Below are 115343 nucleotides of genomic sequence, written 5' to 3'. Positions count from 1 at the left end.
GATCGCAACGACGAGCGCCGCGAGCATCGCGTAGTACAAAAGCGGCGGATTGCGGCGGATGCGCGTGCGAAACATCGCGGGATACTTTTTGTAGAGCAGTGCATCGAACTGGCTCTTCTTCTGCTGCAATATGCTCACGCCCCAGCGCGCAGGGCGCACCGGATGCAGCACGGTTGCGTCTTCCGCACGCGCGATGACGAGCCCCGCCTTGATCAGCGCGAATTGCAGATCCGAGTCCTCGCGCCACGCCGCCGTAAAGCGCGCATCGAAGCCGCCCGTACGTTCGAGTGCGGCGCGCGTGACGAAGGTGTTCGCCGTCGCGAATTCGGCGCTGGCGAGTCCGGCGGCGTCGCGTTCGTAATCGGTCGGGCGTGGTCCCAGCGGCACGACGATGCGGCCCGACACGGCATCCGCGCCCGCATCGAGCGCACGCATGCCATTGGCGATCCAGTTCGGATCGGGAATGGTGTCGTCGTCGGTGAAGGCGATGCGCCGCGCAAGCGATGCGCGCCAGCCCGCGTTGCGCGCGCCCGCCGGACCCTGCGTCGCGGTGACGGGAACGTAGCGGATCAACGGGCCGCGCCGCGCACGCGATTGCGACAGGCGCTGCACGCATGCCTTCGTCGCTTCGTCGGGGCCGTCGTCGCATACGATGATCTCGTAGCGCGCCGGATCGTAGGTCTGCGCCGCGAGCGCCAGCACGCAGCGTTCGAGCATCGCGGGGCGGCGATACGTCGGCACGACCACGGTCACGTCCGGGATGAAATCGCCGCGCGGTATCGCGGGTGCATCGGCCGCGCTCATCGCGCCGTGATCGAAGAGTTCGGCGTAGGTGCTCATGCGTGCGCGCCCGGCTTTTCGACAAGGAACGAGCCGATCACGAGCGCATCGAGCGGCGACGTCCAGAACGATTCGAGTGCGTCGCGCGGCGTATTCACCATCGGCTCGCCGCGCGTATTGAACGATGTATTGACGAGAACCGGCACGCCCGTGCGCGCCTTGAACGCCGCGAGCAGATCGTAGTAAAGCGGATGCTGCGCGCGATTGACGGTCTGCACGCGCGCGGTGCCGTCGATATGCGTGACCGCGGGAATGCGCGTCTTCATGTCGTCGCGCACGTCGAACACGAAGAGCATGAACGGCGCGACGCGTGCATCGACGAACCAGTCGGCTGCGTGCTCTTCCATCACGACGGGCGCAACCGGACGAAAGTCCTCGCGATCCTTGATCTCGTTGAGGCGCGCCTGCATGGACGCATCGATGGGCGATGCCAGAATCGAACGCGCGCCGAGCGCACGCGGGCCGAACTCGGTGCGTCCCTGATACCAGCCGATGACGCGGTTCTGCGCGAGAATGTCCGCCGTTTCTTCGGCGATATTCGTGAGCTTGCGATACGGCGCGCGCGTCCACTTGAGGAAGGTTTCGATCTCGTCGTCATCGAACGACGGTCCGAGATATGCGTGATCCATGCGCCATTTTCGACCGCGATCGCCGGTCTTCGCGCGTTGCTGATAGTCGGTCCACAAGGCAGCGCCGAGCGCCGTGCCCGCATCGCCGGCGGCGGGCTGAACCCAGATTTCATCGAACGGTCCGCGATCGCGCAGGCGCGCGTTCATCACGCAGTTGAGCGCGACGCCGCCCGCCATCGCGAGATTCTTCAGACCCGTACGTTCGTGCAGCCACTTCGCGAGTTCGAGCGCGGTCTCTTCCAGAACGACCTGCAATGAATGCGCGATATCGAAATGATGCTGCGTGAGCGGGCCGCCGCGTTCGCGCGCGGGACCGAAGCGCTCGACGAGACGCGGCGCATCGACGGTATAGCTGCCGTCGCGGCGATACTTCACGATCTCGCGAAACTGATCGACATACGCGGGCTTGCCGAACGACGCGAGCGCCATCACCTTGTACTCGTCGGACGAGTGCAGGAAGCCGAGATAGCCCGTCACCGTTTCATAGAGCAGGCCGAGCGAGTGCGGCAGTTCCACTTGCTTGATGCGCGTGTATTCGCCATTCACGAATTGCCCGAGACTCGTCGTGACGCCTTCGCCGCGACCGTCCATCGTAAGTACGGCGGTGTCGTCGAAAGGTGCGGCGAGAAACGCGCTCGCTTCGTGACAGAGATGATGATCGACGTTATGCCACGCGAAGCGCGGGGCGCGTCCGCCGCTTAGGAAACGCCGCTTCAGGTGATGCGGCGCGCCGTCGATCAACTGACCCTTCGCATTGACGATATAGCTCAGGAACAGCGGATCCCAGGGCGATTCGGACGGGTTCGTCATCGCTTGCGCCGAGGGCATCATCGGCAGGGATATGTTCGCGTTTGCGTCCTTCGGCATGCCGGAAAACAGATGCGGATCGTACGAATACGCGATGTGATCCACATCCGCGAGTTCGATGCCCGCTTCCTTCAGGCAATAGTCGATTGCATCGAACGGAAGCTGCCATGTGGAAAACGGCACCGGCCGTTTCGCATGCTTGACGTGCGTGAAGCGCTCGTCCTCGGCCGCCGCGATGACGACGCCGTCCTTGACCAGCGCCGCGGCGCTGTCGTGATAAACCGCGTTGATTCCAAGTGTGTACATAGCTTAGCTTGCCTGTGTTATCGGATGGACGGGCGATGCATGTTCTTCTTCGATGAGCTCGAGCGCGGCGGAGACAACCTCGTCTACCTCGACGCCGACAAGGCACGCGTGATGGCCTTCGGGACACACGCTGCGATAGCACCAGCGGCACGAGACATCGTGATACAGCACGCGATGCGATGTTTGCCACGGCATGTGCTGCGGATTCGTGAGTGCGTAGAGATCCACGACGGGCGCGCCCAGCGCGGATGCGAGATGCACCGGTCCGCTGTTGTTCGAGATGAGAACGCGAGCGCGCTGGATGAGCGCGGCGAGTTCGCCGAGTTCGAGCACGCCGGACAGATCGTGCGCGTAGGGACTCGTGCCGCAGGCGGCGCGGCACAAGTGACTTTCGCTTCGCGAGCCCGTCACGAGAATCGGCCATTCCAATTGAGCGCCGAGACGTTCGATCGTTTCGGCGAAGCGTTCGACGGGATAGCGGCGCGATTCCGCGCTCGCACCCGGATGCACGACGATGAACGGTGCGTCCATATCGACATCGCGGGCGATGAGCTTTTGCGTCAGCGAGTCGATATCGGCGGGGCGCACGGAGAAGCGCATGCGCGTGTCGTCGGCTTTCGCACCGACTCTTGCGACGAGAGCGAGTTGCCGCTCCACTTCATGCCGTGTGCCGTGCTGCGGTTCAGTCTCCTGAACCCAGTCGGTGAGCAAACCATACGGATTCTCGCGGCAATGCGCGAGCCGCAGCGGAATGCCGGCGAGATGACACAACATGGCCGCGGGCAGCGGATTCTGGCTGTAGACGCTGAAGATCACCGCTGCATCGAAATGCGCCGATGCAAGGCGCGCACGCATGGCGAGATCGGCGAGGGCGTCGATGGGCGCATCCTGCTTGACCCACGGCGCGTCGTATTCGATCACATCGTCGATTGCATCGATGAAAGGCGCCGTCGCCTTGCCCGCACGCGATGCGAGCAAGGTCAGATGCCTGCCCGGCTGCGCGGCGCGTAACGCGTGCAGCGCGGGCGTCGTCATCAGCACGTCGCCGAGATTGTCGAGACGGATGCAGAGAATGCGCTTGACATCCGCGCCCCATTCGCGCGCCTGGCTCGCGGCGCTCTTGCGCGCATGCGCTTCGACGACGGGTGCAAGCATGGGCTTCATGCGGGACACTCCGCATTGACGACTGCAATCGCCGCCTCGTACAGGTCCTTCGCGACGATATCCGGCTCGCGTCCAACGCCTTTGAGCCATTCGGTTTCGTTGCCGTTATCGATCAGCGCACTGCGGCAGCCCGCGCGATGACCGGCTTCGACGTCATCGAGAATGTCGCCGATGAACCAGCTCTGCGAAAGATCGATGCCATGCTCGCGCGCCGCACGCAACAGCAGGCCGGGCGCGGGCTTGCGGCATTCACACGCGCGCGTGAATTCAGGCACGACGCCCCGCGGATGATGCGGGCACCAGTAAATGCCGGCGAACGACGCGCCCGCTTCGGCTGCGAGTTCACGCAAACGCGCTTCGACGCGATCGAGTGCCTGCAAGTCGAACTTGCCGAGCGCGACGCCGCTCTGATTGCTGATTACGAAGATCGGCAGTTCGAGCCACGAAAACAGGCGCAACGCGTCGAGCGCGCCCGGCGCGAGGCGCATCTTCAGCGGATCGACGTTCCAGGGCACATCGTCGAGCAAGGTGCCGTCCTTGTCGATGAAGATCGCAGGCCGCAGTGGTTGCGTCATCGTGCGGCTCCGCCCATGGCAACGCGCGCGGCGGCTTGTCCTTCCTCGCCCGCAAGTCGCGCGTAGACCTGTGCGAGCGCCTGCGCGACGCTCGACCATGTGAACATTGCGTTCGCGCGGGCGAGGCCCGCTTCGCCCATTCGCGTGGCGAGCGCGGCATCTCGCTTGAGCGCGACGAGCGCATCCGCGAGCGCGGCCGGATTCTTCGGCGGCACGAGCAAGCCGGTTTCTCCGTGCGCCACCGAGTAGCGAATGCCGCCGACAGCAGCACCGATGACGGGCCGCCCGCAAGCCATCGCCTCCAGCGGCGTGATGCCGAACGGCTCATACCACGGCGTCGTCACGAAGACATCGGCTGCGTTATAGAAGTGCTTCAGTTCACCTCGTCCATGACGGCCCACGAAGTGAACATGCTCTTCGATGCCGCATTCGCGCGCGACCCCGCGCAGCCTGCCGATCTCCGGCGTCGCGTTCTCGTTCGCTTCGTCGGAATTGCCGCCCGCCACATAAAGCTCGGCACTTTCGCCATGCTCACCGTGTAGCATGCCGAGCGCGCGCACGACATTGTCGACGCCCTTGCGCGGCACCATGCGCCCGAGTTGCAGCACGATGAACCGGTCTTGCGGCCAGCCGAGACGTTCTCTCGCTGCCGCCTTGTCTAGCGGATGGAACTCCGCGCGATCGAAGCCGCACGGCACGAGGTCGATGCGCGCGGGATCGGCGTCGTACAGATGAATCAGATCGTTCTCGTCCTGGGGACATTCGGCGATGACCGAATCGGAGCGCCTGACGAGCTCGTCTTCGATATCGAAGCGCGCATCGGGAAAGCCGTCCGATTCGCCTTGATGCAGGCGTCGCACGCGCCCCAGCGCATGAAACGTCGTGACGAGCGGCACGCCGAGCGCGTCCTTGATGCGCAGACCCACGAGGCCCGACATGAAGAAGTTCGCGTGCACGATGTCATACGGTTGCGCTTCCTTCTTCATGAAGTCGATCATGAAGCCGGCGAACGCATCCATATGCGGCAGAAGCTGTTCCTTCGGTAACTGCACGGGCGGACCGGCCGGTACATTTATCACGCGGATGTTTTCGAAGCGCGAGACGAGCGGCAATAACGAACGGTCGCAACGCGTGAACACATCGACGTCGTGACCGATGCGAACGAGCTGACGCGCGACATTCGCCACATAGATGTTTTGCCCGCCGCTGTCTACGCCACCCGCGATCGCCAACGGCGATGCGTGCTCACTGATCAATGCGATTTTCACGGAAGTCCCCTTATCTTGCGATCCCAATGTGCGTGTGCGCGGCGCGCCATCGCGTGGATCAGTCACCAGCGTTCAGCATTCCCTGTGCCACTCATTGTCGAACTGGCGAGAACTGCGAAACGATTTGCGGTTCGATGCGGGACGAACCAAATTTCGTTTGGTTCGTCCCGCGATGCACGCGTTTTTACGTGGGGCGTGTAGAACCGAAAGACGCCGACGATTTCGTTCGCCTGGCGCGGCGCAAATCGTCTTCGCGCACGACGCGGCGCATGTCCTGGACGCGCGAGGGGATCACGCGGCGCCTGGTCATCGCCCATGCGATGCCGCTTCCGAGGATCGGTAAATCGCGCATCAGCGTGCGCTCGCGCCATGCCACGAGGAAGGCTTTTCCGGTGGCGTGAAGGGCTTGGTCGAATGGCAGGCGCATCCATGCGACCCACGCGGCGTTGCGCGCGAGGAGCCTGCGCCGTTGTGCGCTGTCGCGCAGCGGTGAGGGATGGTGATGAAGGATGAGGTCATCCATATAGACCATCTCGTAGCCGGCGGACAGGACATCCAGCGAGACGAGCGTTTCTTCTCCGCCGATGAAAAGCCTGGCCTCGTAGCCGCCGACTTGCCGGAAGACGTCGGTGCGGAACACGCACGCGCCCGCCATGAAGCCGACGAGCGCGGGACCGGGCAAGCCGCGATGCGGCAGCGGGCTTTCGCGCATTCGTTGGCAGGTCTCGTCCGCCGCGCCGTCGGCACCGACGACGACGCGCGCGTTGAGCACCGCGACGCGCGGCGCCGCATCGAGGATCGCGACGGCGCGCGACAGCGATCCGGCGCTCCACCAGGTGTCGTCATCGCAGAATGCGACGTACTCCGTCGCGACGCGAGCGACGCCGAGATTGCGTCCGGCCGCGCCGAGATTGTCCGGCGCCACGACGAGTTCGACCGATGGAAACTGCGCCGCAATGCGCTCGGCCGTGCCGTCGGTGGACGCATTATCGACCGCTACGATGCGGATGCGGTCCGGCAGCGCGGCAAGTCTTGCGAGCGTGTCGAGCACCTGATCGGCTCTGTTGTACGTCAGCACGACGACGGTGAGCCGCGCGCGATCGGGCTCGGAAAGTGTTGCCGGTTCAGCCATGGTCGACGGCTCGCAGAGTCCAGAAGCGTTCGGGCGCGAGCACGTCGTCATAGCCGTGGGGCCCGAAGGCTTTGAGCTGACTCGCATAACATTGCACCGCGCGTTGCTTCGCTTCGATGCAGCGCGAGAGCGTGGCGGCATCGATCGGATCGAGCAGCGGCGTCGCTTCGATGCCGCTTCCGATGAGTTCGACGAGCCGTTGCTGCACGAGGCCATCCATGCGCCGATATAGACAGTCTTCGTACGCAATGCATGCCGTCGCGTCCGAAAGGCACGCCTCGCGCGCGGCCGTATGAACCAGCGCGTGGTCGGAATGAAAGAGGCCGAGCGGGATGAGGAGCGTTATGCAATCCGTCTCGCGCATCACGTCGCGAATGGCCGAAGCGATCTTGGCGGTGGTCGCGCTCGTGCCGCCTTGCGTGTATTGGGAGTCGAGAAAGCCGAGATGCACGGCGCGCGCGCCCAGGACGTGCAGCGCGGCTTTGTCTTCGACACGGCGCTCGCGCATCGCCTGATGTGCGTCCGCGAAGCCGCACTGCGCGTCCCAGTCGGTGGCGAGCGCCGTGTCCGGCGCACCCGCGAATATCGTGCAGACGGATGCGCCCGGCGACGCGGCGAGCAGGGCGCCGCAACTGAAGACGGCATCGTCGAGATGCGGGGAAATCACCAGGGTTCTTTGAGCGGAGAGAGGCATGGCCGGTTGCTTTCGATGAATCGATCCGAAGCCACTGCGCAATGTGCGTGCCTCGACGCGCCGGTCTGCAGGTAATCGTCTGATCGTGCGCGGTCGGCGCGTGTCGATTGATTAGGAACCCAAGCTAATCGCAACGCGGAGACGACTTCAGCCCATTCGCATGAAGGCACCGCCGGGGTCCGCTCCGACCCAAGCGCATCGGCCGCGATCGACGCTTAACAGGGGCGTGAGCACGCCGGCGCACAAGAAGGCGAGCCGGACGATCGTGGGCTATCTGAGATTGTCGCGCGATGCAGGGCATACGCTCAGCGCATCGCGATAACTTCAACGCCGCCGCTTCTGCTGAAGCGAAGGCGGCCGTTCGGTCAGGCTGTTCGCCGTGTCCTTGACGAGCGCGCCTGCATCGATGAACTGACGCCGGTACTCCGCCGGCGTCGTTTGCTTCGCGGCCTTGAATTGCCGATTGAAGTTGGCGACGTTCGCAAATCCCGAGCGCGCGGCGATGACCGATATCGGCAGGGACGTGTCGCCCAGCATCCGGCACGCATGGCCGATTCGTACCCGAGCGATGTATCGCCCGACGCTCTCGCCGATGTGCTGCACGAAATAGCGCGTCAAGGTGCGCTCCGAAAGGCTCGCCGCTTCGCATAGCTCCGATAGCCGGAGCGGTTCGGCAAAGCGCGCATCGATCATCGAAAGAACGCGATTGATGCGCTCGGGCTCGTGACCGGACGGCCCCGCGTTCGTCTGATTGAAAGCGCTCGGCGACGCGAGCGGATGGCCCGGCGCATCGGCGAGCGTGCACAGGACATCGAGCGCGGCGCTCAGGCGTTCGCGCGGCGCGGTCGAGAGCAACTGTCCGAGACGGCTGCGCATCCGTTCGCCGGCGGGAGGCTCGAACGCCAGCCCGCACGCCGCACGGCGCAGGAGCTTGCGAAGCGGCTCGTATTCGCGGCAGCAGTCCGCCATGCGCCGCGCCCAGTCGCCGTCGAACCAGATGACGATGGCGACTTGCGGCAACGACGAGTCGATCGACCGGTTCGACGACCACGTATGCGGCAAATCAGGCGGCACGAGGACGAGATCCTCGGCCTGATAGTCGTTCACCGAATCGCCGATATAGCGCTTGCCGTGACTGTTCATCGTCAGCGTCAGCTCGTATTCCGGATGGTGATGCCATTCGAATGGAATACGCGCGAGCCGCCGATGGTAAACCCGCACCGAACAGTCCGCGCCGAATTCGACATGCTCGTAGGCTGGTTTCATGGCCGAAAACGCAAATGAATTGCCTGAATCGTATCACCGCCGCAGACGGACGCATCATATGCTGTGTCCACGGAAATTCATGTGGAGACGATCATGGCGCTGAAAATCGATGACTTGCCGGGCGCGATCCGGCAAGCAAAAAAGGAACTGCGCGCCGCGCTGCCGAACTACCGCGAAGTGTTCGCGCAAGTCGAGCAGACGATCGGCGAGGAAGCGAAGCGGATCGCCGCGCGGCGCGATCGCGGCGAAGACGTCATTCCGGAAATTCAGTTCGCCGACATCACCGAAGGGCGCGTGAGCGGCGAGCAGATCGCGCTCGTCAAGTCGAGCGGCGCGTGCGTGATCCGCAATGTCTTTCCACGCGCACAGGTACAGCAATGGGATGAAGACATCGCGCATTACGTCGAACGAAATCGCCTCGACAAGCGCCTCGAAAACCGCGCCGAAGACAAGTACTTCGGTCAGCTGGCGTCGAGCAAGCCGCAAATCTACGGCGTGTACTGGTCGAAGCCTCAAGTGCTGGCGCGCCAGTCGGAGTCGCTGACCGCGGCGCGCGTGTTTCTCAACAAGCTCTGGCGCAACGAGAGCGAAGGACGCGTTCACTTCGACCCGGAACATGTGCCGGTTTATGCCGACCGTCTGCGCCGGCGGCCGCCCGGTTCCGCGTCGCTCGGCTTGTCGGCGCATTGCGATGGCGGCTCGGTCGAGCGCTGGATCGAAGGCAATTTCCGCAAGGTGTATCGCCACGTCTTCGCGGGCAACTGGCGCGATTACGATGCGTTCGATGCCGCTTTCCGTCCCGATGTCGAAGAGATCGCATCGCCGGCCGTGTGTTCGATGTTCCGCACGTTCCAGGGCTGGACCGCATTGACGCCGCAAGGTCCGGGCGACGGCACGCTGCAGCTCGTGCCCATCGCCAACGCGATGGTGTACATCCTGCTGCGCGCGCTTCAGGACGACGTCGCCGACGACGACCTGTGCGGCGCGATGCCCGGACGCGCGCTGTCGATCAGGCCGGAGTTTCACGCGCCGCTGTTCGAGGCGCTGTCGTCGATCCCGAAGATGGATGCGGGCGACACCGTGTTCTGGCATAGCGACGTCATTCACGCGGTCGAAGACGAACACAAGGGCGCCGGCTACAGCAACGTCATGTACATCGCTTCCGCGCCCGGATGCGCCAAAAACGACGCGTATCTGAAGCGTCAATTGCCGAGCTTCCTGAAGGGCGAAAGCCCGCCCGATTTTCCAGGCGATCATTTCGAAGTCGATTTCGAAGGCCGCGCGACGCCCGACGACCTGACGCCGCTCGGCAAGTCGCAACTCGGATTCGAACAGCGCGCGTGAACGCGTCGCTTCATAAATAAATAAAACCCGGAGACAAGCAATGAAACGATCAACGATGTCGGTTGCGGCAGCCGTCGCGATGTTCATCGCCGGCACGCACGCGGTATCGGCCGCCGAACAGATCTCGGTCCTGCACTGGTGGACTTCCGGCGGCGAATCGAAAGCGATCCGCGTGCTCAAGGACGACATGAGCAAGCAAGGATACGAATGGAAGGACTTCGCCGTCGCGGGCGGATCGGGCACGGCGGCCATGACCGCGCTGAAGACACAGGTGATCTCGGGCAACGCGCCCTCCGCCGCGCAGATCAAAGGACCGCTGATTCAGGACTGGGCCGATCAGGGCGTGGTCGTCACGATCGATCAGGCCGCGGCCGACTGGAAAGCGCACACGCCCGCGCAGATCGACAACGCGATGAAGTCGGGCGGACATTACGTCGCCGCGCCGTTCTCGGTGCATCGGATCAACTGGCTGTGGATCAACAAGGCGGATCTCGACAAGGTCGGCGGCAAGCCGCCCACGACGTGGCCGGAGTTCTTCGCCCTTGCCGACAAATTTCGCGCGGCGGGCATCACGCCTGTCGCGCATGGCGGTCAGCCGTGGCAGGACATGACCATCTGGGAGACGGTCGTGCTGTCGCAAGGCACGGACTTCTATCGCAAGGCGCTCATCGATCTCGATCAGAAGACGCTCACGTCGCCGCAAATGATTCAGGTCTTCGAGACGGTGCAGAAGATACGCACTTACTTCGACAAGGCCTATCACGGCCGCGACTGGAATCTCGCCACCGCGATGGTGATCTCGGGCTCGGGCGGCATGCAGTTCATGGGCGACTGGGCCAAGGGCGAATTCGCGAACGCGAGCAAGAAGGCGGACGTCGACTTCGTCTGCGCGCCCGCTCCGGGCACGTCGAACGCCTACACGTACACGGCGGATGCCTTCGTGTTCTTCCAGCAGAACGGCAAGAAGGATGCGACGCCGGGACAGATCGCGATGGCGAAGACGATCATGTCGCCCGAATTCCAGGAACAGTTCAGCCTCAACAAGGGTTCGATTCCCGTTCGCCTCGATGTGCCGATGGGCAAGTTCGACAGCTGCGCGAAGAAGTCTCGCGCGGACGAGCAGGCGACGATCAAGTCGGGCGGCTTCCTGCCTTCGCTGGCTTTCGGCGAACTTCAATCGCCGGTGACGGCGGGCGCGATCACCGACGTCGTGACGAATTTCATGAACTCGAACGAGGATGCGAAGGAAGGCGTGCGCAAGCTCGCCGCCGCCGCGAAGATCAAATAAAAGGCGCATCCGTAGCGCCGACGCCTTCATAAGAAGCCTTCCCGCCGCCCGACGGAATGTGGACTCAACGATTGTTCCCGTCTGGCACTAACTTCCTGGATTTTTCGCTGTGGATACTCGGTCATCGGTTCGCCGCTTGCGCGACGGACCGCACCGAAACGGGGAATGCCGCGCCGGCGAGCCCGATTTTCCACTTCTCCAGGAACCGTCATGAACACGATCCGCGTCTGTGGCTTGAAACGCCTGCCGGGCAAGTTGCTTAGAAAGTTCTCGCCGGCGCGCGCGCTGGCGACACTCGCCGTCGCCGTGTGCGCGTGGGGCGGCGCGCAGGCCGCGAACGCCGAAGACAAGGAAGTGACGATCGCGTATCAGCAGATCGTCGATCCCTGGGTCGTCGGCATCGCCGATGGCTCCATCGCCAAGGCGACCGGCTACAAGATCAACTGGCGGCAGTTCGAATCCGGCGCGAAGGTGGCGACCGCGATGGCCTCGGGCGACATCAAGATCGGCGTGATCGGCTCCAGCCCGCTCGCCGCCGCCGTCAGCCAGGGCGTGGACGCGCAGCTCTTCTGGATTCTCGACAACATCAACGAAGCCGAGGCGATGGTCGTGCGCAACGGCTCGGGCATCGCCAAGCCGGCGGATCTGAAGGGCAAGACCATCGGCGTCCCGTTCGTCTCGACGACGCACTATCACACGATGTTCGCGCTGCAGCACTGGGGCATCGATCCGTCGTCGGTGAAGATTCTCAACATGCAGCCGAATCAGATCGCGGCGGCGTGGGAGCGCGGCGATATCGACGCTGCCTACGTGTGGGATCCGGCGCTCTCGCAACTCAAGAAGAGCGGCAAGGTGCTGATTACGTCGGGCGATCTGTCCAAGCTCGGCAAGCCGACGTTCGACGGCATCGCGGTCGATCGTGCGTGGGGCGAAGCGCACAAGGACTTCATGGCGAAGTTCGTCAAGGCCATCTCCGATCTCGATGCGCAATACCGCAACGATCCGGCCAAATGGACCGCGCAGTCGCAGCAGGCCGCGGCCATCGCGAAGACGATCGGCGGCGCGCCGGCCGACGTGCCGGGCTCGCTTTCGCTGTATGGCTATCCGTCGGCGCAGGAGCAGGCGACGAAGCAGTGGCTCGGCGGCGGCGCATCGAGCCGCGCGGCCTTCGCGCTCAAGGACACGGCGGACTTCCTGAAGCAGCAGAAGCGCGTCGACGCCGTGCTGCCGGACTATTCGAAGTTCGTGACGGCGGAATACGTCGAAGCCGCGGAAAAACTGAAATAAGCCCGGCCGCGCGCCGCTTGCCCTTGGCACATCCGAGTCCGGAGGACATATGGGTTGCATGCAGGTGAAGAACGTGAGCGTGGTGTTTCCGGGCCGACGCCCGGGCGAGCGCGTGCAAGCGATCGACGGCATCGATCTCACTATCGGCGATGGCGAATTCGTCGTCGCGCTGGGTGCGTCGGGTTGCGGCAAGACGACGCTTTTATCGCTGATGGCGGGTTTCATCGCGCCGTCATCGGGTGAGATGCTGCTCAACGGCAGGCCGGTAGAAGGGCCGGGCGCCGATCGCGGCGTCGTGTTCCAGAAGCACGCGCTCTTGCCGTGGCTCAACGTGCTCGACAACGCGACCTTCGGCCTGAAGCTGCAAGGCGTGCCGAAGGCGCAGCGCGAGGACATCGCGAAGCGCAATCTCACGCTCGTCGGCCTTCAGGATTTTCATCGGCACATGATTTATCAGCTGTCGGGCGGCATGCAGCAGCGCGTCGGCATTGCGCGCGCGCTGACCTGCGATCCGGCGATGCTGCTGATGGACGAGCCGATGGCCGCGCTCGATGCCCTCACGCGCGAGACCATCCAGGAGCTGCTGCTCGATGTCTGGCAGCGCACGCAGAAGATGTTGTTCTTCATCACGCATAGCGTTGAGGAGGCGCTTTTTCTGGCGAGCAGGCTGATCGTGATGTCGCCGCGTCCGGGCCGCATCACGCATAGCTACGATCTCGATTTCAACCGCCGCTTCCTCGCCACACGCGATGCGCGCGCGATCAAGTCCAGCCCCGATTTCATCGAGATGCGCGAGCGGGTGCTCGGCATCATCTACGGCGACGAGCGCGCCGCTCATCATGCGGAGGAGATTCATCATGGTTAAGCGCGCATCGATGACGGTGCCCGGTCCCGCGATCGACAGCGGCATCGGCGCATCGCGGCGTCCGCCTGGCCGGCCCGCGCGGCAATCGAAGAAGAAGCCGGTGAAGCCGGGCGACACGTTCGGCGTGCCAGGCTACGGCAGCAGCTTCGCGATGAGCATCGCGACCGTCGCCGTGCTCGTGGCCGGCTGGTTTCTGATCACCGGCATGCACTGGGTCAAGCCGCTCTTTCTGCCGTCGCCGCAAGCGGTCTATGCGAAGTTCATCGCGGTGGCGAGCGATGGCTTCGCGAACTCGACGCTCGCGGAACACGTCGTCGCGAGCTTGCTGCGCGTGTTCGGCGCATTCGCGCTCGCGTGCGCGACGGCGATTCCGGTCGGCGTGATGATGGGCGTCTCGCGGCACGCGCGCGGCGTGTTCGATCCGCCGATCGAGTTTTACCGGCCGCTGCCGCCGCTCGCGTATTTGCCGCTCATCATCATCTGGTTCGGCATCGGCGAGTTCTCCAAGATCTTCCTGATCTATCTCGCGATCTTCGCGCCGCTCGCGATCGCCGCGCGCGCGGGCGTGCGCTCGGTGTCGATCGAGCAGATCCACGCCGCGTATTCGATGGGCGCGTCGCGCACGCAGGTCGTCACGCATGTGATCCTCAAGTCCGCGCTGCCGGAGATTTTCACGGGCATGCGTATCGGCATCGGCGTCGGCTGGACGACGCTCGTCGCGGCGGAGATGGTCGCTTCGACGCGCGGTCTCGGCTTCATGGTGCTCAACGCGGCCGAGTTTCTTGCGAGCGATGTCGTCATCATGGGCATCATCGTGATCGGCTTCTTCGCGCTTTGCTTCGATCTGCTGATGCGGTATCTGGAAAAAGCGATGGTGCCGTGGAAAGGCCGCGTGTGATGCCTTTCAATAGCCGATCCTGAGCGGCTCGGGATGCGTGCGGCTGATCGTGAGCGTCGCGCCGACCTTGAAGCCCGAAAGCGTGATGGATGCCGTGAACGGACGGCATCCGTTCGCCGCGTTCGGATCGAGCGCCGAATTCGCCTGGAACGACTGCGTGACGCCTTCGGCCGCGAAGTACACGGTGACGTCGTTGCCGCGTCTGACCGCGAGCGCGGCGCGCGGTCCGTTGAGCGAGTCGAGGATCGGATCGCCGCTGCAATCGGGCGATGCGAAATCGACGACCTTCGTCGCGAGCCAGTTGAAGTCGGTCGCGGAAAAGTGAAAGGTCGCGTCCTGTACGCGTGCAATGGGAATCACGGCGGTTGCGTCTCCGGCCGTCAGCGCGACGCCGTTTTGCGCGGCGAAGATCGTGAGATCGCCGATGACGTGACCGTTCGCATCGAACACCCTGACAGGGCGATGCGTTGCCTGATGCGCGAAGTCATCTGCGGGCGATGTTGTTGCGTATAGCGCGATCAGCGCTCCGATCAGCCAGTGCCTCATGTCGGTCTCCGTGCGGTCCGTGCGCGTCTTCCGTCAATTAGCCACGCGCAACGGCTCGGGATAATGCTGCGTCAGCGGATACGTGCGCTCGATGGCCCAGTAGTTGGCGCCTTGGTCAGACAGACTCGTCAGGCAGGTCGTCGCCCCGGTAGACGGATCTGTCTGCCTGAACGACCACACTTGCACGTTGCCGGACATTTGCTTGCCCGCGATATAGACGGTCACGTCGGCGCCTTCTCTGAGCGGCATCGCCGGAGCGGGGCTGCCGGCATCCGCGACGGCGACGCTTCCGGTGCAATCGTGCGATGGGTACGGCACGAACGTATAGCCGACCCATTCGTATTGCGAGGCCGAATACTGCAACGGACCGACGCGCTTGTGATTCACCGCCACGAAGACGGGCTCGCCGTCTATCGCGAGATACACGCCGTTGACGCCCGAATAAACCTCCAGCGGGCCGACGCGCTTTCCCTGTGCGTCGTACACCATCGGCTGGCGCAATGTGTTCTCGCCGGAATGCGCGCGATCGTCGCGTTTATCGCGTTCATCGCGTTCATCGGCGGCGCTCACGCTCGCGCACAGGACGAGCAGCACAACAAGCATTCGACACATGAAGCGTCTCCGTCGATCGTGCCCGATCAATATCTGATGGTGAGCGGCTCGGGATAATGAGCCGTCAGCGGATAGTTCGTCTCGGCCGTGAATGCGGGCACGGGCGCGGTCGATGGCGGCATGTGCCCGATAGTCGGCGGCGGCGTGCACTGCTTGCCGTCGAAGACCGCGACGACCTGAGCGGGCGACGAGTCCGTATCGCCCGCGATCAGGAGCGTGACGTCCGCGCCCGTTCTCATCGCGATCGACGGTCGTGGGCCGCTGCCGGGAGGAATGATCGGCGAGCCGCTGCAATCGGCGGTCGAGTAGTCGAATGGTCCGTAAGTCGACCACTGGAATTTCGCCGAGTCGTACGCTTCGCCGTTGCTGTTCAGGCGCGTGATCTGCGCGAAGACGAGCGCGCGGTCGATCGTGAGGAACACGCCGTCGTAGCCGCCGTAAGAAGCAAGGCGTCCGATAAGTTTGCCTTGTGCATCGAATACTTTCAGGGCGGGCTGGTCGCGATGTCGTCGCCAGTCCTGCCTGTCGTCTGCGTCCGCATGCAGGGACATTGCGCTCACGGCCGACAGGACCACGAAGATAAGCGACAGACGCATGAGGCGTCTCCTTCCACTGACGACGTCCGCATGGGGCTTGCGGACCGGATTCGACTGTTCAATGAGCATAGGTTCGCGATGCGCTTATTTCAAGCGCCGCGAAGTCATGGATAGCTTTGCAAATCGCCGTCGGCTCGTTCGTCTTTGAATGAGACCCGAAGGAGCACGCGATGAGCGGACGCGATTTTCTCGAACAAGGCCCTCTTGCGGCCATCGACGGGGTGAGGATCGGCGAGTTGATCGGACTCGATGGCGACGCTGCGTCCCCGTTCGTCGTCTACCCTGACCAGCCGGGGAGCGCGGCGCTCGTCGCGCGCACGGTCGTCGATCTGCGCGGCATGCATATCGGCCGTCAAGTCGCGCTGATGTTCGAAGCCGGAGACCCGACGCGCCCGATCGTCATCGGCTGTCTGATCGGATGCGAAGCCTGGCCGTTCGACGATGCGCCCGCACAGATCGATGTCGACGCCGATGGCAAGCGGCTTCTCGTGACGGCGAAGGAGCAGATGGTGCTGCGTTGCGGAAAAGCCAGCATCACGCTCACGCGCGACGGACATGTGCGCATACGCGGAAGCAGCGTGTCGAGCAGTGCGTCAGGACTGAATCGCATCATCGGCGGATCGGTGCAGATCAACTGATGCATGTCGCCGTGGACACGACGAAAGCCGACGAAGCCGAACCGGTCGCGGACTCGGCGAGCGGCGTGCTTTTCCGCGTGCTGGAGCAACATGTCGAAGACGCCGCCGCCTTGCGGCGAATCCGCTCCCGTCTCGTGCGCGCGCCGCATGTGAGGCTCTCCGATCTGACACGGCTCGACGAACGCATCGCGGCGCATCTCGACGGCATCGCCGTGGCGGGACGCGCCGGCCTGCGTTCGAGCATTCGGGCGCTGGAGCACGCGGGCAAGGGCGAACTGTTCACCGCCGCCGTCGGTTGCATCGAGGCGCGTTCGGACCCGGCGATCATGCGGCTGCTCGCTTTGAGTCAGGCCACGCCCAATGCCAGAGCGGGCTTTCATTCGGCGTTCGGCTGGGTGAGTCCGGGCCGTCTCGCCGGTGTCGTCTCGATCCTGCTCGCGTGCGACGACCCCGCCGCGCGACTGGCTGGCATCGAGGGATGTGCGCAGCATCGCGTCGATCCGAAGCGGCATCTCGACGCGGCGCTCGTTTCCGACGACGCTGTGCTGCGCGCCCGGGCGCTGCGCTGCGCGGGTGAGATCGGCCGCGTCGATCTGCTCGGAACATGTCAGGCCCATCTCGATCACGCGGACGCGTCATGCCGGTTTCATGCCGCGCGATCCGCGCTGCTGTTCGGCGATCGCGACGAGGCGCTCGAGGTCATTCGCGATATTGCGGCTACGCCATCCATGTTCGGCGACATCGCGCTCGCGCTCGCGGCGAGCGTGCTCGCGCCCGCCGATGCGCATCGATGGCTGGAGCGATTCGCTTCTAAACCGGAGAGTGCGCGCAGGCTGATTCGCGCCGTCGGTTTCACCGGCGATCCACGTTATGCGCAGTGGCTGATCGGCCGTATGGACGATGACCGCGTGGCGCGGCTCGCGGGCGAGAGCTTCAGTCTCATCACGGGAGCCGATTTCGTTCGTCTCGGGCTGGAACGCGCGCCGTTGGCATCGGGGAATTCCGGCGGCGAAAAAGATGCCGATGCCGCCGAGGAAGAGGACGACGGCGCGCCGTGGCCGGACCCCGACAAGACGCGCACATGGTGGCACGCCAACAAGGCGCGGATGCCGGGCAACGGGCGCTATCTCATGGGCGCGTTGTCGTCGAAAGCGCAGTGCATCGACGTGTTGCGCAATGGCGCTCAGCGGCAGCGCGCCGCGGCGGCCATTCAACTGCGCCTCGCCGATCCGCGCAGCGTGCTCTTCAATTGCGCAGCGCCTGCTTGGCGTCAGCGACGCGCATTGCAGGCGATGGATTGACGCTCTTTCAAAACGATTCTTCGTGCTTCGTCTTAACACTGTTCGCGATAGGGGGTCGTCAATGTGGAGCATCGAGAATCGGACTGCCTACGAAGTCGATACGTCATGGACGCGCGACAAGGAGGGCACGCACGAATGGATCGTCGCGGTAAAGGCGACCTATGACATCACGCCGGCGGGACCGCGGCTCGCGGACGAGCAGGCGCCGCCGGTCGAGACCGCCGAATACACCGGCACGCCCGGACGGTCCAGCCTTCGCTACGACTCGGACTTGCTCGGGCCCAAGCCGACGACCGACATCGTGCTCAACGGTACCGCTTACGCGCCCGGCGGCAGGCCCAGCGACGACTTTCTGGTCGGCATGCGGGTTGGGCCGGTTCGCAAGACGCTGCGTGTTCGCGGACATCGTAGATGGGGAAAAGGGATGCCCGGACGCATGCTGGCGGAGCCGGTCGTTCGTCTGCCGGTCATCTACGAGCTCGCTTATGGCGGCTACGATGCGCCCGGCGACGACCCCGCCAGACACGGCTATGACGCCCGAAATCCGGTCGGGCGAGGCGTAGTCGGCGCAGGGCAGAGCCGGGAAGGCATGGCGATGCCCAATTTCGAATACCCGAGCGGACGTCTGGACAAGGATGGCCCCGCCGGGTTCGGCGCCATCGACAGCTTCTGGTCGCCGAGGCGGGAACGCGCCGGCACTTACGACGATGCGTGGATGCGCGATCGCTCGCCGCTGTTGCCCGAGGATTGGAGTCCGCACTCCTTGCAGTGCGCTCCACCCGATCAGCAACCCGCAAGCCCTCTGCAGGGCGGAGAGCCGGTCGAACTGATCAACCTCACGCCCGCAGGGTCGATGTCCTTCGCGCTGCCGAAGGTGCGCCTGGCTTTCACGACGCGCATCGACACCCGCGACGAGGAGCATCGCGCACGCCTCTCGTCGGTGATACTGGAACCCGATGCGCTGCGTTTGATGCTCGTGTGGGTCACGGTTCTGAAGGTCGAAGACGAACCCGATTATCTCGAGAGCACGCTGGTCCGCGAGAAGGATTACCTGTCATGAGCGCACGCGTCGTCATGGCGGCCGCCGGTGCGCGCACGCCGCTCGGTCTCGGGGCAGAGGCAAGCGCGGCGGCCGTGCGGGCGGGTATAGGGGCGGCGCGCGAGCATCCGTTCATCGTCGACAGGCTCGGCAACTACGTGAACCTGGCCTTCGACGCCGAACTCGACCCGGGGCTGCACGGTCCGTCTCGTCTGCTTGCGCTGGCAGGTTTCGCGTGGCGCGACCTGACGCGCGCCCTCGCTCACCTGGGCGAAGCGCCGCTTCGATCGCCGATGATGGTCGCGCTGCCGGAAATCCGCCCTGGCTTCACGCATGAAGACGCGAGCGCCGTCATGCAGGGATTGCGGCGGCTGGGCGGATCGACGATCGATCCGATACAAGTCTCGGTGCATGCGCAGGGGCACGCAGCCGGAGTAGCGGCCTTCAGGAAGGCGAGCGAGTCGCTCGGAAGCGGCGAACTGGACGCGTGCGTCGTCGGCGGCATCGACAGCTATCTGCATCCTGAGACGCTGAATTGGCTCGACGGCCGCAGGCAGATCGCAGGCGAAGGATCGAGGAGCGGCTTCGTCCCCGGCGAAGGCGCGGCATTCTGCCTGTTGATGAGCGACGCCGCGTGCCGGCGGCTCGGCGTTGCCGAAACGATGCACCTCGTTGCAGCTGCGACAGGATCGGAGCGCTGCCTCATCAAAACGCGCGAGGTGTGCGTCGGCAAGGGTCTGACCGCGGTCGTGCGAGACGCGCTGACGAGCGCGCCGGGCGCGCGGAAGACGATCGATCATGTCATCTGCGATATCAACGGCGAGCGTTATCGAGGCGAAGAGTGGGGGTTCGTCTGCCTGAGACTGGGCCGGCATTTCAAGGATGCCACCGGCTATCTGTCGCCAGCGGACGTCTGGGGCGATGTGGGCGCGGCGTCCGGGCCATTGTTCGCGATGCTGGCTCATCAGGCGGCGTCGCGTGGCTATGCGGCAGGCCCGAGAACATTGATCTGGTCGAGTTCGGAGGCGGGCTTGCGGGCCTGCGCGCTTTTCGAATCGGCCACGATGCCGGCCGCTTCGCGCCATTGACTTGCTCGACGCGCCATGACCAGCGTTGGAATCCATCCTCCGAAGACGCCTGTCACCAAGGGCAGTTCCGGCACCGCTCGGGCCACGCTCCCGAACATGTGCAAGATGCCGGGGCCGCCCGCTCCGTTCGTTCCGGCTGCGTTGCCCAATACCGCCAAATCGGGGGATTCGCCGGACGGCTATTCGACGAGCGTCAAGATCGAGGGCGACGAGGTGGCTATCCGGGGCGCGATGTTCAACAGCTTCGGCGACATGGCCAGCAAGGGCACGGGCGGCGGTCTGCTTTCGAGCAACACGCACGGGCCGGCCAGATTCATCACGCCGGGTTCGATGACGGTGAAAATCGAGGGCAAGAGCGTTCATCTTCTCGCCGAGCCGATGCTCAACAACTGCGGCCCGAACGGTTCTCCGCCCAATACCGGCGCGACGATGACAGGCGTGAAGCAGAAAAGATCGAAACGTCCGCCGGCGACTCAGGTCGGACCGGATTGCGGGAAAAAGAAGAAAAAGAAAAAGCGCAAATGGGACGATTGCATGTGCGGTCAGGTCTGCGAGATGGTCAAGGCCTACAACCAGTCGAAGAGCAAGAAGGCGAGGCTGAGCGATAGCCCCAGCAATCCCGGTTCCGACCACTACGATGCGTATCAGGCGAGCCTCAAGCAATTCGCGAAGGACTTCGCCGACGCAGTGACCGCGGCCGCCGGCAATCCCGATCATCCGGCCATCAAGCGCATGTTTTACAGTCCGAAGAACGTGAAGCCGCCGGACTGTCAGCACGAAAAATGGAAGCAGGCGGGAGGATTGGCGGACCCCGCTCGCAGCGGCCGGGGCGCAATGAATCCGGATCACATGCACCCGGCTTCTCTTAGCGGGCCACTCACCAGCGCCAATATGCGATGGGCCGACGCCCGCGTGAATTACACGGTCGGCGGCAGCATGAACCGGCTCAAACCCGCCCCCAAGCGCATGAAAGCGCATCCCTCTTGTAACTGTGATTAAGGAGGTCGCGTGAACATCCAACAGATGCAAGACCTGCTGCAGAAGCTGAGTGATACCAAGTTCAAGCTCAACGGCTACTTCAGCGACGATCCCGTGCGGCCTCAACTGCGCCCGCCGGCGAGCGGAGGCGACCTCGCGGCGCTCGATGCCTTTCTGCAAGCGCGTAACCTCGTCATGCCGGCGAGTTATCGATTGTTTCTGTCCACGAGCAATGGCGTATCCAGCTTGATGAATGATGAATTGTCACTGCTTTCGGCGCTCGAGGTCGCGCGCGACGACCACGGTCTCCTTCCGGAAATGGTCGACGAGTACCCGGCGTGCAGCCAGTTCGTCATCGGTGCGGGGAACACGCCGGAGTGCGTTTCGTTCGACGTGGACACTTCGCCCTCTAAGCATGGCTACGAGGTTGTGTGGATTTCCAGCATCGGGGAGCAATGGCGTCACGATAACTTCGAGGCTTTCCTGAAGGGCTATCTTTCAGTGCTGGAGCGTCGTGTTGCCGCTCGGCAGAAAGACCGGAAAAACCTCAAACCCTGACCGGGAAGTCCGACGCGATGGCAAACCCCATCCTCGAATTCACGGATGATCCTTCGTCGCCCATGCCGCTGGTCGAATTGAAACAGCATCTCGTGTTCTATGTGCCCGATCCGCCCGGTCCGGTCACGGCGAGACGCGTGTATGACGCGTACCTTCGCGCGGTCGGCGAAGTCTTCAGGAACTACAGGTCGACCGTTTCGTGGGCGAGGCTCGAAGCGTGGGATGCGGCGGCGCGCATTCGCTTCGAAACCGTCTTGCTTCCCGAACTGCGCAAGACGGTGCATTGGGGCTATGGGTTTTCGGACGCAAAGCCCGTCGATTCGCGGGTCTTCATGTTTCACGGCTTTCGGCCTTTTACGGAACCCGAAATGGCGAGCTTCTTTCGCTTCGAATTCGATTGGCAAGTCGATGCCGCATTCCTCCGTTCACTCGCACTCGACATGATGTCGATGTTTCCGGTTTGCTCGGGCTATGGCGGTTATCTGCTGCAGGGACGTCCGTCTTCGAAATACGAAGAAGTTTCGTTCGAGCGCATCTATGCTTTGGCGCGCCGATACTGGGGCTGCGATGTGGAGGAGATCGAACTGAGCGCCAGGGAACTCAAGCGAGGCTACAAGTGCCTGAGCTGGCTGACGGTCATCGGCGAACCTTTTCGAACGCAATTTCAAAAGGAATTAGCGCAGGCGAAGCTTGCTGCTTTCGATTTCGTCGATGGGCCTTTCGCGACGCTTTTGCAGGTGTCGGACAGCCCGACGCTCGGCGACCGCAACGTTCAAGCGGATCTGAAACCGTATTTCGATGTCGCACGTGCGTTGTTGCCGATGCAGATCAAAAGCCACGAACCGTTCTGGAGCACTCGATGGGAAGGCGGCCAGACCATGGCGTGGCTACAGCGCTTCACACATGGATGGCCGACCTGAGTTCATCCACTCACGCCGCCAGCGAACCGCACTCGGCCTTGCTGCTCGCAGCCTTCTTCGTCCGCCCCGCGCGTGACGGCGGCTGACACGCGCCGCACACGAAATGCGCCTGAAGATCGTGCCTGTGCGCGACGAACTTGCCCTTGCAGCGGCAGCATGGCGTCTGCTGCAGCATGTCCGCTTCGAAGAAGCGCACCAGTGTCCATGCACGCGTCAGGCTCAGGACGACTTCGAGCCGGTTCTGCCCGCAGTGCTCCACATACAGTCGATAAGCCTTGGTCAACGCATCGAGACGCGAACAGCGTGTCTGCTCCTTGAGAAACAGATAGATGTTGTAGAAGAGCGATGAATGGATGTTGGGCATCCACGTCATGTACCAGTCCGCCGAGAACGGCAGCATGCCCTTGGGCGGCGGCATGCCCTTCAATTCCCGATACAGACGGATCATGCGGTCGCGCGATAACGTCAACTCGGTTTCGAGCAACTGCATGCGAGCGCCCAGTTCGATAAGAGCAATCGCGCGATAGACTTCCTGCGCGTCGTCGCTGACGCTTTTGCGAAGCGTGGTTTCCATGCTCATGCGAACTGTTCCGCCGGCTGTCCGGCCAGCAGAATGGCGGCGTGAGTGGCGCCGACGTCGACGTGCGTGGCCGGTTGCGTCAATGCGGACAGCAACGAATGATCGTTGAAGCGGAACGCGCACAACAACTGGTTCGAACTGCAAAGCTTGATTGTTTGCGCGGGCGTGAGATTGGCCAGAATCATGGCGATTTCCGGCGAAAGCCCGAGCCGGAACATGGCGACGGACTTGTCCTCGAGCAACATGCGTTGTGCAAGGATCACGTACGACAGATTGATTTCGCGGATCGAGTCAAGCGATTCACTGCTATTCATGGTTTCCCGCTCTTCGGAAAAACCCCGTGGTTCATGCCGGCATTCTTGCCGTGCAATTTTCTTGTGCCTCGTTTGCGACTCGATCGACGTTCGCGATCATCTTGATACAAACGTTACATTTAGTCACAACTTCGGCGTAAGGTTAGGGTTCACCGAAAGGAAAAGCAAGCGCGCGAATTTCGCGGTTCCTTTCCTAATCTATCAATGCGGACGGCGTGGCGATCGGGAGCCCGAGCACGTCGTCGGGGGCGACCGGCCGGCTCAGCAGGAAGCCCTGCACGAAGTCACATTGCGCATGCCTGAGCAATTCCAGTTGCGCTGTTTCCTCGACGCCTTCAGCCGTCACGCTCAGGCCCAGCGTGTGACACATCTGGATGATGCCGCACACGATGCTGCGCGTTGCCTGATCCGATTCCATCCGCGTGATGAAGGAGCGGTCGATCTTCACGCAGTCCGGTGCGAAATCAGCCAGATAGCGCAGACTCGAATAACCGGTGCCGAAGTCGTCGATGGCGATGCGCACGCCCAGCTTCTTCAACGCACCGAGCGTGCGCTGTGCAAGGCTCGGGTCGTCCATCAGCGCGCTCTCGGTGAGTTCGAGTTGCAGCGTCGAGGCGGGCAGGGCATGGCGGCGCAAGGCTTCGTCGACGACATCGACGATGGTCGCGTCGCGCAACTGTCGCGCCGACACGTTCACCGAAACGCCGAGCGCGCGCGCGCCGGCCTGCCGCCATAGCGCGAGCTGACGCAGGGCGTCGTCCATCACCCATGCGCCGACTTCGGCGATGAAGCCGCTTTCTTCGAGAATGGGAATGAAGACGCCCGGCGAGACGAGCCCGCGCTCCGGATGCCGCCAGCGAATGAGCGCTTCGACGCTGCGGACCTCGCGCGTGTGCGGCTCGTGGATCGCCTGGTAGTGAAGCTGAAACTCCTTCTTGGCGAGCGCCGCGGGCAGGTCGCGCTCGAGTTCGAAATCGACGATGCGTTCGCTCGAATCCTTGTCGGCGAAACGGTAGCCGTTGCGTCCGGCTTTCTTGGCCGCATACATCGCGATATCGGCGCTCGTCAGAAGCGTCTCGCGATTCGCCCCGTTTTCGGGAAAGACCGATATGCCGATCGACGCCGTGATCGTGCCGGCGCGGTGTGCCTGATCCGCCTGCACGAGCGCATCGAGCGTGGCGCGCGCGATCTCGGCGAGCGGGTCCTTGTGCTTCGCGCCGTCGATCAGCACGGCGAATTCGTCGCCGCCGAGACGTGCGAGAAATGCATCGGCCGGCAACGCGGCCCGGATGACCCTGCTCAGCGATTTGAGCAGCCGGTCCGCCGCCGTGTGACCGAGCGTGTCGTTGAGCACCTTGAAACGGTCCAGGTCGATGAACATCAGCGCGAAGGGCGCCTGCTTGCGGCATCGCTCGTCGATCCTGCACATGAGCGCGGCGCGATTCGCGAGACCGGTCAGCGAATCCGTGAAGGCGAGGCGGTCGAGTTCGGCGAGGCGGTCCTGCTCCGCCGTGACATCCTCGCTGATGCCGACGATGCGCGCCACATTGCCCGCGCTGTCCAGAACGGGCGATCCGGTGCTTTGAATCCAGCGCACATTGCCGTCCAGACGGCGGATGCGGTATAGCGCCTTCTGGCTGACTTTCGATTCGGCGATCCGGCGCATCGCGGCCGTGAGTTGCGGCAGGTCTTCCTGCAGCACGAGCGCCATCCAGGCCTGGGGCGACTCGCGAAACGTTTGCGCATCCAGGCCGAAGACGGCCGCGCATCCCGCGCTGATGTGATGAAAGCCCGTGAAATCGGCGTTATAGGAATAGAAGCAAAGGCCGACGTGCGCCTCCATCTCCGACATCAGCGTCTCTCTGGCGCAGAGCGCGGCGGCGAGTTCCGCCTGCTGCGTCATGTCCTGCGAGGCGCAAATCACGCCTTCCACGCCGCCGTCGCCGTTCTCTATCGGAATGAGGCGCGAATGCCAGGTCTTGGGCGCGCCCGACGTGGTCGGGCAACTGCCTCGGAATGTCGCGCGTGCGCCGCTCATGGCGGCATGAAACGCATCGTGCGCGGCGGTCGCGTCTTCACCGGACCAGAAGCCGAGCCAGTTCGAACCGGCGAGTTGTTCGGGCGCGCTCGCTTCCATGAGTTCGGCGCCATATTCGGAAATGCGGACCATGCGGCCATCGGCGTCGAGAAGTTTCAGGCATTCGCGATTGGCGTCGAGAAGCGCTTTTGCGAGCGCGGTCGTGGCGTTCGCGCGCGCGGCGCTCCGGCGTGCAAGACGCAAAAAGAACGCGAACGCGATCGCGCCCGAGACGACGCCCGCGCAGGAAGCCGCACCTTCGGACACGAACGACAGTGCGAGGTAGCAGAGCGCGCCGACGCCCAGGCCCGCGAGGCCGATCTGCGTGAGAACGGTCCAGGAGAGCGTCGCGCGGTCGCTTCGCGTGGACAGAAAGAAAGCGAGAAATTCCTGATTTCGCGCGGTCTTGTGCCCCTGTCGCGAGCGATCGCCGCTGGCGACGGTGCTGGACGATCCGGATTGGGGAGACTGGGACATTACGTTGATGACGCGGGCTCTCGATGAACGGGCAGCGGGCTCGGCGTTGCTTTTAGCGAAGATCACGCCTTGTTTACGTCAGCCGGATTCGGGAGCTTTAGGCGCCCGGAAGCCGGCGGGCGTCGGCCGACGCGCCGACGCGGTAATTTTGTCCAGCCGATGCCGCGTGCGCCGCGCCACGACGAACCGATGCAATCACTTGTGGCCGGCGGTGGATGCCGTGCCGAGCACGCGGTCGTCCAGACGATCGTCGACGATGCCCGCCGGTTCGACGTGCGCCGTGACGTCCGATGCCTGAAAGAGCCGCTGCACGGCTCTTTCCGCGTCATCGGCGATGGCGTGGCCCTGCGCGACGGTCAGCTCGCCGGCCACTTCGAGATGGAACTCGACGAACACGCGATCGCCGCCGTTTCGCGTGCGGATGTCGTGCACGCCTTGCACGCCTTCGACCGCCGTCACGGCCGCCGCAATGCGCGCGCGTTCGGGATCGTCCAGTTCGCGATCGAGCAGTTGCACGAGCGCAGCCACCGCCATGCCGCGCGCGTTCCACAGCATGTAGAGCGAGATGCACAGCGCGCCGATTGCGTCGGCGCGTGGCCAGTCGAGCAAGTGATCGAGCAGCAGGGCGACGAGCACGGCGATATTCACGGCGATATCGGTCGCATAGTGCGCGCGGTCGGCGGCGATGGCGGTCGATCCCGTGCGCTTCACGACCCACGTCTGCATCAGCACGAGTCCGATGGCCGCAAGCGTACTCACGACGATGACCGCGATCCCGAAGTCTGTCTGATTCAACGGTTCGGGATTCGCGACGCGCTGCCCCGATTCGATGCCGAGTCCGACAGCCACGCCCGTGAGCAGCAGCGCCTGCACGAACGCCGCCACCGCTTCGGCCTTGCCGTGACCGTAGCGGTGCCCCTCGTCGACCGGGCGCAGGGCATAGCGCACACCCATGAACGTCACCGAAGACGCGACGACATCGACGAGGCCATCGGCTGCGGCGGTGAGCAGCGAAATCGATCCGGTCGCGAACCAGGCCCACACCTTCAACACGACGAGCACCAGCGCGAACACCAGCGCGACGATCGACGCCATGCGACGAAGCGCCTCGTCAGTGTTTCGTTGTGACATCGTTAGCTCCTTGCAGCTTTTCGCGCAGCATTATTCTGACGCGATTCTACGGACGATTCGCGAAGGCGTTGCCCTTCGCGCGCATCGCGTTCATATCGCGCAACGAAGAATGCGATTTTTTCCATCGGTGATCGTCTTTCATCTGCGGACGAGCACGTCCGCGTCACGGACTTTCGCATCATCAAGGAGATCATCATGAAACCGATTTTGATGGCGCTCGCGGCGGCGTCCGCGCTTGCGCTGCCGATTGCCGCGCTCGCGCAGACGGACGCGGCGCTCACGCGCGCCCAGATGCGCGCCGAGCTCGAGCAACTGGAGCAGGCCGGCTACTACCCGGGCAGAGGCGAGGATCCCGGCTATCCGGCGGCGATCCAGGCAGCGGAGGCGCGCGTATCGAGCCGGAACGACGCGACTGGCTATGGCGGCGCGATGTCGGGCGCGTCGGCGACGGGCGCTCGCGCCGTCATGCGCCCGGCATCAGCGCAGGAGATGAAGCAGATCTATTTCGGCGGTCAATAAGCGCGTATCGCACGGCATCCGATGCCCGCCCGCCGCCCGCGAGGCATCGAAAACGCAACCCACGACGGCGGCGTTTCTCAGGAGTGTTGAGACATGGCAAACCATCCGCTCAATGGAAGCGAACGCGAGTGTTTAAAGGACGCGCAGCCCATCGGCAAGGCAGACCCGAACGAACGTCTGGAGGTCACCATGCTCGTGCGACGGCGCTCGCACGATGCGTTCGAGAAGCACATCAGCGCGCTGGCGGCGCAAGGCGCGTCGGCGAAGCATATCGATCACGACGAGTTCACGAAGCATTTCGGCGCGGACAGCGCGGACCTGGCGGCGGTCCATGCGTTCGCGCAAAAGCACGGACTGTCGGTCGTCGAGAGTCACGAGGCGCGGCGCGCGGTCGTGCTCTCCGGCACGGTCGCGCAGTTCGACGCGGCCTTCGGCGTGAGCCTGCAACAGTACGAACATGACGGTCTCACCTATCGCGGCCGCACGGGACCGATCCATCTGCCCGATGAACTGAACGGCGTCGTCGATGCCGTCATGGGTCTCGACAACCGTCCGCAGGCGCGGCCCAGCTTCCGGACCCGCGCGCAGGGCAACGTGCGCTGGACAGCGCGCGCAGCGGGCGCGTCGACGTTCACGCCCGTGCAGCTCGCGTCGCTCTATGACTTCCCGCAAGGCGACGGCCAGAATCAATGCATCGGGATCATCGAGCTGGGCGGCGGCTACCGTCCCGCGGATCTCAAGACGTGTTTCGCGTCGCTGAATATGAAGGCGCCGTCCGTGACCGCGGTTTCGGTCGATCACGGACGGAACCATCCGACCGGCGATCCGAACGGTCCCGATGGCGAAGTGATGCTCGATATCGAAGTCGCGGGCGCGGTCGCGCCGGGCGCGAAGATCGTCGTCTATTTCGCGCCCAACACCGACGCGGGTTTTATCGACGCCATCGGCACCGCGATTCATGACACGAAGAACAAGCCGTCGGTGATTTCGATCAGCTGGGGCGGTCCGGAATCGGCATGGACGCAGCAGGCGATGAACGCGTTCGATCAGGCGTTTCAGTCGGCGGCGGCGCTCGGCGTGACGATTTGCGCAGCATCCGGCGACAACGGTTCCGGCGACGGCGTGGGCGATGGCGCGGATCACGTCGATTTTCCTGCGTCCAGTCCGTATGCGCTGGGCTGCGGCGGCACGTCGCTGCAGGCGAGCGGCAACGGAATCGCTAGCGAGACCGTATGGAACGACGGCGCCAACGGCGGCGCGACCGGCGGCGGCGTGAGCTCGTTCTTCGCGCTGCCCGCGTGGCAGGAAGGGCTGCAGGTCACGCGCGCGGGCGGCGCACACAGTCCGCTCGCGATGCGCGGCGTGCCCGATGTCGCCGGCAATGCCGATCCCGTGACCGGCTACGAAGTGCGCGTCGACGGTCACGACATGGTGATCGGCGGAACGAGCGCGGTCGCGCCGCTATGGGCCGGACTGATCGCGCGCATCAACGCGATCAAGGGCGCGCCGGTGGGGTATATCAATCCGCATCTCTACAAGGACCCGCTGGCGCTCGTCGACATCACAAAGGGCAATAACGACGATTTCCACGCGACAGCCGGATGGGACGCCTGCACCGGCCTCGGACGGCCCGATGGCAAGAAGGTGAAGGATGCGGTGAGTTGAGGCTGAAATGCGTGCTCGCGCGAAACGGACGTTCCTGCGCGAGCGCGCATTGTCACGGCGAGACGTCTTCGATCAGATCCGCGCGCACCGCGCGAATCCTGCGATCGACGAAATAGCCGCCGCCTTCCGTGTAGCGCAGATACAGCCGCCCGCAGGACGAGCATTCCCAGACGCCGCAGCGGTTATACGGAAAGAAGCGCGGCGCGACGGGCGCATCGGCGGACCAGTAGTTCGTCTTGCCTGGCAGATATTCGGCGAAGGTCGGCTCCGGATCGTGCTCCGGTAACAGCGTGCCGATCTCGCGGAACTGCGATTCGTCGAGCGACAGCGGCTGCGATTGCCAGCCGTCGAGCGGCGTTTTCGTGCACGCGCAGGGTTGCGGCGCGCGGGCTTGCGCGCGTCGCGCGAGGTCGATGAGCGCGGCGGCGTCGAGAAAGTCGGGCATGGCGGTCGATAGTCGATGAAGCGAACGCGCCATCATGCGCGCGTTCGCGGCGGTTCGGCAAGGCGTCAGCCGTTCATCATGCGGTCGCGTTGAACCGCGACCCACGCACGATCGAAACGGCCTTCCGCGATCGACTCGAGCGCCGCCGCTTCCTTCGCCGCCTGCTTGCGCGCGCCTTCGATCACCGCTTCGATGTCGGCGGGCGCGATGGCGAGCACGCCGTCTTCATCGCCGACGACGATATCACCCGGATTCACCACCATCCCGCCGACCGTCACCGGCACGTTGATCTCGCCCGGCCCGTTCTTGTACGGCCCACGATGCGTGACGCCGCGCGCGTACACGGGAAAGTCGCGCTGGCCGAGCGCGCCGACATCGCGGATCGCGCCGTCGATGACGAGACCCTGCACGCCGATGCTCTGCGCGAAGCTCGCCATGATGTCGCCCATGAGCGCCTGCGTGAGCTCGCCGGCGCCGTCGATGACGAGCACGTCGCCGGGGCGGCAGTAGTCGAACGCGCGATGGATCGCGAGATTGTCGCCGCCGCGCGTGCGTACCGTGACGGCCGTGCCGGCCATCGGCTTCGGACGATGATAGGGACGCAGTCCGGTCGTGCCGCTCACGCGGGCCATGTTGTCGCTCAGAAGCGATACCGCCAGCTCGCGCAACGCGGCGAGCGTCGCGGGGCTCGCCTGAGCCGCGGATTCGTATTCACGCCATCCGGCCGGATTCATGCGGTCGCTCCTTCGTTCGATGGTTGCCGTTCCAGTTGCGCGGAAAGCCGTCCGTACACCGCGCGCGCGTTGTCCTCGAAAATGCGCTGGCGATCCGCGTCGCTGAGCCATTCGATCGCGTCGATATAACGGCGCGTGTCGTCGAAGTAATGACCCGTTTCGGGATCGATGCCCTGCACCGCGCCGATCGTCTCCGACGCGAACAGGATGTTCTTCGCCGGAATCACCTTTGCGAGCAGCTCGGCGCCCGGCTGATGGTAGACGCAGGTATCGAAGAACACGTTGTTCAGCAGATATTCGGTGAGCAGCGGCCGCTTCATGTCCTGCGCGAGTCCGCGATATCGTCCCCAGTGATACGGCACCGCGCCGCCGCCGTGCGGAATGACGAACTTGAGCGTCGGGAAATCCGCGAACAGATCGCCTTGGAGCAATTGCATGAACGCCGATGTATCGCCGTTGATGTAATGCGCGCCGGTCGCATGAAAGTTCGGATTGCACGACGACGAAACGTGGATCATCGCGGGCACGTCGAGCTCGACCATCGCTTCGTAGAGCGGATACCACGAGCGGTCGGTGAGCGGCAGCCCGGACCAGTGCCCGCCCGAAGGATCGGGATTCAGATTGCAGCCGATGAAACCCAGCTCTTCCACGCAGCGGCGCAGTTCGGCGATGCAATTCTCGGGCGCCACGCCCGGCGCTTGCGGCAACTGACAGACGCCGACGAAATTACGCGGAAACAGTTCGACGACGCGATGCACGAGGTCGTTGCATGCTTCCGACCAGACCGCGTTGGCCTCCGCCGTCGCCAGATGATGGCCCATGCCGGCGGCGCGCGGCGAGAAGATCGTGAGATCGGTGCCGCGCTCGCGCTGGATGCGAAGCTGGCCGTTCTCGATGCTTTCGCGGATTTCATCGTCGGAGATGGCGGGGCGCGGCGGCGCCGATGCGCCGTCCTTCAGCGCGGCGATCTGCTGCGCGCGCCATGCTTCGTGCTGCGGCGGCGAGGTCGTGTAGTGACCGTGACAATCGATGATCATGCGTGGTTTTCCTGTCGTTGTGCGCCCGCTTCGTGCGAATCGGATGCGGGCAGCGAAGTGTCTTCGTCGTCGGCGGGCTTCACGCGCATGACGAGCGCGATGATCGTCGCGACGACGAGGAACGCCGCGATCGTCAGCAACGCGAGCTTGAAGTTGCCCGTCGCGTTGCGCACGAGCCCGATGCTCCACGGCCCGACGAGGCCGCCGAACTGCGCGATCGTGTTGATGAGCGCGATGGTCGCCGCGCCCGCCGCGCCGGTCCTGAACGACGAGGCGAGGCTCCAGAACAGCGGATTGCCTGCGTAGATGAAGAGGCCGGTCACGCACAGCAGCGCATAGGCGACGACCGGATTCGGCGCATACGCGCTGCCCGCGATCGCGAGTGCGCTCATGCCGTAGACGAACGCGAGGTGCTTCTTGCGGTCGCCCGTGCGGTCCGAACTGCGGCTGATGATGAACGTGCCGAGCACGCCGAGAAGCGGCGGCGCGGCGGAAAGAAAGCCGACTTCGATGTTGCTCAGATGACCGAGACTCTTGACGATCTGCGGCAGCCACAGAAAGAGCCCGTAGATGCCGACGAGCGCGCAGCCGAAGAGACACGCGAGGCTCCATACGCGGACATCGCCCGCCACGCGCAGCAGCGGGAAGTGCGCGTTGCCGCCGACCGCTTCGCGCTCTGCCGCGAGCGTCGTTTCGAGCCAGCGCTTTTCGTCGTCGGCGAGCCAGTCGGCGTCGGCGGGGCGCTCCGTCATGATGCGCAGCGTGAGCAGGCCGAGCAGCATCGCCGGAATGCCTTCGAGGATGAACATCCATTGCCATCCCTGCAGGCCGAGGATGCCGTTCGCGTAGGTCATCAGCGCGGTCGAGATCGGGCCGCCGAGCACGGCGGAAAACGATCCCGCGATGATGTAGCCGCCGACCGCGCGCGCCCGATAGCGCTCGGGGAACCACTTCGTCAGATAGACCGCGACGCCCGGCAGGAAACCCGCTTCCATGACGCCGAGCAGAAAGCGCAGCACGTAGAAGCTCTTGTCGTCGAATACGAACGCGGTGACGGCCGCGACCGCGCCCCACGTGAGCAGGATGCGCGCGATCCAGCGGCGCGCGCCCACGCGATGCAGCAGCAGATTGCTCGGCACCTCGAGCACCATGTAGCCGACGAAGAAGATGCTGCCTGCGAAGCCGAACACGGCGGGGCTGAAGCCGAGCGCCTTGTTCATGTCGAGCGCGGCAAAGCCGATGTTGATGCGATCGAGGTAGTTGAAGAACATCATCGCGAAGAGCAGGGGCATGAGCCGCCCGTATACCTTTCGCATCGTTGCTGCTTCGTTGAATGGGGCCATGCCGTCTCCACGTTCTTTTTCATCGGATCGCGAGGCTCTGCGGCCTCGCTTTACAAACGGCCTGCGCCGCTCGTCTGTCCGTTCGGCTGCGCGTAAGGCATGCCGGCCAGGACATGAAAATCGATGATAAGTAGCGCGCCGGCCCGCGTCCAAGACGCGTTCCTTATGCTTCTATAAGCGTTCTCTTATAGTGCGGCGCCGGTCAGCGGCGGAGGAAGGCACGCGAGAAAGGCACGCAGATGCGCCGAATCGTCGTCCGTGCGGAATGTGGCGGCGAGCGTCGACCAGCGCGACGCACCCGGGCCTGAGAGCTGACGGAACACGACGTCGGTGCGTCCATGCCGCGCCACCGATTCGCCGACGAAGGTCACGCCGAGCCCCGCCGCGACGAGCGCGATCGCCGTCTGGATTTCGTAAGCCTGATGCGCGATGAAAGGCGTGACGCCCGCATCGCGATACAAGGACTGCACGGTGCGCTTGAACTGCGCGTTCTGATGCTTCGGATACACGATGAGCGGCGTGTCTTCGAGTTCGGCGATACGCACCTTCTTCCTGCCCGCCAGCGGATGATCCGGCGACAGCACGGCCACCACATGTTCACGCAGCAGCGGATACGACGTGCAACCGGGGATGTCGAGCGGCTGACGTCCGATGCCGACATGAATGCGCAGGTCGCGCAGTGCATCGGTCTGTTCTTCGGTCAGCATCTCGAAGAGCTTGAGCTCGACTTCCGGATACGAGTGATGGAACGCCTTCAGCGCGGGCGGCAGGATGCTGTACATCGCGGATCGCGTGAACCCGATCGACAGCCAGCCGCGCCGCCCGATGCCGATTTCCTGCGCGCCCAGACTGGCTTGTTCCCACGAGCCGAGAATCTGACGCGCTTCGGTGCAGAGATAGTGGCCCGCCTCGGTGAGCCGCAGCGGGCGTCTCGCGCGATCGACGAGTTGCGTGCCGAGCCGCTCTTCCAGCAGCCGGATCTGCTGGCTCAACGCCGGTTGCGCGATATGCAGCCGCTCGGCCGCGCGGCTGAAGTTCAGTTCCTCCGCGAGAATGACGAAGCACTGTAAGGACCTGAAATTCATGTCGACCTTCTTGGATACGATGGCGAACGTTGCAAACGCATGAGTGCGCGCCGATGCAGGCGGTGTGCTGGATGACGTCGGGCGAAGCGATCACCGAATCTTGCCGAATGCGTGGCGATCGAGCAATCGCATCAGCGTCGCATAGGGTGGCCGCACAGCAGAGCAGGTTCGCCGACATTTTCCCTTTTTCAAAACCAACCTGTTCATCGCCATTGACACCGTACCGCTTCGCGCTTACTCGACCTTCGCTTTTCGCGGGTAGTGCGCGGCTATCTCGCGCGCTAGTTGAACAAAAGAGCCTAGCGCGGGGGGCGGACCGGGTTCCTTCCACGCGAGGTAGAGTTCGCTTTTCGCGTGCTGTTCGCGCAGAGGACGATAGACGACGTTGTCCATGTGCGTTCGTTGAACTGACGCCGGTACGAGCGTCACGCCAAACCCGGCGCTTACGAGGCCAAGCGAAGCGTAGATCTGCCCCATTTCAAAGCTCGTGGATGGGGAAAATCCGGCAAGCGCGCACAACTGGTTGATGGTGGCGTGATAGTCCGGCGCGACATCTTTCCGGTAATTGATGACGCGCAACTGCCTGCAGTCCTTGATGGAAATCCGCCGTTTTGCTGCGAGTGGGTTGTCCTTGGCGATAGCAACGTAAAACGGCTCCTGAAGCAACAAGACGCTGTTCATTCGCGTATCAGGCGGCAAAGAGCGGACGAACGCCAGATCGATGTCCCCTCGGTCGAGCGCATTGATCTGTTCCGCGGAGGAAAACCATCGAAGCTCGACTGTCACCGCGGGATAACGCTGCTGAAATTCGCGCAAGAGCGGCGGCAGCAGTGTATACGCGATGTGCTCGAAGAACCCCACCGCCACCCGGCCGACTTCCCCTCGTGCCGCGCGTTGCGAATCCACGATCGCGGAGTTCGTTTCCATCAGGATTCGCTTGGCCCGTTCTTCGAAGACCTGGCCCGCCGACGAAAGAAACACTCGTTTGCCCCGTCGCTCAAAAAGCGCTACGCCGAGTTCTTCTTCCAGATCGCGTATCTGCCGGCTCAACGGCGGCTGCGCCATGTGCAGTTCATCCGCCGCTTTCGTGAAGTTGAGTGTGCGTGCCACCACCAGAAAGTAGCGTAGATGACGCAGTTCCATGTGGAACCTCTGAGGTATCGATACGCAACTTATTATATCTTTTACATTGGACGTGACCGGTCTTACGATCGTGACATTGCGCCGACAAGTCAGGAGAGCCCTCATGGAACTTACCGCGTCACAGTTGGAAGCATACGAGCGCGATGGATTCGTTGTTCTGCCGGAGCTTTTCTCAGAAGAAGAAATTGCGCATATGAAGAGCGAGTTGCGCCGAATCCAGAAGATTGACACCGACCATCTTGTCCGGGAAAAAACGGGCGGCATTGCAAAAACCATCTACAAGGTTCACGAGACAGAAAGTCCGACGGCATCGGCGGTTTTTCACGCCGCAGTGCGCTCTCCCAGATTGCTCGGGCCGGCACAACAACTGATCGACGATGACCAGCTCTACGTCTATCACACGAAGTGCAATTTGAAGACGGCAATCGACGGTTCCGTCTGGCAATGGCATCAAGACTTCGGCACCTGGCATATCGACGGCGTGAAAGAGCCGCGGATGACAACTGCCTTGGTCATGCTCGACCAGCCGACCGAAATGGGCGGATGTCTCTACTTCATCCCGGGGAGCCACAAACTGGGTTCGCTCGATCCGACGTTCGACGAGGCAACCGGTTATCGCTTCTACGTGGTACCGAAGCCGACCATGCTCGATATTTTGTCGAGCCATCCCAAGGCCGTGCCTATCATCGGCCGCCCGGGAACAGTCGTGTTTTTCGACGCGAACATTGTGCATGCTTCGGGTCATAACCTGTCCGGTGACGATCGATGGCAGGCCTATATCGTCTACAACCAGGTGAAGAACAAGCCTGAAGAAGTAGAGCAGCCGCGACCGGATTATGTGCGCTCGACCAATTTCGCTCCGCTCGAGGCCGGTTCAGACGAGATTCTCGACAGCGTTCGGATCGGTTGAACTTGCGCGGCGTCGCTTGCCTGGCGCAAGACGGTCACGCGGATGGCCAATGTTCGACGAGATAGTCGGCGAAGATCCGGATTTTCGGCGACGACAATTTCACGCGTTCAAACAGCACGTGGACCGGCGTTGCGGGCGGTGCGTACATCTCCAGGACGGGCCGCAAGCGACCCGACTGGACGTGCTCCGCGACCTGCCATGCGGGCGCGCGCACGATCCCGGCACCTTGAATCGACGCCAGTACCAGCGCGTCCAGGCTATTCATCCACAGACGGCCCGTTACGCTGACGCGCGTGCGCATCGCACGCGACTCGAAGCGCCAGTCAACGGCCCCAGGTGCGTCTGAAAAGACGAGGCAATCGTGCTTGCGCAGATCGCCGGGAGTACGAGGCGTGCCGCGATGCGCGAGGTACGCGGGCGCTGCGCAGGTCACCATCTGAATGTCGCCGAGCTTGCGCGCGACGAGGCTCGAATCCGGCAGACGCCCGATGCGCACGGCGAGATGCAGACCCTCGTCGACCAGATTGACCGCACGATCGACGAGCAGGAGATCAACAGCCACGTCCGGATGAAGCTCGAGAAAGCGCGGCAAAAGTGGCGCGATCACCAGCCGGCCGAGCAGGTTCGGCGCGCTGAGCCGTAGGCGGCCAGAGAGCTTGCCACGCCCCGCCGACATCGCACTGCCGAGTTCATCCACTTCGCCAAGGATTGCCTTCGCGCGGTCGTACAGGATGCGACCTTCGTCGGTCATCGCGAGATGGCGTGTGGTGCGTCGAAGCAGTTGCGCGCCGAAATGCTCTTCCAGCGCCGAAATGTGCCTGCTGACCGAAGTTAGCGACATCGGAATCGCGCGCGCGGCGGCCGACAAACTACCGGCATCGACGACCCGCACGTAGACGTTCATTGCTTCGAGGCGGTCCATGATTCGGCTCTTCCGTATTCAGCAAGGGTGATTGCCGCATCAGAGGGATACTGGCGAAATCCGGAATAGTCTACATTCGTCGCAAACGGAATAGCAAAGGCGGGGCGCAGCCTGAGGAGCACAGAGATGAAACGGTCGGTGTATTGGCTGATGGCCGCGGCGGCGGGCATCGTGGTCGCGAACAACTACTACAACCAGCCCTTGCTCGCCGACTTCGCGCTCACGTTTCACACCACCGAGCGCGCAGCCGGTGCAGCATCGGTTGCGACGCAGACCGGCTATGCGCTCGGACTTCTGCTCTTCGTTCCGCTGGGCGACATGCTCGATCGACGTTCGATACTGGGCACGCTGCTGTGCATCTCGAGCCTCGCACTCGCCGCAGTGGCAGTGTCACCGACACTCGACTGGCTCGTGGCCGCCAGTTTCCTGACCGGGCTTACCAGCGTCGCGCCGCAGTTGCTCACGCCCTTCGCGGCGCAAATTGCAGGACCCGAGCGACGCGGCGAAGCGGTCGGCATCGTGATGTTCGGATTGCTATCCGGCATCCTCATGTCGCGCGCGGTATCCGGATCGATCGCCCAGCATTGCGGATGGCGGACCGTGTACTGGCTTGCATCCGCAGCGATGCTTGTCACGGCCGCCGTACTGTCGCACAGGCTGCCTCGCTCGACGCCGACTTGGTCGGGCACGTACCGACGCCTGATGGGTTCGCTATGGACGCTGATCCGCGAAGAGGCGCTCTTGCGCCGGACGTCGGCGATCGCGGCCCTTCAGTTCGCTGCGTTCAGCGCATTCTGGGTCACGCTGACGTTTCATTTGCGCAGCATGAATGCGCATTACGGCAGCGAGATCGCCGGTCTGTTCGGACTTGTGGGCGTGGTCGGAGCGCTGGCCTCGACGGGAGCGGGCAAGCTGATAGACAAGCGCAATCCGCGTCTTGTGGTTTTGGCGAGCTCCGCAATTTTCTTCATGGCGTTCGCAATCTTCGCGTGGGTGGGCTACGGTATCGCCGGTCTGATCGCCGGTGTGATCCTTCTCGATTTCGGGCTGCAAAGCGCACACGTCGCAAACATGGCACGCAGCATGAGCATCAGGAGCGATGCGATGAGCCGCATTAACACGCTGTATATGACGATTCGCTTCGCGGGCGGCGCGCTCGGTTCGTTGCTGGGCGTGTGGGCGTGGAGCGTATGGCAATGGCCGGGAGTGTGTGGTGTCGGCCTCATTCTCGCGTGCGGGTCTTTGGCGTTGCAGGCCGGACCGGGGGTGGCCGGTGCCGGCGTGCAGGAAAGATGTTTGCGCGATTGATTCGACATGTGCGGTGATCTGGTTGCGGAACACGTGCTTGACGAATGACGTTCTTGCCGCAGTGCATCGGAAGGCTCAGTCTTCCGACGAACGCATCGACACGTCGCCGATGAGTACCCCTCTCAACCGTTCTCGTAACGCGAGAACGTTGTCCGCACCGTTCAACTGCTCGAACTCCCGTTGCGCTTCCTGCCAGAGAGGGGCTGCTCTTTCATGCAGGCGCCGTCCCTCCTTGGTGAGTTCGACAAGGCGGCTTCGGCCATCGGTGGGCGAGGGCTTGATCGTGACGAAACCGTCGCGCTCCAGGAAGCCCACCATCTTCCCCATCGCGGTTCGTTCGATATCGAGCCGTTCGGCAAGCGCGTTGACCGGGGTACTTCCCACTTCGCGCAGGGCGGCCAGGGTGAGGAATTGCGTGATGCGCAGACCCGAGGGCTCGAGATGGCTATCGTAGAGTCGGGAGATCTGCCTGCTCGCCTTCCTCACGGCGAAGCAGTTGCATTGATCGATGCCGAGCGGCTTATTTACTGGCAACATCCGTTGCACTCCTCATTCGGTTAATTGCGAGAAGCTTACGCGCGCGTCGTGCGAAGGTGCGGCGATAGCTATTCAAGGACCTGTTCACACGAAGGCGTCCCGATACTTCGCGACGAACTCCTGGACCGACAGCGGCGGCTTCCCGGTGATCTTCTCGACGGCGTCGTTAGTGCCCGAGAAAATGCCGTCGCGATAGTCCTGCGCGACTTCGACCAGATGCTGCGTGAGGAACGGCGGAAACTTGTAAAGGGTTTCCATCTTGATCCGAAACTCCTCGATGGAAGTCGGCGCGTATTCGATCCGGGCGCCGAGAACCTCGCTCATTTTGGCTGCGATCTCGACGTGATTCATCTCGACGGGGCCGTGGAGCGTGTAGGTCCTGCCCTCGTGGCCTTCGGGGTTGGCGAGGATGTGGGCGATCACGCGTCCCTGATCGTCGCTGGAGATAGGCGCGTGACGGCCGTTGCCGAACGGAAATTCGATCTTCTTCGTGGCCCAAATTTCCCGCGCGAAATGCGGATAGACGAGCCAATCGGCAAAGAACGTCGGGCGCAAATGCGTAGTCGCGACACCCGACCAATCGAAGACTCGCTCGGAGACCCAGTGATCCTGTGCTGCGTGGCTCATCGATTCCCGACGCGCGGAAATCTGCGACATGTTGACGATCGCCGTGACGCCCGCTTCCTTTGCTGCCTGCGCGAAATAGGCCGCGGCCCCGATGATTCCCGGCGCAATCGGATGAAGGAAATAGGCCGATCGAATGCCTTCCATCGCTGCCCGAATATCGTCGATGTCGGTAAAGTCCCCGACCGCGACATCGACGCCGCGCTGCCTCAGCGCTTCCGCTCGATCGTCATCCGTACGCACATATGCCCGCACGCGTTTGCCCATCTCGAGCAGTTCGTCAATAGCATTGCCTCCGGTCCGTCCGGTTGCACCGCTCACAAGAATCTCAGGTCCGTTCATCGCTTCGCTCCGTTTGAAAGTGAGAGCATATGCTCTCTTGAGATGGAGATTAGGTGCATATGCTCGTATAGTCAAGTTTTTTGTCGGCTCTTTCACGCAGAGCGGAGCGTCGGCGCAAATTCGGCCGACAGACATCCTTCAAACGAAAGCAGGGAGACGACGCGCTCTGCCGCTCTCCATGCGCCATGCGCCCCGTCGAATACAGCGCGGAGAGCGCTATCCCCGGCAGCTTCCGGTCATCCTCATTCGGATGCGACAGCAAGGCCGATGGCCAAGTCCCTGCGGAATGACGCGGGCGATTACCTTGTCATCTGGAAGCGCGTGAACGGACAGCGGAAGCAGTATCGCGACATATACGAGGCCGGCCGCGTGTTGCCGGTGCTAACAGCGGTACATGCGCGGCGGCGGGAATGGGCGATCGTGATGATATGCATCGGTGCCTTCCACGGCACCACGCGCTACTACTGCGGCATCGGCCGGTCTACTGCGGCATCCCAGATCCCCATCGCGTCGTTCACGGCCTTCTCGATGACGGCATGCCGGACTGAATCGCGGGCGAGCACGGACAACCCCTGAAAAAAGCAGTCGAGCGCGATGGATAGCGACGCCGGATCCGTGCTGCTGCGCAGCTCCCCACTCTTGATGCCCCGTGCCACGCAGGCGCGGAAGCCAGCGCGCGTGCGATTGCGCACCTCACGAAGCAACTGAGTGACGGCTTCGCTGCCGGTGGAACTGGCCCCGACACCTAGCGCGACCATACAGCCTTTCGGGTGGCCGCTCTCGGTCTGCATCCTTGCCGACCGAAGCATCGCCAGAAACACGCCCTCCCGTGGCGGAAGCGACGTGTCATGGAGACTGCGCGTCACCTTGCCGTAAATCTCCATGTATCGTTCCAGCGCCTCCTTGTACAGCGCCTCTTTGGACTCGAAGGCCGCATAGAAGCTGGGCGCGGAGATGCCCCCGCCGATCGCGGCCTTCAACTGCGACAAAGACGTCGATTCATAGCCATGTTCCCAGAACAGATGCATCGCCGAAATGATTGCCGCATCGCGGTCGAACGTGCGTGGCCGACCCCGCTGAACCATGAACATCTCCTTCAGTCGAAATATACATACTAGTCGATACATAATTTCGTTGCAAGTCGCGAGTCGGCACCTCTGGTGCATGTCAGCGGGCCGTTCAAGAAAGCGGTTGACACAGCCTTCCGTATTCTTTTAAATATGTACCATTCGGTATGTAAAGCCGGAGCCGCGCGGGGTCATCACACGAATCCCGCATTTTTTTAGCTATTTGTGTACCATTCGGTATGGAATAAGCCAATGTCCAAAGAACTCGAAGCACGTCTTGACGCCATCGACAGCCGCTTCGCCATCGAGGCGCTGATCGCCAACTACGCCGAGGCGTTCGACACCATGAATATCGAGCTGCTGGCCACGCTCTGGCATCCCGACTCGCGACTGCACCTGGGCGCGAACGGCAACTCCGATGGCCTGGAGGCGATCCTGGCGCAAGCGCGCATCAACATGAAGCGCATGCCCCACATGCATCATTGGATGGCGAACGCGCTAATCACGGTGGACGGTGACAACGGCCACGGCCTTGTAGCGGCGGACTGTCTTTTCTACGACGTCGATCAGGGCACGCTACAGGTGAGCGGCCAATACCGCGACATCTATCAGCGACGCGAAGGCCGCTGGGCATTCGTGGAGCGCACCTTCACCATGCACTACGCGACGCCGCTCCAGAACTGGCAGCCCATCGCGGGAACGGAGCGCTTCGGCCGTCCGGCTTGATGCGGCCCGCGGCCGCCGGGACTTATGCATATGACAACCTCTTCCACACGTCGATGGTCGGCGTTCGCGGTGTTGCTGGTGGGCGCATTTCTGCCGCCGCTGGACTTCTTCATCGTGAACGTCGCCCTGCCGTCCATCCAGAGCACGCTCCACACGAGCGCTGCGGAGCTGCAACTCGTCATTTCCGGATATGCCGCGGCCTACGCGGTTTTCCTTATCACAGGCGGACGGCTAGGCGATCTATTCGGACGACGAAGTATCTTTCTGATCGGCGTCACGGGCTTCGGACTGACATCGGTGATCTGCGGGCTCGCATCGTCGCCCGCCATACTGATCCTCGGGCGAGTGCTGCAGGGTCTGAGCGCCGCCGCCATGGCGCCGCAAGGACTGGCCTCCATTCACGCCCTGTTTCCAGAGAAAGAGCGTGCGCGCGCCTTGGGCCTATACGGCGCGGCGGTGGGTCTGGCCGCCGTAGCCGCGCAGGCGCTCGGGGGCGCGTTGATCTCTGCGGACGTCTTTCACCTTGAGTGGCGCGTCGTCTTTCTCATCAACTTGCCCGTCGTCGCCGCTGTTCTGATCTTCGGGCTGCCGTTGCTACCCGACGTCCGCGGTGACAGCCCGGCACCTGTAGACCGAATCGGCGTGCTGCTCTGCGCACTCACGCTGGCCTTCCTCATCGTGCCTCTGGTCGAAGGGCGGGAGCTGGATTGGCCGTGGTGGGCCTGCGCAATGCTGATCGCATCCCCCGTCGCCGGGGTGGGCTTCTGCCGATATGAGATGGCCTACGCCCGCCGAGGCGGCGTGCCTCTAATCAGCGTGGAGCTGATCCGCAGGCCCGGCCTGATGAGCGGGCTTACGGGCGTCCTTTTCTTCTACGTCGTCTCTGCATTCTTCCTGACGTTCTCCGTCTACCTCCAGGCGGCGCTTGGGATGAGCCCATTCGAGACAGGGCTGGTGTTCCTTCCGTTCGGTGTCGGCGCCTTTATCGGGCCGCTGACGACCCCGCTGGCCATTCGCCTCTTCGGCGACCGCGTCCCCGCCATCGGCATGATGCTGGAGGCCGCCGGCTGCATACTCCTCGCCGCCCTCGTGGCCGGCGCGCCCGGACAGATGCCGGCTCAGTTTCCGCTGATAGGAGCAGTAGCGCTCTTGGGATTCGGTCAGGGCTGGGCGCTGCCGACGCTGGTGCGCTCGGTTATCAATCGCGCACCGGCGACCGGTTCCGGGATGATCGCGGGCATCACGAATTCGGCGTTGCAAATCAGCGCAGCACTGGGTGTCGCGGTCATCGGCGGTGTTTTCTTCAGTGTCGCGGGGACTTCCCCGGATTCGGTGACCTTGGCCAGGGCACTGGTCATCGCCATGATGTGCGTCGGCGGCAGTCTGACCGTTTCGGCCGTCCTGTCTATCGTCGCTTCGAGATCGAGCATTCATGCCGCTGCGAGGGCGGCGCCTCGTTGAGTCCGGCGCGCCATCACTCACGGCATTGCAGGGCCGTGGACATGTCGATGGCGACCCCGTGCCATTTCGGCCAGCACCATCGTCGGTTCGAGCGCCAATGCGCCAGGACCGGCGCTCGGGCACCTTCAAGCGGGACCTGTCCGCCGAGCCGGAAGACGACGCCTCCCCCGCGCTCGATACCCATCCGCGAGGGCACGCTCCGCAGTCTCTGTCGCGCTGAGCGCGAAGTCGGTCCGGCGCGATATCGTGTCTTATCCGCGGTTTGCATCGGTCGGCGAAGGCGCGTCTGTCGGCCCCTCAGAATGCCGGAATGATCGCGCCTCGATAGCGCGACAGGATGAACTGCCTGACTTCGGGAGACTGATAGGCGGCGACGATCTGCTGCACCCACGGCTTGTTCGCATCCTGCTCGCGTACGGCGATCAGACACGCGTAGACCCCGGAGCCGTCCTCGCGCAGGATCGTGTCCTTCGCCGGGTTGAGTCCGGCCTTGATCGCATAGTCCGCATTGACCGTCGTAGCGTCGAAATCGTCGAGCGTGCGCGGAAGCTGCGCCGCATCCACTTCCTTGAATCGGAAGTGCCTGGGATTGTCGATGATGTCGAGGGGCGTCGCGTTGACGCCCGTGACAGGATCGATGCCCTGTCGCAGCCGAATGCTGCCCGCCTTCTGCAACAGCAGGAGAATCCGGCTCTCGTTGGCGGGATCGTTCGGAATGCCGATGGTCGCGCCGTCCGGCAGGTCCGAGTACTTCCGGTAACGCTTCGAATAGAGTCCGATCGGCCCGATCCACGTGCGGCCGATGCCGACCAGCTTGTAGCCGCGCGCGCGAATCTGCGAGGAGAGGAAAGGCCGGTGCTGGTAGCTGTTGGCATCGAGATCGCCTGCGTCGAGGGCCGCGTCGGGCTGAATATAGTCGTTGAACGACACGATCTTGATGCGCAGACCGTAGTCGCGCTCCGCGACCTTTTTCACCGCCTCGAAGATTTCCTCATGAGGTCCGCTCGTCACGCCGATCTTGAGCAAGGGCGTTTCCGCCTGCGCGGTCGCGCTCACGACCACGGCAAAAAATGCGCATAGCAGCGCGCGCAGAAGGGAAAGGGAGAATCGTTGCACGAGAACTGTGTCCTTGTCGTGAGGATGGCGAACCCGGTCATTCTATGGACCCGATCCCGTTCCGATAACCAATCCGTTGGCATAACCTTATGCCGGCCTGCCTTCGGTTTCGGCGCGCGTCACGGCAGGATGTAAAGGTCCGCGAAATTGCCTCTCAGACCTTCGCCTGTGGATGCATGGTTCTTCACTTTGGTCGATGCGATCGTGATGTTCGGATTGGCGCCGAACTCGATCGACGGAATATCGTCATGCACGATCTGCTGGAACTGCCGGAACAGCTGACGGCGCCTGTTTTCGTCGGTTTCCACCGAGGCCGCTTCGAGCAGTCGGTCCACTTCCGGATTCGAATAGTGCGCGGCCTGAAGATCGCGCGCAGTTTGCTGGAATGGCCGCGCGCCATGGCGAAAGCGCATGGCGCGGCGCGTCGTCTCACGAATAGAACGACGGCTTCGGAATTCGTCCGTTGAGCGCCCAGTCGCCCAGCTCGCGCACCTTGTAATCGAGCGGATCGTGCAGCGTATGCACGCGCACATTGCGCCAGAAGCGGTCGAGCCGCAACGCCGCCGTCGTCGAGCGCGCGCCCGTCACTTCGAACATGCGATGCGCGACGTCGAGCCCCGCGCGCGCCGCCGCCACCTTCGCCGTGGCGACTGCGACGGCCACTTCGCCGCGCTCGCTTTCGGTGAGGGAAAGGCCGCGCGCCCACGCGCGATCGAAGGCCTGCATCGAACGTTCGACTAGCAGACACGCCCCTTCGAGCGCGACAAAGAAGTCGCCGTAGTGCGCGATCACGTACGGATCCTCGGCGGGACGCTCGGCCTGCGAGGCAATCCACGGCCGCGTCTGCGCGAGCGTCGCGTCGCGCGCCGCCTGCAATGCGCCTTCGCCGATGCCGAGATAGATATGGCACAGGATCGACTGCGCGAGCAGCGGCCGCAGCGTCGCGAACGGGCTGGAAAGCGGTCCGGGATTGAGCAACAATTCGTCCGCCGCGATGGGCACGCGCTCGAAGATCACCGTGCCGCTGTCGGTCTGGCGCTGCCCCATGTTGTCCCAGTCGTCGAGCACGGTGATGCCCGCGCGATTCGTCGGTGTGATGCCGATCAGCAGCCGCCCGTCGCCATCGAACGCGGACGCGAGCAGCTGGTCCGAATCGCGGGCGCCGGAACAAAAGCTCTTGCGGCCATCGAAAACATAGCCGCCGGCGTCGCCTGGCAGCGCGCGCGTGCTCTTGTCGAGCGGATTGAGCGCGTTGCCCCAGAACCAGCCCTGCGCGACAGTCTCACGCGACCAATGGCGAATCTGCGCATCGCTGCCGAAGAGGCGGATCGTCGCGAGTTGCAGATGATGGAACGCGAACAGATGCGCGAGCGAGCTGTCGACTCGTGCCATCCGTCTGACGACATCGAGCGTCGTCGACCACGGAGCGCCGTCGCCGCCGTACTCCACCGGCAACGACAGTCGCAGCAGGCCGCTCTCGCGCAACAGGCGGCGCTCATGAAAGGCGGTGCCGCCGGCCTTGTCGCGTGCCGCGGCGGTTTTCGCCCATTCGCGCAGCACCGCTTCCAAAGGCTCGGCCCACGGGGCGTCTTGAGTGCGGCTCATTGCAGTGTCTCCTGTCGATGAAGGGTGCGCCGTGTTCGATGCCCGGCTTTGGCGTCAAACCGGAAAACCATAGATAAATACATTGGTTTGGCTTGGATGGGCCGATTTGTAAGCTTGTCGCGCACCATCGACGATAACCGCTTCGCTGCCTCGCGCGCGAAGCAAGAGGAGAACCCAATGAAGAAGTTCCATCCGTTGCGGGCCGGCGTGCTGGCCATCGCATCGAGCGCAATGATCGCATCGCTCGCGCAGGCCGCCGATCCGAACAAGCCCGAGATTCGCTTCGGCGCGACGGCCGGTCCGTACTCGGACCAGATTCGCTACGGTATCAAGCCACAGTTGGAGAAGGAAGGTTACAAGGTGACGATCGTCGAGTTCAGCGACTACGTGCAGCCGAACCTCGCGCTCGCCGACGGCGCGCTCGACGCCAACGCATTCCAGCACGAGGTGTATCTCAAGAAGTTCTCGGCGGACCACAAGCTCGCGCTCTCGGAGCTCGTGAAGGTGCCCACCGCGCCGATCGGACTCTACAGCCACAAACACAAGCGCCTCGACGAGCTGAAGGACGGCGCGACCGTGTCGCTGCCGAACGACGTCACCAACCAGGCGCGCGCGATCATTCTGTTGCAGCAACTCGGCTGGGTGACGCTCAAGTCCGGCGTCGATCCGGTGAAATCGTCGGAGCGGGATATCGCGTCGAATCCGCACAGGATCAAGCTCGTGCCGCTCGAAGCCGCGCAACTGCCGCGCTCGCTCGATGACGTCGACTATGCGTTCGTGAACGGCAACTTCGCGCTCGCGGCCGGCCTCAAGCTCAATGACGCGCTCCTGCTCGAAAAGATTCCGCCGTACTACCTGAATCTCGTTGCGGTACGCACGGCCGATCTGAACAAGCCGTATGTGACGGACATCGCGAACGCGTACCGGTCGGCGGATTTCGCGCGCGTGATCGAGCAGCGCTTCGCGGGATTCTCCAAGCCGGCGCAGTAAGCGGGAACGCTGCGGCGCAACGCTCAAGGCCGCAGCCCTTCGACGGCTTCGAGCCGCGACGCCGCATCGTCGCGGCGGCTTCTCGACAGACGCGGATTGAACGCGGCGTGCAGCGCATCGCTCAGCAGATTGAGCGCGAGCACCGTCAGGGCGATCGCCGAGCCGGGCACCGCGATCATGTACCACGCGGTGCGCAGGGCTTCGCGCCCGGTGCCGACCATCGAGCCCCAGCTCACCACGTTCGGATCGCCGAGCCCGAGAAACGACAGCGCCGCCTCCGACAAAATCGCGTTCGCGACGAGCAGCGCGGTCGAAACGAGAATCGGCGTGAGCGCGTTGGGCAGGATCTCGATGAAGATCAGATGCGCATCGCTTGCGCCGAGCGCGATGCTCGCGCGGACGAACTCGCGCTCGCGCAGCACGATGAACTCGCCACGCGTGAGCCGCGCGATGCCCGGCCACGCGGTCACGCCGAGCGCGAACACGATCGTCGAACGCGACGGCGTGAGAATCGCCACGAGGATGATCGCGAGCAGAAACGGCGGCACGGTCTGGAAGAACTCGGTGATCGCCATGAGCACGCGGTCGATCGCGCCGCCGAAGTAACCCGCGACGCCGCCGATCAGCACGCCCAGCACGAGCGCGATAACGGCGACCGTCCCGCCGACGGACAGCGAGACGCGCGCGCCGTGAAAGAGACCGGCGAGCAGGTCGCGGCCCATCAGGTCGGTGCCGAGCGGAAACGCGCGATCGGCGCCGGGCCATTGATAGGGCGCGGCGACCATGTCGAGCGGATCGCCGGGAAAGAGCCAGTTGGCCGAGAGCGCCGCGACAAGCGCCAGCGCGAGCAGGAGCGCGCCGACGAACGCGGAAGGCTGGCGCAGGAAAGTGAGCGGCTTCATCGGTTCGACCTCGTGCGTGGATCGACGAGTCCGTAGAGCAGATCGACCATCAGATTGAGCAGGACGACGAGACACGCCGAGAGCAGCAGCACGCCGACCAGCAGGTTGACGTCGCGGCTTTTGATGGCCTCGAACGACAGTTGCCCGAGCCCCGGCCAGCCGAACACCGTCTCGACGATCACCGAGCCGCCGATCAGCGCGCTGCCCTGCAGGCCGAGCATCGTGAGCACGGGCAGCACCGCATGGCGCAGCGCATGACGCGTCGTCACGTACCACGGCCGGCCGCCCTTCGCGCGCGCGGTGCGGATGAAATCCTCCTGCAGCGTCTCGATCATCGAAGCCCGCGCGAGCCGCGCGAAGATGGCCACGTAATACAGCACGAGCGTCGCGGCGGGCAGCACGAGATGGCGCAGATGATCGAGCAGGCGCGAAACGCCGCGATGCGCAACGTTGGTATCGGCGACACCGCCGATCGGCAGCCAGTCGAGATGCACGCCGAAGACGACGATCAGGAGCAGCGCGGTCCAGAACATCGGCGCGGAATAGCCGATGGTCGCGAGCGTGGAGACGAGCGTATCGACGACGCCGTGCGGGCGGCGCGCGGCGAGCACGCCGAGCATGAGCCCGAGACTCACGGAGACGACGAGCGCCGTGCCGATCAGCGCGAGCGTGGCGGGCAGGCGCGCGAAGATCAGCGACGCGACCGGTTCGCCGAAGCGAAACGAAAAGCCGAGATCGAGCCGCAGCGCATGTTCGATGTAATGCAGCAGTTGCCACCCGACGCCGTGATTCAAGCCATATGCTTCGCGTAACTGCGCGACGTATTGCGGCGACACGTTGCCGCTCTCGCTCGCGATGACATCGACGAGATCGCCGGGCATCAGCTTGAGCAGCACGAAGTTGAGCACGGTGGTGCCGAGCAGCACGAGCACGAGCTGAATCAGCCTGTGCCCGATCCTGCGTCCCGCGAGCGCCGATGTAAGCCGCATGACGGTCACGCCTTGTCGAACCAGACGCGCGCGAAATTGGCGCGCGAATGGCTGGCGGTGTCGGTGACGTTGCGCAAGTCCTTCGCCCACACGCCGAACCAGCGGAACTCGAACAGATTGATGAGCGACAGGTCGCGCTGCGCGATCTTCTGCAACTCGACGTACAGGTCGCGCCGTTTGGCCGGATCGGTTTCCGTCTGCGCCGCTTCGATCACGCGGTCCATCTCGGTGCTCGCATAGCCGGACGCGTTGAACCACGGCGTGCCGTTGGAGGCCGCCTTCGACCAGTAATGCTGCTCGATGCCGATCTGCGGATCGAGGCCGTCCGTGCCCCAACTGCTGATGAGCTGGAAGTTGTAATCGGTGAAGACGTTCTTGATCCACGTCGGCAAGTCTTGTCCGCGCAGATTCACGTCGATGCCCACGCGCCGCAGCGCCTGACGCACGAACTCGCCGGTGCGCCGATAGTCGTCGCCGTAGGGAATGAAATCGTGATCGAGCTTGAAGCGCCAGCCGTCCGCCTTCTTCGGGAATCCGGCCTTGTCGAGCAAGGCCTCGGCGCGCTTCGGATCGTACGGATACTGCTGCGTATCCGCCGTATAGAAAGACTTCACCAGCGACGACTCCGGCCCCGTCGCGGGCACCGCGTAGCCGCCCCACACGGTCTTGACGAGCACGTCGCGGTTGATCGCGTGCGCGATCGCCTGACGCACTTCGAGCTTGCCGAGAATCGGATCGCGCAGATTCGGTTCCAGCCAGAGCCACGCCGCGTAGCCGTTATAGCCTTCACGCGAAACGACGAGATGGGGCAGCTTCGCGAGCCGGTCGGCATCTGCGAAAGTCACCGGATTGCGTTCGCCATATTGCGCCGCGCCGGTTTCCAGCGCGGTCGCGCGGCCGGAAACGTCGGGCGTGATTTTCCATGTGATGCGGTCGAGATACGGCTGACCCGGCGCCCAATACTTGTCGAAGCGGTCGAGCACGATGCGGTCGCCGCGCGCCCATTCCGTGAACTTGAACGGACCCGTGCCGACCGGCTTGTTGTTGTACGGATTGTTGCGGATGTCCGTATTCTCATAGAGATGCTTCGGCAGGATCGGCGTGCCGAGCGAATCGAGAATGCCGAAGGTCGCGGGCGTCGATTTCGACAGATGCAGCACGACCGTATGCGCATCCGGCGTATCGATCTTCGTCAGGTATTGCAGCACGCGCCGCGACGCCGGGCTGATCTTCAACCACACTTCCTCGGCTGAGAATTTGACGTCGGCGGACGTGAAGGGCTGGCCGTCGTGCCACAGCGCATGGCGGCGCAGCCTGAAGGTCCATGCGAGGCCGTCGGGCGAGACGGTCCAGCTCTCCGCGAGCTGCGGGCGCGGCTTGAGGTCCGGGCCGTATTCGACGAGGCCGTCGAAGATCTTGCTTGCGACCGCGCCGATCATCGTCGCGGAGTTGACGAAGAAGGCGAGCGTCGGCGGTTCCGGATGGATGACCGCCGTGAGCGTGCCGCCGCGCTTCGCGCCGTTCAGCGTGATCGGCGTCGTTTCGGTCGTGGCCCAGGCGTTGCCCGTGAACACGAACGGCGTCGCCGCGCCCGCGACGAGCGCGCCCGCGCCCTTGAGCAGCCTGCGCCGCTTCAGATCGGCCACGGCGGCGCCCAGCGGATCATCGCGGAACAGAAGCGTCGAGGTCGAGGTCGAGGTCGGCTGCGGCTTGCGCTTGAAAGTCACGATCAATTTTCCTTGTATCGAATAAGAATGGCGCATGCGATGACGGCACCGCGTCGATCAGCGCGCGCGTGTAGGTGTGTTGCGGCGAAGTCCAGATCGAAGCGTGATCGCCGCTCTCGACGATGCGTCCCGCCTGCATCACGAGCACGCGGTCGGCGATATAGCGGACTACCGACAGGTCATGCGAAATGAAGAGCAGCGCGAGGCCCAGCTCGTGCTTGAGGTCGGCGAGCAGGTCGAGAATCTGCGCCTGAATGGAGACGTCGAGCGCGGACACGGGCTCGTCGCAGATGACGAGTTCCGGCCGCAGCACGAGCGCCCGCGCGATGCCGATGCGCTGCCGCTGCCCGCCCGAGAACTCGTGCGGATAGCGCCGCAGCGCCGATTCCGACAGACCGACGGCATCGACGATGCGGCGAATCCTGTCGTGCCGTTCGCGCCGGTTCGAGACGCCGTGAATGGCGAGCGCATGACCGAGCGTGCGTTCGACGGTATGACGCGGATTGAGCGAGCCGTACGGATCCTGAAAGATCATCTGCACGCGGCGGCGATAGGGCCGCAACGCACGCCGTCCACGATGCGTGACATCGTCGCCGTCGAAGACGATGCGCCCGCCCGTGGGCTCCACGAGCCGCGTCAGCGCGCGCGACAGCGATGACTTCCCGCATCCCGATTCGCCGACGAGGCCCACTGTCTCGCCCGCGCGAATCTCGAAGCTGACGCCGTCCACGGCGCGCACGCCGTCGTAGTCGACGCGCACGTCGCGGGCCTCCAGCAGCACGCGCGCGGGCGTTTCGGCCGTGGATCGCGGCTTGGCGCGCGGCGCGTCGGTGAGCCGCGCGTCGCGATAATGCAGTCCCGCGCCGAAATGCAGCGACGCGCCGAGCAGCGCGCGCGTGTACGGTTGCGCGGGCTGCGTGAACAGTTGCCGGCTCGATGCTTCCTCGACCTTCGCGCCGTCCTTCATCACGACCACGCGATCCGCCCAGCGCCCGACCACGCCGAGATCGTGCGTGATGAGCAGCACGGCCATCGACAGTTCGCGCCGCAGGCGGTCGATCAGCGCCAGAATCTGCGCCTGAATGGTGACGTCGAGCGCGGTGGTCGGCTCGTCGGCGATCAGGAGGCCGGGGCGGCACGCGACCGCGATGGCGATCATCACGCGTTGCCGCTGTCCGCCCGACAGTTGATGCGGATAGTGCGCGAAGCGCCGGCGCGGCTCCGGCAGATGCACGAGTTCGAGCAGCTCGAGCGCTTCCTTGCGCGCGGCCTGAGCGGACATCGGGCGATGCAGCGTGAGCGCTTCGGCGACCTGCTTGCCGACGGGCTGAAGCGGATTCAGCGAGGTCATCGGCTCCTGAAAGATCATGCTGATGCGATCGCCCCGCAGCGCGCTCCATTCACGCTCGCTTTGCGCGAAGAGCGGTTTCCCTTCGAAGCGGATCGCGCCTTGCACGCGCGCACGTTCCGGCAGCAGTCCCATCGTCGCGAGCGCGACGGTCGATTTCCCGCTGCCCGATTCGCCGACGAGCGCGACGATCTCGCCACGCGCGATCGTCAGATCGAACGGGCGAACCGCCGCATGGCCGCCGAAGGACACGCTCAACTGGTCGATCTCGAGCAGGGGCGTCGCGGCGCTCATGTCGCCTGCCTGTCGGCCGGCCCGGACGGATCGCGGAAGCCGGCGGCCGTGTGACGCGCGCCGAGCCGCGCGCCGCCGCCGAAGAGCTTCTCGCGCAGCGTGCCTTCTGCATACGCCGTCTTGTAGATGCCGCGCGACTGCAATTCCGGAATGACGAGATCGATGAAGTCCTCGTAGCTTTCCGGCGTCACGGTCCGCGTGAGATTGAAGCCGTCGATGCCGGCTTCGTCGACCCAGGATTGCAGCGCGTCGGCCACCTGAACCGGGTCGCCGACGATCGTCGTGTAGCGGCCGCCCAGTTGCATCTGGTCGAGCAGATGCCGCACGGTGACGCCGCGCTTGCCGTCGGTCACGCGCTGCACCGACGATTCGATGCCGCGTCCCTTGTGGCCGCCGGGCGGCGCGAGTTCGTCATCGGGCGCGTAGGTCGAATAGTCGATGCCGCTGCCCGCCGCGAAGTGCGCGAGACCCGCTTCAGGACTCGCATACCGCGCGTACTCGGCGAACTTCTCTTCGGCTTCGCGCTGCGTGCGGCCGACTACCACGGTGATGCCCATGATGATCTTCAGATCGCCCGCATCGCGTCCGGCTTCGACGGCTTGCGCGCGCAGCGCGTTCACGAGCTTGCGCGTGCCTTCCTTGCTCTGGCTCGACACGAACACGCATTCGGCATGACGCACGGCGAACGCCTGGCCGCGCCCCGACGATCCGGCCTGGAACAGCACCGGCGTGCGTTGCGGCGACGGCTCGCACAGGTGATAACCGTCGACGTCGTAATAACGGCCGCGATGCCGCACCTTGCGCACCTTCGCGGGATCGGCGAACACGCGCGCCTCGCGGTCGCGCAGCACGGCATCGTCCTGCCAGCTTCCTTCCCACAGCTTGTAGAGCACGTCCAGATACTCGTCGGCGCGATCGTAGCGCTCGTCGTGCGCGATCATCTCGGTTGCGCCCATCGCGCGGGCGGCGCTGTCGAGATAGCCGGTCACGATGTTCCAGCCGATACGTCCCTCGGTCAGATGATCGAGCGTCGAGAAGCGCCGCGCGAGCAGATACGGCGCTTCATAGGTGAGATTGACGGTGATGCCGAAGCCCAAGTTCTGCGTCGCGGCGGCCATCGCGGAGACGAGCATAATCGGATCGTTGACGGGTAACTGCACCGACTCCTTCAGCGTGACATCGACCGATTGCTGATAAACGTCGTACACGCCGACGATATCCGCGATGAACAGCCCGTCGAAGAGGCCACGCTCAAGCAGCTTCGCGAGGTGGGTCCAATAGGAGAGTTTGCGATAGTCCGTCGAACGGTCGCGCGGATGGGTCCAGAGGCCATGATTGATATGGCCGACGCAGTTCATGTTGAACGCGTTCAGAATGATGTGCGTCTTGCTCATGAAAGGGCGGGGCGAACGAAGAAAAAGTCAGGCCACGCCGATGCGCCATTGGCCCGGCGGCAGCGTGCCGTTCACGGCGAAATCGCCGACGATCCGGTCCTTGTAGATGCGCGGATTGTGCGACGCGATCGTGCGCGCGTTGCGCCAGTAGCGGTCGAGCCCGGCGGTGCGCAGCGTCGCGGATGCGCCGAGCGCGTCGAACACGCTCGCGCTCGCGTCGAGAACGAGTTGCGACGCGACCGTCTGCGCCTGCCAGATCTCGATCTCCGTTTCCGCGATGACGGCGAGCGCATCCGGCCTGTCGAACGACGCCGCCGCGCGTTCGAGCGCGCGCGCCGCCTGCGCGACGATCGCGCCGGCCGTCCAGGCGTGCGCGCGGGCGCGGCCGACTACTTGCAGCAATTGCGGATCGTCCGCGGCGCGCGTGCTGACCGCGTGGCTGTAACTGCGCGTGCGCGCGGCGATGGCGGCGGCCGCATCGCTCGCGACGGCCCGGCCGATGCCCGCGAGCGTCGCCAGATGCACGAGCTGATAGAACGCTTCGGAGTACGGGAACGGCGCGCGGCCCGCGACGATTTCGCGTTCGTCGACCTTCACGTTGTCGAAGCGGCTCGTGCCGCTCGCGGTGAGGCGCTGGCCCATGCCGTCCCAGTCGTCGATCACTTCGACGCCGTCCGCACGACGATCGACCGTGACGGACACGGCCTCGTCGTCCGCATCGGTTGCGCCGACGTGGATCCAGTCGGCGAAGAGCGAGCCGGTCGTATAGAACTTCGTGCCGTTCAGATGCCAGCCGTTCGCGTCGCGGGTGAGGCGCGTCGCGAACTGGCTGCGCGGCGCTTCGCCCGTCTCGGACCACGCCGCCCCGACGATGACGCCCTTCGCGAGCCGCGCGAGCCATCGCTCGCGTCGTTCGACGGGACTGTCGAGCGCGTGCTCGATGAAGCCGAAGTGCGCGCGCAGCGCCTGCGTGATGTTCGAATCGGCTTCCGACAACTCGATCAGCAATTCGAACAATTCGACGAGGCGGATGCCCTGGCCGCCATAGTCGGCCGGCACGCGCAAGGACGTGAAGCCGGCGTCGCGCAGCCAGGCGATTTCGTCGGTGGGAAGACGGCGTTCGAGCTCGCGCGCGACGCTCTGTGCGCGGATGCGAGCGAACACGGGCCGAAAGCGCGCGGCGAGCGCGGCGTACCGTTCCGTGGGACCGGGACCCCACGCTGCGCCGACTTCGACGCCGGAAGGCAGGGGAGCATTGCGATCGAAAGGCATGGCGCTCCGATGTGATTCGTGAAAGCGTCGATTATCTGCAACCGGTGCGCCAACGCTAAACGATGAATCATCAGAAGCTAAGCGCAATCGCCGCTATTCGCCGTTATCTGGTGTCGACGGCCATCTTCGCGGCAGGCGCGTGGGCCAGGCGAGCAGCTATGACCTCGAGCCACCGCTGGTCGCGCTTGCGCTCGGGCTGATCGACCGTCTGACGATGCCGCGCGTTCCTCGCGTGCAATGCATTGAAGAAATGCTTCGTTGTTGAACCGTTCCGGCGAGCCTAGATTCGATCTGTCGAACCTAGCCAGCGGGGCGTGCAATCATGAGCGATGTCGTGATCGAGCAGCCGGTCGAAGTCGAGGCCGGGTTGAACTATCTCGTGCCTACGGGCGTGAAGCCCGCCTCCTACGCTTACGATCCGCCGCCCGGCGTGCCGCGCCGCACCGGCGAATATCGCACGCACGCGGTGCGGATTTCGAATGCGCGGCTGCGACCGCCGCCGGGCGGCCTGTCGCTGGACCGGAATGGTTTCGAGTTGCATCGCGAAGCGAGCGCGCTCAGCGATTTCTCCGACGATGCCGCGATTCGTTCGGTCTACTACCCGCAATCCGAGCGCCTGCTGAAGCAATGGACGGGGGCGAAGCGCGTCGTCATCTTCGATCACACACTGCGGGATGGCGCGGCGGCACGCGCGAACGGCGTGAAGGAGCCGGTGCATCTGATCCACAACGATCAGACCTTCGTTTCCGGGCCGCGCCGGGTGCGCGATCATCTTCCCGCCGATGAAGCCGCCCGCCTGCTGCAAGGGCGCTTTGCGATCGTCAATCTGTGGCGGCCGGTGGGCGAGGTCGTGGAATCGTCACCGCTCGCATTGTGCGATTCGCGCAGCATCGACGAACGCGATGCGGTCGCGCAGGACTTCATCTATCCGACGGTGACGGGCGAAACCTACGCGTTCGTGCATAACCCGCTGCATCGCTGGTACTACTTCCCGCTGATGTCGCCCGACGAGGCGCTGCTCATCAAGATCTACGACTCGGCCGGCGACGGCGTCGCGCGTTTCACGGCGCACACGGCCTTCGACGATCCCGCATCGCCGCCCGATGCACGGCCACGCCGCAGCATCGAGTTGCGCAGCCTGCTGTTCTTCTGAGGTACTTCCGAGCAAGCCTGGTACGCGCTGCAAATACGAAAAGGTAACTCGGTATCGCAGAGGAAGGCATCGCACGCGGCCGCGAAAGCAACGAACGAATTCGGCTACGGCGCGCAATGGGCGAGCTGCGGGAAAGCATCGCGGGATTGCAGCGATATGCATAGTCGAAACGCTTCGTTGGCGACGCGTCTTGTCGATGCTTCAATGTTTCCGTCGCATTGAATGCGGCCTGCATCCGACAAACGCAAACCACAACGGAGATTTTCGATGTCCGAACTTTCCACGCTCGCCGCCGAATCCACGCTGTCTCCCGTCACGTCGAATGAACCGTTCCAGGTGCGCCCGATCGGCGGGCGCATCGGCGCCGAAGTGCGCGGCGTGACGCTTTCCGCCGATCTCGACGATAACGCCATCGCCGCGATCAACAATGCGCTGCTCGAACACAAGGTTCTGTTCTTCCGCGGCCAGTCGCATCTCGACGACGCCGCGCAGGAAGCCTTCGCCGCGCGTTTCGGCGAGACCGTCGCGCATCCGACCGTGCCCTCGCTTTCGAGTGGAAGCCGTCTGCTCGAACTCGATTCGAAGCATGGCACGCGCGCGAATTCATGGCATACGGACGTCACGTTCGTCGATGCTTATCCGAAGATTTCGATTCTGCGCGGCGTCGTGATTCCGCCCGCCGGCGGCGACACGGTATGGGCCAACACGGCCGCCGCATATGCGAACCTGCCGGAAGCGCTGCGCGATCTCGCCGACAAACTCTGGGCGCTGCATTCGAACGCCTACGACTATGCCGCCACGCGCAACGTGCCCGATACGGAATCCGAGCGCGAGTACCGCAAGCAATTCACCTCGACGCTCTATGAAACGGAGCATCCGGTCGTGCGCGTGCATCCGGAAACGGGCGAACGCACGCTCGTGCTGGGTCACTTCGTGCAGCGCTTCATCGGTCTTTCGCAGCGCGATTCGGACCGTCTCGCCGAAATCTTCCACGATCACGTCACGCGCCTCGAAAACACCGTGCGCTGGCGCTGGACGCAAGGCGATGTCGCGATCTGGGACAACCGCGCGACGCAGCATTACGCGGTGGCCGACTACGCCGATGCGCATCGCGTCGTGCGTCGCGCGACCGTGCACGGCGATGTGCCCGTAGGCATCGACGGGCGCAAGAGCCGCATCGTCAAGCAGGAAACGCGCACCGCCTGACGCGTGGCGCGATACCCCATGCACCGGCGATCGCATCGCCGGCGATCCACTCTTTCTCATTGCACGATGACACTACGATTCAAGCTCTTCGTCGGCGCGGCGACGCTGTTCGCTGCGCTCATCGGTCCCGCGCAGGCCGCCGATCCGGCCGTGGTGCGCATCGGCGTCGCGCAGCAGGGAACCGGCGATCCGCCCGTTTTCGGCGGCTCGCCCGCGGCGACCGCGCTTTTGCAGCATCGCGTCGAAGATGCGTTGCAGCCCGAGCACATCAAGGTCGAGTGGATCTTCTTCAAGGGCGCGGGGCCCGCCGTCAACGAGGCGCTCGCGAACAAACAGCTCGACTTCGCGTATCAGGGCGATTTGCCTTCCGTGCTCGGCCGCGCGAACGGATTGAAGACGCATCTGCTGCTGGCGTCGAACGTCCGGACGGGTGTGTACCTCGCGGTGCCTCCCGATTCGGACATCAAGAGCATCAAGGATCTGAAGGGCAAGCGCGTCGGCATCTTTCGCGGGACGAATCTGCAACTCGTCGCCGATAACGTGCTGAAGCAAAACGGCCTCAGCGAACGCGATCTGCGCGTCATCAATCTCGATACCGCTGCCTCGCAGGCCGCGCTGGCGTCGAAGGGCGTCGATGCGGTGTTCCTCGACTACTCGCTCTTCAAGCTGCAACGTCAGGGGCTCGCGAAGATCGTCTATGCATCGCGCGATGACGGCGTGCAGTTCACGCGCCAGGCGCATCTTCTCGTGCTCGAAGACTACGAGCGCGCGCATCCCGACACGGTGCAGAAGGTCGTGACCGCCGTGGTGCAGGCCGCGCAATGGTCGTCCGATGAAACCAATCGCAATGCACTCTTCGCGTTGTGGGCGAAGAGCGGCGTGCCGGTCGAATCGTGGTCGTCCGAGTTTGCGAATCAATCGATGAAGGACCGCATGTCGCCGCTCATCGATCCGTTTCTGGTCGCGCGTTATCAGGCCGTCGCCGACGATGCGTTGCGTCTGAATCTGATTCGTCAGCCCGTCAGCGTGAATGGATGGTTCGAGCCGAAGTATCTGGATCAGGCGCTGAAGTCGCTGAAGCTCGAAGCCTACTGGCCGCGTTTCGATGCAACGGGCAAGCCTTCCGGCGAACGTCTCGCGGAGAACAGATAAATGGCCAATGCACTGACGCGTGTGTTTCAGCCCGCGGATCGTGCGCGCGGAATGTCATCAACTGATGCGTGGCGCACGATCGGCTGGACTGCGTTGCCGTGGATCGTGCCCAGCGTCTGCGCGTTGCTGTGGGTGCTCGGCTCGCACTACGGCTGGATCTCCGCGCAAGTGTTGCCGGCGCCCGCGCTCGTCTTCGAAACGCTCGGCGCACTCGCGAAGAGCGGCGAGTTGTGGACGCATCTGCTGGCGAGCACGACGCGCGCCGCTGTCGGATTCGGCGGCGGCGTGCTGCTCGGCATCGCGCTCGGCGGATTGCTCGGCCTGTCGCGCACGCTGGAAGCCTACGTCCTGCCGAGCTTCAACGCGATCGTGCAAGTGCCGGTGCTCGGCTGGTTGCCGTTTCTCATGATCGTCGTCGGCATCGGCGAGCCGCTGAAGTATCTGCTGATCGGGCATGCGGCGCTCGTGCCCGTCACGCTCTCGACACTGCAAGGCTTTCGCGGCACGCCGCGTGCGTTGCAGGAAGTAGCGTCGGTGTATCGCTATACGCGCTGGCAAGTCATCACCCGCGTGACTTTGCCATCCGCGATTCCGGTCATCGGCACGGGCGTGCGGCTCGCGTTCACGAAAGCGTGGCTGACGCTCGTCGTCGTCGAGCTCGTCGCGTCGTCGGAAGGGCTGGGTTATCTGATCGTGTATGGACGTCAGCTTTTTCAGCTCGATCTCGTGCTGGCCGCGGTGCTGATCGTCGGCGCAATCGGCTATGCGGCAGATCGCCTGCTCGATGCATTTGAGCGCAAGCTGCAACGCGGCCGCGTCAATTGAGGATCAGCCATGTCGACTCTGGATTGGGAAGCGGGAACAGTCAAAGGATCGTGGCGCGGACTCGTGCTGCCGATAGCCGCGCTCGCCGTGTGGTGGTACGTGTCGCGCGATGCGCAAGTGGGGCGAGGCGTGATGGTTTCGCCTGCACACGTGTGGAGTACGGCGGTCGATCAGGTCCGCAGCGGGGCGCTCGCGCGTGCGTTGTCGGCATCGCTTGCGCGCGAGCTGACGGGCTTTGCGATCGGCACCAGTCTCGGCCTCGCGCTCGGCGCATTGCTCGGCATATCGAAGCTCGCGAATCGCGCGATCGCACCGAGCTTCAACACGTTCAAGCAAGTGTCGCTGTTCGCGTGGATTCCGTTGATCTCCGTGTGGTTCGGACTCGGCGATGTCGCGAAGGTCGTGTTCCTGTCGCTTGCCGCGCTCGTGCCCGTCGTGATGCATACGAGCGACGGCATCCGCGCCGTTCCCGCGAACTGGCTCGACGTGGCGCGCGCATATCGCTATGGCAGGCTGCAAACCGTGGCCTATGTCGTGGTGCCCGCAGCGTTGCCGTCCATCTTCACGGGCGTGTATCTGGCGCTCATCTATTCGTGGCTCGCGACGCTCGGCGCGGAGTATCTGCTCGTTGCGGGCAGCGGCATAGGCAATACGCTCGTCGATGGCAGCGAACAGTTTCGTATGGATCTCGTCGTGTTCGGCGTGATCGTGGTCGGTTTGACGGGGTGGGCGTTGAATGCTTTCGCGCGCGGCGTGCAGCGGCGCTGGTTCGGCGCGTCGCGCGCGGCTTGAGGAGAATCTGGATATGACGACGCAAATAGAGCAAGACAGTGGCCTGACGCTGCGGCACGTGAGCAAGCGCTTCGCTGGCGATGCGGGGCCGCCGGTGCTCGATCGCATCGAGCTGTCGATTGCGAGCGGCGAGTTCGTGAGCATCGTCGGGGCGAGCGGTTGCGGAAAGTCGACGTTGCTGCGGCTCATCGCGGGCCTCGATGGCGATTACGACGGCGAGATCGATTTCGGCGGCGAACGCGTCGTGACGACGGATCTGTCGCGCGGCATCGTGTTTCAGGATCATCGGCTGTTTCCGTGGCTCGATGTCGCGCAGAACGTCGCGGTCGCGTTGCGCAACGCGCCGTTATCGAAGGCCGAGAAGGCGCGCGCGGTGGCCGAGCATATCGAGCTCGTCGGATTGAAGGGCTACGAGCGGCTTTATCCGCATCAGTTATCGGGCGGCATGGCGCAGCGCGTTGCGATTGCGCGAGGACTGGTGAACCGGCCGCGTCTGCTGTTGCTCGATGAACCCTTCGGTGCGCTCGACGCACTTACGCGAAGCCGCTTGCAGCTCGAATTGCAGCGGATATGGGAGCATGAACGGATCACGATGGTGCTCGTCACGCACGATGTGGAGGAAGCCGTGCTGCTGTCGGACCGGATCGTGGTGATGCAGGCGCGGCCGGGACGCATCGGGGAAGTGGTGGATGTATCGCTGCCGCGGCCGCGAAAGGTTGGAGATAGCAAGGTCGCCAGGTTGCGCGACGATATCGTGGACAGCTTCTTCACCGAAGCGGCCTAAAGCTGCGCTTCGATCGCCGCTTTATCGATAACGGACCACACGCGCTCGATCTTGCCATCGCGGAACTCATAGAAGACGTTCTCGCAAAACACGACGCGTCTTCCATCGATATGCAGGCCGAGGAAGTCAGCCTTCGGCGTGCATTCGAAGCGCAACCGGCAAGCGACGCGCGGCGGCTCCGCTATCAGCAGTTCGATATCGAAGCGGAGGTCCGGAATTTCGCGCACATCTTTCTTCAGGAGCTCGCGATAGTCATCGAGCGTGAGCGCGCGCGCGTTGTACTGCAGCGCATCGTGAACGAACGCGCCGAGATTCGGCCAGTCGCGCGCATTCAGGCAAGCGATGTATTGCCTGTAAATATCTGAAAGCATCGTGTGCGCTCCGGAAGGAATGGTGATGCGCTTATCGTAGCGTTGTGCGTTCGGCGGTGAACCGACGCGCGCAGCGCTCAATTCTCATCGACGACTCGCTAACTAACAAGCTTACTTCGGATGGCACGCGCAATGCTGAACGCAGGCATCACATGTTCCCGCCGGAGTTCTCCATGCCTTTTCGCGGCCAACCCGATCAGCTTTTGCCCAACGCCGCGCCAGGCGAACCGGAAGCGGGGCGCCGTTCGTTTCTGACACGCGGCGGCGCGGGCATTGCAGTCGCGCTCGCGGCCGGAACCGGCAGCGCATGGGCCGCCGGTCCTTCAGGTGCCGATGCCAATCAGGTCAAGCTGCCGCTGATTCAAGACCCGAACACGGAGCAGAAGGAAGAAACGCCCGACGCGAATCTGCCGCCCGACGCGCGCATCGGCTATGCGATCGTCGGGCTCGGACGTCTTTCGTTGAATCAGATTCTGCCCGCGCTCGCGCAATGCAAATACTCGAAGGTGGCGGCGCTGGTTTCCGGCGATCGCGAAAAGGCGCGGCGCGTCGCGCGTCAATACGGCATCGCCGATGCCGACATCCACGATTATCAGGACTTCGAGCGGCTTGCAGACAATCCGCGCGTGCACGTCGTGTATATCGTGTTGCCGAACGGCATGCACAAGGCGTTCACGCTGCGCGCGGCGAAGATCGGCAAGCATGTGCTCTGCGAGAAGCCGATGGCGAACAATGCCGCCGACTGCGAGGCGATGGTCGAAGCGATGAAGCGCGCCAATCGCAAGCTGATGATCGCGTATCGCAGCCAGTACGAGCCGATGGATCGCATGGTTGCGAAGATGGTCAAGGAGAAGAAGCTCGGCACATTGCGCGAGTTCATCGCGGGAAATTCGCAGAATGTGGGCGATCCATCGCAATGGCGCTTGAAGAAGGCGCTCGCGGGCGGCGGCGCAATGCCCGACATCGGCCTCTATTGCCTCAACGCGGCGCGCTTTCTGTCGAACGAAGAGCCGATGGAAGTCGTCGCGACGGTGCATCGCCCGCAAGGCGATCCGCGCTTTGCCGAGGTCGAGGAATCGGTGCACTTCATCCTGCGCTTTCCGAGCGGACTCACGGCGACGTGCATGTCAAGTTATGCAAGCCACGAATCGCGTTTCTTCAGGCTGCAAGGCGCACAAGGCTGGGTCGAGATGGATCCGGCGTTCGGCTATAACGGATTGCGCTTGCGTCACGGCATGCTCGTCGACGGCAAGAGCGCGACGACCGAAGTGCAGATCGATCCGCAGAACCAGTTCGCGCGCGAAATCGATCACATGTCGGTCTGCGTGAAGGACGATCTCGTGCCGCACACGCCGGGCGAGGAAGGCTTGCAGGATCAGCGGATCATCGACGCGATCTACGAATCGGCGCGCACCGGCCGCGCCGTGAAGCTCGCCCAGCCGGATGCGCCGACGCGCGGGCCGGAGCCGCAGGAAGAGACTTTCTGATCGGTTGCGAACGGGTGGCATGCGGCGCGTGCGGAAGAGATAGCGCACGAGCACGCTCGCCGCGTTGACGCCCGTCGCGAGGTGGACGCCTTGTGCGCGGTAAGGATTGGCCAGCACGACGTTGGCGAGAATCTTCACCGCGAAGCCTCAGAGATCATGCGATAGCGCGTTTCGCTCGCGAACTGATTCGCGAGTCCGCAGCGGAACAGTTTCGTCACAGCGACGGTGTCTTCGGCGTGAACGCGCCCCTCTGAAACAACAGGTTGATCCCCCGCAGAAAAAGAAGCACTTTCGCCGTGGCCCGCCCCGCGCGTGCGCCAACTCTCGCACGATCGGCAAAGACGGGCGGTACATCAGCCGTCCCTCGCGGCATCAGCGATGCTAATAGACGAAGACGCCGTTATCAGATCGATTTGACGGAGCGCGCCGGGCATTCATTCAGGCTTGCGGCTTAACCGCCCATTCCCGCGCGTCCCATTGATACGGAACCGTAAGGACAGTGTCATCCGGGCTAGCACCGATATAAGCCCGAATTATCCGGCGCATCAATAAACAGTATTAGGCGTTATGGTGCGATCTCGCTACGCTTCATCCAATGCGCTCGCTTACCACAGTCGGCGCGCACAGATGGAGACGCTGATGAACACGCGCTGCCGCAGCGAACGGCAATCCCGCATTCGTCTAGCCGGTGTTGTCGTCCGCGCGCGGCAGCGCCGATCATGCGCCCGTGCTGATCTTCCAGAACGAGCGCGTGCATCGGCTTCGGGATCAGCGTTATTCGTGGTGTCGGAGACGCTCGACAAGCTCGAAGGCGGCTACGCGCGGACTCCCTCCCGAATCATTGCGCATAACGGCGGACGCCAACGGGCACACGCCTTTCACAACAGCCGGAGACATTGATGAAATACGAAGATGACGTTCGTGCGCGTTCCTACAAGTTCCGCGACGAGTATGTCGATGCCACGCCATGGTGGTATCGCGGCGAAATGCACCTCGGCTTCACATTGCTCTTCACGGGCGGCGTGATCGTCTTTTGCCTGATGCAGCTTCATGCGCCGACGCTCGCCGAATGGCTGGCCGTCATTCCGCTCTTTCTGTTCGGCAACTGGGCGGAATGGGCGGCGCACCGCTATGTGCTGCATCGCCCGACGAAGTATTTCAGCATGATCTACAAGCGCCATTGCGCGGTTCATCACCGGTTCTTCACGCATGTGACGCTTGAATACAAGGGTCACCGCCACTGGCGCGCGCTGCTGTTTCCGCCTTTCGCGCCGGTTGCATTCGTGCTGGCGGCCGTGCCGTTCGCGCTCCTGATCGGGTTCGTATTCTCCCGCAACGCAGGCTACATCGCGCTGTTCACGATGGCGGCATACTTTCTGATGTACGAGGGCCTGCATACGCTCTCGCACGTCACCGACAGCCCGTTCCTCGACCGCGTTCCGTTCGTGAACACAGTGCGGCGCCTGCACGCTACACACCACGATCCCGAAGTGATGGCGACGCAGAACTTCAACCTCACGTTCCCGATTTGCGACACGCTGTTCGGCACACGCAGCGACGTTCCCGGTCGTGCGCGTCAACCGTTGGAACGCGGCCACTAAGGCGCTTGTTTCCACAAAACACAGTCGCTCGCGACGTGGCGTTGCGTACGGCGGCCTCGAACTACCCGGCCGTCGCAGCCGCCTCACGGTTGCGCATGATCCATTCGCTGAAGAGTTTGACCTTCGGCTGACTCGCGACGCACTCCGGATAGACGAAGTAATAGCGTGAGCCCGTTTCGAGCACGGTGTCGAACGGCATGACGAGCCGCCGGGCCGCCACGTCTTCGCTGACCAGCGTCCGGTCGCCGATCGCGACGCCGAACCCTTGCATGGCGGCGTTGGTCGCCAGATCGAGCGTTTCGAATGTCGGTCCGAGCGTCGCGTCGATCTCGCTCGCACCCGCGCAATCGAGCCAGAGCTTCCAGTCGCGGTGATCGCGCGTCGGATGCAGCAACGCATGATGCGCGAGATCAGCCGCGGCGGCGAGCGGACTTTCATTGAGCAGTTCGGGCGAGCACACGGGCGTGAGCTGCTCGTCGAAGAGCGGCACGGCGTGCACGTCCGCACCGGGCGACGAGCCGTAGATGATCGCCGCATCGAACGATTCGACCTCGAAATCGACATCGTGCTGCCAGGTCGTCGTGATCTGCAATTGCAGTTCGGGATGCTCGCTCTGGAAGCGCATGATCCTCGGCAGCATCCATCGCATCACGCAGGTGGGCACTTTCAGCGCGAGATCGGTGCGCTGGCGCGTGAGACGCAGCGATACCTCTTCGATGCGCCCGAAGCTCTCTCTCACGACGGGCAACAGCACGTCGCCTTCCGCCGTCAAGGTCAGGCCCCTTGCGCCGCGGATGAAAAGGGGAAAGCCGAAGTATTCCTCCAGCGCGAGAATCTGTCTGCTGATCGCCCCCTGCGTGAGGCACAGATGTTCCGCCGCACGCGTGAAGCTGCGGTGACGCGCGACGGTCTCGAAGATCTGCAGTGCGTTGAGCGGAGGAAGTCGTCGCATCGGGGCGTGTCTCCGATCATGAAAATCACGTCAGCCGGAAATAGTGTAGCAAGCCGGGCGCGGTGCTAATGCAGTATCTTGCCCAGAAAATCCCTCGCCCGGTCGGACCGCGGATGCGCAAAGAACGCGTCCTTATTTTCGTCTTCCACGATGCGCCCGTGATCCATGAAGATCACCCGGTGCGCGACCTTTCTGGCGAAGCCCATTTCGTGCGTGACGCACATCATCGTCATGCCTTCCTGTGCCAGTTCGACCATCACGTCCAGCACCTCGTTGATCATCTCCGGGTCGAGCGCGGAAGTGGGTTCGTCGAACAGCATCGCGACCGGGTCCATCGACAGTGCGCGCGCAATCGCCACGCGCTGCTGCTGGCCGCCTGAAAGCTGCGCGGGATACTTGTCGGCGTGCGCGCGCAGGCCGACGCGCTGGAGCAGACGCAGCGCCTTGTCGGACGCTTCGTCTTTCGAGCGCCCCAGCACTTTCGTCTGCGCGAGCGTGAGGTTGTCCGTGATCGACATGTGCGGAAACAGCTCGAAATGCTGAAACACCATGCCCACTTTCGAGCGCAGTTTCGACAGGTTGGTGCGCCTGTCGTGGACGGACTCCCCGTTGACCGTGATGCTGCCGCTCTGGAACGGCTCGAGCCCGTTGACGGTCTTGATGAGCGTCGACTTGCCGGACCCGGACGGCCCGCAGACCACGACCACTTCGCCTTTGCCGACGGTGGTGGTGCAGTCGGCCAGAACCTGGAACTGGCCGTACCACTTCGACACGTTACCGATGGAAATCATGCGCAAACCTTTTTGAAAGTGCGTTAGCCATTGAGACGCGGCGTTTAGCGATGTCTGCCGACGCGATACCGGCGCTCGAGCGCGCGCGCATACCAGGTCAGCGGAAAGCACATCGCGAAGTAGAGCAACGCGACGAGGGCGTAGATCGGGAAGGGACGGAACACTGCGTTGGTGATCATGGTGCCGGTCTTGGTCAGCTCCGTGAGACCGATGATCGACGTGAGCGCGGTGCTCTTCACGACCTGCACGAGAAATCCCACGGTGGGCGGCACGGCGATCTTCCATGCCTGCGGCCAGACGACGTAACGCAACTGCTGCGTCCACGTCATGCCGAGGCTCGCCGCGGCGCTCCACTGGCCGCGCGGCACCGCCTCCACGCAGCCGCGCCAGATGTCGGCGAGACAGGCGCCCGTGTACAGCGTGAGCGTGACGGTCGCGGCAGCCCAGGGCGACACTTCAACGCCCAGCAGCGGCAAGCCGAAGAAGCCGAGGAAAAGCTGCATCAGAAGCGGCGTGCCCTGGAACACCTCGACATACAGCACCACCGTCCGGCGCAGCCACGGCAGCGGCGACACGCGCATGGCGAGCAGCGCCAGTCCCGTGAGGCCGCCTCCGACGAACGCGATCACCGAAAGCACAACCGTCCAGCGCGCGGCCAGCGTCAGGTTGCGGGCGATATCCCACAGCGTGAACTCGATCATCGTGAACGCTCCTTCGGAAGGCCGGGTTCGGCCGCGCCGATGCGCAGGGACAACAGGTTGCGCAGACCGCGCCGGGAAGTGGTCGCGGCCGCGCGGCCGGCCCGTCCCGCGAACAGCCGCTTGCCGAGTCGGTTGATCAGCATGCGCAGCACGATCGACAGCAGCAGATAGATCGCGGTGACGATCACGTAGCACTCGAACGAACGGAAGTTGCGCGACTGAATGAAGCTGGCGGCGTGCGTCAGGTCAGGCACCGAAATCTGCGATACGACCGCGGAGCCGAGCATCACGATCAGCACCTGCCCGAGCAGTGCCGGAAACACGTTGGCGAGCGCCTGCGGCAACACGACGTGGCGGAACACGTGCGGTCCCCGCAGGCCGAGCGCCATCGCGGCCTGGAGCTGTCCGCGCGGTATCGAGTCGATGCCCGCCCGGACGATTTCCGTGGCGTACGCGCCGAGGTTCACCGTCATCGCCAGCACGGCGGCCTCGATTTCGCCGATATGCACGCCGAGGCTGGGCAGCCCGAAGAACACGAAGAAGAGCTGCACGAGAAACGGCGTGTTGCGAATCAGCTCGACATATGCGGTGATCGCCGCGCGGACCGGCTTCGGGCCCGTCACGGCGAGACACGCGCCGCCGATGCCGACCAGGCCGCCCAGCAGCGTCGATATGGCGGTCAGGCCGAGCGTCACCGCGACGCCATGCGCGAGCACATCGACATAGAGGCCGACGTCGCTGAAGTCGAACGTGTAGGTCATCGAGCGATCCTCCCGCGTGCGAGTGAACGGAGCGCTCCGCGCATCACAGGTCGGCCGGCAGCGGTGCGCGCAGCCACTTCTGCGAGATCGCGTTCATCGTGCCGTCCTTCTTCGCCGCGGCGATGGCTTCGTCGACCTTCTGCTTGAGGCGCGGCTCGTTCTTGTTCAGGCCCACGTGATCGGGCGAGCTGAAGAGCGAGAACTTCTGCTCGGGATCGTTCGACGGGTGACGGGCGATGATCGTCGCGCCCACGTCGTTGCCCACCACGAGCAGTTGCGCCTGCCCGGCCAGAAACGCGGAGATCGCGCCGTTCGGGTCGTCGAATCGCTTGATCGACGCGGACGGCGGCGCGACCTTGCTCACGCTCAGGTCTTCCAGCGTGCCGCGCGCGACGGCCACGCTCTTGCCGGCAAGGTCGCCCGCGTTCTTCACGGGCAGCGACTTCGGACCGAATACGGCCAGGTTGTACGGCGCGTAGGCCTGCGAGAAGTCGATCACCTTTTCGCGCTCGGGCGTCTTGCCGACCGAGAGCAGCATGTCGGCCTTATGGTCGACGAGATACGCCATGCGGTTGTCGCCGGTGACCTGAATCAGTTCGACCTTCGCGTTGAGGGTCTTGCCGATCAGGCTGGACACGTCGATGTCATAGCCCTGCGGCTTCATGTCCGGCCCGATCGAGCCGAACGGCGGATAGTCCTCGAAGACGCCGATCCGGACGACGCCGGACTTGTTGATCGAGTCGAGCGCGTCGGCGTGCGCCAGCGGCGCGAATGCGCCGAGGCCCGCGATGCCCGAGAAGGCGAGGAGGGCGGCGGTGCGGGCGAGGAAGCGCTGCGCGGAAGTCGTCGTGTGCATGAAGGTCTCTCCTGTGTCGATACGGTGGGCGGCGTGAATTCAGTGCGCGGTGCGTGCCGCGATGAGCTTGCAGGCGTGCGGCGGAAGTTCCGCGAAGACGGGCATGCCGGTTCGCAGGTCCGGCGTCTCGCGCGTCGTCGTGGCGGCGGTGAGCGTGAAGCCCGCGCAATCGATGGTCGCTTCGAGCGACGCGCCGACATCCCGGATGAACGCCACCTTTCCGGCGAGCATGTTGGGCCCGGGATCGACGGCGCCGTTTACGGCTGTCCGCATGCAGACGTCTTCGGGACGAATCAGCAGGCGGACGTCGCCCGCCGCGCCGCGCGCGGGCGGTGCGGCATCGACGACGATCTGCTGGCCGCCCGGAAGCGCGATCCGGTCTCCGCCTTCGAGCGTGACGGGCAGGATGTTGCCGAGGCCGATGAAGTCGGCGACGAATTCGCTGACGGGATTGCGATAGATGTCGAGCGGCTTGCCGACCTGCGCGATGCGTCCTTTTTCCATGACGACGATCTCGTCGGCCATGGTCATGGCTTCGCGCTGGTCGTGCGTCACCATGATCGTCGTGATGCCGAGGCGCTGCTGCAGGAGACGGATCTCGACCTGCATCGCCTCGCGCAGCTTCGCGTCGAGCGCGGAGAGCGGCTCGTCGAGCAGCAAGAGCTTCGGCGACGACGCGATGGCGCGCGCAATCGCCACGCGCTGGCGCTGTCCGCCCGACAGCCGCGAGACCGGCCGGTCCGCCATGTGCGGCAACCGGATCAGATCGAGCAGTTCGGCGACGCGGCTGGCTTCCGCCGCCTTGCCGACCCGGCGAAGACGCAGCGGATAGGCGATGTTCTGCGCGACCGTCATGTGAGGAAAGAGCGCGAGCGACTGGAACACCATGCCGAAATCGCGTCGGTTCGCGGGCACGTCAGTCAGATCGCGGCCGGCGAAGGCGACCGTTCCGGACGACGCCGTTTCCAGCCCCGCGATGATGCGCAAGAGCGTCGTCTTCCCGCAGCCGGACGGCCCGAGAAAGCACATTAGCTTGCCGTCGGGCACGGCGAGATCGACATGATCGACGGCGTATGCGGCGTGGAAGCGCTTCGTTACCGCCTGAAGTGTCAGATGAGTCATGAGGGTTCCCCGGTTACAGCGCGACGCCTTCGTCGCCGATCAGCCTTTCGAGCAGCCAGATCAACGCAAAGTCGATGAGCACGATGACGACCGCGAACGAGAACACGGTCGGATCGAGCGAGGACACGGTGCGGCTGTACAGCCAGATGGGCAGCGTCATCGTGTCGATGCCGTACAGAAAGAACGTGACCGTGAACTCGTTGAACGAGACGATGAAGGCGAACAGCATGCCGGCGAGAATGCCGGGCCGCATGAGCGGCAGGACCACATCGACGATCGCGCGGCGCGGGCTCGCGCCCATCAGGCACGCGGCTTCCTCGAACTCCGGGCCGATCGCCGCGACCGAGGCGGCGCAGTTCTTCACCGTGAACGGCAAGGCGAGGATCACGTGCGCGATGATGAGCCGCAGAATGCCGAGCTCGACGGGCAGCACGTTGAACACGAGCAGCAGCGAGAGCCCGAGCATCACGAGCGGATAGACCAGCGGCAGCGCGACGAGCTGCTCGATAACCGCCTTGCCGCGGAAGCGATAGCGCGAGAGCGCGTAGGCGGCGGGCACCGAGACGGCGGTGGCGATGATCATCGTCGATACCGCGACGACGAGGCTCGTCGTGAGGGCCGTGCCCATCGAGAGCACATCGCTTGCGTCGGGCGATACGAACGTGTGCCACGCGGCCCGATACCAGCGCAGCCCGAAGCTCGGCGGCGGGAATTGGAGCGTATCCGAATTGCCGAACGACATCGTCACCATCGTGAGGATCGGCAGGGCGGCGAGAAAGAGCACGACGGTCGCGAGCAGGCTGGCGGCGCGGCTCAGGCGTCCCGGCATGATCGCGGAAAGGCGCAGGGCGCTCATGAACGGGCTTCCTCCGTGCTTTGCATGCCGCGTACGAGCCGTTGCGATACCGACATGATGACGAGCGTCGCCACCATCAGCACCACGCCGGATGCCGACGCGGCGGGCCAGTTCAGAAGCGGCGCCACCTGGTCGTGCACGAGCACGGCGAGCATGGGCACGCGGCGGCCGCCCAGCAGCAGCGGCACGGCGAACGCGCTCGCGTTGTAGGCGAAGACGAGCAGCGCGCCGGAAACGAGACCGGGCATCGCGAGCGGCAGGACGATGTGGCGCAGCGTCTGCGAGCGCGTCGCGCCGAGCGTAGCGGCCGCTTCCTCGTAAGAGCGCGAGATGGCGCGCATGGCGCTCGCGAGCGGCAGCACGGCGAGCGGGAACGCGGTCTGGATCAGGCCGAGCAGCACGCCGTTCTCGCGATAAAGCCACTGCACCGGACGCCGCACGACGCCAGCCGCGAGCAGCGCGTTATTCAGCATGCCCGCCGGCCCGAGCATCACGAGCCAGCCGTAACCCTGCAGCAGCAGATTGACGAGCAGCGGCAGCAGCACGCCGGCAAGAAGGAGCCGGCGAGCGAGCCGCGATTCGGTGCGCGCCATCGCGAGCGCCACCGGAATCGCCAGCGCCACCGCGCAGACCATGCTCTCAAACGCGAGCTTGAGCGTCAGCCCGAGCGAACGCAGGAAGTACGAATCGGCGAGGTCCGCGTAATTGTGAAGCGTGAGTGCGCGCCACTCGTTCCCCGGCACGCCGAAGCTCATGCGCAGCACCGCGAGCGACGCCGCGACGAGCACGGCGAGAAACGCGAGGATCGGCGCGAGCAGCACCCACGGCGGCACCCTGGGCAGCGCGGGAGCCGACGTCTGTCCGGAGGCGGCGTCTGCCAGCGTGGCCGTCCTGCGGCGGAAAGAGAGTGCGGACATGGAGCTCAGGCCGAGAAGATTTCCGTATAGCGCTTGATCCACGCCGGTTGCACCGCCGCCAATGCCTTGTCGTCGTGCAACACGGCGTTCTCCGCGATTTGCTGGGGAGACGGCACGAACGCGCGGCTTTCGGCGGGAATCGCCGCCTTCGAGTTCACCGGACCGTTCAGCACGTCGGCGGCCATGCGGCCTTGCACGCCCGCGTCGAGCGAATGGTTGATGAACGCGTGGATCAGGTCGATGTCGCCCGGGTGCGCCTTCGGTATGACCGTGAACATCAGCTGGGTGGCGAAGCCTTCCTTCATCCCGTACGTGACGGCCATCTTGTACTCGGGCTTGCGCAATTGATTGGGGAAGAACGCCGGCGAGTAGATGCCGCCGATATCCAGCGAACCCGTGCGGAACAGGTCGGCGACCTGATTCGGATTCTCGCCGAGCGTGAGCACGCGGTCCTTCAGTTGCGCGAGCTTCGCGAAGCCCGGTTCGATGTTCTGCTGCGAGCCGCCCGCCATCTTGGCGGCGATGATCGCGAGATCGACCGCTTCGGCCCATTCCGGCGGCGGCAGGAAAATCCGCCCCGCATACTTGGGATCCCAAAGCGCTTCGTAGGTCGTGGGCGCCGTCTTGACCGACGACGTGCTGTAGACGAGACCGTCCGACCACAACAGATAGCCGATGCCGAAGCCGTTGGCGCCCGTTTGATACCGCGCGGCGACATCCTTCAGGTTGGGGAGTTTGTTCAGATCGGGCTTCATCAGCAGACCGGCATCCGCGAGACCCGAGGCGCCCACGCCCGCGAGCGTGATGACGTCGTAGGTCGGGCGGTCTCCGGCCGCTTTCACTTTCGCCACCATGCCGGAGGTGCCGTCGGCGCGATCGGCGATGACCTGCGCGCCGGTCTTCTGGCTGAACGTCGCGGCAATGTTGCGCAAGGCCGCCGCGCCGGTGTCGTCGGACCATGTGAGCAGGCGCAGCGTCTTGCCGGCGAAGCTCCTCTCCTGCGCCTTCGCGGTGCTGATGAACGGCATCGGCAGACTCGATGCGGCGAGCGCCATGCCGATGGTCTTGATGGCCTGCCTTCTGCCTCGTTTGATGTCATGCATGGTTCACTCCTCGCTGAACGTGCAGCAGTCGGTCAATGCGGTCGGTCGATCAACAGCGGCGTTGTGAGAGCACTCTAGGGACGCAAAATTTCGGCAACAATCGAAATCTCGGCATGGTTGCCATGAGCCGAACGCATGGCTCGGCCTTAACAAAAGCTTTCAGTCGGGATCGGCCGCGGTCAGCACCTGCTTGATTTCCTGGAAGGCCGCGAGTCCGAACGGCCCGAGTTCGCGGCCGATGCTGCTCTTCTTGAAGCCGCCCCAGGATGTCTGAGGAAAGATCAGTTGCGGCGCGTTGATCCAGACGACGCCCGCCTGCAACGCGGCCGCCACGCGCTGTCCGCGTGCCGCGTCGCGCGTGACGACGCTTGCGACCAGCCCGAACTCGGTGTCGTTGGCGGTGGCGATCGCTTCGTCTTCCGTGTCGAAGCTGCGCACGCACAAGACGGGTCCGAAGATCTCTTCGCGCCACACGGCGCTGCCGGTGGGCACGTCGACGAACATCGTTGGCTGCACGAAGTATCCGGGTCCGTCGGGCGCCTGGCCCTGGACCACGAGGCTCGCGCCGTCCGCCTTGCCCCGCGCGATGAAGCGTTGCACGCGTTCGTGCTGCGCGCGGTTCGTGAGCGGCCCCATCTGCACGGCGGCGGCGAACGGATCGCCGACGACGGTGCGCGCGACCCGGTCGGCGAGGCGAGCGATCAGCGCCTGCGCGAGCGGCCGTTCGACCAGCACGCGCGACGTGGCCGAGCACATCTGTCCGGCATTGAAGAACGCACCGCCGATGACGAGATCGACGGCGAGATCGAGGTCGGCGTCCGCGAAAACGACGATGGACGACTTCCCGCCCAGTTCGAGGCTCACGCCCTTGATGGACTGCGCCGCCGCCTTCATGACCTGCTCGCCGACCGCCGTGCTGCCGGTGAACGAGACCTTGGCGATGAGCGGATGCGTGGTCAGCGCCGCGCCGACATCGGTGCCGGCGCCGGTCACGATGTTGAACACGCCGGGTGGCAGGCCGGCCTGCTCGACGATCGCGGCCAGCGCCAGTTCCGGCAGCGGGGTGAATTCGGAAGGCTTGAGCACGACCGTGCATCCCGCGGCGAGCGCGGGCGCGAGTTTCCAGGCCGTGGTCACCATCGGGAAATTCCAAGGCACGATCAGGCCGACCACGCCCGCGGGTTCACGGCGGATCACCGCGCGATGCCGGTCGCTCGGGATGGCGATCGCTTCGCCCGGTTCATCCAGCCGTTCGGCCAGCCCGGCGTAGTAGTCGAAGGTGGCGACCACGTCGCCGACATCGATGCGGGATTCGGCGATCGGCTTGCCGTTGTTGAGCGACTGAAGCGCGGCGAGATGCTCGGCACTGGCTTCCACGCCGCGTGCGATCGCTCGCAGAAAGGCGGCGCGCGCGGCGCCCGAAGTCTGTTTCCAGGCGCGCCATGCGTGCGACGCGGCGCGCACCGCGCGATCGACGTCGGCGGGACCGGCCGCGTCCACTTCGGCGATCGTCTCTTCGGTCGATGGATTGATGACGGGCAAGCGTTGCCGCGTTTCGGGCGCGCACCAGCAGCCGTCGATGAAGAGCTGGGTGCGCAGCGGAAAGTCGAAGACGGGGCGTGCGTCCGCGTTCATGACGGCACCCGTGCAAACCAGTCGGCTTCGCGGACCTCGATCACGGTCGGGACGTCGCGCGATACTGCGCGCCGCAGCTCGGCTTCGAGGGTCCGCGGGTCGTCGACTCTTGCGGCCTCGCATCCGAAGGCTTTGGCGAGCGCGGCGAAGTCGGGCGTGTAGATATCGACGCCGACGGGCGTGATATCGCGTTGCGCCATGTATTTGCGGATCTCGCCGTAGCCGAAGTTGTTCCACAGCATAACGATCACGGGCACGCGCGCCTCCACCGCGCTCGCCAGTTCCGGCAGCGTGAACTGCAGACCGCCATCGCCGATCAGGCAGACGACCGGCCGCCTGGGCGCGGCGAGCTTCGCGCCGATGGCGGCGGGCAGTCCATACCCGAGCGTGCCGTAGCCGGTCGACGAGTTGAACCATGAGCGCGGCGCCGGTGCATCGTGGAGAAAGTTGCCCGCGTAGACCGGGCTCGTCGAATCGCCTGCAATGACGACGCCGGGCAAGGTGCCGACGATCGTGTCGATCAGGCGCTGCTGCGAGCGCATCGCGGCGTCGCAGCCGGCCAGGTTGGCGGCCCGCACCGCGGCGACGCGCGCCGCGCCCCAGTCCGTCGCGGGCGGGCGAACGGGACGCTCGTGCAGTCTCGTCGACAGCTCGCTCAACGCCTCGCGCGCGTCACTGACGATGGCCACATCCGGACGAACGTTGCGCATCAGTTGTTGCGCATCGATATCGATGCGGATGAGCTTGCCTGCGATCGCAAAGCCGCCGTCGAAGACGACGTCGTAATCGGTTTCGCCCAGTTCGGTTCCGACCGCGAGCACTACGTCGGCTTCGCGGATCATCGCGCGGGTGTGCGGCAGCGACTGCGTGGACCCGATGAGAAGCGGCTGTCCGGACGGCAGCAGACCTTTCGCATTGGTCGTGAGCGCGACCGGCGCCTGCAGCCGCTCGGCGAGCTCGCGCAGTTCGGCGGCAGCGTCGGCCGCGCCGCCGCCAGCGAGAATCAGCGGGCGGCGCGCCTCCGCGAGCAGTTCCGCGGCGGCGGCGAGCGCGGCGGGGTGTGCAGCGGGTTTCGCCGCACGCACGGCGCACGACGCCTCGATGACGCCCGCCGGCGACACGATGACGTCGAGCGGGATCTCGATATGCACCGGCCGCGGCCGGGCGCTCTCGAACACCGCGAACGCGCGGGCCAGCACCTGAGGCAGATCGGCGGCATCGAGCAAGGTGTGCGAAAACGCGGCGAGCCCGTTGAATACTTCGCGCTGCGAGGGCAGTTCGTGCAGGCGTCCGTCGCCGCTGCCGAGTTCGCTGCGCGCATTGACGCTCGATATCACGAGCATCGGGATGGAATCGGCATGGGCCTGTGCCATCGCGGTCGCGATATTGGTCATGCCCGGACCGGTGATGATGAAGCAGACGCCAGGCTTGCCGGTGACACGCGCATATCCGTCGGCCATGAAGCCCGCGCCCTGTTCGTGACGGGGCGTCACGTGCCGGATCGACGAGCGCGCAAGACCGCGATAGAGCTCTACTGTGTGCACCCCCGGGATGCCGAAGACATACTGGACCCCGTAAATCTCGAGCAAGGTGACGAGGGATTCGCCACAGGTTCGATGGCGCGAGCCGGCCTGGCCGTTTGCCGTTCTCACGTTGCGATCGTCGAAGTGCCTGGTGGATTCACGAAGGTTCATCGGTCGTTGCATTCCTGATTGGTTGGACTGCGGAGGCGGCTGGGGTGCAATCATTCTCGACGCGGCTCCGTCGCGAAGCCAATCGAAAAGATCTCATGAGGCGCATCAGATTTCGGCATGGGTCAGGCAGGCCGCGCGTGGATGGATGGCAGCCCCGCGGCGGGCTCGTGCTCCGTGCTTCGGAAGCGCATCGCGGATCTTCAGCTCGGGACACGCGGCTGCGTGAAATGCGACGCTCGCGCTGGTCGGCGGACCGATCCGCATCGGCCTGACAGATGAAGAGGTGGAACAGCGCGGCTCGCCGGATCCGGATAGTCCCTCGACTGCAATAGTTATTCGGGAAAGCGCGCATAGCATCCGGCAAACGCTTCGTTTGCTCGCAATGGGGGCGAACGTACCATCATTCGTTCAACCCGCTCCCGGTCATTCCCGCCCGCCTGCCCATGAACGTTCCCCGCTATCCTTCCGCCGCGCTACGGCTCGATGCCGGCGCGCCCCCCGAACGGGACGACAAGCGCACAAACGATACGCGCGCGCTAGTCGACCTGCCCACACGCGAAGCGGCGCAGGCACGCGCGCGCACGTTGAGCGTGCTGCGCTCGCGGGGTTTGCGCATCGGCGTTCCGCTCGCGTTGATCGTGTTGTGGCAGCTCGCATCCTCGCTGCAACTCGTCGCGCCCGAAACCTTGCCGCCGCCGACCGTCATCGTCGCGGCACTGAAGGAACTGATCGCGGACGGCGAACTGCAAAGCGCGATCGGCGTGTCGCTCGTGCGCGCGGCGACGGGCTTGGCCATCGGCGGCGGCATCGGTCTTTTGGCGGGCCTGTTTGCGGGCCTGTGGCGCGTCGGCGAAGAGATCGTCGATGCGCCACTGCAGATGCTGCGCACCATTCCGTTCATTGCCCTGATTCCGCTCTTCATCACCTGGTTCGGCATCGGTGAAGGCGCGAAGGTCGCGGTGATCCTCGCGGCCACCATCTTTCCGATGTATCTCAACACGTATGCCGGCGTGCGCGGCGTCGATCCGAAGCTGCTCGAAGCGGCGCGCGTTTTCGGGCTGTCGAGCCGGCAGATGGCGCTGCGCATCATTCTGCCGACGGCGCTGCCATCGATCCTCGTCGGCGTGCGCTATTCGAGCGCCGTCGCCTTGCTCGCGCTCGTCGTCGCGGAGCAGATCAACGCGCAGAACGGCATCGGCTACATCCTCGTGAACGCGAACCAGAATCAGCGCGCGGACATCATCATCGCGGGCATTCTGGTGTATGCGGCGCTCGGCATCGTCACCGATCTCGTGATGCGCGCGCTCGAACATCTCGCCCTGCCGTGGAGGCCGCGTTTTGAACTCGCCTGACATCGAACGCTTCGACGCGTTGCAACAGCGCGAAGCCGCGCTCGAACTCGACCGCGTGAGCCGCGTGTTCTCAGGGCGCGCGGTGCTGAAGGACGTCTCGCTCACCATCAGGCGCGGCCAGTTCGTGTCGATGCTCGGCGCATCGGGCGCGGGCAAGACGACGCTGTTGCGCATCCTCGCCGGGCTCGATCGCGCCGACAGCGGTCGCGTGCGCGTCGCGGGCGCGCGTTCCGTCGTGTTTCAGGAGCCGCGTCTCGTGCCCGCCAAGCGCGTATGGGAAAACGTCGTCATCGGCCACGACCGCCTGGGCGCGGCGAAGCAGTCCGCGCTCGCCGCGCTCGACGAAGTCGGCTTGTCGCGCCACGCGCAAGGCTGGCCGAAGACGCTTTCCGGCGGCGAGGCGCAACGCGTCGCGCTCGCGCGTGCGCTCGTGCGCGAGCCGAAGCTCTTGTTGCTCGACGAACCCTTCGCCGCGCTCGATGCGTTGACGCGCATCCGCATGTACGAACTCGTCGCGCGTCTGTGGCGCGCGCATACGCCTGCGGTCGTGCTCGTGACGCACGACATCGACGAAGCGATTCTGCTGTCCGATCGCATCGTCGTGCTATCGCAAGGCGAGATCAGCGCGGATGTGACGGTCGATTCTCCGCGTCCGCGTTCGCGCGGCGACGAGCACGCCATCGCGTTGCGCGCGCGGCTGCTCGCGGAACTCGGCGTCGACGACGCTGCATTGCAAGCCGCGTCCCGAAACGCGGCATGAAGACTTCATTCACTCAGACCACACGTTCATGCGCATCAGGAAACGCTTCATCGCTTTTTTCGTGACGAGTTTCGTCGCGGGGTCGTCGGCATCGTTCGCGCAAGGCGAACCGCTGACGCTCACGATCGGCACGCAGGACGCCGCATGGCCATTGATCGTCGAAGCGTCGCACGTGCTCGACGGCGCGCCGTACAAAGTCAAATGGGCCGTGCTGACCGGTCCGGCGGCGCAACTGTCCGCGCTGTATTCGAAGGTGCTCGATGTCGGGCTGATGGGCGATACGTCGCTCATCATCGAACAGGGCAACGCACGCACGCCGTGGACCGCGGACACCGCGCCCTTGCAGATCATCGCGGGCTGGCGCAATCCGGATAGCAGCTATCCGCCTATCGTCACGGTCGTGCGCAAGAGCGCCGACGTCAAGGACCTCGCCGATCTCAAGGGCAAAACGTGGGGCTATAACTTCGGCGGCTTCAACTATCTGCAATACGTGCTCTCGTATGTGAAGGCCGGACTCAAGCCGAAGGACTTCGAAGCCGTCAAGTTCGGCGACGGCAACGTGTCCGCGTCCGCGTTCAATGCGGGGCAGGTCGCGGTGTATTCGGGCGGCTACGGCCCGGTCAAGGAAACGGTGGACAAGGGCGATGCGCGCGTCATCATCAGGAGCGACGAACTCGACATACCGGCGTTGTCCGTGTTCACCGCCCGCACCGACGTGCTGCGCGATCCGAAGAAGAGCGAGGCGCTCGGCGACTTCCTCGGCCGTTTGAAGAACTCGTGGACGTGGTGGGCGCAGAACGTGCCGGCTGTCGAGAAGATCTATCTCGAGAAGATGAAGCAAAGCCCGGCGCGCGCGAAATTCTCCGCCGAAAACGGACGTTCCCGGTTCTATCCACTCGACAAGGAACTGGTGGCGCGCGAGCAGAAGATCGCGGACACGCTCTATAAATCCGGCGACATCAAGAATCAGATCAAGGTGGACGTAGAGTTCAACCCGGTGTTCGACAGGCAGGCCGTCGCATCGCACTGAAGCTTCGCGGAAACGGCGTGCCTTTCGTGCTGAAGGCACGCCGTTTGACTTACACGTCGAGCTTCGTATAAGGATTCGCGTAAGTGAACGGATCGCAGAGTAGATCGTTCAACGCATACTGCCCGACCGCGTGATATTTCCACCGCACGCTGTCGTGCAAAGTGTGCGTGCGCGCATTACGCCAATGCCGGTCGAGTTTGTGTTCGGAGCGCGTCGATTGCGTCCCCGCGAGTTCGAACAGCTTGTTCGATGCATCGAGCGCGAATCGCGTCGTGACGATCTTCGCTTCCGCCGTCGCGACGATGGCAGCGGCGACGGCCTCGCGCGGCGCGTTTGGGTCGCGCGCCCGGTCGATCGACTCGGCGGCGCGTGCGGTCAGCGCCTCGGCCGCATGCAAATCGACCGTCAGTGCGCCGATGTCGCGCAGCGTGTACGGGTCGTCCGTCGCATGCGATGCGCCGCTGCCGCGCGCGGGATGCGCGAACGCGTGCAGGAAGCGCTTCGTCTCATCGAGCGCGGCCCGGCCGATACCGAGATCGATCGCCGCATGGAGCACCTGCGACACGGCATTGGCCGCATCGATATACGGACGGCGCCCGCGCGCGACGATCTGCAGCGCATCGAGTTCGACCTCGTCGAGCCGCACCTGACCGCTCGCCGTCGTGCGCTGACCGAATCCCGACCAGTCGTCGATGACTTCGACGCCGCGCGCATGCCGTGCGACGAAAGCGGTCACGGGAAGACCGTCGTCATCGCGCGCGGCGACAGGAATCCAGTGGGCGAAAAGCGCGCCCGTCGAATACACCTTGCGGCCCGTCAGCACGAAGCCGTTGCCCTTCGCGCGGCGGCGCACGCGCGTCTCGTGCTCCGAGGGCAGACGGTCGCCCGGTTCGGCGGTCGCATTGCCAAAGCGTTCTCCGGCGAGCGCGCGTGAAAAGAAGAAGTCCTGCTGACTCGGCGTGCCGTCGTGTCGCAGACGTTCGAGCGTCGCGAAGTGATTCTGCGGAATTTGCCCGAGCGACGAATCCGCCGCCGAGATCGTATCGAACACCTGCGCGATGGTGCGCACGGAGACATCGATGCCGCCGAATGCGCGCGGCACGCCGATGCCCCATAAGCCGCTCGCGCTGAACACTTCGATCTCGTCGAGCGGCAGCCGGCGATCGCGATCGCGCGCGGCGGCGTCGACGGCGAATTCGGCGGCGAGACGCCGCGCGGTGTCGAGGGCTTCGTCGTCCGAGCGGATGAGCGCCGCGCGCGTGAGTTGCTTGTCCTGTGTCATGCGGTTCCTGTCCTCTCGATGTTCATGCGGCACGCGCCGACGATGCATACTGGCTGGCCGGTCGCGGCAGGCCGAGATGATCGCGCAGCGTCGTGCCTTCGTAGTCGCGGCGAAAAATGCCTTTGCGCTGCAGGATCGGCACGACGTGATCGACGAAGGCGGCGAGGCCCGAAGGAAACACGTCGGCGTTGAGATTGAAGCCGTCCGCGCCGCGTGCCTGGAACCATTGCTCGATATCGTCGGCGATCTGCTCGGGCGTGCCGACGATCATCCGGTGGGCGCCGGGGTTGCGGTCGAGCAGATCGCGCACCGTGAGGTTCCCGCTCTTCGCGAGCGCGACCGTCGAGTCGATGAAACCGCGCGGCAGGTCCGAACGCGCGACCTTGCCGATGAGCTCGTAGGGCAAGGGCGCATCGATCGACAGATCGTCGGGCGCGAGGCCGAGTGCGCCCGCAAGCCGCGCGATTTCGCGATCGGTATCGAGCAGCGCGTCGAGTTCGGCCTTGCGTTCGCGCGCCTCGCGCTCGGTTCCGCCGATGACCGGATACAGCCCCGGCAGCAGCAGGAAATGATCGGGATTGCGGCCATGCGCGCGCACGCGGTCTTTCATCTCCGCGTAGAAAGCCTGCGCCGTCGGCAGCGTCGTCTGCGCGGTAAAGACGGCGTCGGCGAAGCGTGCGGCAAGCGCGCGTCCGCCTTCCGAGGAGCCGGCCTGCACGAGCACGGGCCGCCCTTGCGGGCTGCGCGGCACGGACAGCGGCCCGCGCACGGAGAAGTACTTGCCGCGATGCTCGATCGTATGCACGCGCGCGGGATCGGTATAGCGGCCCGACGGGCGGTCGGCGACGAAGGCATCGTCTTCCCAGCTGTCCCAGAGCTTCGTCACGACCTCGACGAACTCCTGTGCGCGCGCATACCGCTCTTCGGTCGAGAGCGGAATCTCGTGGCTGAAGTTCGCGGCGGCGTGCGTGTCGTAAGTCGTCACCGCATTGAACGCGATGCGTCCGCCGCTCAGATGATCGACCGATGCGAAGCGGCGCGCGAGATTGAACGGATCGTTGAACGTGGTCGATGCCGTCGCGATCAGGCCGACATGTTGCGTCGCGCCCGCGAGCGCGGTCAGCAGCACGGTCGGTTCCAGCGCCTGCGACGGGCCTTCGGCGTGATTGCGCAGCGACAGGGTATCGGAGAGAAACACCGCATCGAGCTTGCCGCGCTCGGCCGTCGCCGCGATCGCCTTGAAGAAGCTCAGATCGATGATCGAACGTGGATTGTCGAGCGTGCGCCAGCCCGCCGGATGCCGCCCGGTGCCGGTCACGTTCGTGTTCAGATGGAGTTGCCGTGGCCGCGTGGTGGTCATGTCGTCGTGTGCAGAGAGTTGGATCCGGCGAAGTCGCGACGCAGGCCCGCTTCGACGAGCAAAGGCAGCACCGCTTCACCGAAATAGGCGAGATCGGGTTCGAAGTCGAAAAAGGTCAGTTGCACGCCGTCGCATCCGGCGCGTTTCAGCGCGAGCAGCTTGTCGACGATCTGCTCGGGCGAACCGATCAGATGCAGATTGCCGCCGAGGATGCGCTGCTCGCGCTTGTGCTTCGACCACGCTTTCGCGTCGCTGCGGCTGCCTTGCGCGACGAAGCCGTCGAGCGCCCCTTCATCGGCGTGCGCGACGATGGCGTCGCGATACGCATACGCCTCGCGCTCGGTCGGACGGCATACGATCGTCGGGTTAATGAGCGTGCGTACGCGCCGTTCGACGCGCGCCGCGCCTTCGCGAATTTTTGCGGTATGCGCGGGCAAGGCGCCGATGGCGTCGTCGAAATCCGCGCCCGCCGGACTCGTGATGAAGACGAGGTCCGAATGGCGCACCGCATAGTCGATGCCGGCATCGGAGCCGGTCGCGTTGACGAGTACCGGACGGCGATAGCGCGGGCGCGGGCTCACGAAGGCATCGTCGAGCTGCCAGCGCGGCGTGCGGATCGTCAGGTTCGCGTCGCTGCGCCAGAGCGTGTCGAGCACGCCGACGAATTCCGCCGCGCGCGCATAGCGCTCGTCGTGCTCGATCATCGGCTGGCCGAACATCGCCCATTCGGTGGAGACGTGACCGGTCACGAGATTGATGCCCCAGCGCCCGTTCGAAATGTGATCGAGCGTCGCGCCGAACTTCGCGAGATGCAGCGGATGCCACGGCCCGTAGAGCGCATGAACCGTCGAGATCAGCAGGATGCGCTCGGTGATCGCGGCGAGCGCGCTCGTCGCGATGAATGCATCGAGCGACTGCTCGCGATACTTCATCTCGCCGCCGTGACCGTTCTTGCCGAGCCATTGCGCGAGCCCGAAGACGAGATCGAAGCCGAGCGCTTCCGCCTGCTTCGTCAGACGCGCGTTGTAGTCGAAGCGCCAGTCGGTGCCGCGCGGCAGCGTCGAAATGGACCAGCCGCCGTTCTGGATCGGCAGGAAGAGGCCGAGGATCAGCGGTTGCTGGAACGCCACGTGCAGCGGACTGCCTTCGATGTCCGCCGGGCTCGATGCGCCGTCGAACGTGGGGCTCATTCCGCGCGCCCCGCGATGTCGGCGAGCCGTTCGCGGCTGCGGCGCGCGGTGGGCGTTTCGAAGTCGAGCACGTCGATGGACGCGATCGCATCGCGGTCCACCTGTTCGACGAGTTGCAACTCCCAGGCGAGATACGCGTTCATCTGCGCGGCGACCTGATCCGCCTTTGCGTGATACGGGCTGTACCACGCGTCGTCGTCGCCGGTCAGGTTGCCCGCGTCGCCGGCGTCCTGGGGCAGTCCGAGCGCGAGCCAGCGGCGCGTGCCGCCGATGAGCGCGGATACGCCGCCGCGCGTCTGCGCGATTTCCGCCGCGACAAGTCCCGCGAGCACGCCGTCTTCTGACGTGAGCACGAACGGCGTGTCGCGCGGCAAGTCGCTCAGATGCGCGAGAACGGCGCTCGCCGCGACGAAGCGCGCGCCCTTCACATGGGCGCGGCGGAACGCGAGGCTGCTGTCGATATCGATGGTCTGCACGGCGCCCGCTTCGATCTCGCGCAACAACGCATCGGCTTCTATCCAGCGCGTGCGCGCGCCGTGCGGACGCACGCGCACGGCCTGCGAACCGGCTTCCAGGTGCTCGGCGACGAGCGATGCGCTCCCCGCATCGTCGAGCACGCGGACATCGAGATAGCCGAGTTGCTTGAGCCACGACGCCGTCATGCGCGCGCGCACCCCGTCGTCGTCGCGCAGCACGACGCGCGCATGCAGCGTGCCGACGTATTCGTCGGTTGCCTGCACGAGCTGTCCGCCGGGCGCGTTTTGCCAGCCTGCCGGATGACCCGCTTCGTATTCGAGCGGATCGCGCACGTCGAAGCGATACAGCGTGCGTTCCCCGCTTTCGCGTTCGAGCGCGGCGAGCGTGTCGCGGTCGATGACCGGCACACGGGCGCGGCGCGCGGCGGCGGCGGCGAGCTCGCGCGCGGTCGCGAGCGCCTCGCCTTCGGGGCGCGGCGCGGTGCGGATCTTGCCGTGTTCGAGTTCGAAGCCTTCGAGCAGCCACGACATGGAGCCGCCCGTGAGCGCGGCGACCGGGTTCGGCACGCCCGCGTTGATGAGCGACTGCGCGCCGAGGATGCTGCGCGTGCGGCCCGCGCAGTTCACGACGATCAGCGTATCCGGCGACGGCACGACAGCGAGCGCGCGATAGACGAGTTCCGCGCCCGCGCAATCGATGCCGCCGGGAATGCTCATCGTGTTGAATTCGCCGAACGGACGCGAGTCGAGCACGACGAGATCGTCGCCGGCATCCTGGCGGGCCTTCAACGTCGAGGCGTCGATGTTGGGCGTATGCAGCTTGTGCTCGATGACTTCGCCGAATGCCTTGCCCGGCACATTGGTGCCCGAAAAAACTTCGAAGCCCGCCTGCGCCCAGCCTTCGACGCCGCCTTCGAGGATCGCGACGTCGGTATAACCCCAGCGTTCGAGCGAGGCGGCTGCGCGCGGCGTGTACTCGCCGTGGGTATCGACGAGAACGATGGGTGTGCCGCGGCGCGGCACGAGGCGATCGATCAGCAGTCCGAGCCGGCCCACCGGCGCAACCGACGAATAGAACAGACGCTTTCGCGCGGAGACGCCTTCCTCGCGCACGTCGAGCACGGCGAGTTCCGAGCGTTGAGCGATGAGCGTGCGCAACTGCGAGGCGGATACGGAACGGGACATGAGAGAGAAGTCCTTGAAAGTAGGAAGCGGAATCGAGAAATCAGGCGTACGGCGGGCCGCCGCCATCCACATAGAGACGCGTCCCGGTGACGAAGCGGGCATCGTCGGAGAGCAGATACGTGACCGCCGCCGCGACGTCGTCGGGCGTGCCGGGGCCGTCGAGCGCGGTGAGACGCGTGGGTTCGGCGTCGGCCTGGCCGGTCGTCATCGACGCGAAGCGCGGCGATTCGATCGGACCGGGCGCGACCGCGTTGACGCGCACGCCATGCGGCCCGTACTTGCGTCCGAGACCTTGCACGAGCAGGTCCAGCGCGGCGTTGACGCTCGAACCGGGGAAATGATTATCGATGTTGCGCGAGGACGCGACCACATGCGCGCCTGCGCAAGCGAGTCTTCGCACGACGGCCGCGCCGAGCGCGCCGAATGCGCCTGTGACCCAGAAAACCCGGTCATTGAACTGATCGTGACTGGACATGGACGGATGCACATGGGATGGAAGCTCTCCATGTTGATTCCTCGTGTCGTCAGGACGAACGGATCATTTCGCGAAAGCTCTGCACGATGGGCGTAATGGGCTTGCCAGCGACCGGTCAATTTGCTTAGCTGATTAACTTGGTTGGCGCGACGCGGCCTCTCTCCTAGTGTGTATCGCTCCGAAATGCCGGCCGCGAGAAAGCGCGCGTACCATGAACAGACATCTGCATTTCAACGCGTTCCACATGAACGCGCCCGCGCATTCGTGGGCCGGATTCTGGCGGCATCCGCGCGACCGTTCTCTCGAACACAACACGCTCGGCTACTGGATCGAACTTGCGCAGACTGCCGAACGCGGCCTGTTCGACGGCGTTTTTCTGGCCGATGTCTTCGGCATCTACGATGTCTACGGCGGCGGCGTCGACGCGACGCTGTTCTCCGCCGCGCAATCGCCATCGCACGATCCGCTGCTGACGGTGCCCGCGATGGCGCATGCGACGAAGCACCTGGGCTTCGGCGTGACCGCCAATTTGACGTACGAGCATCCGTATCAGTTCGCGCGGCGTTTCTCGACGCTGGATCATCTGACGGGCGGGCGCGCTGGCTGGAACGTCGTCACCGGATATCTGGAGAGCGCGGCGCGGGGCATGGGACTGGAGAAGGCGCGCGAGCACGACGAGCGCTATGCGGCGGGGGAGGACTTCCTCGAAGCCGTCTACAAGTTATGGGAAGGAAGCTGGACGGAGGGCGCGGTCGTGCATGACAGGCGCGCGGGCAAGCCTTACACGGACCCGTCGAAGATCCGCCGCGTGTTGCACGAAGGGCCGTACTTTCGCGTCGATGGCTTCAATCTCGTGGAGCCGTCGCCGCAACGCACGCCGGTGTTGTATCAAGCCGGCGCATCGGGACGCGGCAAGGCGTTCGCCGGCAAGCATGCCGAATGCGTGTTCCTCGAAGGCCAGACGCCTGCCATCGTCGCGGCGGCGGCGCGTGACATCCGCAAGCATGCGGTCGACGCCGGCCGCGCGCCTGACGACGTGCTGCTTTATCTCGGCGCGACCGTCGTGGTGGCGCGCACGTCCAGGGAAGCTCGGGCACTCCACGCCGAATACGCGGAATATGTCGACACGCTCGGCCAGCTCGTGCTCGTGTCGGGATGGACCGGCATCGACTTCGCGGCGATGGATCTCGACGAACCGATCCGCTATGTCAAAAGCAATGCGCTGCAATCGACCGTCGAAAACCTGACGAAGCGCGCCGGGCGGCCGATCACGCCGCGCGACATGACGCGCTTCGATCAGATCGGCGGGCGCGGGCCGTTCATTGTCGGCGATCCCGGAGAAGTGGCGGATCAACTCGTCGCGTGGGCCGATGAAACCGGCGTCGATGGCTTCAATCTGCGTCGCACGGTCATGCCGGAGAGCCTGCATGCGTTCGTCGATCTGGTCGTGCCGGAGTTGCAGAACCGTGGCCGATACCGCACGGCGTATGCGGACGGCACCCTGCGCGAGAAGCTGTTCGCGGGACGCGGGCCGCATCTGCGTGACACGCATCCCGGCGCGCGTTATCGCGCGGGCTGAGAAGCGCCGCCCGCGATGCGGTGCCGATTTCATAGACAGCATGGGCCGAGTACCGAACTCCGCACTGCGTTATCGGGAGGAGCGCAGGACTTGATCTACCAACTTCGCCAGATCCGCCATTACGGGTCGGCAGACGCCTGCCTGTCAACGCAATTCGCCTGTCGGGCGATGGTGTTCTATTCGCGATCCGCGCGCGAAGCGACATCGCCAAGCAGGGAAAAAAGTCTCCGCACGTCCAATGGCTTGACAAAGTGATGATCGAACCCGGCGGCGATCGCCTTCTCTTTGTCCTGTTGCAAGCCGTATCCAGTTACTGCGATGAGAACTTTGCGCGCGGTCTCGGGGCGGCACCTGAGTTTGGACGCCAACTGATATCCGTCCATGTCGGGCAAGCCGATGTCGAGAAGGCATACGTCGGGATTCCACTGTTCGACTTCCTTCAGGGCTCCATTGCCGTTTGCCGCGACACGTACTTCATTTCCCAAGGTTTGCATCAGCATGGCAAGCGTCTCCGACGCGTCCGGGTTATCGTCAACGATCAACACCCGCAATCGGGATAACACAGGCAGCTCAAGAGAATTGTCCGTCTTGTCATTTCGTTGGACATTCGAGGTTTCAGCCTGCTTCAGGCATACAACAAACGTGCTGCCTTCGCCGGGACCTGCGCTGTACGCGGTGACGGTACCTCCATGGAGTTGGACCAGACTCTTGACGAGTGCGAGTCCTATCCCCAGTCCACCTTGAGAGCGATCGGAACTGCGTTCGCCTTGCGCGAACAAGTCGAAGGCGCGCGCGGCAATTTCCGGCGTCATCCCGATGCCGTTGTCAGCTACGACGGCTTTGACACAGTCGTCGTTCAAGCTCACGGTGAAGTCGATAACGCCTGCTTCCGGCGTGTACTTGGCTGCATTATTGAGCAGATTGACGAAGACTTGGGTCAGCCGCTTCTCGTCTGCCCGTACCAGCGCCGCCGTCGAGGACGTACGCAGCGAAAGACGATGCCTTTTCCTCTCGATGATCGGTCTGACCTGCTCGATTGCGTCAGCCGCAACCCGATTTGCGTCGAGCACCTCGACGTTGAGGTTGATCAGTCCCTGCGTTACCCGTGACACATCGAGAAGGTCATCGATGAGTCCCGTCATGTGTTTTACTTGTCGCGAGATGATTTCGCACGACTTGCTGACCCGTCGCGCATCGTTAGGTGCGACCCTCATCAGTTCTGCCGCGCTTGCGATAGGCGAGAGCGGATTGCGGAGTTCATGTGACAACATGGCGAGGAATTCGTCCTTCCGTCTATCGGCGAGACGCAACTCCTCTTCGGCGTTGACGCGATCGGTGATGTCCAACTGTGCGACAACGGCGCCGACGATGGCGCCATGATCGTCCCTGATGGGGGCCCCCGTGCTCAGTAATGTCCGTCGATTGGGCGGGTCATCGAAGCTTTCGATGGAGACGATATCCCTGGCGGCGGCTTCACCGTTTAAAACGCGCGCCGTAGTCCACTCATGGGCGGTGAGTGGATGACCGTGTCTGTCTGAATGATCGGCCCAGCGTCCTTTCCACATCTCGAAGTCTTCGATGTTTTGTGGGCGCGGATGATTCTCGCCCCAAAACTGAGCAAACGATCGATTCACTCGTTCGATCGCACCGCCTCTGTCGCTGACGACAATGCCGATCGGCGCGGCTTCCAATACTGCGTCCAGGCGGCGGGTAGCGTCCAGTGCTTCGCGCGCGGCGCTTCTTGCGTTCCGCTCGCTGGCGACCAGACGTTGCTCATCTTCTCGCTGCTCGGTAATGTCAGAAAAGAGGACTCCCACCTGATGAGGCGTTGCAGCGTCAGGGCGGAATGCATAGATGTCGAACCAGCGTCCTAGCTGCGACGCCTCCCTCTGTGCGTGAATCGGGAGGCCATTCCTGGCGACCGCGCCATAGATATCGAAGAAGTGGCGGTTGTGGCCGGGAATCACTTTGGAAACGTTCTTTCCCACGACGTCCACCAACCCCGTGTGCGCCTGGAATGCGGGATTCACCATGACGAACTTGTAGTCCATTGGCTCCGCGCCCTCATCGAACGATAGCTCGATGACGCAGAACGCCTGGTTGATCGCATCAAAGAGGCTTCGGAATCTCTGTTCGCTTGCGGCGAGCGCTTGCCGGGTCAAATGCGCATTCGTGACATCGGTCGTGGTATGAGAGACGCAGAGCAGCGTGCCCTCTAAATTGAAAATCGGCGTGTTGACAGCACTCCAAAAGCGTTCTTCGTAACGTGTCTTCCCGTCGTCGGTGGTCACCCAGAGCGGGAATCGCTGTAGCGGCAATGTCTGAGGTTCACCCGTCTCGATTGCACGAGCAATCGATTGGCGCAGCGCTTCGACCCCTGTGTCTTCCGGATCAGCTTCATTGTGGGGGAACACATCGAAAAGGCTCCGTCCGACCATCTCTTCTCTGCGAAGCGTCGAGGCCTTGAGGAACGCATCGTTGACCGCAAGGATGATTGCGTCCCGTGTGGGGGAGAGCAAGTAGCTCCCGACGGGCGCCGTGTTGAAAATTTCTGCGAAGATCTCAGGGGAGGCCATGGGGACGGAGGCGCGGCAGGAGACGCCTTGAATTCTCCGGAGGATGGAGAAGGCAGTTGCGCAACATCCGTGCCGCCATGCTTCAGGGTAAGCGATCAGACGACGGCGCTGGCGTGCGCTCACGCCAGCACACAGCGCGGTGCGGGGTGCCGCGAAAATATTACCGACACGCGCCGCTGAAGCGCGCCGACGCATGGAGTCCGACTCAAGCGGCCGGGTGCGGATGCCGATAAGAAAAGAACCCTCGAATTCATTAGAACATGCCGTACAGATGTCGATCTTCACCCAGCCGCCAAGTCTTTGTTCCGCTGATGCACCGCTGCACTTTGTCGCCGGACTTTTCATGGCCGCGTTCGTCGGCGCGTGCGTGACGCCCGCGTGTGCGGCTACCGCTCCGTCGCTCGCGCGCGCATCGCTCCAACCGGAGAACGAAGACCTTGCTTCGATGCCGCTCGAGTCGCTGATGAGCATGACCGTGAGTGGTGCGACGCGGGTCGCACAGTCCGCGGCGAGCGCGCCTGCCGCCGTCATCGTTCTGACCGCCCGTGACATACGCGACTACGGCTGGCGCACGCTGGCCGATGCGCTTGCAACGCTGCCGGGACTGTATATCACCTCCGATCGCATGTACTCGTATCTCGGCGCGCGCGGTTTCCAGCGCCCGGGTGATTACAACAGCCGCTTCCTGCTGCTCGTCGACGGAATGCGTTTGAACGACGGAGTCTATGATCAGGCGCCCGTCGGCTCCGACTTTCCGATCGACATGGATCTCGTCGAGCGTATCGAATACATACCCGGCCCCGGCTCGGCCGTGTATGGTTCCAATGCGTTGCTTGGCACCATCAACGTAATCACAAAGAAGGGCAGCGAGATCGGTGGCGTTCAACTCGCCGGCGCTGTCGGCAGCTTCGGTGAGAAACAAGCTCGAGCGACGTATGGTTGGCATGGCGCGCACGGCGCGGACCTCGTGCTGTCCGCGACGGCTTACGAGCGCCACGGCCAAGACCTCTTTTTTCCCGAGTTCGATACGCCGGACAACAACAACGGCGTAGCAAGCGGACTCGATGGCGAGCGCAACCAGAAGTTGTTCGCGAAGTTCGGCATCGGCGGCTTGCGCATCAGCGCGGGCTACGGCAACCGCACGAAGGACGTTCCTGGCGCGCCTTACGACGCTGTCTTCAACGCACCCTTCAGCGTAACGGACACGCATTCCTTCGTGGATGCCACGTACACGCATCATTTGCGCAACGACATTGCGATCGACTATGAGCTTTATTCGGGGCGTTACGACTACACGAGCCGTCAGCTCGTCTCCCCCGCGCCGGGCATCAGCAACGTCGATGGCGATCATGCCGTGTGGTACGGCGGCGATGTGCATGCGACCGTGCGCACGGTGCCGCGCAATCGCATCGTGGCCGGCGTCGATTACACGATAAACACGGCACGCGACCAGTGGAACTACAACGTTGGGCCGTATGAGCGCCTGCTCGACGACCATCGCGTCAGTCAGCGCGTCGGCGTGTATGTCGATGACGAAATCAAACTTGCCGAGCCGCTGACGCTCGACATCGGCGGCCGCTTCGATAGCGAGACGCGCATCGGCGGCAATTTCAGTCCCCGTATCGCGTTGATCTGGCGGCCGACCGCAAGCGATACGTTCAAGCTCGTCTACGGCACCGCATATCGCGCGCCGAATGCCTACGAGATGTATTACGCAATTCCCGGCGAAGGCGGGCAGCTTGCGAATCCCTGGTTGAAGTCGGAACGTATCGGCACGCAGGAGTTCGTCTACGAGCGTGCATTGGGCGGCACGGGACGCGTGACCCTCTCGTTGTTCCGTTACTCGCTTCGGGACCTCATCACCGAGTCCATCGACCCGGATTCGGGTCTCTATGTGTTTCGCAACGTCGATCGCGCGCAGGCACGCGGCGCGGAACTCTCATGGCAGCAGCAGTTTGCCTCGGGCGTGCGCGCGCGGGCCAGTTACGCCTATCAGTTCTCGCGCGATTCCGTGTCGGGCGGCGCGCTTCAAAACTCGCCGCGCCACATGGCCAAGGTCAACGTGAGCGTCCCGCTGTTTGCCATGTCGGCGCGCGCAGGTTCCGAAGCGCAGTGTCTGTCGTCGCGGCTCGCACAAGCGGGCTCGGCGGGGGGCTACTGCGTCGTCAACGTGTCGCTCCACAGCCGGAAACTTATCGCGCGGGCAGATGTGTCGCTGTCGGTTTATAACGTCTTCGACCGCCGATATGCGGATCCGGCCGGCCCCGGCTTCGCTCAGAACGTCATCGTGCAGCAGAGCCGCACGCTGCTGGCGAAAATGGTCTACGGGTTCTGAAGATGTGGATCCGTCGAGGCATAGCGCTCTGTTTGTGCACGGCCGGTTCGCTCGCGGCATGGTGTGCGCACGCGCAGGTAGATCTGCCAAAGCTCGAGAGCGCCTACATCTTCAACTTCACGCAATTCACGCAATGGCCCGCTGAACGCGCTCGCGGCGCCGAATTGCGCGTCTGTGCGAGCGAGCGCAGTTCGCTGCGCGACGCGCTGGCTGGACTCAATGGGCGGCTGGTGGGTGCGCGCGTGTGGCGTTTTATGACCGTGGGCAGCAAGGGGGCCGGCGAATGCGACGTGCTTGCCCTGGACGACGGCGACAGCACGAGCGCGGAGATGCGCGAGGCATTGCGGTCGGACGATGCAGTGCTCGTCATCGCTGGCGCCGGCGCGACCGCACCCGGTGAGGCGGTCATCAAGCTGATCGCGGAGGACGAACATTTGCGCTTCGACATCAGCAACACCGAGGCCTTACGCCGAAAGCTGGTTCTTAGCTCGAAACTGCTGCGGCTTGCAAGGAGACTCAAATGACCATGCGGAGCAGCAGTCGGAGCGCCGAGCGTCTGACGGTGCACGCGAATCTCGTGAGCGTCGGCATTGCGCTTGTGGTCGCGAGCATCGTGCTTCTCGTGTACCAGGCGGTGGCATTCCGCAGCGCTCTCTATGACGATGCGTCGCTGCAAGCGTCCGTCATCGCAGAGAACGTCAGCGCATCGTTGATGTTCGATGACGAAGCGTCGATGACAGACGTCTTGCGATCGCTGCGCCGCGTTCCCTACGTCGAGAGTGTCAGCGTATATCGCGACGACAACCGGATCTTCACTCGCTACGCGCGCGCAGGAATTAGCGCGGAGCACATCGACGAGGGTACGCTCGCGTCGACGGAGCATCGCACGACACTCTCGCTCGGTGACGTCTACGTGCGCGCGACGATCGAGCATAAAGGCCACAAGCTGGGACATGTGGTGCTCGTAGCAACGAGCGACCTGGTGCGTCGACAACTCCTGCAATATGCGTGCTTTCTCGGCGTCGCGTGTCTGGGTGCGCTCTGGGTTTCGACACTCGTCATGCGCCGGATGCGGCGACGAGTGACGGAAGCGGAACGCGAGTTGGAGCACCTGGCGCGCACGGACCCGCTCACGAGCCTGTCGAACCGGCGTACGTTCTATGAAACGCTGGAGGCGCGGCTCGGGGCGGCAAAGGACCCGCATCGCCATCTTGGTCTCGTGCTGATCGATCTCGATGACTTCAAGACGGTGAACGACACGCTCGGTCACGGGGCCGGCGACGAACTGCTGCAGCATGTGGCGCGCGTGCTGACGAGTGCCGTGCGCGGTCGTGGGATCGTGAGCCGGATGGGCGGCGACGAATTCGCCGTAACGGTAGAGTGCTCCTGGAAACGGAGCGCGGTTGAGGAAGTCGCGAATGAAGTCGGACACGCGCTCTGCCAGCCCGCGATAATCGACGGCGACGAGATCAGCGTGACGGCGAGCATCGGCTATGCGAGCTTTCCGGAGGCCGGGCACGACAGCGGAAGCCTTGTCGCCAGCGCGGACATCGCGTTATACGAAGCGAAAACGCGCGGCAAGAACATGGTCGTGGGATTCTCTCGTGAACTGATGAATGCAGCGCATCGCCGTGCGTATCTCGAAGCGGAATTGCGCAAGGCCGTCGACGGCGGTGCGCTCGATCTCGTCTATCAACCGCAGTTCGACTGCCGCAACGGTTCGCTCGTCGGTGCAGAAGCGCTGACGCGGTGGACGCATAGGGACGAAGGCGTCGTATCGCCGGCAGAGTTCATTCCGATCGCAGAGAACAGCGATCTGATCGTGCGGCTCGGGCGTTCGGTGCTGCAGCGCGCGTGCGTCGCAGCGGCGACGTGGAGCGCCGACCATCAGAACGTGAGCGTTCGCGTTGCGGTGAACGTGTCGGCGCGGCAGTTGCGGCATCCGGCCTTTGTCGACGACGTCCTCGCGGCGCTCGCGGCGAGCGGCCTCGCACCCGGGCTGCTCGAGCTCGAGCTTACCGAGAGCCACCTCATTGCCAACCGCGAGACGGCGCTCGACGTGATGAATCGTCTGCGCACTGCGGGTGTGCTGTTATCCATCGATGACTTCGGCACAGGGTATTCGTCGCTGTCGTATCTGCATGCCTTCCCTGTCAATACGATCAAGATCGACCGTTCATTCATCGAAAGGCTTCCAGAACATGGACAGCCCATCGTGACGGCGATCCTGTCGATGGCTCATAGCTTCGGGCTGGACGCGGTTGCCGAGGGGGTGGAAGACGCGAAACAGCTCGCGTGGCTGATGGAAGCGGGATGCGACGTCGTCCAGGGTTATTTCACCGGCACGCCCATGTCGATCGACAGATTTCGTGCCCTTCTACGAGAGCATGCATTGGCGCAACAGACAGGTACGTCCGGGATCATCGCCAATGATGAACGCCCGCAATCGGCATAACACAGGCAGTTCAGGAGAATTGTCCGTCTTCGTTTCGTTGAGAGACCGGAAGAGGGTGCAAGCGGATCAATCACGTCGCAGTCGGCTCTCCGGACATACTGAAGACCATCGTGGGCGGGCCTAACGGAGCGACTTCTTCGCGGGTTGAAATTCCAAGAAGATCCAGTAACGCGATCAAGCGACGGCGATCGCGGGCGGACAGCCCCGGAAACACCAGAAGCTTTTCCGTCTGAGCAGCCCAGTATTCACGGCGGATCAATGTGGGTCGGCATACCAGGGTGTTGACGGACCGTTCAAGTTGCCGAATTTCATTTTCGAGGATCACCCCAGCCTCCTGCCATGTGCATGAACTGAAACCGCGTCCCCGAACGTACTACCGAGGTAGCGTTTGCATCGGAAAGCGGTACTTTTCTCATCGAATCAGTCATCTTTTTGCCAAGTCCGGCGCATCGATTCGGACCGGCTTCTGCAATCCCAATTCGGGATATGCGACGCATCAAAGCGCCATGTACGGCTGCTCGAAACGCCTGGTCACGCAAACGTTGGCGCTCTTGCGTGCCGTTATGACCTGTTGCTTGCAGCGGATAACGGCAATTTGACGAGACGAGTTAATACGGGAAAACCAGTATTTCGCGGCATAGGCGATTCCTGCTCGCCGAGCCGAGGCCCGACGGTCGGGAAGTGATGGAAACGGCGCGTGGACCGCTGCGGCGCTAAGCCCGTGGTGAGCGCGCTTGCACGAGTCTGCGAAATTCTTCCGGTCGCATCGGCAGTTCTTGAGTGGAATCGGTGATACCGCAAAGGGGGCTGAGGGGCACTTGTGCGCCAGACGTCCTTGCCCACTCGGAGAATGTTGTTGAGACCGCAGACGCCTCGACAGTGGGATGTCGCCGAGGTTGTTGTCGCCGGTTCGTAAGCGCTGGACCGATGGTTGCCTTGGCGAAAGATCGAGAGGTTGTGCTAGACGGTCTTAGCCGGCCAACTCGAGCCGTTAATAGTCGGTGGAGGATCCGAGGGAATCGAATATCTTTCGAAGTGAGCGATTCCCTTGTTCGCCGGGTTTTTCGATGACCGCGTCATCGAAAGCCCCGACGCGGCGAATTTCAGCTGGCGACCGCCCTGCCGCTTAATACTTCGGGTGGCTCGCAATGAAATTCTTGACTGCCATGTACGAGGCCTTCTTCGTCTTGCCATCGCTTTGCAGCATGCCGTAGTTGCCTTCCTGGGAGTCGTACAACTCGAAACCTTGAATCGACTGGATGTTGTACTTCGACGCCTGGGTGTAGTACTGCTGCATCATCAGGTTACCGGTCAGGTAAGAAGCGATAGTGTCATTCGCGCCATATTCCGGACGCACGCCGAACTCGTTGATCCAGACGGGCCTGCCAAAGGAACTGATGATACCGAGAATGTCGTGACACCCCGTGCCCCCGCACGCATTCGTCATGTCGCCCTGGTCGGAGTACCAGTGCCATGCGGTGATGTCCCAGCTGACGGTCGGGTGACCGTGTGTTCCGTCGGGCTGTGAGCCGTCGAGAAGCATCTGAAAAAACGCAATGTGCTTCCATGTGCCATCGACGATAATCTTCGCGGAACTGTCGACCGACTTCACACCCGCGATCATGCCACGGATCACGCCGCGCGCGATCGTGAACGGCCGGTTGCTGTATTGCCACCAGATGTTGCCGTCGTAGTTTCCGGCCAGCGCGGCAGAATCCAATTCGTTGGCGACTTCGTAGTACGTGTACTTATAAGTCTGTGCCGTTTGCTGACCCATTACGAAGCCCGCATTGTAAGCCGCTTCCTCGCTGTCAAAACCCAGCCCGAGCAGCATCACCGGATACACCTGAACCCCTCCTGCCGCAAACTGTTTGGCAACGGTAGCGAGCACTTTGGCGGATGCCAAGTTGTACACGTCGTTGCGGAAAATCTTCACGCCAAGGTCTTGGAGCTGCGAGAGCTGCGTCGCGTAAGGCGTGTTGTCATAGGCGCCGCCGTTGGTAATGTGACCGTTCATGCCGTAAAAGATTGAAGCCGTGGTGGCCGCCTTTGCGGTCGCCTCCGGCATATCGGTGGCTTTCGCCGTGGCGGCCTCGACGGCGCCTTCGCCGCCGCCGCATGCCGCGAGCATCAGACTGGTGGCGACGGCAACGACGGCCGCCGAGATATTGACGAGGCGGAAACGGTCACGCAAGCAATGGCCAGGTTTTCTGTGGTTTGTCATGGTAGTTAGCAATACGAATTGATGTGTTCCGAAGCCGTGGGCGTGCGGACTGATGACGCCTATTTCTCTAAGTCGGTAGTCAGACCGCGATGGAATGCAGGTTTCGGACTGAAACGCCCGGTTGCTGCAGTTCGGTCGGTACGCTGTATGGACCGGAGCGTTAGGGGATTAATGAGGACGACTTGCACGGCAAGGGAGCCGGGTTCGCAAATCGGCCGCAATGTCGCTCCGCGATGTTGCTACCCCGTCGACCTTTGAGGACGCATAAGGGCTAGCCAAAATTACCGAATGGATGAGCCTTATAAACAGTTTTACGGCAAGCTTTGTGCGTTCTTTAGGTTATTCGGAACGGGATACCGAAACGCAGTCGCTTTGAATCCTGGGTAAGAGGTAATAATTGCGTATTCGCCGGGAAATATTGCACATTCCGCGGATCGACGCCAGCCCGGCAATGACTCAGCCGACGGTCGCGGAAGCAGCGCGGGAAGCGGAGCACTACACGTCAGATCTGAATGTGACTAGTCGGCCGGGCCTGGCCTGCAAATAAGGCGGCGCCACCGTCGAGTATCAAGTAAGCGATCCTAATAAATAAAGTGGCGCCGGCTTTCGTGGCTTCCTGGGTCCGGCGCGATAGAGCTTTCGCCGCTGTATTCTTGACGTCGACCGATGCTTCTTGAATTGGACGCATTGCGAATCTACTCTTCTTAACTGAAGGTGAGCCGCGCGCCATACGCGGCGCTGTCATTCGAAGGAGATACGCATGCGTCGCTTGCTCGACATTGTGGTCTCTCTTCTTTTGAGCGTCACGCCGCTTTATTCAGGTGCCGGTGGCGACAAGGATGGGGCCTAAAGGCGCGCGGCTGTTCTTCATCCGTTCCGATCGCTACGATGCGGCCTCGCAATGTGTTAGTGGCTCCGCGCGCGACGATGCAATTAGCGCACAGTGCGCCGTTGTTCCACCGTTCTTGGCGATCGGTGGCCGCACACGACCGGGAGGACCGCTTTGCGCGGTCATCCGTCATCGATAGATTCGTCGTTGGATAGTGTCCTTCGTCCGGTTTGACGCTTAAGGCTGTTTCGAGGGCGTCAGAAGCGATGCTTCAAGCCGACGGCCGCTTCGAGCTGATTCGTCGTGGAAGCCGGGGCGGTCACGCCGTTAATCCATGCCACGCCCAAGGGCGAAGTGCCGCTCGGGCTCGACCGTTGCCACGCGCCCTGAATGTAGACATCGGTGCGCCGAGAGAAGCGGTAATCGGCCATCGCGCTTACCTGATTCCAATGTGGAATGCCGCCGCCGCCGTTTCCGCCTGCGCGCGAATAGGTGTACGCGCCCGAAAGTTCGACCGCCGGCGTCAGCGCATACCGAATGTTTCCTTCGAAGTTCTGGAAAGTTCCGCTCAGCCCAGTCTGAAAGAATTGCGAGAGCTTGGTGTGCGAGTACACGAAGCCGGCCACACCCGGACCGAAGGTGTAGTTCACACCGGCGCCAAAGGTCTTCTGACTGTTGGCCAGCACGCCCAAAGGCACACCCGTCGGCGTCAGCGCGCCTTGCAGGGACGCGCCGGTTGTATCGGTGACTGCGCCGTTCGTATTCAACTGTGCCGGCGTGCGCGCAGAACTGCTGAGCGCGAGATAACCCGCACCGAAGTTCCACGCGCCCGCGACGTATGAGATACCGAAGCTATACGCACGATTGTTCGCGAATCCGCCCGCCTGATTGGAGAAGCCGTACAGCCCACCGAACCGAAAGCCTGCGATGTTCGGGCTCAGGTACTTGACCGCGTTGTTGATCTGAAACGAGTCGTTCAGATTGTCGTTGTCTAGCGGATGCGCAAAGTGCGTGCCCCCGAACTCCGTACCCGTCAATGAAAGCGGCGCGACAAAATCGACCATGCTGTCGGTCTGACGGCCCAGCGTGAGCGCGCCGTATTCGCGGCTCGACAAGCCGACATACGCCAGGCGATTGAAGAGGCGCATGTTTGCCGAGTACTGCCCGGTATTCAAATTGAAGCCGCTTTCCAGTGTGAAGATTGCCTTCACGCCCCCGCCGAGGTCCTCGGCCCCGCGCAAACCCCAGCGGCTGTACTGGACTGCGCCGCTCGTCATTTCCCAGTTGCTGTGCCCGCCGCCCGTCCCGCTGATCTGGCTGTTCGTATAGGTCAAACCCGCATCGATTAGCCCGTAGAGCGTGACGCTGCCTTGCGCATGCGCTGCCCCGCCGAGTGTGAGGATCGTCGTCGCACCTATCTTAAGCATCTTGTTCATGTGCCTGCTCCAGCAGCCAAGACCGGGAGATACATTCTCTGGGAACGCTTTCTACATGGAGCTAGATGTCTTACGGGTGCTTAGCCTTGCGAGTCATCGATACGAAAAGGCGCGACGTGCTCTACCTGACTTTATGCGATCGCGGTCAGATCTGCCAACTCAAAAGCTACGCAGACACAGATGTCGGGACATCCGTGCTGGAACAACAGGCACGCAGCTAACTAACGCCCGCGACCAACGGACTGACTACTGCGCAGATGGGCAATCCGACGAGCTTCGTACGATCGGGACCGTCATTCCGTAACGTCACGACATGGTGGGCGTCGGCCTGCGTCGTCGTGGTCCGACTTCACTTCGATGTACTTTCCGAAGACGGGTGTTCGGCCTGCTCAGCCGGAATCACACGACCGCTTACCGAGGTCGCGTCGGCTCTGTGCTGCGTTCGACTCTCGTCGCGTGGAGCGGTTGCGAGAACTCCTCCAACAGCGATCGCGCCGATGATGGCGATGCTCGACGCGAGCAACATCTGCCGGCTGACGCTTTGTGACGAGGACGTCAGAGATTCTCCTGTCGCTTCATCCGGAGGCGGATTCGGCGGCAAATGTGTCTGGCAGCGTTTGCATAGAGAGGCCATAGCGCTTACTTCGGCGCCGCATGTATCGCATATTTTGTAGCGCATTCAGTTATCTTCTCGAGTTTCTACTTCGCGCGCAGCGGTGGCGTCCGGAGCTAAAGAGGCGAAAGCGATCTCGCCATATCGGCAGTGGAAGCGCAAGACTTGAGACGCCCGATGCCAGAGGGTGTGATTTGCCCGAATGAGGAAGTACAAGCGACGGCAAAACCAAGGCGATGCGCTAGCCCGTTGCTTTGCGCGGCACACTCGTCAAAAGACGCCGAAAGCACCGTAAAGTAAATCGAATGCTATCCGTAAACAGTATGAAAGCAGTGGATTTCTCATCCTGGGAAACCCGCTCGCATCTGTCTACGGAGAATCACAACCATGAAGGTCGTCACCAAACTGGGTCTGGGCTTCGGCATCGTGCTGTCAACGTTGTTCGCCGTGCTCGTCTTCGGTCTCGTGAGCATGTCGCAAATCCAGGCGCGCTTCGATGAAGTCGTCGAAGTCAACAATGCGGAGGCGAAGCTCGCGCACGTGCTGAGCCTGTCGGTGAGCGACCGGATGATTGCACTGCGCAACATCGCGCTCCTGACCGATGCGGCCGCGGTCGAGACGGAGAAAGCGCGCATCCGTACGCAGGCGCAAGGCTACGCGCAGGCTTACGACGCACTCGGCACGCGCTTCAAGGAAAGCGATCAGACCTCCGCAAGCGAACGCGCGGTATTCGAGAAGCTTCGCGCGAACGAAGCCGCCGCCGCGCCGATCATCGAAAAGGCGATCTCGCTTGCCGAAGCGCGCGAGCAACAGGCGGCAATTCGCGTGCTGATCGACGAGTTGCGGCCTGTGCAACGGGACTGGATGAGTACCACGAAGGACATGATCGCGCTGCAGGATGAACAGAACGATATCGCCAACCGCGACGCCGACGCCGCCTACGCCCGCGCCAAAGCGATCATGCTCGCGCTCGGCGTAGCAGCCTTGCTTGCCGGCATCGTAGCCGCGCTTGTCATCACGCGCGGTCTTACACGCGCGCTCGGCGGCGAACCGGGCGAAGCGATGGCGCTTGCGGCACGCATCGCTCAAGGCAATCTACGCGATGCGATCCCGCTCGAAGGCCGCAGCCCCGACAGCCTGATGGTCTCGCTCGAGACGATGCGCGCGCGTCTGAACACGATCGTGGTTGGCATTCAATCATCGAGCATGGCGATTGCCGAAGCGGCCAGCGAAATCGCGCAGGGCACTGTCGATCTGTCGAAACGCACGGAGTCTCAGGCGGCATCGCTCGAAGAAACGGCGGCGAGCATGGAAGAACTCGCGAGCACGGTCGCGAAGAATGCCGACAACGCCGCCGAGGGCACGCACGCCGCGACGAAAGCATGCGGCGACGCGACTCAGGGCGGCGACACGGTCAACGACGTGGTCGCGACCATGCGCAGCATCGCGCAGGCTTCGTCGCAGATGGCCGACATCATCGGCGTGATCGAAGGCATCGCCTTTCAGACCAACATCCTCGCGCTCAATGCGGCCGTCGAGGCCGCGCGGGCAGGCGATCAGGGCCGCGGGTTCGCGGTCGTCGCCGGCGAAGTGCGCGCACTGGCGCAACGCAGCGCCGTGGCCGCCAAGGAGATCAAGACGCTCATCGATGCTTCGAACGCGCGCGTGTCGAACGGCTCGGCGCTCGTCGAGCATGCCGGCGGCACGATCGAAGGCCTGGTCGCGTCAGTGAATCGCGTGACGGCCATCATGAGCGAAGTGGCGGCGGCATCTGGCGAGCAGCGCATGGGCATCGATCAGGTGAATGTGGCCGTCGCGCAGATGGACGAGGTCACGCAGCAGAACGCGGCACTCGTCGAAGAGGCGTCCGCCGCCGCACAATCGCTCGCCGAGCAGGCCGAAGCGTTGCGTCGGGCGGTCGCGGTGTTTCAAGTGGAGTGAGCCGCGCGGTCCTGGATCGCCGCGCAGCGCCTGCACGATGAAGTTCGACGCGACGCGTCCGTCCTGAGGGTCCATGCGCGGACCGTAGGTGTTGAAGATGCGCGCGACGCGCACATCGGTGCCGTACATGCGGCGATAGGCGAAGCACAGCGTCTCCGCGGCGCGCTTGGCTTCCACTGGTTGCGCAGCCCTAAGTTTTTGCGGAAGGAATTACGCGCCAAACGTTTGCTTGGTCGGCGCTGACTTTGCCGGCGTCGCTGTCGAACGCCGTAGGTGGGGACGTCTTGTTCGAGCGAACGGCGACTTTATTCGGCCACTGCCGAGCCGCTGCGTCCCGCGAAGAGGCCTTCTTTCAGTGCTTCGGAAGAGACGTCGATGAGGCGCCCGTTCGCAACCTGAACGAGACGATCGGCGCATTCGAAATAGGCATCGTCGTGAGAAATGACGATGACCGTCTTGCCCTTGCGCTTGAGCTCGGGAATCAGCTGCGTGTAGAACACGCGCCTGAATACGGGATCCTGGTCGGCGGCCCATTCGTCGAAGAGATAGATCGGGCGGTCTTCCAGATACGACGCTATGAGCGCCATGCGCTTGCGTTGTCCGGAAGAGAGATTGACCGTGCTGAACCGGTTGCCCTTCATGCTGACCTTGTGGTCGAGTTCGAGCTTGTGAAGATACTGTGCCGCCTGCTTCGCGATTTGCGACTGGTCTTCACACAGCACTTCATCGAACAGATGAAAGTCGGCGAACACGGCCGAGAAGCGCTCGCGATAATGCGCAAGGTTGTCTCTCTCGACTTTTACACCGTTCAGTTCTACGTGCCCTTGCTCGGGCTCGTACAGACCGAGCAGCAGCATCGCGAGCGTGGTCTTGCCGCTGCCGTTTCCGCCGATCAGATAAACGACTTCGCCCTGACGAATCGACAGATCGATCGGTCCGAGTGTGAACGGATGATCTTCCGTCAGCCCCGGATAGCGATGCGATACGGCGGAAAACCGGATCAGCGGCACGCCTTCGACTGCTGCCCCGAAGGGATCGTCTGCGGACCCATGACCGTCATCGTCCGCTTGCTGCGTGAGCTCGGCATCGAGAATGCGGATGCGCTTAAGCGCAATCGACGCCTGACGAAGAATCGGCAAGATCGTCATGACTTCGCTGACCGGATGGATCAGGAAAAGAAGCAGGAGGGTGAGCGTCACGAGCACGCCGTGGGATTGTGGAAACCAGTGCGGCACGACGAGCAGGATCAGGCCGATCGCCACATAGAAGAGCATGCCACCGGCGTTGGCGACGAGCGAATAGATGAGCATCGCGCGGGTGAACGATCGGCGGAATGCGTGTGCGGTCGAATGGACGACGTGTTCGGTGAAGTATCGGGCTCGCGCGTCGTTGAGTTGCAATTCCCGCGTGCCTTCAAGCAAGGAACGAAAGTGGCGGAAGATGACATCGAGCTGATCTCGCACCGCTTGCATTTCGCGCAAGGGCCAGCGTTCGATACTGTGATAGATCGCCCCCCCGACGACGAGAAAGACGAAAAAGCACGCGAACGCCTGCCACGAAAGCCAGGCCATATACACGAGGCATACGACAATGAGCACGACGTTGCCGAACGCGAGCGGCAGCATTTGCGATGCCTGCGCGAACGTGTTGATGTCCGTGGTAAGAATGGCGAGCAGGCGCGGCTTCCCGAGCGATTGCAGCTTCTTGTAGGGCGTGCGCAGGATCTTGCGGCATAGCTCGATTCGAAGACTGCAGATCACCTGCTGACCGAAATCGAGCACGATGATCTGCGAACTCGTTCTGAACAGCAATTGCGCCGCGCACACCGCGAAGAAAACGATCACCAGTCCGCGCGTTTCGATCTGGCCGGCGGCGACCTGGCCGATGAGACGCGCGATCTCCGCGCTGCACAGCGCCCCGGCGAACCCGGCGATGACTGCAATGACCAGTCGCGGCATCGACTGTCGGCGAAGCTGCGCGGGAATGATCGAGAACATCACTGACCTCCGCTCACGGCATCCGGCAGCGAAGCAAGGAAGGCGTCGATCGTACGATTGAATTCGTCGGGGTTATCGGTCATCACCGCATGGCCGGCGCGGGATATCGTGGCGAGTTGCCCTTCACATAGCGCGTGATGCGCCATGCGTTGCGCAACCTGCGGCTTTAGCACCGCTGACCCGACGCCTCTCACGACGAGCGTCGGGCAGCGCACGGACGCCAGCATCTGCCACAGTTGTTCCGCCTGCGGCTCCCTCTTTTGCGGCGACTCATCGGCGACGCGCCGGTCCAGCTTCGGCTCGAACACTCCGGCCGGCGTGCGGCGCAACGCATGCAGCGCGAGATTGCGAAGCGCACGGCCGTTGGCCAGCGGACGCCGTTCGAGCAACCACGAGACATATCCGTCGACCGTGTCGAATGTAGCCGGCGTCTCGCGTATGTCGGCACGAACGCGTTGTGAACCCGATGCATCGGATTCCGGTCCGAAGTCCACCATGACCAGTCCGGAAACATGGTGTCCGAGCAGTGCGTTCAATTGCAGTGCGACACTGCCGCCGAGCGAATGACCGATAAGAACGGGCTTTCTTATGTTCATTGCAAGCAGAACCTGCAATACATCGCCCGCGAGGGTTGGCGAATCGTAAGCGCGCTCCGGGTCCCAGCTCGAATCTCCGTGGCCCCTCAGATCGATCGACACGAAACGATGTTCGGCCGACGCTGCGTCGGTCAATGTTCGCCATACGCCGCTGCACTCGCCGCGGCCGTGCAGCAAGACGCAGGGCGTGCCGATACTTCCGGACTCTTCGACGGAAATATCAAAACGGCCGTCGCGAATCTTGATGCTGCGACGCTGCATGAATAAGGGACGTTTCATCGTGAGCACCTGTCAGGAATGACGCTTAGTGTGTCTTTCGAAAGTTAGCGTGGGATGAGGACGCGGATCGGTTCGAATCACGGTCATGGGCTAACTGCGAACTAACTCTCGACGCATACCCTGACGCACATCCAAACCTACCGGTGGAGTGCTCATGAAAAGCGCCGAACATGTTTATGAAGCGCGGGATTCGCTGCTCGTCGAGTTTGCGGACACCGAGACGACCGACGTATCGCCGGAAGCACTCGCAGCGATGGTCGCCGAGGCAATGCGCGTGAAGCGATGCGTCGTTTCGATACCCGTCGACGATCGCGTTGTCGAGTTGTGCGCCGCCCGCACGGAGGCATTCGGCGAAGTGCATATCGGAGAGAAGACGGCCATCGTCGAATACTCGGACGCGCGCGACAAGATGTTCGCCGTCCTCGCGCTGAACGGAAAGACGATAGGCGTCGTGCAAGTATCGGGACCGCGGCTCGGACGGCAATTCGATGAACATGATCTGAAGCTGCTTCGCATTCTCGGCACGTTCGTCACGCGATCCGTCGAGGCGGACCGGCTTGAGAAGCTCGTCGCCTCGCCGTTCGCTCAGGCAACGATCAAGCGATCCTCGGATCAGACGATCGGCGACATCGTCGCGCAATCCGTACAGAACCCGAGCCAGCTCTCGAAGATGCTTGCACGATCGTTCTATCGGGAGATGACGCGCGCGGGATTCGACTTCGGTCAGATCATCGGCGCAGCCACCGAAATCATTTCGGAACTCGCCAGCAACGTGCGCAAGCATACCGATCGCAAGCAGCGGCGCGCAGGTTGAGCGATCGTCATATCGGCGGCCTCGGCGCACTCTTTTCACTCCTTCCATTCCTTCGTTCGATGGCAGCGCCACCGGCCTATAGGCCCGTGGCGCTGTTCGTTCTCTACTTCGCTGATGCACCAATCACATTCATCGATGCGAGGTTCTGTCCGATCATCGCGAGCGACGATGGCAGGCACATCTCGCCATGCATGCAGTCGATGTCGTAGTTCACGATCGAACCATTCACGCACGCTCGCCATTGCGCGCTACGTCGGGGTTGTCCGGGCGCTTCGGAGCGCGTCGCCGTGAAATAGACGATATCGCCATGGAACGACCGGGGCGTGTACATCGATTGCAACTGCATGTTCCGTTGCGTCGTGCCGATCAGCGTTGTGACGTGCTCGTCCGTGATATACGCCGGTATCAGCCGATGCTCACGCAGCGCGACCACGCGCTCGGTGGTCGATTGCATTGCCTGAAGCGTGAGCGTGAGATCGGGCGACATGTCCGGGAACGTCGCGGCGAACAGCGCCCATTCATCGACTTCGGATGCAGTGAGTCCGTCCGGAAGACGCGAATCCAGCAACACGAGCTCGCCGATCTTCTCGCCAAGGTTTTGCAGTTGCGTCGCCATTTCGTACGCGAGCAGTCCGCCGAAGGACCAGCCGAGGAGGTGATAGGGACCGTGAGGCTGAACCGTGCGGATGCGCGCGATATAGTCCGCCGCCATGTCGACGATGCTCGCGGGACGGTAGCCGGGCTCCTTCAACGCCGGCGTCTGGACGGCGTAGAGGGGCCGGTCGTCATCGATGATCTTCGCGAGACCCGCATAGCTCCACGCCAGTCCGCCGACCGGATGAATGCAGAAGAGCGGTGCGCCGCTCCCCGATGCGCGGATAGGCAGAATCGGATCGAATTCGTTGTTCGAAGGCGCGGCGTTCAGTTGATCGGCGAGTTCCGCGACCGATGGCGCATTGAAGAGAACGCGAATCGAAATGTCCTGGCCGAGCTTCGCGTGAATCGATGCCATCAACTGGACAGCCAGCAACGAATGCCCGCCGAGCGCGAAGAAGTTGTCGAAGACACTCACGCGCTCGAGTCCGAGGACGCTGGCAAAGCACTGCGCGAGCGTATGTTCGAGCGAGGTGCGCGGCGCGACATAAGCGGCGAGATCCTGCCACTGCGGATCGGGCAATGCGCGCCGATCGAGCTTGCCGTTGGGCGTGAGCGGCAGCGCATCGAGCGTGACGAACGCCGATGGCACCATGTAATCCGGCAAGCGCGCAGTCACATGCTCGCGAAGCGCATTCGTATCGATAGCGGTGGCGCCAGTGACATAGGCGATGAGCTGCTGGTCCTGCGTCTCTTCACGCCGCGCCCGTGCGACGACGACGGCCTCGCGCACGGCCGGATGCCTCGCGAGCTGCGCTTCGATCTCGCCGAGTTCGATCCGGAAGCCGCGAATCTTGACCTGATGATCGTTGCGTCCGAGGAACTCGAGATTGCCATCGGCGCGATAGCGCGCGAGATCGCCCGTGCGATAGATGCGCGCATCGGCAATGAACGGATCGTCGAGGAAGCGCTCGGCGGTGAGCTCGGCACGATTGAGATAACCACGCGCCACCCCCGCGCCACCGATATACAACTCGCCCACGGCACCCGGCGGCACGAGCCGGTAGTGCGCATCGAGCACGTACAGACGCGTGTTGGCAATCGGCCGGCCGACCGATACCGTGGATGACCTATGCGCGTCGCGGCCCGTGCGATAGCACGAGGACCAGACCGTCGTTTCAGTCGGACCGTAGAGATTCCACAGCGCCTTGACCTTCTCGTTCAGACGCGCCGCGAGGTTCGCGGACAACGCTTCGCCGCCGCACAGCGCGGTAAGCTTCGCGCTGCCGCTCCACTGCGTGTCGAGCAGCATGCGCCAGGTGGCCGGGGTCGCCTGCATGAAGCTGATGGCGTGTGCATCGATGAGCGCTTGCAACGCGAGCGGATCGGCCGCATCGTTGCGCGATGCGAGCACGATGCACGCGCCGGCGCTCAAGGGTAAATACAACTCCAGGCCCGCGATATCGAAGGATATCGTCGTGACAGCGAGCAGTGTGTCGGCGGCGTTCATCGAGGTGATATCGCGCATCGAGCACAGGAAGTTCAGCATCTGGCGATGCTCGATCATCACGCCTTTGGGCTTGCCTGTGGAGCCCGATGTAAAGAGCACGTATGCGAGATGATGTGGTTCGATTCTGGTTTGAGGATTGTCCTCTGATGCATCGAGCGATGCGTCCGGATCGAGCACGCTCAACGTACCCGTATCGCCGAGTGCTTCACGGCCGATGGCATCGGCGAGCAAGAGGCGCGGCGTCGAGTCAGTGAGGATGTGAGTCAGGCGTTCGCCGGGGTAAGCCGGATCGAGCGGCACATAGGCGCCGCCCGCTTTGAGTATCGCGAGCAACGCCACCACCATGCCGATGCCACGCTCCACGCACAGCGCCACGCGATCTTCCGGACGCACGCTCAACTTGATCAAATGATGCGCGAGCCGATTGGCACGCGCATTGAGTTGCGCATACGTGAGCGTCTGATCTCCAAAGATCAGCGCGATCGCATCGGGCGTGCGCTCGACCTGCTGCTCGAACAACTGATGAATGCACAGATCGACAGGGTACGACGCAGCCGTATCGTTCCACGTCTGGACCAGTAATTGACGCGTCTTGGGCGGCAGCACATCGAGTTGGTCGACGGGCGTCTGCGGTGCCTGCTCGAGTGCCTGCACGAGGCTCGATAACGCTTGCTCCATGTACCCGCACAACTGATCGGGCGAGAGCGGCGCGAGCGTTTGCGCGGTCAAGCCAAGGCTCGCGCCGTTGTCTTCGACAGCGAGCATGAGCGGATAGTTGGTGCGCTCTTCGGCGCCCAGCAGCTCGATTCCCTCGAAGGCATATTGTTCATCGGCGACGGCCTGGTTGTGGCGATAGTTCAGCAGCGCGCTAAAGAGCGGCGCGGGCGCGGCCACGCCACTGCATCGCTGAGCGAGTGCGAGCGGGGCATGCTGATGCTGCAGCAAGGCCGCGAGACGTTGATGCGTGTCACGCACGCTATCGACAACAGAGACATCGTTCACATCGAGGCGAATCGGCAAGGTGTTGATGAGCAGCCCGAGCGCCTGATCGACACCTGCCTGCATGCGCCCGAGCAGCACGGTGCCAAAGACGATGCGGCCATCGCCGGTGCTTGCCGCGTCGAGCACACGCGCCCATGCGAGATGACAGAGACTGGCGAGACTGACGCCGAGTTCTCGCGCCTGCGTGCGCAGACGCGTGTTCAACGCCGCGGGCAACGTCACGCGAGCTTCGGCGACCGAGGAGCCGTCGTGATGCACATCGGTGAAGCCGAAGGGCAGCGTGGGCTCGCTGAGCTCGGCGAGCATGTCGCGGAAGAACGCTTCATGCTCCTGCTGAGTGGCGCCGAGCCGCGCCTGCGCGACCAGATCGCGAAACGGTTGCGCCACATCGAGCGCATCGGCATGGCCCTCGAGCAATGCGCTGATCTCTTTCTGAATCACTTCGAGCGTAACGTGATCGCCGATCAGGTGATGCCACACGAGCAGCGCGAGCCAGCGCGGCGAATCGTGTTCCTTCGCGAGGGTGAGTCGAAGCAGGGGCGCCCGATGCAGAGGCAGGCGTTGCGAGCGCGCATCGAACAGACGCGCGAGTTGATCGACAGCCGGACCGTGTGCGGGATCGAGCTCGATCTCATCGATGGTGACAGGCGCTTGGCGACAGACGACTTGCGCGGGCGTGCTGATGCCGTCGTGGATGAAGGCGGTGCGCAGGATGTCGTGCCGTGCGATGATCCGTTGCAGCGCATCGAGCCAGGCATCCAGACGCTCGCGGCTATCGAAGGCGATGCGCGCGGTTTGCAGATACGGGTCGCCCTCGGTGCTCAGCATGTGATGGAACAGAATGCCTTCCTGCAGCGGTGCGAGCGCGTAAATGTCCTGCACGTTCGTTATGCCGCCCGGGACTTGTTCGACGATGGAGTCGATATCCGCTTGCGTCAAGGCGATGAGCGGCAGCATGGCAGGGGTGAGCGCGGTCGTGTCGGGCGTGATGACATTGGGCGGCACGACGATATCGTGCGCAATCGCACCGCGCTCGATCGATGCGGCAAGCGTGCTGAGCACGGGCGTGGCGAAGAGATCGCGCACATTGGCGTGCAGGCCGATGCGGCGCATGCGTTCGATGAGCGTGACGGCCAGCAGCGAATGGCCGCCGAGCGCGAAGAAGTTATCCTGCCGGCCGACGCGATCGAGGCCCAGCAATTCGGCCCACAGATCGGCGAGCGACGATTCGGTCTCGCCCAAAGGCGCTTCGAAGGGACGCAACGCGAAGGCATCGGCGTGCGGATCGGGCAGCGCGTGACGGTCGAGCTTGCCGTTGGGTGTGAGCGGCAGTGCATCGAGCATGACGATCGCTGAGGGCACCATGTAATCGGGCAAGCGCTCGGCGAGATGCTCGCGCAAGACACTGGCATCGACATCGGCGAGCAGCGTGACATAAGCGATGAGTTGCTGATCCTGGGAGGCTTCGCTGCGGGCCCGCGCGATGACGACCGCTTCACGCACGGCGGCATGATCCACGAGTTGCGCTTCGATCTCGCCGAGCTCGATACGGAAGCCGCGCACCTTCACCTGATGATCGTTGCGGCCGAGGAACTCGATGTTGCCATCGGCACGATAGCGTGCGAGATCGCCTGTGCGGTACATGCGCTCGCCGGGCATGAACGGATCGTCGCGGAAGCGTTCGGCGGTGAGTTCAGGCCGGTTGAGATAGCCACGCGCCACGCCCGCGCCGCCGATATACACTTCGCCCACCGTGCCGAGCGGCACCGGCTTGCATCGCGCATCGAGCAGATAGACGCGGGTGTTGGCGATCGGCTTGCCGATGGTCTCCTTCAGGTGATCGCCCCTATGCATCTCGATCCACGTCGAGTAAGTGGTCGTCTCGGACGGGCCATACAGATTGCACAATCGTTCGATATCGGTCTCGGCGAAGATGCGTTTCATCAGCGCGAGCCTGAGCGGCTCGCCCGCAAGGTTGATAGTCTCGACGGATGCGAGCGATGCGCCTGCATCGAGTAGAGAAGTGATCGCCGAAGGCACCGTGTTGACCAGGCTCACATCGTGCGGCTTCCTGGAAAGTGCGAGGACGTTGTCGACGAGATGCACGGTGGCGCCGCAGGTCAACGGTGCGAAGCATTCATAGATCGAAAGATCGAAATTGATCGATGTGGCAAACAGCGTGTGTGAAAGCTCTTTCGATGTAAAGGCGTTCTGCGCCCAGTTCAGGAAGTTGACGGCGTTTCTATGTTCGATGGCGACGCCCTTCGGCTTGCCCGTCGATCCCGACGTATAGATCACATACGCGAGGTTGTGCGGCGCGACCGGTGTTTGCGGATCGGCCTGCGAGAGCGTTTCGTCGTCGGATGCATGAAGATCGAGTACCGTCAGAGTGCCCGTGTCGCCCAACGCATGACGGCCGGCTGCATCGGCGATCAGCAATCGAGGCCCGGCATCGGCAAGAATATGATTCAGCCGTTCACCCGGATACGCAGGATCGAGCGGCACGTATGCGCCGCCCGCCTTGAGCGTGGCTATCAACGAGACGATCATGCCGACGCGCCGCTCCATGCATAACGCGACGCGATCTTCCGGACGCACGCGCAGCGCGATCAGTCGATGAGCAAGCCGATTCGCACGCGCATTCAGCTCCGCATACGTGAGGGATTCGTCTTCGAAGATGAGCGCGGTGGCATCGGGCGTGCGTCGAACCTGTTGCTCGAAAAGCTGATGCATGGAGAGGTGCTCGGGGTAGGCGGCTGCCGTGTCGTTCCATCGATCGAACAGCGCATACTCTTCAGGCAACACGAGTTCGAGCGCATGTAACGGTACATCGGGCCGCGCGAGCGCCTGATCCAGCAAGCGCGCGAAGCGTTCACCGAAACGCACGATAGTCTGCCTATCGAAAAGATCGCTTGCGTAGCTGATGCTGCCCGCGAAGCGGTCGTGCGTGTGAGTCAGGTTCAGCGTGAGGTCGAACTTGGCGCCGGCTTCGGCCGGGGGCAGAAGTTCCAGCGTGAGACCGGGCAAAGCAAGCGCCTCGAGCGGCGCATTCTGCAAGACGAGCATCACTTGAAAGAGCGGCGTACGGCTCGTGTCGCGCGCCGGCGCGAGCGCTTCGACGAGTTTTTCGAAAGGCAGGTCCTGATGTGCGTAAGCGGCGAGCGTCGTATCGCGCACTTGCGTGAGCAATTCGCGCATGCTGGGCGCGCCCGACAGATCCGCACGCAATACGAGCGTATTGACGAACAGACCGATGAGCGGTTCGATCTGTGCATGCGTGCGATTGGCGATCGGCGAGCCGACTGCCACTTGCGATTGCCCGGAGAGACGACCAAGAAGCGTCTGGAGTGTGGCGAGCAGCACCATGAATGGCGTCACGCCTTCTCGATGCGCGAGCGTGGTCACGCGCTCCGACAAGTTGGGACTCAGCGAAAAGGGCAATGTTGCGCCACGTCCGCTGATCCGCGCAGGGCGAGGGCGATCGGTCGGCAGATCGAGCGGTGCGAGTTCGGCGAGCTGAGTGCGCCAGTATTGCGTCTGTCGATCGAGTTCCGCGCCGGTGAGCCAATCGCGCTGCCACAACGTAAAGTCGGCATACTGCACGGCCAACGGCGGCAAAGCGAGCGCTTCGTCATGCAACGCGGCCTCATAGCACGCGCCGAGTTCACGCACGAGCACGCCGATGGACCAGCCATCGGAGATGATGTGATGCATCGCGAAGAGCAGCACATGCTCGTCTTCGGCGAGGCGAAGCAGCCGCGCGCGAAGAAGCGGCCCGTGCTGAAGATCGAAGGCTCGCGTGGCTTCGGCTTGCGTGATCCGGCGGACTTCGGCCGCTTGCGCGTCGGAGGCGAGCGTGCCGAGTTCGACGGGAGGCAGTGCGATCCGCAATTGCGTCGCGATACGTTGAACCGCCTGCCCGTCTTGTTGCACGAAGGAAGTGCGCAGGCTTTCGTGACGCTCCACGAGGGCATTCAACGCAGTGTCGAGCGCCGGAACATCGAGCGACCCGCTCAGGCGCACGGCTACCGGAATGTTATAGGTCGACTGTCCGGGGTTGAGCTGTTCGAGGAACCACAAGCGTTCCTGCGCAAAAGACAGCGGTAAATGCTGCGGCCGCGTGCGTGCTTGCAGTGTCGGGATTGCGCTCACGCGACCCGTTTCCTGCTGTAAGGTTTCGCCGAGCGAAGCCACGGTCGGCGCATCGAACAATGTTCGTAAGGGCAATTCGATGCAAAGCGCCTGACGCAAGCGCGATACGAGTTGCGTGGCCAGCAACGAATGCCCGCCGAGCGCGAAGAAGTTGTCGAAGACACTCACGCGCTCGAGTCCGAGGACGCTGGCAAAGCACTGCGCGAGCGTATGTTCGAGAGAGGTGCGCGGCGCGACATAAGCGGCGAGATCCTGCCACTGCGGATCGGGCAATGCGCGCCGATCGAGCTTGCCGTTGGGCGTGAGCGGCAGCGCATCGAGCGTGACGAACGCCGATGGCACCATGTAATCCGGCAAGCGCGCAGTCACATGCTCGCGAAGCGCATTCGTATCGATAGCGGTGGCGCCAGTGACATAGGCGATGAGCTGCTGGTCCTGCGTCTCTTCACGCCGCGCCCGTGCGATGACGACGGCCTCGCGCACGGCCGGATGACTCGCGAGCTGCGCTTCGATCTCGCCGAGTTCGATCCGGAAACCGCGAATCTTGACCTGATGATCGTTGCGTCCGAGGAACTCGAGATTGCCATCGGCGCGATAGCGCGCGAGATCGCCCGTGCGATAGATGCGCGCATCGGCAATGAACGGATCGTCGAGGAAGCGCTCGGCGGTGAGCTCGGCACGATTGAGATAACCACGCGCCACCCCCGCGCCACCGATATACAACTCGCCCACGGCACCCGGCGGCACGAGCCGGTAGTGCGCATCGAGCACGTACAGACGCGTGTTGGCAATCGGCCGGCCGACCGATACCGTGGATGACCTATGCGCGTCGCGGCCCGTGCGATAGCACGAGGACCAGACCGTCGTTTCAGTCGGACCGTAGAGATTCCACAGCGCCTTGACCTTCTCGTTCAGACGCGCCGCGAGGTTCGCGGACAACGCTTCGCCGCCGCACAGCGCGGTAAGCTTCGCGCTGCCGCTCCACTGCGTGTCGAGCAGCATGCGCCAGGTGGCCGGGGTCGCCTGCATGAAGCTGATGGCGTGTGCATCGATGAGCGCTTGCAACGCGAGCGGATCGGCCGCATCGTTGCGCGATGCGAGCACGATGCACGCGCCGGCGCTCAAGGGTAAATACAACTCCAGGCCCGCGATATCGAAGGATATCGTCGTGACAGCGAGCAGTGTGTCGGCGGCGTTCATCGAGGTGATATCGCGCATCGAGCACAGGAAGTTCAGCATCTGGCGATGCTCGATCATCACGCCTTTGGGCTTGCCTGTGGAGCCCGATGTAAAGAGCACGTATGCGAGATGATGTGGTTCGATTCTGGTTTGAGGATTGTCCTCTGATGCATCGAGCGATGCGTCCGGATCGAGCACGCTCAACGTACCCGTATCGCCGAGTGCTTCACGGCCGATGGCATCGGCGAGCAAGAGGCGCGGCGTCGAGTCAGTGAGGATGTGAGTCAGGCGTTCGCCGGGGTAAGCCGGATCGAGCGGCACATAGGCGCCGCCCGCTTTGAGTATCGCGAGCAACGCCACCACCATGCCGATGCCACGCTCCACGCACAGCGCCACGCGATCTTCCGGACGCACGCTCAACTTGATCAAATGATGCGCGAGCCGATTGGCACGCGCATTGAGTTGCGCATACGTGAGCGTCTGATCTCCAAAGATCAGCGCGATCGCATCGGGCGTGCGCTCGACCTGCTGCTCGAACAACTGATGAATGCACAGATCGACAGGGTACGACGCAGCCGTATCGTTCCACGTCTGGACCAGTAATTGACGCGTCTTGGGCGGCAGCACATCGAGTTGGTCGACGGGCGTCTGCGGTGCCTGCTCGAGTGCCTGCACGAGGCTCGATAACGCTTGCTCCATGTACCCGCACAACTGATCGGGCGAGAGCGGCGCGAGCGTTTGCGCGGTCAAGCCAAGGCTCGCGCCGTTGTCTTCGACAGCGAGCATGAGCGGATAGTTGGTGCGCTCTTCGGCGCCCAGCAGCTCGATTCCCTCGAAGGCATATTGTTCATCGGCGACGGCCTGGTTGTGGCGATAGTTCAGCAGCGCGCTAAAGAGCGGCGCGGGCGCGGCCACGCCACTGCATCGCTGAGCGAGTGCGAGCGGGGCATGCTGATGCTGCAGCAAGGCCGCGAGACGTTGATGCGTGTCACGCACGCTATCGACAACAGAGACATCGTTCACATCGAGGCGAATCGGCAAGGTGTTGATGAGCAGCCCGAGCGCCTGATCGACACCTGCCTGCATGCGCCCGAGCAGCACGGTGCCAAAGACGATGCGGCCATCGCCGGTGCTTGCCGCGTCGAGCACACGCGCCCATGCGAGATGACAGAGACTGGCGAGACTGACGCCGAGTTCTCGCGCCTGCGTGCGCAGACGCGTGTTCAACGCCGCGGGCAACGTCACGCGAGCTTCGGCGACCGAGGAGCCGTCGTGATGCACATCGGTGAAGCCGAAGGGCAGCGTGGGCTCGCTGAGCTCGGCGAGCATGTCGCGGAAGAACGCTTCATGCTCCTGCTGAGTGGCGCCGAGCCGCGCCTGCGCGACCAGATCGCGAAACGGTTGCGCCACATCGAGCGCATCGGCATGGCCCTCGAGCAATGCGCTGATCTCTTTCTGAATCACTTCGAGCGTAACGTGATCGCCGATCAGGTGATGCCACACGAGCAGCGCGAGCCAGCGCGGCGAATCGTGTTCCTTCGCGAGGGTGAGTCGAAGCAGGGGCGCCCGATGCAGAGGCAGGCGTTGCGAGCGCGCATCGAACAGACGCGCGAGTTGATCGACAGCCGGACCGTGTGCGGGATCGAGCTCGATCTCATCGATGGTGACAGGCGCTTGGCGACAGACGACTTGCGCGGGCGTGCTGATGCCGTCGTGGATGAAGGCGGTGCGCAGGATGTCGTGCCGTGCGATGATCCGTTGCAGCGCATCGAGCCAGGCATCCAGACGCTCGCGGCTATCGAAGGCGATGCGCGCGGTTTGCAGATACGGGTCGCCCTCGGTGCTCAGCATGTGATGGAACAGAATGCCTTCCTGCAGCGGTGCGAGCGCGTAAATGTCCTGCACGTTCGTTATGCCGCCCGGGACTTGTTCGACGATGGAGTCGATATCCGCTTGCGTCAAGGCGATGAGCGGCAGCATGGCAGGGGTGAGCGCGGTCGTGTCGGGCGTGATGACATTGGGCGGCACGACGATATCGTGCGCAATCGCACCGCGCTCGATCGATGCGGCAAGCGTGCTGAGCACGGGCGTGGCGAAGAGATCGCGCACATTGGCGTGCAGGCCGATGCGGCGCATGCGTTCGATGAGCGTGACGGCCAGCAGCGAATGGCCGCCGAGCGCGAAGAAGTTATCCTGCCGGCCGACGCGATCGAGGCCCAGCAATTCGGCCCACAGATCGGCGAGCGACGATTCGGTCTCGCCCAAAGGCGCTTCGAAGGGACGCAACGCGAAGGCATCGGCGTGCGGATCGGGCAGCGCGTGACGGTCGAGCTTGCCGTTGGGTGTGAGCGGCAGTGCATCGAGCATGACGATCGCTGAGGGCACCATGTAATCGGGCAAGCGCTCGGCGAGATGCTCGCGCAAGACACTGGCATCGACATCGGCGAGCAGCGTGACATAAGCGATGAGTTGCTGATCCTGGGAGGCTTCGCTGCGGGCCCGCGCGATGACGACCGCTTCACGCACGGCGGCATGATCCACGAGTTGCGCTTCGATCTCGCCGAGCTCGATACGGAAGCCGCGCACCTTCACCTGATGATCGTTGCGGCCGAGGAACTCGATGTTGCCATCGGCACGATA

At 63.6% G+C, this 115343-nt stretch carries 94 protein-coding genes and 1 pseudogene (1 of these 95 running past the window's edge); 36 read left to right on the top strand and 59 right to left on the bottom strand.

All coding sequences use genetic code 11. The annotated features are described in order from the left end of the window. The 8 genes from NCR93_RS29655 to NCR93_RS29620 form a co-directional block, all read right to left on the bottom strand. Positions 1-804: the 5' portion of a glycosyltransferase family 2 protein gene (locus NCR93_RS29655; protein ID WP_175982485.1), read on the bottom strand. 213 nt of this gene lie to the left of the window's left edge; the window shows 804 of its 1017 coding nt (coding positions 1-804); it begins with the start codon at positions 802-804; its stop codon lies beyond the left edge, outside the window. A gap of 32 nt (positions 805-836) precedes the next feature. Then, positions 837-2582 (bottom strand): carbamoyltransferase family protein, encoded by a 1746-nt coding sequence (locus NCR93_RS29650; protein WP_033535668.1) that lies wholly within the window; start codon positions 2580-2582, stop codon positions 837-839. A gap of 3 nt (positions 2583-2585) precedes the next feature. Continuing rightward, the gene (locus tag NCR93_RS29645) at positions 2586-3746 is read right to left on the bottom strand and encodes a glycosyltransferase family 9 protein (protein WP_175982415.1); all 1161 of its coding nucleotides are present in this window, start codon (positions 3744-3746) and stop codon (positions 2586-2588) included. Continuing rightward, positions 3743-4321: a D-glycero-alpha-D-manno-heptose-1,7-bisphosphate 7-phosphatase gene (locus tag NCR93_RS29640; RefSeq protein ID WP_008345366.1), complete on the bottom strand. Its 579-nt coding sequence runs from the start codon at positions 4319-4321 to the stop codon at positions 3743-3745. The genes NCR93_RS29645 and NCR93_RS29640 overlap by 4 nt, the downstream gene beginning before the upstream one ends. Next, positions 4318-5589 carry a glycosyltransferase family 4 protein gene (locus tag NCR93_RS29635; RefSeq protein ID WP_008345367.1) on the bottom strand — a complete coding sequence of 424 codons (1272 nt, stop codon included), beginning with the start codon at positions 5587-5589 and terminating at the stop codon, positions 4318-4320. Before NCR93_RS29635 ends, NCR93_RS29640 begins: the two co-directional genes overlap by 4 nt. 184 nt (positions 5590-5773) lie before the next feature. Further along, a complete protein-coding gene (locus tag NCR93_RS29630; protein ID WP_175982416.1) occupies positions 5774-6721 on the bottom strand; it encodes a glycosyltransferase family 2 protein in 948 nt (315 codons plus the stop codon). Beyond that, entirely contained in the window at positions 6714-7415 is a 702-nt protein-coding gene (locus tag NCR93_RS29625) for a PIG-L deacetylase family protein (RefSeq protein ID WP_175982417.1), read from the bottom strand. Before NCR93_RS29625 ends, NCR93_RS29630 begins: the two co-directional genes overlap by 8 nt. Positions 7416-7739: 324 nt before the next feature. Continuing rightward, positions 7740-8681 (bottom strand): helix-turn-helix domain-containing protein, encoded by a 942-nt coding sequence (locus NCR93_RS29620; protein ID WP_175982418.1) that lies wholly within the window; start codon positions 8679-8681, stop codon positions 7740-7742. A 93-nt stretch (positions 8682-8774) separates the two neighbouring features. Between NCR93_RS29620 and NCR93_RS29615 the strand changes: the two genes are divergently transcribed. The 5 genes from NCR93_RS29615 to NCR93_RS29595 all read left to right on the top strand — a co-directional run bounded on the left by NCR93_RS29615 (position 8775) and on the right by NCR93_RS29595 (position 14363). Next, on the top strand, positions 8775-10025 hold the full coding sequence (locus NCR93_RS29615; protein WP_175982419.1) for a DUF1479 domain-containing protein: 1251 nt from the start codon (positions 8775-8777) through the stop codon (positions 10023-10025). A 40-nt stretch (positions 10026-10065) separates the two neighbouring features. After that, positions 10066-11313, top strand: coding sequence for an ABC transporter substrate-binding protein (locus NCR93_RS29610; protein ID WP_175982420.1), 1248 nt, complete (start codon positions 10066-10068; stop codon positions 11311-11313). A 210-nt stretch (positions 11314-11523) separates the two neighbouring features. Then, entirely contained in the window at positions 11524-12600 is a 1077-nt protein-coding gene (gene tauA / locus NCR93_RS29605; RefSeq protein WP_008345373.1) for a taurine ABC transporter substrate-binding protein, read from the top strand. 49 nt (positions 12601-12649) lie between these two features. Beyond that, positions 12650-13465 carry a taurine ABC transporter ATP-binding protein gene (locus tag NCR93_RS29600; RefSeq protein WP_175982421.1) on the top strand — a complete coding sequence of 272 codons (816 nt, stop codon included), beginning with the start codon at positions 12650-12652 and terminating at the stop codon, positions 13463-13465. Positions 13466-13475: 10 nt separating this feature from the next. After that, on the top strand, positions 13476-14363 hold the full coding sequence (locus tag NCR93_RS29595; protein WP_200889158.1) for an ABC transporter permease subunit: 888 nt from the start codon (positions 13476-13478) through the stop codon (positions 14361-14363). 6 nt (positions 14364-14369) lie between these two features. Here the strand turns inward: NCR93_RS29595 and NCR93_RS29590 are convergent, their stop codons facing one another. Genes NCR93_RS29590 through NCR93_RS29580 form a run of 3 tightly spaced genes read right to left on the bottom strand, consistent with a single transcriptional unit; the run spans position 14370 to position 16117 of the window. Then, the gene (locus NCR93_RS29590) at positions 14370-14909 is read right to left on the bottom strand and encodes a hypothetical protein (RefSeq protein ID WP_175982422.1); all 540 of its coding nucleotides are present in this window, start codon (positions 14907-14909) and stop codon (positions 14370-14372) included. Between the two features lie 33 nt (positions 14910-14942). Beyond that, positions 14943-15521 carry a hypothetical protein gene (locus tag NCR93_RS29585; protein WP_239295326.1) on the bottom strand — a complete coding sequence of 193 codons (579 nt, stop codon included), beginning with the start codon at positions 15519-15521 and terminating at the stop codon, positions 14943-14945. A 26-nt stretch (positions 15522-15547) separates the two neighbouring features. Next, entirely contained in the window at positions 15548-16117 is a 570-nt protein-coding gene (locus NCR93_RS29580) for a hypothetical protein (RefSeq protein ID WP_175982423.1), read from the bottom strand. A gap of 170 nt (positions 16118-16287) precedes the next feature. Here NCR93_RS29580 and NCR93_RS29575 point away from each other — a divergent pair, with 170 nt between their 5' ends. From NCR93_RS29575 to NCR93_RS29545, 7 genes are all read left to right on the top strand, one after another. Further along, positions 16288-16755, top strand: coding sequence for a DUF6484 domain-containing protein (locus tag NCR93_RS29575; RefSeq protein ID WP_175982424.1), 468 nt, complete (start codon positions 16288-16290; stop codon positions 16753-16755). After that, on the top strand, positions 16755-18056 hold the full coding sequence (locus NCR93_RS29570) for a TIGR02270 family protein (RefSeq protein WP_175982425.1): 1302 nt from the start codon (positions 16755-16757) through the stop codon (positions 18054-18056). Before NCR93_RS29575 ends, NCR93_RS29570 begins: the two co-directional genes overlap by 1 nt. Positions 18057-18117: 61 nt before the next feature. Then, entirely contained in the window at positions 18118-19116 is a 999-nt protein-coding gene (locus NCR93_RS29565; RefSeq protein ID WP_175982426.1) for a DUF2169 family type VI secretion system accessory protein, read from the top strand. Beyond that, complete coding sequence (locus NCR93_RS29560) at positions 19113-20183, top strand: beta-ketoacyl synthase N-terminal-like domain-containing protein (protein WP_175982427.1); 1071 nt, start codon at positions 19113-19115, stop codon at positions 20181-20183. Before NCR93_RS29565 ends, NCR93_RS29560 begins: the two co-directional genes overlap by 4 nt. A gap of 15 nt (positions 20184-20198) precedes the next feature. Beyond that, positions 20199-21182: a PAAR-like domain-containing protein gene (locus NCR93_RS29555; protein WP_051078947.1), complete on the top strand. Its 984-nt coding sequence runs from the start codon at positions 20199-20201 to the stop codon at positions 21180-21182. A 9-nt stretch (positions 21183-21191) separates the two neighbouring features. Next, positions 21192-21719, top strand: a complete 528-nt coding sequence (locus NCR93_RS29550) for an SMI1/KNR4 family protein (protein WP_175982428.1) — start codon at positions 21192-21194, stop codon at positions 21717-21719. 368 nt (positions 21720-22087) lie between these two features. Further along, on the top strand, positions 22088-22639 hold the full coding sequence (locus NCR93_RS29545; protein ID WP_175982429.1) for a type VI immunity family protein: 552 nt from the start codon (positions 22088-22090) through the stop codon (positions 22637-22639). 10 nt (positions 22640-22649) lie between these two features. Here NCR93_RS29545 and flhC read toward each other — a convergent pair whose 3' ends face one another. The 4 genes from flhC to NCR93_RS29525 form a co-directional block, all read right to left on the bottom strand. After that, positions 22650-23219 (bottom strand): flagellar transcriptional regulator FlhC, encoded by a 570-nt coding sequence (gene flhC, locus NCR93_RS29540; protein ID WP_008345386.1) that lies wholly within the window; start codon positions 23217-23219, stop codon positions 22650-22652. Next, the gene (gene flhD / locus NCR93_RS29535) at positions 23216-23533 is read right to left on the bottom strand and encodes a flagellar transcriptional regulator FlhD (RefSeq protein WP_175982430.1); all 318 of its coding nucleotides are present in this window, start codon (positions 23531-23533) and stop codon (positions 23216-23218) included. Before flhD ends, flhC begins: the two co-directional genes overlap by 4 nt. A gap of 193 nt (positions 23534-23726) precedes the next feature. Then, positions 23727-26087: a putative bifunctional diguanylate cyclase/phosphodiesterase gene (locus tag NCR93_RS29530; protein ID WP_175982431.1), complete on the bottom strand. Its 2361-nt coding sequence runs from the start codon at positions 26085-26087 to the stop codon at positions 23727-23729. Between the two features lie 195 nt (positions 26088-26282). Continuing rightward, positions 26283-27218: a cation diffusion facilitator family transporter gene (locus tag NCR93_RS29525; RefSeq protein WP_239295328.1), complete on the bottom strand. Its 936-nt coding sequence runs from the start codon at positions 27216-27218 to the stop codon at positions 26283-26285. A 195-nt stretch (positions 27219-27413) separates the two neighbouring features. On the opposite strand from NCR93_RS29525, the gene NCR93_RS29520 reads away from it, so the two are divergent. Both NCR93_RS29520 and NCR93_RS29515 read left to right on the top strand, forming a co-directional pair. Beyond that, a complete protein-coding gene (locus NCR93_RS29520; RefSeq protein WP_175982432.1) occupies positions 27414-27737 on the top strand; it encodes a DUF4148 domain-containing protein in 324 nt (107 codons plus the stop codon). A 93-nt stretch (positions 27738-27830) separates the two neighbouring features. Then, positions 27831-29402, top strand: a complete 1572-nt coding sequence (locus NCR93_RS29515) for a S53 family peptidase (protein ID WP_175982433.1) — start codon at positions 27831-27833, stop codon at positions 29400-29402. 52 nt (positions 29403-29454) lie between these two features. Here NCR93_RS29515 and NCR93_RS29510 read toward each other — a convergent pair whose 3' ends face one another. The 6 genes from NCR93_RS29510 to NCR93_RS29485 all read right to left on the bottom strand — a co-directional run bounded on the left by NCR93_RS29510 (position 29455) and on the right by NCR93_RS29485 (position 35189). After that, positions 29455-29847: a hypothetical protein gene (locus tag NCR93_RS29510; protein WP_175982434.1), complete on the bottom strand. Its 393-nt coding sequence runs from the start codon at positions 29845-29847 to the stop codon at positions 29455-29457. 65 nt (positions 29848-29912) lie between these two features. Further along, positions 29913-30581 carry an RraA family protein gene (locus tag NCR93_RS29505; RefSeq protein WP_175982435.1) on the bottom strand — a complete coding sequence of 223 codons (669 nt, stop codon included), beginning with the start codon at positions 30579-30581 and terminating at the stop codon, positions 29913-29915. Continuing rightward, positions 30578-31618 (bottom strand): amidohydrolase family protein, encoded by a 1041-nt coding sequence (locus NCR93_RS29500; RefSeq protein WP_175982436.1) that lies wholly within the window; start codon positions 31616-31618, stop codon positions 30578-30580. Before NCR93_RS29500 ends, NCR93_RS29505 begins: the two co-directional genes overlap by 4 nt. Continuing rightward, entirely contained in the window at positions 31615-32961 is a 1347-nt protein-coding gene (locus tag NCR93_RS29495) for an MFS transporter (protein ID WP_033535663.1), read from the bottom strand. Before NCR93_RS29495 ends, NCR93_RS29500 begins: the two co-directional genes overlap by 4 nt. Positions 32962-33146: 185 nt before the next feature. After that, complete coding sequence (locus NCR93_RS29490) at positions 33147-34046, bottom strand: LysR family transcriptional regulator (protein ID WP_175982437.1); 900 nt, start codon at positions 34044-34046, stop codon at positions 33147-33149. 234 nt (positions 34047-34280) lie between these two features. Beyond that, positions 34281-35189: a LysR family transcriptional regulator gene (locus NCR93_RS29485; RefSeq protein ID WP_175982438.1), complete on the bottom strand. Its 909-nt coding sequence runs from the start codon at positions 35187-35189 to the stop codon at positions 34281-34283. A 103-nt stretch (positions 35190-35292) separates the two neighbouring features. On the opposite strand from NCR93_RS29485, the gene NCR93_RS29480 reads away from it, so the two are divergent. Next, positions 35293-36099 (top strand): phytanoyl-CoA dioxygenase family protein, encoded by an 807-nt coding sequence (locus NCR93_RS29480; protein ID WP_008345400.1) that lies wholly within the window; start codon positions 35293-35295, stop codon positions 36097-36099. A gap of 34 nt (positions 36100-36133) precedes the next feature. On the opposite strand, the gene NCR93_RS29475 is transcribed toward NCR93_RS29480, so the two are convergent. Continuing rightward, positions 36134-37003: a LysR family transcriptional regulator gene (locus NCR93_RS29475; protein ID WP_241814143.1), complete on the bottom strand. Its 870-nt coding sequence runs from the start codon at positions 37001-37003 to the stop codon at positions 36134-36136. Between the two features lie 144 nt (positions 37004-37147). Here NCR93_RS29475 and NCR93_RS29470 point away from each other — a divergent pair, with 144 nt between their 5' ends. Continuing rightward, on the top strand, positions 37148-38329 hold the full coding sequence (locus NCR93_RS29470; protein ID WP_175982440.1) for an MFS transporter: 1182 nt from the start codon (positions 37148-37150) through the stop codon (positions 38327-38329). Positions 38330-38404: 75 nt separating this feature from the next. Here NCR93_RS29470 and NCR93_RS29465 read toward each other — a convergent pair whose 3' ends face one another. The 3 genes from NCR93_RS29465 to NCR93_RS29455 form a co-directional block, all read right to left on the bottom strand. After that, complete coding sequence (locus NCR93_RS29465) at positions 38405-38866, bottom strand: MarR family winged helix-turn-helix transcriptional regulator (RefSeq protein ID WP_008345403.1); 462 nt, start codon at positions 38864-38866, stop codon at positions 38405-38407. 84 nt (positions 38867-38950) lie between these two features. Further along, a complete protein-coding gene (locus tag NCR93_RS29460) occupies positions 38951-39832 on the bottom strand; it encodes an NmrA family NAD(P)-binding protein (protein ID WP_175982488.1) in 882 nt (293 codons plus the stop codon). 461 nt (positions 39833-40293) lie between these two features. Beyond that, positions 40294-40917: a TetR/AcrR family transcriptional regulator gene (locus tag NCR93_RS29455; RefSeq protein ID WP_175982441.1), complete on the bottom strand. Its 624-nt coding sequence runs from the start codon at positions 40915-40917 to the stop codon at positions 40294-40296. A gap of 234 nt (positions 40918-41151) precedes the next feature. Between NCR93_RS29455 and NCR93_RS29450 the strand changes: the two genes are divergently transcribed. Continuing rightward, positions 41152-41625 carry a nuclear transport factor 2 family protein gene (locus tag NCR93_RS29450; RefSeq protein WP_175982442.1) on the top strand — a complete coding sequence of 158 codons (474 nt, stop codon included), beginning with the start codon at positions 41152-41154 and terminating at the stop codon, positions 41623-41625. Between the two features lie 24 nt (positions 41626-41649). Continuing rightward, positions 41650-43086 carry an MFS transporter gene (locus NCR93_RS29445; protein WP_175982443.1) on the top strand — a complete coding sequence of 479 codons (1437 nt, stop codon included), beginning with the start codon at positions 41650-41652 and terminating at the stop codon, positions 43084-43086. Positions 43087-43383: 297 nt separating this feature from the next. On the opposite strand, the gene NCR93_RS29440 is transcribed toward NCR93_RS29445, so the two are convergent. The 3 genes from NCR93_RS29440 to NCR93_RS29430 form a co-directional block, all read right to left on the bottom strand. Continuing rightward, positions 43384-44202: a MetQ/NlpA family ABC transporter substrate-binding protein gene (locus NCR93_RS29440; protein ID WP_502799865.1), complete on the bottom strand. Its 819-nt coding sequence runs from the start codon at positions 44200-44202 to the stop codon at positions 43384-43386. Between the two features lie 119 nt (positions 44203-44321). Continuing rightward, positions 44322-44615 carry a peptide ABC transporter substrate-binding protein gene (locus NCR93_RS29435; protein WP_008345409.1) on the bottom strand — a complete coding sequence of 98 codons (294 nt, stop codon included), beginning with the start codon at positions 44613-44615 and terminating at the stop codon, positions 44322-44324. Between the two features lie 16 nt (positions 44616-44631). Further along, positions 44632-45807 (bottom strand): acyl-CoA dehydrogenase family protein, encoded by a 1176-nt coding sequence (locus NCR93_RS29430; RefSeq protein WP_175982445.1) that lies wholly within the window; start codon positions 45805-45807, stop codon positions 44632-44634. Positions 45808-45984: 177 nt separating this feature from the next. Here NCR93_RS29430 and NCR93_RS29425 point away from each other — a divergent pair, with 177 nt between their 5' ends. Beyond that, a complete protein-coding gene (locus NCR93_RS29425) occupies positions 45985-46797 on the top strand; it encodes a MetQ/NlpA family ABC transporter substrate-binding protein (RefSeq protein WP_175982446.1) in 813 nt (270 codons plus the stop codon). A gap of 23 nt (positions 46798-46820) precedes the next feature. Here NCR93_RS29425 and NCR93_RS29420 read toward each other — a convergent pair whose 3' ends face one another. From NCR93_RS29420 to NCR93_RS29395, 6 genes are read right to left on the bottom strand one after another with little or no spacing between them, the layout of a single operon-like run. Continuing rightward, the gene (locus NCR93_RS29420) at positions 46821-47699 is read right to left on the bottom strand and encodes an ABC transporter permease (RefSeq protein ID WP_175982447.1); all 879 of its coding nucleotides are present in this window, start codon (positions 47697-47699) and stop codon (positions 46821-46823) included. Next, positions 47696-48688 carry an ABC transporter permease gene (locus tag NCR93_RS29415; RefSeq protein ID WP_175982448.1) on the bottom strand — a complete coding sequence of 331 codons (993 nt, stop codon included), beginning with the start codon at positions 48686-48688 and terminating at the stop codon, positions 47696-47698. Before NCR93_RS29415 ends, NCR93_RS29420 begins: the two co-directional genes overlap by 4 nt. A gap of 5 nt (positions 48689-48693) precedes the next feature. After that, positions 48694-50415 (bottom strand): ABC transporter substrate-binding protein, encoded by a 1722-nt coding sequence (locus NCR93_RS29410; RefSeq protein WP_175982449.1) that lies wholly within the window; start codon positions 50413-50415, stop codon positions 48694-48696. After that, the gene (locus NCR93_RS29405; protein ID WP_175982450.1) at positions 50351-52057 is read right to left on the bottom strand and encodes an ABC transporter ATP-binding protein; all 1707 of its coding nucleotides are present in this window, start codon (positions 52055-52057) and stop codon (positions 50351-50353) included. Before NCR93_RS29405 ends, NCR93_RS29410 begins: the two co-directional genes overlap by 65 nt. Further along, positions 52054-53451, bottom strand: coding sequence for an LLM class flavin-dependent oxidoreductase (locus NCR93_RS29400; RefSeq protein WP_250532386.1), 1398 nt, complete (start codon positions 53449-53451; stop codon positions 52054-52056). Before NCR93_RS29400 ends, NCR93_RS29405 begins: the two co-directional genes overlap by 4 nt. 27 nt (positions 53452-53478) lie before the next feature. Further along, a complete protein-coding gene (locus NCR93_RS29395) occupies positions 53479-54723 on the bottom strand; it encodes an acyl-CoA dehydrogenase family protein (protein WP_175982452.1) in 1245 nt (414 codons plus the stop codon). Between the two features lie 322 nt (positions 54724-55045). Between NCR93_RS29395 and NCR93_RS29390 the strand changes: the two genes are divergently transcribed. The 6 genes from NCR93_RS29390 to NCR93_RS29365 all read left to right on the top strand — a co-directional run bounded on the left by NCR93_RS29390 (position 55046) and on the right by NCR93_RS29365 (position 60635). Continuing rightward, positions 55046-55876 carry a CmcJ/NvfI family oxidoreductase gene (locus tag NCR93_RS29390; protein ID WP_175982453.1) on the top strand — a complete coding sequence of 277 codons (831 nt, stop codon included), beginning with the start codon at positions 55046-55048 and terminating at the stop codon, positions 55874-55876. A 267-nt stretch (positions 55877-56143) separates the two neighbouring features. Then, the gene (locus NCR93_RS29385; RefSeq protein WP_008345425.1) at positions 56144-57082 is read left to right on the top strand and encodes a TauD/TfdA dioxygenase family protein; all 939 of its coding nucleotides are present in this window, start codon (positions 56144-56146) and stop codon (positions 57080-57082) included. A gap of 66 nt (positions 57083-57148) precedes the next feature. After that, the gene (locus NCR93_RS29380) at positions 57149-58234 is read left to right on the top strand and encodes an ABC transporter substrate-binding protein (RefSeq protein WP_239295330.1); all 1086 of its coding nucleotides are present in this window, start codon (positions 57149-57151) and stop codon (positions 58232-58234) included. A 51-nt stretch (positions 58235-58285) separates the two neighbouring features. Further along, complete coding sequence (locus NCR93_RS29375; protein ID WP_239295339.1) at positions 58286-59059, top strand: ABC transporter permease; 774 nt, start codon at positions 58286-58288, stop codon at positions 59057-59059. Positions 59060-59068: 9 nt separating this feature from the next. Further along, a complete protein-coding gene (locus tag NCR93_RS29370) occupies positions 59069-59851 on the top strand; it encodes an ABC transporter permease (RefSeq protein ID WP_008345434.1) in 783 nt (260 codons plus the stop codon). Positions 59852-59864: 13 nt separating this feature from the next. Next, the gene (locus tag NCR93_RS29365; protein WP_033535709.1) at positions 59865-60635 is read left to right on the top strand and encodes an ABC transporter ATP-binding protein; all 771 of its coding nucleotides are present in this window, start codon (positions 59865-59867) and stop codon (positions 60633-60635) included. Here NCR93_RS29365 and NCR93_RS29360 read toward each other — a convergent pair. Continuing rightward, on the bottom strand, positions 60632-61006 hold the full coding sequence (locus NCR93_RS29360) for an ester cyclase (protein ID WP_008345436.1): 375 nt from the start codon (positions 61004-61006) through the stop codon (positions 60632-60634). The two genes, NCR93_RS29365 and NCR93_RS29360, sit on opposite strands and share 4 nt — an antisense overlap. A 173-nt stretch (positions 61007-61179) precedes the next feature. Between NCR93_RS29360 and NCR93_RS29355 the strand changes: the two genes are divergently transcribed. Both NCR93_RS29355 and NCR93_RS29350 read left to right on the top strand, forming a co-directional pair. Continuing rightward, complete coding sequence (locus tag NCR93_RS29355) at positions 61180-62493, top strand: Gfo/Idh/MocA family protein (protein WP_175982456.1); 1314 nt, start codon at positions 61180-61182, stop codon at positions 62491-62493. A gap of 899 nt (positions 62494-63392) precedes the next feature. Further along, positions 63393-64094, top strand: coding sequence for a sterol desaturase family protein (locus NCR93_RS29350; protein WP_008345438.1), 702 nt, complete (start codon positions 63393-63395; stop codon positions 64092-64094). A gap of 61 nt (positions 64095-64155) precedes the next feature. Here NCR93_RS29350 and NCR93_RS29345 read toward each other — a convergent pair whose 3' ends face one another. From NCR93_RS29345 to NCR93_RS29295, 11 genes are all read right to left on the bottom strand, one after another. Beyond that, the gene (locus tag NCR93_RS29345) at positions 64156-65046 is read right to left on the bottom strand and encodes a LysR substrate-binding domain-containing protein (RefSeq protein ID WP_175982457.1); all 891 of its coding nucleotides are present in this window, start codon (positions 65044-65046) and stop codon (positions 64156-64158) included. A 65-nt stretch (positions 65047-65111) separates the two neighbouring features. After that, entirely contained in the window at positions 65112-65837 is a 726-nt protein-coding gene (locus NCR93_RS29340; protein ID WP_008345440.1) for an amino acid ABC transporter ATP-binding protein, read from the bottom strand. Between the two features lie 44 nt (positions 65838-65881). After that, complete coding sequence (locus NCR93_RS29335) at positions 65882-66538, bottom strand: amino acid ABC transporter permease (RefSeq protein WP_008345442.1); 657 nt, start codon at positions 66536-66538, stop codon at positions 65882-65884. Next, positions 66535-67299, bottom strand: coding sequence for an amino acid ABC transporter permease (locus NCR93_RS29330; protein ID WP_008345443.1), 765 nt, complete (start codon positions 67297-67299; stop codon positions 66535-66537). Before NCR93_RS29330 ends, NCR93_RS29335 begins: the two co-directional genes overlap by 4 nt. A 43-nt stretch (positions 67300-67342) precedes the next feature. Further along, complete coding sequence (locus NCR93_RS29325) at positions 67343-68155, bottom strand: transporter substrate-binding domain-containing protein (RefSeq protein WP_008345445.1); 813 nt, start codon at positions 68153-68155, stop codon at positions 67343-67345. 39 nt (positions 68156-68194) lie between these two features. After that, entirely contained in the window at positions 68195-69277 is a 1083-nt protein-coding gene (locus NCR93_RS29320; protein WP_175982458.1) for an ABC transporter ATP-binding protein, read from the bottom strand. A 13-nt stretch (positions 69278-69290) separates the two neighbouring features. Then, on the bottom strand, positions 69291-70133 hold the full coding sequence (locus NCR93_RS29315) for an ABC transporter permease (RefSeq protein WP_175982459.1): 843 nt from the start codon (positions 70131-70133) through the stop codon (positions 69291-69293). Further along, a complete protein-coding gene (locus tag NCR93_RS29310; protein ID WP_175982460.1) occupies positions 70130-71050 on the bottom strand; it encodes an ABC transporter permease in 921 nt (306 codons plus the stop codon). Before NCR93_RS29310 ends, NCR93_RS29315 begins: the two co-directional genes overlap by 4 nt. A 5-nt stretch (positions 71051-71055) precedes the next feature. Then, on the bottom strand, positions 71056-72153 hold the full coding sequence (locus NCR93_RS29305; protein WP_175982461.1) for an ABC transporter substrate-binding protein: 1098 nt from the start codon (positions 72151-72153) through the stop codon (positions 71056-71058). Between the two features lie 159 nt (positions 72154-72312). Continuing rightward, positions 72313-73788, bottom strand: coding sequence for an aldehyde dehydrogenase family protein (locus NCR93_RS29300; protein ID WP_175982462.1), 1476 nt, complete (start codon positions 73786-73788; stop codon positions 72313-72315). Further along, on the bottom strand, positions 73785-75482 hold the full coding sequence (locus NCR93_RS29295) for a 5-guanidino-2-oxopentanoate decarboxylase (RefSeq protein WP_175982463.1): 1698 nt from the start codon (positions 75480-75482) through the stop codon (positions 73785-73787). Before NCR93_RS29295 ends, NCR93_RS29300 begins: the two co-directional genes overlap by 4 nt. A gap of 443 nt (positions 75483-75925) precedes the next feature. On the opposite strand from NCR93_RS29295, the gene NCR93_RS29290 reads away from it, so the two are divergent. From NCR93_RS29290 to NCR93_RS29280, 3 genes are read left to right on the top strand one after another with little or no spacing between them, the layout of a single operon-like run. Continuing rightward, positions 75926-76834, top strand: a complete 909-nt coding sequence (locus NCR93_RS29290) for an ABC transporter permease (protein WP_175982464.1) — start codon at positions 75926-75928, stop codon at positions 76832-76834. Next, positions 76821-77594 carry an ABC transporter ATP-binding protein gene (locus tag NCR93_RS29285; RefSeq protein WP_175982465.1) on the top strand — a complete coding sequence of 258 codons (774 nt, stop codon included), beginning with the start codon at positions 76821-76823 and terminating at the stop codon, positions 77592-77594. The genes NCR93_RS29290 and NCR93_RS29285 overlap by 14 nt, the downstream gene beginning before the upstream one ends. Positions 77595-77622: 28 nt before the next feature. After that, positions 77623-78624 (top strand): ABC transporter substrate-binding protein, encoded by a 1002-nt coding sequence (locus NCR93_RS29280; RefSeq protein ID WP_008345457.1) that lies wholly within the window; start codon positions 77623-77625, stop codon positions 78622-78624. Between the two features lie 49 nt (positions 78625-78673). Here NCR93_RS29280 and NCR93_RS29275 read toward each other — a convergent pair whose 3' ends face one another. The 5 genes from NCR93_RS29275 to NCR93_RS29255 are packed head-to-tail and all read right to left on the bottom strand — an operon-like array spanning position 78674 to position 84592. Continuing rightward, the gene (locus NCR93_RS29275; RefSeq protein ID WP_239295331.1) at positions 78674-79906 is read right to left on the bottom strand and encodes an SfnB family sulfur acquisition oxidoreductase; all 1233 of its coding nucleotides are present in this window, start codon (positions 79904-79906) and stop codon (positions 78674-78676) included. A 22-nt stretch (positions 79907-79928) separates the two neighbouring features. After that, positions 79929-81266, bottom strand: a complete 1338-nt coding sequence (locus NCR93_RS29270) for an LLM class flavin-dependent oxidoreductase (RefSeq protein WP_175982467.1) — start codon at positions 81264-81266, stop codon at positions 79929-79931. After that, complete coding sequence (locus NCR93_RS29265; protein ID WP_175982468.1) at positions 81263-82456, bottom strand: LLM class flavin-dependent oxidoreductase; 1194 nt, start codon at positions 82454-82456, stop codon at positions 81263-81265. The genes NCR93_RS29270 and NCR93_RS29265 overlap by 4 nt, the downstream gene beginning before the upstream one ends. Beyond that, on the bottom strand, positions 82453-84117 hold the full coding sequence (locus tag NCR93_RS29260; RefSeq protein WP_175982469.1) for a rhodanese-like domain-containing protein: 1665 nt from the start codon (positions 84115-84117) through the stop codon (positions 82453-82455). Before NCR93_RS29260 ends, NCR93_RS29265 begins: the two co-directional genes overlap by 4 nt. A gap of 40 nt (positions 84118-84157) precedes the next feature. Beyond that, on the bottom strand, positions 84158-84592 hold the full coding sequence (locus NCR93_RS29255; RefSeq protein WP_175982470.1) for an SDR family NAD(P)-dependent oxidoreductase: 435 nt from the start codon (positions 84590-84592) through the stop codon (positions 84158-84160). 211 nt (positions 84593-84803) lie between these two features. Between NCR93_RS29255 and NCR93_RS29250 the strand changes: the two genes are divergently transcribed. After that, entirely contained in the window at positions 84804-86171 is a 1368-nt protein-coding gene (locus NCR93_RS29250) for an LLM class flavin-dependent oxidoreductase (protein WP_175982471.1), read from the top strand. Between the two features lie 176 nt (positions 86172-86347). Here NCR93_RS29250 and NCR93_RS29245 read toward each other — a convergent pair whose 3' ends face one another. Then, positions 86348-89092 carry a hybrid sensor histidine kinase/response regulator gene (locus NCR93_RS29245; protein WP_250497481.1) on the bottom strand — a complete coding sequence of 915 codons (2745 nt, stop codon included), beginning with the start codon at positions 89090-89092 and terminating at the stop codon, positions 86348-86350. Between NCR93_RS29245 and NCR93_RS29240 the strand changes: the two genes are divergently transcribed. The 3 genes from NCR93_RS29240 to NCR93_RS29230 are packed head-to-tail and all read left to right on the top strand — an operon-like array spanning position 89091 to position 93537. Further along, a complete protein-coding gene (locus NCR93_RS29240; protein ID WP_175982473.1) occupies positions 89091-91082 on the top strand; it encodes a TonB-dependent receptor plug domain-containing protein in 1992 nt (663 codons plus the stop codon). The two genes, NCR93_RS29245 and NCR93_RS29240, sit on opposite strands and share 2 nt — an antisense overlap. A 2-nt stretch (positions 91083-91084) precedes the next feature. After that, positions 91085-91606 (top strand): YfiR family protein, encoded by a 522-nt coding sequence (locus tag NCR93_RS29235; protein ID WP_081851830.1) that lies wholly within the window; start codon positions 91085-91087, stop codon positions 91604-91606. Then, positions 91603-93537, top strand: coding sequence for a putative bifunctional diguanylate cyclase/phosphodiesterase (locus tag NCR93_RS29230; RefSeq protein ID WP_175982474.1), 1935 nt, complete (start codon positions 91603-91605; stop codon positions 93535-93537). Before NCR93_RS29235 ends, NCR93_RS29230 begins: the two co-directional genes overlap by 4 nt. Positions 93538-93607: 70 nt before the next feature. Here the strand turns inward: NCR93_RS29230 and NCR93_RS29225 are convergent, their stop codons facing one another. The 3 genes from NCR93_RS29225 to NCR93_RS29215 form a co-directional block, all read right to left on the bottom strand. After that, a complete protein-coding gene (locus NCR93_RS29225; protein ID WP_175982475.1) occupies positions 93608-93862 on the bottom strand; it encodes a hypothetical protein in 255 nt (84 codons plus the stop codon). Positions 93863-94663: 801 nt separating this feature from the next. Further along, positions 94664-95731, bottom strand: coding sequence for a lipopolysaccharide biosynthesis protein (locus NCR93_RS29220; protein WP_175982476.1), 1068 nt, complete (start codon positions 95729-95731; stop codon positions 94664-94666). A gap of 1116 nt (positions 95732-96847) precedes the next feature. After that, positions 96848-98026, bottom strand: a complete 1179-nt coding sequence (locus NCR93_RS29215; RefSeq protein WP_175982477.1) for a porin — start codon at positions 98024-98026, stop codon at positions 96848-96850. A 1000-nt stretch (positions 98027-99026) separates the two neighbouring features. Here NCR93_RS29215 and NCR93_RS29210 point away from each other — a divergent pair. After that, positions 99027-100580: a methyl-accepting chemotaxis protein gene (locus NCR93_RS29210; protein WP_175982478.1), complete on the top strand. Its 1554-nt coding sequence runs from the start codon at positions 99027-99029 to the stop codon at positions 100578-100580. Positions 100581-100592: 12 nt separating this feature from the next. Here the strand turns inward: NCR93_RS29210 and NCR93_RS29205 are convergent. From NCR93_RS29205 to NCR93_RS29195, 3 genes and pseudogenes are all read right to left on the bottom strand, one after another. Continuing rightward, positions 100593-100754 (bottom strand): annotated as a pseudogene (locus tag NCR93_RS29205) (NAD-dependent epimerase/dehydratase family protein); the annotation flags it as partial. Positions 100755-100885: 131 nt separating this feature from the next. Next, entirely contained in the window at positions 100886-102577 is a 1692-nt protein-coding gene (locus NCR93_RS29200) for a cyclic peptide export ABC transporter (protein WP_175982479.1), read from the bottom strand. Further along, positions 102577-103452, bottom strand: a complete 876-nt coding sequence (locus NCR93_RS29195) for an alpha/beta fold hydrolase (protein WP_239295333.1) — start codon at positions 103450-103452, stop codon at positions 102577-102579. The genes NCR93_RS29200 and NCR93_RS29195 overlap by 1 nt, the downstream gene beginning before the upstream one ends. A gap of 154 nt (positions 103453-103606) precedes the next feature. Here NCR93_RS29195 and NCR93_RS29190 point away from each other — a divergent pair, with 154 nt between their 5' ends. After that, positions 103607-104266, top strand: coding sequence for a hypothetical protein (locus NCR93_RS29190; RefSeq protein ID WP_175982480.1), 660 nt, complete (start codon positions 103607-103609; stop codon positions 104264-104266). A gap of 103 nt (positions 104267-104369) precedes the next feature. Here NCR93_RS29190 and NCR93_RS29185 read toward each other — a convergent pair. Beyond that, positions 104370-115343 (bottom strand): non-ribosomal peptide synthetase (locus NCR93_RS29185; protein ID WP_284507447.1); only part of this gene is annotated, 10974 nt, incomplete at its 5' end.

Origin of the sequence: Caballeronia sp. ATUFL_F1_KS39 (assembly GCF_023630985.1) — a bacterium.
Taxonomy (GTDB): Bacteria; Pseudomonadota; Gammaproteobacteria; order Burkholderiales; family Burkholderiaceae; genus Caballeronia; species Caballeronia zhejiangensis.
This window is presented reverse-complemented; position numbering and strand designations above follow the sequence as displayed.

Bases quoted from the DNA above. Each gene is read 5' to 3' on its own strand.
- NCR93_RS29650 (WP_033535668.1), bottom strand. From the start codon at position 2,582: ATGTACACACTTGGAATCAACGCGGTTTATCACGACAGCGCCGCGGCG.
- NCR93_RS29645 (WP_175982415.1), bottom strand. From the start codon at position 3,746: ATGAAGCCCATGCTTGCACCCGTCGTCGAAGCGCATGCGCGCAAGAGC.
- NCR93_RS29640 (WP_008345366.1), bottom strand. From the start codon at position 4,321: ATGACGCAACCACTGCGGCCTGCGATCTTCATCGACAAGGACGGCACC.
- NCR93_RS29630 (WP_175982416.1), bottom strand. From the start codon at position 6,721: ATGGCTGAACCGGCAACACTTTCCGAGCCCGATCGCGCGCGGCTCACC.
- NCR93_RS29625 (WP_175982417.1), bottom strand. From the start codon at position 7,415: ATGCCTCTCTCCGCTCAAAGAACCCTGGTGATTTCCCCGCATCTCGAC.
- NCR93_RS29620 (WP_175982418.1), bottom strand. From the start codon at position 8,681: ATGAAACCAGCCTACGAGCATGTCGAATTCGGCGCGGACTGTTCGGTG.
- NCR93_RS29615 (WP_175982419.1), top strand. From the start codon at position 8,775: ATGGCGCTGAAAATCGATGACTTGCCGGGCGCGATCCGGCAAGCAAAA.
- NCR93_RS29610 (WP_175982420.1), top strand. From the start codon at position 10,066: ATGAAACGATCAACGATGTCGGTTGCGGCAGCCGTCGCGATGTTCATC.
- tauA (WP_008345373.1), top strand. From the start codon at position 11,524: ATGAACACGATCCGCGTCTGTGGCTTGAAACGCCTGCCGGGCAAGTTG.
- NCR93_RS29600 (WP_175982421.1), top strand. From the start codon at position 12,650: ATGGGTTGCATGCAGGTGAAGAACGTGAGCGTGGTGTTTCCGGGCCGA.
- NCR93_RS29595 (WP_200889158.1), top strand. From the start codon at position 13,476: ATGACGGTGCCCGGTCCCGCGATCGACAGCGGCATCGGCGCATCGCGG.
- NCR93_RS29590 (WP_175982422.1), bottom strand. From the start codon at position 14,909: ATGAGGCACTGGCTGATCGGAGCGCTGATCGCGCTATACGCAACAACA.
- NCR93_RS29585 (WP_239295326.1), bottom strand. From the start codon at position 15,521: ATGTGTCGAATGCTTGTTGTGCTGCTCGTCCTGTGCGCGAGCGTGAGC.
- NCR93_RS29580 (WP_175982423.1), bottom strand. From the start codon at position 16,117: ATGCGTCTGTCGCTTATCTTCGTGGTCCTGTCGGCCGTGAGCGCAATG.
- NCR93_RS29575 (WP_175982424.1), top strand. From the start codon at position 16,288: ATGAGCGGACGCGATTTTCTCGAACAAGGCCCTCTTGCGGCCATCGAC.
- NCR93_RS29570 (WP_175982425.1), top strand. From the start codon at position 16,755: ATGCATGTCGCCGTGGACACGACGAAAGCCGACGAAGCCGAACCGGTC.
- NCR93_RS29565 (WP_175982426.1), top strand. From the start codon at position 18,118: ATGTGGAGCATCGAGAATCGGACTGCCTACGAAGTCGATACGTCATGG.
- NCR93_RS29560 (WP_175982427.1), top strand. From the start codon at position 19,113: ATGAGCGCACGCGTCGTCATGGCGGCCGCCGGTGCGCGCACGCCGCTC.
- NCR93_RS29555 (WP_051078947.1), top strand. From the start codon at position 20,199: ATGACCAGCGTTGGAATCCATCCTCCGAAGACGCCTGTCACCAAGGGC.
- NCR93_RS29545 (WP_175982429.1), top strand. From the start codon at position 22,088: ATGGCGAGCTTCTTTCGCTTCGAATTCGATTGGCAAGTCGATGCCGCA.
- flhC (WP_008345386.1), bottom strand. From the start codon at position 23,219: ATGAGCATGGAAACCACGCTTCGCAAAAGCGTCAGCGACGACGCGCAG.
- flhD (WP_175982430.1), bottom strand. From the start codon at position 23,533: ATGAATAGCAGTGAATCGCTTGACTCGATCCGCGAAATCAATCTGTCG.
- NCR93_RS29530 (WP_175982431.1), bottom strand. From the start codon at position 26,087: ATGTCCCAGTCTCCCCAATCCGGATCGTCCAGCACCGTCGCCAGCGGC.
- NCR93_RS29525 (WP_239295328.1), bottom strand. From the start codon at position 27,218: ATGTCACAACGAAACACTGACGAGGCGCTTCGTCGCATGGCGTCGATC.
- NCR93_RS29520 (WP_175982432.1), top strand. From the start codon at position 27,414: ATGAAACCGATTTTGATGGCGCTCGCGGCGGCGTCCGCGCTTGCGCTG.
- NCR93_RS29515 (WP_175982433.1), top strand. From the start codon at position 27,831: ATGGCAAACCATCCGCTCAATGGAAGCGAACGCGAGTGTTTAAAGGAC.
- NCR93_RS29510 (WP_175982434.1), bottom strand. From the start codon at position 29,847: ATGCCCGACTTTCTCGACGCCGCCGCGCTCATCGACCTCGCGCGACGC.
- NCR93_RS29505 (WP_175982435.1), bottom strand. From the start codon at position 30,581: ATGAATCCGGCCGGATGGCGTGAATACGAATCCGCGGCTCAGGCGAGC.
- NCR93_RS29500 (WP_175982436.1), bottom strand. From the start codon at position 31,618: ATGATCATCGATTGTCACGGTCACTACACGACCTCGCCGCCGCAGCAC.
- NCR93_RS29495 (WP_033535663.1), bottom strand. From the start codon at position 32,961: ATGGCCCCATTCAACGAAGCAGCAACGATGCGAAAGGTATACGGGCGG.
- NCR93_RS29490 (WP_175982437.1), bottom strand. From the start codon at position 34,046: ATGAATTTCAGGTCCTTACAGTGCTTCGTCATTCTCGCGGAGGAACTG.
- NCR93_RS29485 (WP_175982438.1), bottom strand. From the start codon at position 35,189: ATGGAACTGCGTCATCTACGCTACTTTCTGGTGGTGGCACGCACACTC.
- NCR93_RS29480 (WP_008345400.1), top strand. From the start codon at position 35,293: ATGGAACTTACCGCGTCACAGTTGGAAGCATACGAGCGCGATGGATTC.
- NCR93_RS29475 (WP_241814143.1), bottom strand. From the start codon at position 37,003: ATGAACGTCTACGTGCGGGTCGTCGATGCCGGTAGTTTGTCGGCCGCC.
- NCR93_RS29470 (WP_175982440.1), top strand. From the start codon at position 37,148: ATGAAACGGTCGGTGTATTGGCTGATGGCCGCGGCGGCGGGCATCGTG.
- NCR93_RS29465 (WP_008345403.1), bottom strand. From the start codon at position 38,866: ATGTTGCCAGTAAATAAGCCGCTCGGCATCGATCAATGCAACTGCTTC.
- NCR93_RS29460 (WP_175982488.1), bottom strand. From the start codon at position 39,832: ATGAACGGACCTGAGATTCTTGTGAGCGGTGCAACCGGACGGACCGGA.
- NCR93_RS29455 (WP_175982441.1), bottom strand. From the start codon at position 40,917: ATGGTTCAGCGGGGTCGGCCACGCACGTTCGACCGCGATGCGGCAATC.
- NCR93_RS29450 (WP_175982442.1), top strand. From the start codon at position 41,152: ATGTCCAAAGAACTCGAAGCACGTCTTGACGCCATCGACAGCCGCTTC.
- NCR93_RS29445 (WP_175982443.1), top strand. From the start codon at position 41,650: ATGCATATGACAACCTCTTCCACACGTCGATGGTCGGCGTTCGCGGTG.
- NCR93_RS29435 (WP_008345409.1), bottom strand. From the start codon at position 44,615: ATGCGCTTTCGCCATGGCGCGCGGCCATTCCAGCAAACTGCGCGCGAT.
- NCR93_RS29430 (WP_175982445.1), bottom strand. From the start codon at position 45,807: ATGAGCCGCACTCAAGACGCCCCGTGGGCCGAGCCTTTGGAAGCGGTG.
- NCR93_RS29425 (WP_175982446.1), top strand. From the start codon at position 45,985: ATGAAGAAGTTCCATCCGTTGCGGGCCGGCGTGCTGGCCATCGCATCG.
- NCR93_RS29420 (WP_175982447.1), bottom strand. From the start codon at position 47,699: ATGAAGCCGCTCACTTTCCTGCGCCAGCCTTCCGCGTTCGTCGGCGCG.
- NCR93_RS29415 (WP_175982448.1), bottom strand. From the start codon at position 48,688: ATGCGGCTTACATCGGCGCTCGCGGGACGCAGGATCGGGCACAGGCTG.
- NCR93_RS29405 (WP_175982450.1), bottom strand. From the start codon at position 52,057: ATGAGCGCCGCGACGCCCCTGCTCGAGATCGACCAGTTGAGCGTGTCC.
- NCR93_RS29400 (WP_250532386.1), bottom strand. From the start codon at position 53,451: ATGAGCAAGACGCACATCATTCTGAACGCGTTCAACATGAACTGCGTC.
- NCR93_RS29395 (WP_175982452.1), bottom strand. From the start codon at position 54,723: ATGCCTTTCGATCGCAATGCTCCCCTGCCTTCCGGCGTCGAAGTCGGC.
- NCR93_RS29390 (WP_175982453.1), top strand. From the start codon at position 55,046: ATGAGCGATGTCGTGATCGAGCAGCCGGTCGAAGTCGAGGCCGGGTTG.
- NCR93_RS29385 (WP_008345425.1), top strand. From the start codon at position 56,144: ATGTCCGAACTTTCCACGCTCGCCGCCGAATCCACGCTGTCTCCCGTC.
- NCR93_RS29380 (WP_239295330.1), top strand. From the start codon at position 57,149: ATGACACTACGATTCAAGCTCTTCGTCGGCGCGGCGACGCTGTTCGCT.
- NCR93_RS29375 (WP_239295339.1), top strand. From the start codon at position 58,286: ATGTCATCAACTGATGCGTGGCGCACGATCGGCTGGACTGCGTTGCCG.
- NCR93_RS29370 (WP_008345434.1), top strand. From the start codon at position 59,069: ATGTCGACTCTGGATTGGGAAGCGGGAACAGTCAAAGGATCGTGGCGC.
- NCR93_RS29365 (WP_033535709.1), top strand. From the start codon at position 59,865: ATGACGACGCAAATAGAGCAAGACAGTGGCCTGACGCTGCGGCACGTG.
- NCR93_RS29360 (WP_008345436.1), bottom strand. From the start codon at position 61,006: ATGCTTTCAGATATTTACAGGCAATACATCGCTTGCCTGAATGCGCGC.
- NCR93_RS29355 (WP_175982456.1), top strand. From the start codon at position 61,180: ATGCCTTTTCGCGGCCAACCCGATCAGCTTTTGCCCAACGCCGCGCCA.
- NCR93_RS29350 (WP_008345438.1), top strand. From the start codon at position 63,393: ATGAAATACGAAGATGACGTTCGTGCGCGTTCCTACAAGTTCCGCGAC.
- NCR93_RS29345 (WP_175982457.1), bottom strand. From the start codon at position 65,046: ATGCGACGACTTCCTCCGCTCAACGCACTGCAGATCTTCGAGACCGTC.
- NCR93_RS29340 (WP_008345440.1), bottom strand. From the start codon at position 65,837: ATGATTTCCATCGGTAACGTGTCGAAGTGGTACGGCCAGTTCCAGGTT.
- NCR93_RS29335 (WP_008345442.1), bottom strand. From the start codon at position 66,538: ATGATCGAGTTCACGCTGTGGGATATCGCCCGCAACCTGACGCTGGCC.
- NCR93_RS29330 (WP_008345443.1), bottom strand. From the start codon at position 67,299: ATGACCTACACGTTCGACTTCAGCGACGTCGGCCTCTATGTCGATGTG.
- NCR93_RS29325 (WP_008345445.1), bottom strand. From the start codon at position 68,155: ATGCACACGACGACTTCCGCGCAGCGCTTCCTCGCCCGCACCGCCGCC.
- NCR93_RS29320 (WP_175982458.1), bottom strand. From the start codon at position 69,277: ATGACTCATCTGACACTTCAGGCGGTAACGAAGCGCTTCCACGCCGCA.
- NCR93_RS29315 (WP_175982459.1), bottom strand. From the start codon at position 70,133: ATGAGCGCCCTGCGCCTTTCCGCGATCATGCCGGGACGCCTGAGCCGC.
- NCR93_RS29310 (WP_175982460.1), bottom strand. From the start codon at position 71,050: ATGTCCGCACTCTCTTTCCGCCGCAGGACGGCCACGCTGGCAGACGCC.
- NCR93_RS29305 (WP_175982461.1), bottom strand. From the start codon at position 72,153: ATGCATGACATCAAACGAGGCAGAAGGCAGGCCATCAAGACCATCGGC.
- NCR93_RS29300 (WP_175982462.1), bottom strand. From the start codon at position 73,788: ATGAACGCGGACGCACGCCCCGTCTTCGACTTTCCGCTGCGCACCCAG.
- NCR93_RS29295 (WP_175982463.1), bottom strand. From the start codon at position 75,482: ATGAACCTTCGTGAATCCACCAGGCACTTCGACGATCGCAACGTGAGA.
- NCR93_RS29290 (WP_175982464.1), top strand. From the start codon at position 75,926: ATGAACGTTCCCCGCTATCCTTCCGCCGCGCTACGGCTCGATGCCGGC.
- NCR93_RS29280 (WP_008345457.1), top strand. From the start codon at position 77,623: ATGCGCATCAGGAAACGCTTCATCGCTTTTTTCGTGACGAGTTTCGTC.
- NCR93_RS29275 (WP_239295331.1), bottom strand. From the start codon at position 79,906: ATGACACAGGACAAGCAACTCACGCGCGCGGCGCTCATCCGCTCGGAC.
- NCR93_RS29270 (WP_175982467.1), bottom strand. From the start codon at position 81,266: ATGACCACCACGCGGCCACGGCAACTCCATCTGAACACGAACGTGACC.
- NCR93_RS29265 (WP_175982468.1), bottom strand. From the start codon at position 82,456: ATGAGCCCCACGTTCGACGGCGCATCGAGCCCGGCGGACATCGAAGGC.
- NCR93_RS29260 (WP_175982469.1), bottom strand. From the start codon at position 84,117: ATGTCCCGTTCCGTATCCGCCTCGCAGTTGCGCACGCTCATCGCTCAA.
- NCR93_RS29255 (WP_175982470.1), bottom strand. From the start codon at position 84,592: ATGTCCAGTCACGATCAGTTCAATGACCGGGTTTTCTGGGTCACAGGC.
- NCR93_RS29250 (WP_175982471.1), top strand. From the start codon at position 84,804: ATGAACAGACATCTGCATTTCAACGCGTTCCACATGAACGCGCCCGCG.
- NCR93_RS29240 (WP_175982473.1), top strand. From the start codon at position 89,091: ATGGCCGCGTTCGTCGGCGCGTGCGTGACGCCCGCGTGTGCGGCTACC.
- NCR93_RS29245 (WP_250497481.1), bottom strand. From the start codon at position 89,092: ATGAAAAGTCCGGCGACAAAGTGCAGCGGTGCATCAGCGGAACAAAGA.
- NCR93_RS29235 (WP_081851830.1), top strand. From the start codon at position 91,085: ATGTGGATCCGTCGAGGCATAGCGCTCTGTTTGTGCACGGCCGGTTCG.
- NCR93_RS29230 (WP_175982474.1), top strand. From the start codon at position 91,603: ATGACCATGCGGAGCAGCAGTCGGAGCGCCGAGCGTCTGACGGTGCAC.
- NCR93_RS29215 (WP_175982477.1), bottom strand. From the start codon at position 98,026: ATGAACAAGATGCTTAAGATAGGTGCGACGACGATCCTCACACTCGGC.
- NCR93_RS29210 (WP_175982478.1), top strand. From the start codon at position 99,027: ATGAAGGTCGTCACCAAACTGGGTCTGGGCTTCGGCATCGTGCTGTCA.
- NCR93_RS29200 (WP_175982479.1), bottom strand. From the start codon at position 102,577: ATGTTCTCGATCATTCCCGCGCAGCTTCGCCGACAGTCGATGCCGCGA.
- NCR93_RS29195 (WP_239295333.1), bottom strand. From the start codon at position 103,452: ATGAAACGTCCCTTATTCATGCAGCGTCGCAGCATCAAGATTCGCGAC.
- NCR93_RS29190 (WP_175982480.1), top strand. From the start codon at position 103,607: ATGAAAAGCGCCGAACATGTTTATGAAGCGCGGGATTCGCTGCTCGTC.